General features: G+C 72.8%; 81 protein-coding genes and 7 pseudogenes. 51 read left to right on the plus strand and 37 right to left on the minus strand.

Going from position 1 to position 109,401, the window contains the following annotated elements; genetic code table 11:
• Positions 1-187: transposase family protein (locus ACH4ZX_RS30880; protein WP_398279895.1), on the minus strand; the 187-nt coding region annotated here is incomplete at its 3' end.
• 133 nt (positions 188-320) lie between these two features.
• On the opposite strand from ACH4ZX_RS30880, the gene ACH4ZX_RS30885 reads away from it, so the two are divergent.
• Positions 321-686, plus strand: a complete 366-nt coding sequence (locus tag ACH4ZX_RS30885) for an anthrone oxygenase family protein (protein WP_398279898.1) — start codon at positions 321-323, stop codon at positions 684-686.
• Between the two features lie 302 nt (positions 687-988).
• Here ACH4ZX_RS30885 and ACH4ZX_RS30890 read toward each other — a convergent pair whose 3' ends face one another.
• The gene (locus ACH4ZX_RS30890; protein WP_398279901.1) at positions 989-1,234 is read right to left on the minus strand and encodes a hypothetical protein; all 246 of its coding nucleotides are present in this window, start codon (positions 1,232-1,234) and stop codon (positions 989-991) included.
• Between the two features lie 159 nt (positions 1,235-1,393).
• Between ACH4ZX_RS30890 and ACH4ZX_RS30895 the strand changes: the two genes are divergently transcribed.
• From ACH4ZX_RS30895 to ACH4ZX_RS30905, 3 genes are all read left to right on the plus strand, one after another.
• Positions 1,394-2,029, plus strand: coding sequence for a hemerythrin domain-containing protein (locus ACH4ZX_RS30895; protein ID WP_398279904.1), 636 nt, complete (start codon positions 1,394-1,396; stop codon positions 2,027-2,029).
• A gap of 86 nt (positions 2,030-2,115) precedes the next feature.
• Positions 2,116-2,640 (plus strand): anthrone oxygenase family protein, encoded by a 525-nt coding sequence (locus tag ACH4ZX_RS30900; RefSeq protein WP_398279907.1) that lies wholly within the window; start codon positions 2,116-2,118, stop codon positions 2,638-2,640.
• Positions 2,641-2,867: 227 nt separating this feature from the next.
• The gene (locus ACH4ZX_RS30905) at positions 2,868-3,863 is read left to right on the plus strand and encodes an AraC family transcriptional regulator (RefSeq protein WP_398279910.1); all 996 of its coding nucleotides are present in this window, start codon (positions 2,868-2,870) and stop codon (positions 3,861-3,863) included.
• A gap of 76 nt (positions 3,864-3,939) precedes the next feature.
• On the opposite strand, the gene ACH4ZX_RS30910 is transcribed toward ACH4ZX_RS30905, so the two are convergent.
• From ACH4ZX_RS30910 to ACH4ZX_RS30940, 7 genes and pseudogenes are all read right to left on the minus strand, one after another.
• A complete protein-coding gene (locus ACH4ZX_RS30910; RefSeq protein ID WP_398279913.1) occupies positions 3,940-4,464 on the minus strand; it encodes a 4'-phosphopantetheinyl transferase superfamily protein in 525 nt (174 codons plus the stop codon).
• Positions 4,465-4,501: 37 nt separating this feature from the next.
• Positions 4,502-4,768: pseudogene (locus ACH4ZX_RS30915) on the minus strand (4'-phosphopantetheinyl transferase); the annotation flags it as partial.
• A gap of 352 nt (positions 4,769-5,120) precedes the next feature.
• A complete protein-coding gene (locus ACH4ZX_RS30920) occupies positions 5,121-6,014 on the minus strand; it encodes an alpha/beta fold hydrolase (RefSeq protein WP_398279916.1) in 894 nt (297 codons plus the stop codon).
• A complete protein-coding gene (locus tag ACH4ZX_RS30925) occupies positions 6,011-6,523 on the minus strand; it encodes an SRPBCC domain-containing protein (RefSeq protein WP_398279919.1) in 513 nt (170 codons plus the stop codon). Before ACH4ZX_RS30925 ends, ACH4ZX_RS30920 begins: the two co-directional genes overlap by 4 nt.
• A gap of 250 nt (positions 6,524-6,773) precedes the next feature.
• Positions 6,774-8,285 carry a flavin-containing monooxygenase gene (locus ACH4ZX_RS30930; protein WP_398279922.1) on the minus strand — a complete coding sequence of 504 codons (1,512 nt, stop codon included), beginning with the start codon at positions 8,283-8,285 and terminating at the stop codon, positions 6,774-6,776.
• Positions 8,282-8,734, minus strand: a complete 453-nt coding sequence (locus ACH4ZX_RS30935) for a class I SAM-dependent methyltransferase (protein ID WP_398279925.1) — start codon at positions 8,732-8,734, stop codon at positions 8,282-8,284. Before ACH4ZX_RS30935 ends, ACH4ZX_RS30930 begins: the two co-directional genes overlap by 4 nt.
• Complete coding sequence (locus tag ACH4ZX_RS30940) at positions 8,626-9,174, minus strand: SAM-dependent methyltransferase (protein WP_398279928.1); 549 nt, start codon at positions 9,172-9,174, stop codon at positions 8,626-8,628. The genes ACH4ZX_RS30935 and ACH4ZX_RS30940 overlap by 109 nt, the downstream gene beginning before the upstream one ends.
• A gap of 211 nt (positions 9,175-9,385) precedes the next feature.
• Between ACH4ZX_RS30940 and ACH4ZX_RS30945 the strand changes: the two genes are divergently transcribed.
• The 3 genes from ACH4ZX_RS30945 to ACH4ZX_RS30955 are packed head-to-tail and all read left to right on the plus strand — an operon-like array spanning position 9,386 to position 11,390.
• Positions 9,386-9,646 carry a hypothetical protein gene (locus ACH4ZX_RS30945; RefSeq protein ID WP_398279931.1) on the plus strand — a complete coding sequence of 87 codons (261 nt, stop codon included), beginning with the start codon at positions 9,386-9,388 and terminating at the stop codon, positions 9,644-9,646.
• 11 nt (positions 9,647-9,657) lie between these two features.
• Positions 9,658-10,641, plus strand: a complete 984-nt coding sequence (locus tag ACH4ZX_RS30950; RefSeq protein WP_398279934.1) for a 3-oxoacyl-ACP synthase III family protein — start codon at positions 9,658-9,660, stop codon at positions 10,639-10,641.
• Positions 10,638-11,390 carry an SDR family NAD(P)-dependent oxidoreductase gene (locus tag ACH4ZX_RS30955; protein ID WP_398279936.1) on the plus strand — a complete coding sequence of 251 codons (753 nt, stop codon included), beginning with the start codon at positions 10,638-10,640 and terminating at the stop codon, positions 11,388-11,390. Before ACH4ZX_RS30950 ends, ACH4ZX_RS30955 begins: the two co-directional genes overlap by 4 nt.
• 251 nt (positions 11,391-11,641) lie before the next feature.
• Here the strand turns inward: ACH4ZX_RS30955 and ACH4ZX_RS30960 are convergent.
• Both ACH4ZX_RS30960 and ACH4ZX_RS30965 read right to left on the minus strand, forming a co-directional pair.
• Positions 11,642-11,847, minus strand: a pseudogene (locus ACH4ZX_RS30960) (transposase); the annotation flags it as partial.
• Positions 11,848-11,951: 104 nt separating this feature from the next.
• Positions 11,952-12,800 carry a BTAD domain-containing putative transcriptional regulator gene (locus ACH4ZX_RS30965; RefSeq protein WP_398279939.1) on the minus strand — a complete coding sequence of 283 codons (849 nt, stop codon included), beginning with the start codon at positions 12,798-12,800 and terminating at the stop codon, positions 11,952-11,954.
• 411 nt (positions 12,801-13,211) lie between these two features.
• Here ACH4ZX_RS30965 and ACH4ZX_RS30970 point away from each other — a divergent pair, with 411 nt between their 5' ends.
• The 13 genes from ACH4ZX_RS30970 to ACH4ZX_RS31030 all read left to right on the plus strand — a co-directional run bounded on the left by ACH4ZX_RS30970 (position 13,212) and on the right by ACH4ZX_RS31030 (position 25,621).
• The gene (locus ACH4ZX_RS30970; protein WP_398279942.1) at positions 13,212-14,426 is read left to right on the plus strand and encodes an aminotransferase class I/II-fold pyridoxal phosphate-dependent enzyme; all 1,215 of its coding nucleotides are present in this window, start codon (positions 13,212-13,214) and stop codon (positions 14,424-14,426) included.
• Between the two features lie 355 nt (positions 14,427-14,781).
• A complete protein-coding gene (locus tag ACH4ZX_RS30975) occupies positions 14,782-16,047 on the plus strand; it encodes a beta-ketoacyl-[acyl-carrier-protein] synthase family protein (protein WP_398279944.1) in 1,266 nt (421 codons plus the stop codon).
• Positions 16,044-16,901, plus strand: a complete 858-nt coding sequence (locus tag ACH4ZX_RS30980; RefSeq protein ID WP_398279947.1) for a MaoC/PaaZ C-terminal domain-containing protein — start codon at positions 16,044-16,046, stop codon at positions 16,899-16,901. Before ACH4ZX_RS30975 ends, ACH4ZX_RS30980 begins: the two co-directional genes overlap by 4 nt.
• Positions 16,898-18,412, plus strand: coding sequence for an AMP-binding protein (locus ACH4ZX_RS30985; protein ID WP_398279950.1), 1,515 nt, complete (start codon positions 16,898-16,900; stop codon positions 18,410-18,412). Before ACH4ZX_RS30980 ends, ACH4ZX_RS30985 begins: the two co-directional genes overlap by 4 nt.
• Positions 18,413-18,518: 106 nt before the next feature.
• Positions 18,519-18,782: an acyl carrier protein gene (locus ACH4ZX_RS30990; protein ID WP_398279952.1), complete on the plus strand. Its 264-nt coding sequence runs from the start codon at positions 18,519-18,521 to the stop codon at positions 18,780-18,782.
• A 3-nt stretch (positions 18,783-18,785) separates the two neighbouring features.
• Positions 18,786-19,817 (plus strand): hypothetical protein, encoded by a 1,032-nt coding sequence (locus ACH4ZX_RS30995; RefSeq protein WP_398279955.1) that lies wholly within the window; start codon positions 18,786-18,788, stop codon positions 19,815-19,817.
• Entirely contained in the window at positions 19,810-20,652 is an 843-nt protein-coding gene (trpA, locus tag ACH4ZX_RS31000) for a tryptophan synthase subunit alpha (RefSeq protein ID WP_398279958.1), read from the plus strand. Before ACH4ZX_RS30995 ends, trpA begins: the two co-directional genes overlap by 8 nt.
• Positions 20,649-21,023, plus strand: coding sequence for an ectoine synthase (locus tag ACH4ZX_RS31005; RefSeq protein WP_398279961.1), 375 nt, complete (start codon positions 20,649-20,651; stop codon positions 21,021-21,023). The genes trpA and ACH4ZX_RS31005 overlap by 4 nt, the downstream gene beginning before the upstream one ends.
• Before the next feature lie 91 nt (positions 21,024-21,114).
• A complete protein-coding gene (locus tag ACH4ZX_RS31010) occupies positions 21,115-22,260 on the plus strand; it encodes an acyl-CoA dehydrogenase family protein (RefSeq protein WP_398279964.1) in 1,146 nt (381 codons plus the stop codon).
• Positions 22,257-23,138, plus strand: a complete 882-nt coding sequence (locus ACH4ZX_RS31015; protein ID WP_398279967.1) for an N-(5'-phosphoribosyl)anthranilate isomerase — start codon at positions 22,257-22,259, stop codon at positions 23,136-23,138. The genes ACH4ZX_RS31010 and ACH4ZX_RS31015 overlap by 4 nt, the downstream gene beginning before the upstream one ends.
• On the plus strand, positions 23,135-23,977 hold the full coding sequence (locus ACH4ZX_RS31020; RefSeq protein WP_398279970.1) for an indole-3-glycerol-phosphate synthase: 843 nt from the start codon (positions 23,135-23,137) through the stop codon (positions 23,975-23,977). The genes ACH4ZX_RS31015 and ACH4ZX_RS31020 overlap by 4 nt, the downstream gene beginning before the upstream one ends.
• Complete coding sequence (locus ACH4ZX_RS31025; RefSeq protein WP_398279973.1) at positions 23,974-24,906, plus strand: alpha/beta hydrolase; 933 nt, start codon at positions 23,974-23,976, stop codon at positions 24,904-24,906. The genes ACH4ZX_RS31020 and ACH4ZX_RS31025 overlap by 4 nt, the downstream gene beginning before the upstream one ends.
• A 118-nt stretch (positions 24,907-25,024) precedes the next feature.
• Entirely contained in the window at positions 25,025-25,621 is a 597-nt protein-coding gene (locus ACH4ZX_RS31030; protein WP_398279976.1) for a DUF1772 domain-containing protein, read from the plus strand.
• Positions 25,622-25,962: 341 nt separating this feature from the next.
• On the opposite strand, the gene ACH4ZX_RS31035 is transcribed toward ACH4ZX_RS31030, so the two are convergent.
• A complete protein-coding gene (locus ACH4ZX_RS31035; RefSeq protein WP_398279979.1) occupies positions 25,963-27,387 on the minus strand; it encodes a pre-peptidase C-terminal domain-containing protein in 1,425 nt (474 codons plus the stop codon).
• Between the two features lie 330 nt (positions 27,388-27,717).
• Here ACH4ZX_RS31035 and ACH4ZX_RS31040 point away from each other — a divergent pair, with 330 nt between their 5' ends.
• The 5 genes from ACH4ZX_RS31040 to ACH4ZX_RS31060 all read left to right on the plus strand — a co-directional run bounded on the left by ACH4ZX_RS31040 (position 27,718) and on the right by ACH4ZX_RS31060 (position 33,053).
• Positions 27,718-28,665, plus strand: a complete 948-nt coding sequence (locus tag ACH4ZX_RS31040) for an ABC transporter substrate-binding protein (protein ID WP_398279982.1) — start codon at positions 27,718-27,720, stop codon at positions 28,663-28,665.
• A gap of 2 nt (positions 28,666-28,667) precedes the next feature.
• On the plus strand, positions 28,668-29,630 hold the full coding sequence (locus tag ACH4ZX_RS31045; RefSeq protein WP_398279985.1) for an amino acid ABC transporter permease: 963 nt from the start codon (positions 28,668-28,670) through the stop codon (positions 29,628-29,630).
• 8 nt (positions 29,631-29,638) lie between these two features.
• Complete coding sequence (locus ACH4ZX_RS31050; RefSeq protein WP_398280109.1) at positions 29,639-30,391, plus strand: amino acid ABC transporter ATP-binding protein; 753 nt, start codon at positions 29,639-29,641, stop codon at positions 30,389-30,391.
• Positions 30,388-31,605, plus strand: coding sequence for a M20 family metallopeptidase (locus ACH4ZX_RS31055; RefSeq protein ID WP_398279988.1), 1,218 nt, complete (start codon positions 30,388-30,390; stop codon positions 31,603-31,605). Before ACH4ZX_RS31050 ends, ACH4ZX_RS31055 begins: the two co-directional genes overlap by 4 nt.
• Positions 31,606-31,763: 158 nt before the next feature.
• Positions 31,764-33,053: a cyanophycinase gene (locus tag ACH4ZX_RS31060; RefSeq protein WP_398279991.1), complete on the plus strand. Its 1,290-nt coding sequence runs from the start codon at positions 31,764-31,766 to the stop codon at positions 33,051-33,053.
• A gap of 142 nt (positions 33,054-33,195) precedes the next feature.
• On the opposite strand, the gene ACH4ZX_RS31065 is transcribed toward ACH4ZX_RS31060, so the two are convergent.
• A complete protein-coding gene (locus ACH4ZX_RS31065) occupies positions 33,196-34,071 on the minus strand; it encodes a MurR/RpiR family transcriptional regulator (RefSeq protein ID WP_398279994.1) in 876 nt (291 codons plus the stop codon).
• 600 nt (positions 34,072-34,671) lie between these two features.
• On the opposite strand from ACH4ZX_RS31065, the pseudogene ACH4ZX_RS31070 reads away from it, so the two are divergent.
• The 3 genes and pseudogenes from ACH4ZX_RS31070 to ACH4ZX_RS31080 all read left to right on the plus strand — a co-directional run.
• Positions 34,672-35,064: pseudogene (locus tag ACH4ZX_RS31070) on the plus strand (Fur family transcriptional regulator); the annotation flags it as partial.
• 154 nt (positions 35,065-35,218) lie between these two features.
• The gene (katG, locus tag ACH4ZX_RS31075) at positions 35,219-37,417 is read left to right on the plus strand and encodes a catalase/peroxidase HPI (RefSeq protein ID WP_398280112.1); all 2,199 of its coding nucleotides are present in this window, start codon (positions 35,219-35,221) and stop codon (positions 37,415-37,417) included.
• A gap of 126 nt (positions 37,418-37,543) precedes the next feature.
• Positions 37,544-37,846 carry a hypothetical protein gene (locus ACH4ZX_RS31080; protein WP_398279997.1) on the plus strand — a complete coding sequence of 101 codons (303 nt, stop codon included), beginning with the start codon at positions 37,544-37,546 and terminating at the stop codon, positions 37,844-37,846.
• 164 nt (positions 37,847-38,010) lie between these two features.
• Here ACH4ZX_RS31080 and ACH4ZX_RS31085 read toward each other — a convergent pair whose 3' ends face one another.
• Positions 38,011-39,846: a coagulation factor 5/8 type domain-containing protein gene (locus ACH4ZX_RS31085; protein WP_398280000.1), complete on the minus strand. Its 1,836-nt coding sequence runs from the start codon at positions 39,844-39,846 to the stop codon at positions 38,011-38,013.
• A 269-nt stretch (positions 39,847-40,115) separates the two neighbouring features.
• Between ACH4ZX_RS31085 and ACH4ZX_RS31090 the strand changes: the two genes are divergently transcribed.
• The 4 genes from ACH4ZX_RS31090 to ACH4ZX_RS31105 all read left to right on the plus strand — a co-directional run bounded on the left by ACH4ZX_RS31090 (position 40,116) and on the right by ACH4ZX_RS31105 (position 44,765).
• Complete coding sequence (locus ACH4ZX_RS31090; protein ID WP_398280003.1) at positions 40,116-41,432, plus strand: ABC transporter substrate-binding protein; 1,317 nt, start codon at positions 40,116-40,118, stop codon at positions 41,430-41,432.
• Positions 41,433-41,479: 47 nt separating this feature from the next.
• Complete coding sequence (locus ACH4ZX_RS31095) at positions 41,480-42,493, plus strand: carbohydrate ABC transporter permease (RefSeq protein WP_398280115.1); 1,014 nt, start codon at positions 41,480-41,482, stop codon at positions 42,491-42,493.
• The gene (locus tag ACH4ZX_RS31100; RefSeq protein WP_398280006.1) at positions 42,486-43,340 is read left to right on the plus strand and encodes a carbohydrate ABC transporter permease; all 855 of its coding nucleotides are present in this window, start codon (positions 42,486-42,488) and stop codon (positions 43,338-43,340) included. The genes ACH4ZX_RS31095 and ACH4ZX_RS31100 overlap by 8 nt, the downstream gene beginning before the upstream one ends.
• 66 nt (positions 43,341-43,406) lie before the next feature.
• The gene (locus ACH4ZX_RS31105) at positions 43,407-44,765 is read left to right on the plus strand and encodes a GH1 family beta-glucosidase (protein ID WP_398280009.1); all 1,359 of its coding nucleotides are present in this window, start codon (positions 43,407-43,409) and stop codon (positions 44,763-44,765) included.
• Positions 44,766-44,780: 15 nt separating this feature from the next.
• Here the strand turns inward: ACH4ZX_RS31105 and ACH4ZX_RS31110 are convergent, their stop codons facing one another.
• The 12 genes from ACH4ZX_RS31110 to ACH4ZX_RS31165 form a co-directional block, all read right to left on the minus strand.
• Positions 44,781-45,533: a YwiC-like family protein gene (locus tag ACH4ZX_RS31110; RefSeq protein ID WP_398280012.1), complete on the minus strand. Its 753-nt coding sequence runs from the start codon at positions 45,531-45,533 to the stop codon at positions 44,781-44,783.
• Between the two features lie 179 nt (positions 45,534-45,712).
• Complete coding sequence (locus ACH4ZX_RS31115; RefSeq protein WP_398280015.1) at positions 45,713-46,576, minus strand: DsbA family protein; 864 nt, start codon at positions 46,574-46,576, stop codon at positions 45,713-45,715.
• Between the two features lie 280 nt (positions 46,577-46,856).
• Positions 46,857-48,065 (minus strand): MFS transporter, encoded by a 1,209-nt coding sequence (locus ACH4ZX_RS31120; RefSeq protein WP_398280017.1) that lies wholly within the window; start codon positions 48,063-48,065, stop codon positions 46,857-46,859.
• Between the two features lie 58 nt (positions 48,066-48,123).
• Positions 48,124-49,326, minus strand: coding sequence for a cytochrome P450 (locus ACH4ZX_RS31125; protein WP_398280020.1), 1,203 nt, complete (start codon positions 49,324-49,326; stop codon positions 48,124-48,126).
• 46 nt (positions 49,327-49,372) lie between these two features.
• Positions 49,373-58,666, minus strand: a complete 9,294-nt coding sequence (locus ACH4ZX_RS31130) for an amino acid adenylation domain-containing protein (RefSeq protein WP_398280023.1) — start codon at positions 58,664-58,666, stop codon at positions 49,373-49,375.
• Positions 58,667-58,783: 117 nt separating this feature from the next.
• Positions 58,784-59,530 (minus strand): 3-oxoacyl-ACP reductase FabG, encoded by a 747-nt coding sequence (gene fabG, locus ACH4ZX_RS31135; RefSeq protein WP_398280026.1) that lies wholly within the window; start codon positions 59,528-59,530, stop codon positions 58,784-58,786.
• Positions 59,527-65,223: an SDR family NAD(P)-dependent oxidoreductase gene (locus tag ACH4ZX_RS31140; protein WP_398280029.1), complete on the minus strand. Its 5,697-nt coding sequence runs from the start codon at positions 65,221-65,223 to the stop codon at positions 59,527-59,529. Before ACH4ZX_RS31140 ends, fabG begins: the two co-directional genes overlap by 4 nt.
• 4 nt (positions 65,224-65,227) lie before the next feature.
• Positions 65,228-68,560, minus strand: a complete 3,333-nt coding sequence (locus ACH4ZX_RS31145) for an amino acid adenylation domain-containing protein (protein ID WP_398280032.1) — start codon at positions 68,558-68,560, stop codon at positions 65,228-65,230.
• Positions 68,557-71,886: a type I polyketide synthase gene (locus ACH4ZX_RS31150; RefSeq protein ID WP_398280035.1), complete on the minus strand. Its 3,330-nt coding sequence runs from the start codon at positions 71,884-71,886 to the stop codon at positions 68,557-68,559. The genes ACH4ZX_RS31145 and ACH4ZX_RS31150 overlap by 4 nt, the downstream gene beginning before the upstream one ends.
• Positions 71,883-80,540 carry an SDR family NAD(P)-dependent oxidoreductase gene (locus ACH4ZX_RS31155; protein ID WP_398280038.1) on the minus strand — a complete coding sequence of 2,886 codons (8,658 nt, stop codon included), beginning with the start codon at positions 80,538-80,540 and terminating at the stop codon, positions 71,883-71,885. Before ACH4ZX_RS31155 ends, ACH4ZX_RS31150 begins: the two co-directional genes overlap by 4 nt.
• Before the next feature lie 871 nt (positions 80,541-81,411).
• On the minus strand, positions 81,412-81,624 hold the full coding sequence (locus tag ACH4ZX_RS31160) for an MbtH family protein (protein WP_351891719.1): 213 nt from the start codon (positions 81,622-81,624) through the stop codon (positions 81,412-81,414).
• Between the two features lie 95 nt (positions 81,625-81,719).
• Entirely contained in the window at positions 81,720-82,763 is a 1,044-nt protein-coding gene (locus ACH4ZX_RS31165) for a ParB/RepB/Spo0J family partition protein (RefSeq protein ID WP_398280041.1), read from the minus strand.
• 937 nt (positions 82,764-83,700) lie between these two features.
• Here ACH4ZX_RS31165 and ACH4ZX_RS31170 point away from each other — a divergent pair.
• Both ACH4ZX_RS31170 and ACH4ZX_RS31175 read left to right on the plus strand, forming a co-directional pair.
• On the plus strand, positions 83,701-83,913 hold the full coding sequence (locus ACH4ZX_RS31170) for a ferredoxin (protein ID WP_398280044.1): 213 nt from the start codon (positions 83,701-83,703) through the stop codon (positions 83,911-83,913).
• Positions 83,914-83,951: 38 nt separating this feature from the next.
• The gene (locus ACH4ZX_RS31175) at positions 83,952-84,734 is read left to right on the plus strand and encodes a thioesterase II family protein (RefSeq protein WP_398280047.1); all 783 of its coding nucleotides are present in this window, start codon (positions 83,952-83,954) and stop codon (positions 84,732-84,734) included.
• A 176-nt stretch (positions 84,735-84,910) separates the two neighbouring features.
• On the opposite strand, the gene ACH4ZX_RS31180 is transcribed toward ACH4ZX_RS31175, so the two are convergent.
• The gene (locus ACH4ZX_RS31180; RefSeq protein WP_398280050.1) at positions 84,911-87,781 is read right to left on the minus strand and encodes an ABC transporter substrate-binding protein; all 2,871 of its coding nucleotides are present in this window, start codon (positions 87,779-87,781) and stop codon (positions 84,911-84,913) included.
• Between the two features lie 286 nt (positions 87,782-88,067).
• On the opposite strand from ACH4ZX_RS31180, the gene ACH4ZX_RS31185 reads away from it, so the two are divergent.
• The 4 genes from ACH4ZX_RS31185 (at position 88,068) to ACH4ZX_RS31200 (ending at position 89,841) form a co-directional block, all read left to right on the plus strand.
• Positions 88,068-88,616 carry a hypothetical protein gene (locus ACH4ZX_RS31185; RefSeq protein WP_398280053.1) on the plus strand — a complete coding sequence of 183 codons (549 nt, stop codon included), beginning with the start codon at positions 88,068-88,070 and terminating at the stop codon, positions 88,614-88,616.
• Between the two features lie 191 nt (positions 88,617-88,807).
• Positions 88,808-89,410 (plus strand): hypothetical protein, encoded by a 603-nt coding sequence (locus ACH4ZX_RS31190; RefSeq protein ID WP_398280056.1) that lies wholly within the window; start codon positions 88,808-88,810, stop codon positions 89,408-89,410.
• Positions 89,411-89,416: 6 nt separating this feature from the next.
• Positions 89,417-89,656: a hypothetical protein gene (locus ACH4ZX_RS31195; protein WP_398280059.1), complete on the plus strand. Its 240-nt coding sequence runs from the start codon at positions 89,417-89,419 to the stop codon at positions 89,654-89,656.
• Positions 89,653-89,841: a DUF397 domain-containing protein gene (locus tag ACH4ZX_RS31200; RefSeq protein WP_398280062.1), complete on the plus strand. Its 189-nt coding sequence runs from the start codon at positions 89,653-89,655 to the stop codon at positions 89,839-89,841. Before ACH4ZX_RS31195 ends, ACH4ZX_RS31200 begins: the two co-directional genes overlap by 4 nt.
• A 70-nt stretch (positions 89,842-89,911) precedes the next feature.
• Here the strand turns inward: ACH4ZX_RS31200 and ACH4ZX_RS31205 are convergent, their stop codons facing one another.
• Positions 89,912-90,304 carry an SCO5389 family protein gene (locus tag ACH4ZX_RS31205; protein ID WP_398280065.1) on the minus strand — a complete coding sequence of 131 codons (393 nt, stop codon included), beginning with the start codon at positions 90,302-90,304 and terminating at the stop codon, positions 89,912-89,914.
• A gap of 53 nt (positions 90,305-90,357) precedes the next feature.
• Entirely contained in the window at positions 90,358-91,329 is a 972-nt protein-coding gene (locus ACH4ZX_RS31210) for an ATP-binding protein (protein ID WP_398280068.1), read from the minus strand.
• 166 nt (positions 91,330-91,495) lie between these two features.
• Here ACH4ZX_RS31210 and ACH4ZX_RS31215 point away from each other — a divergent pair, with 166 nt between their 5' ends.
• Complete coding sequence (locus tag ACH4ZX_RS31215; RefSeq protein WP_398280070.1) at positions 91,496-92,113, plus strand: TOPRIM nucleotidyl transferase/hydrolase domain-containing protein; 618 nt, start codon at positions 91,496-91,498, stop codon at positions 92,111-92,113.
• Positions 92,114-92,126: 13 nt separating this feature from the next.
• On the opposite strand, the gene ACH4ZX_RS31220 is transcribed toward ACH4ZX_RS31215, so the two are convergent.
• Positions 92,127-92,897 (minus strand): CDP-alcohol phosphatidyltransferase family protein, encoded by a 771-nt coding sequence (locus ACH4ZX_RS31220; RefSeq protein ID WP_398280118.1) that lies wholly within the window; start codon positions 92,895-92,897, stop codon positions 92,127-92,129.
• A gap of 108 nt (positions 92,898-93,005) precedes the next feature.
• On the opposite strand from ACH4ZX_RS31220, the gene ACH4ZX_RS31225 reads away from it, so the two are divergent.
• From ACH4ZX_RS31225 to ACH4ZX_RS31245, 5 genes and pseudogenes are all read left to right on the plus strand, one after another.
• Positions 93,006-93,989 (plus strand): dehydrogenase, encoded by a 984-nt coding sequence (locus tag ACH4ZX_RS31225; protein ID WP_398280073.1) that lies wholly within the window; start codon positions 93,006-93,008, stop codon positions 93,987-93,989.
• Between the two features lie 165 nt (positions 93,990-94,154).
• Positions 94,155-94,553, plus strand: coding sequence for a 6-pyruvoyl trahydropterin synthase family protein (locus ACH4ZX_RS31230; protein ID WP_398280076.1), 399 nt, complete (start codon positions 94,155-94,157; stop codon positions 94,551-94,553).
• Positions 94,554-94,564: 11 nt separating this feature from the next.
• Complete coding sequence (locus tag ACH4ZX_RS31235; RefSeq protein WP_398280121.1) at positions 94,565-95,761, plus strand: glycosyltransferase family 4 protein; 1,197 nt, start codon at positions 94,565-94,567, stop codon at positions 95,759-95,761.
• Positions 95,758-96,912, plus strand: coding sequence for a class I SAM-dependent methyltransferase (locus tag ACH4ZX_RS31240; protein WP_398280079.1), 1,155 nt, complete (start codon positions 95,758-95,760; stop codon positions 96,910-96,912). Before ACH4ZX_RS31235 ends, ACH4ZX_RS31240 begins: the two co-directional genes overlap by 4 nt.
• Positions 96,913-97,454: 542 nt before the next feature.
• Positions 97,455-98,216 (plus strand): annotated as a pseudogene (locus ACH4ZX_RS31245) (lysylphosphatidylglycerol synthase domain-containing protein); the annotation flags it as partial.
• A 137-nt stretch (positions 98,217-98,353) separates the two neighbouring features.
• On the opposite strand, the gene ACH4ZX_RS31250 reads toward ACH4ZX_RS31245, so the two are convergent.
• Positions 98,354-99,118 carry a creatininase family protein gene (locus tag ACH4ZX_RS31250; RefSeq protein ID WP_398280082.1) on the minus strand — a complete coding sequence of 255 codons (765 nt, stop codon included), beginning with the start codon at positions 99,116-99,118 and terminating at the stop codon, positions 98,354-98,356.
• A gap of 38 nt (positions 99,119-99,156) precedes the next feature.
• On the opposite strand from ACH4ZX_RS31250, the gene ribA reads away from it, so the two are divergent.
• The 3 genes and pseudogenes from ribA (at position 99,157) to ACH4ZX_RS31265 (ending at position 101,010) form a co-directional block, all read left to right on the plus strand.
• Positions 99,157-99,816 carry a GTP cyclohydrolase II gene (ribA, locus tag ACH4ZX_RS31255; RefSeq protein WP_324787935.1) on the plus strand — a complete coding sequence of 220 codons (660 nt, stop codon included), beginning with the start codon at positions 99,157-99,159 and terminating at the stop codon, positions 99,814-99,816.
• Positions 99,815-99,943 (plus strand): annotated as a pseudogene (locus ACH4ZX_RS31260) (sarcosine oxidase subunit beta); the annotation flags it as partial. The gene ribA and the pseudogene ACH4ZX_RS31260, both read left to right, overlap by 2 nt.
• Entirely contained in the window at positions 99,940-101,010 is a 1,071-nt protein-coding gene (locus ACH4ZX_RS31265) for a saccharopine dehydrogenase (protein WP_398280085.1), read from the plus strand. The pseudogene ACH4ZX_RS31260 and the gene ACH4ZX_RS31265, both read left to right, overlap by 4 nt.
• Here the strand turns inward: ACH4ZX_RS31265 and ACH4ZX_RS31270 are convergent.
• Positions 101,000-102,229: a serine hydrolase domain-containing protein gene (locus ACH4ZX_RS31270; protein ID WP_398280088.1), complete on the minus strand. Its 1,230-nt coding sequence runs from the start codon at positions 102,227-102,229 to the stop codon at positions 101,000-101,002. The two genes, ACH4ZX_RS31265 and ACH4ZX_RS31270, sit on opposite strands and share 11 nt — an antisense overlap.
• A gap of 219 nt (positions 102,230-102,448) precedes the next feature.
• On the opposite strand from ACH4ZX_RS31270, the gene ACH4ZX_RS31275 reads away from it, so the two are divergent.
• Entirely contained in the window at positions 102,449-102,886 is a 438-nt protein-coding gene (locus ACH4ZX_RS31275) for a TIGR03618 family F420-dependent PPOX class oxidoreductase (protein WP_398280091.1), read from the plus strand.
• Between the two features lie 51 nt (positions 102,887-102,937).
• Here ACH4ZX_RS31275 and ACH4ZX_RS31280 read toward each other — a convergent pair whose 3' ends face one another.
• On the minus strand, positions 102,938-103,822 hold the full coding sequence (locus ACH4ZX_RS31280) for an NAD(P)-dependent oxidoreductase (protein ID WP_398280094.1): 885 nt from the start codon (positions 103,820-103,822) through the stop codon (positions 102,938-102,940).
• 165 nt (positions 103,823-103,987) lie between these two features.
• Here ACH4ZX_RS31280 and ACH4ZX_RS31285 point away from each other — a divergent pair, with 165 nt between their 5' ends.
• The 3 genes and pseudogenes from ACH4ZX_RS31285 to ACH4ZX_RS31295 all read left to right on the plus strand — a co-directional run.
• On the plus strand, positions 103,988-104,575 hold the full coding sequence (locus tag ACH4ZX_RS31285; protein ID WP_398280097.1) for a TetR/AcrR family transcriptional regulator: 588 nt from the start codon (positions 103,988-103,990) through the stop codon (positions 104,573-104,575).
• A gap of 220 nt (positions 104,576-104,795) precedes the next feature.
• Complete coding sequence (locus ACH4ZX_RS31290) at positions 104,796-105,206, plus strand: VOC family protein (RefSeq protein ID WP_398280100.1); 411 nt, start codon at positions 104,796-104,798, stop codon at positions 105,204-105,206.
• Between the two features lie 2 nt (positions 105,207-105,208).
• Positions 105,209-106,210, plus strand: a pseudogene (locus ACH4ZX_RS31295) (VOC family protein); the annotation flags it as partial.
• On the opposite strand, the gene ACH4ZX_RS31300 reads toward ACH4ZX_RS31295, so the two are convergent.
• The 4 genes and pseudogenes from ACH4ZX_RS31300 to ACH4ZX_RS31315 all read right to left on the minus strand — a co-directional run.
• Complete coding sequence (locus ACH4ZX_RS31300; RefSeq protein WP_398280103.1) at positions 106,197-107,666, minus strand: membrane-associated oxidoreductase; 1,470 nt, start codon at positions 107,664-107,666, stop codon at positions 106,197-106,199. The pseudogene ACH4ZX_RS31295 and the gene ACH4ZX_RS31300 overlap by 14 nt on opposite strands.
• A 60-nt stretch (positions 107,667-107,726) precedes the next feature.
• A complete protein-coding gene (locus ACH4ZX_RS31305) occupies positions 107,727-108,320 on the minus strand; it encodes a histidine phosphatase family protein (RefSeq protein WP_398280106.1) in 594 nt (197 codons plus the stop codon).
• A 7-nt stretch (positions 108,321-108,327) separates the two neighbouring features.
• The gene (gene gnd, locus ACH4ZX_RS31310; protein ID WP_398280124.1) at positions 108,328-109,206 is read right to left on the minus strand and encodes a phosphogluconate dehydrogenase (NAD(+)-dependent, decarboxylating); all 879 of its coding nucleotides are present in this window, start codon (positions 109,204-109,206) and stop codon (positions 108,328-108,330) included.
• Between the two features lie 12 nt (positions 109,207-109,218).
• Positions 109,219-109,401, minus strand: a pseudogene (locus ACH4ZX_RS31315) (glucose-6-phosphate isomerase); the annotation flags it as partial.

A 109,401-nucleotide genomic window follows, 5' to 3' on the forward strand; every position in this document is an offset into this window, starting at 1 on the left:
CGAACCCGGCCGCGAGCTGAGCATAGGTGTGGCCGCACCGCAGGTGGGCCAGGACCAGCAGGGCCTGCCGGTCCGCGCTCAGCCGACGCCACCGCGTGCCCCGCTCCAGGCGCCGGGCGGCCAGCAGGCGGGAGAGGTACCGCAAGGTCGAGCTGGACAGATCGATCCCCGATGGGTAGACAAGCACGTGAAGCTCCGGGCGGACAGGTTGATCTTGGTCGACAACCCATCTACCAGGAGCTTCACCTCTTCCGGAACATCACCCCCACGCCAACTGGTCAGCCGCTCAGCCAAGTTGGAAACGGCTCAGTCTGAAAGAGGTGGACGACGCCTCGTTCACCCTCGTCATGCGGACGGTGAACCGCAAAGTGCCCGGACCGCTCTTCCTGCTGCTCTTCCTCGGCTCGCTGGCCTTCCCCGCCGTCTCGTTCTTCGTGGCGCCGGAGGCACGCGACGAGAGCGAGGGGACCCTCGTGGGGGTCGCCGCTCTCTGCGCGCTGGCAGGACACCTGATCACCTCGAGCGGCAACGTCCCCCTGAACAACGCGCTGGAGTCGTCGCGCGGCCGGGGTGACGAGCGGGCCGCCCGGATGGCCTTCGAGGGGCGGTGGAACGCCCTGCACGGCGTGCGGACCCTGCTCGCTGTCGCCGCCTTCGTCCTCGTGGCAGCGGCCCTGGCCCGATGAACCCCGGCATGGCACTCCGGCCGGGATGACATGTGCCTACGCCTCACGCTCACCCTCTGAGACGATGGCGCATGAAAATGAGCTTTGACGATATGTACTGTCTTTCATGTCGAGACTTCAATAGAAGAGTGGGCACTCACGCACAGAACACCGCACCCCTCCCCGTCATCCTTGGCACCAGCAAGACCGGACGGCTCCTGGTCGAGCGCCTGCGGAGATCCACCACCCGGCCCGGGTCGGCTCTCGCCGCAGCGAGATCCCTCCAGCGAGAGCTTCTTCCCCGGCCCGGTCCGCGGCACGGCCTACGAGTCGTCCGGCACGCGGTTGCTGAGCTTCCGCAGCGCGGCCCGCGAGCTGTCGGCGGCGACCGGCCGGACTGTCGGCTGTAGCCCGGTCAGCGTCGACGACCACCGTGCGGGGCTGCGCGAGCCGGGCAAGGCGGGGAGCTCGCGGACCTCTTCACCCTCCTCGTCGACGGCCGCGACGCCGGCCTCGTGCACCGCGTCCGGGAAGCGCTCGGACGCAAGCCCACGGACTTCGCGGACCACGCCAAGCAGGCCGCGGTCACCGGCGTCCTGGACGTCTGCCGAAACGCCGGACCTCCCCGGCCGGCGGGTCACCGCATCGCACCGACCATGTAGCGCTACAGATCGGCCAAGCCCGGGCCCGGTGGCGGAGCGCCCGGGCCCAGAGAAGAGAAGGACGCGATGGACAAGCTGCTGTGGGAAACCAAGGGTGTGGACGCGCTGCCCCGCCACCTTCGCGGATTCGCGCAGACGCACCTCGCGCTGCGGCGTGACTCGCGGCGACTGGTGGCCGCGGCGCCGTTACTGACATCCGCCGGTCTTCCCCGGGTCGCGGAGTGGTGGCGGCAGTTCAGGGCGATCGTGGACTGGCATCACCGCACGGAGGACGAGATCCTCTGGCCGGGCCTGATCGAACACGTGCCGGAGATCGCCGCCGGTTCCCACCGCATGGTGCAGGACCACGTGGCGCTCGACGACTCGATGGTCCGCGTGACCAAGGCGCTGGACGGCGGACGCGCCGAGCTGATCGGCGGCCCTGTCGACACCTTCGACACCGTCCTTCACCGGCACCTGGACGAGGAGGAGGAGCTGACCTTCCCGGTCTTCGCCCGCGTACCGGCCGACGTGTTCGCCGCCCTGGAGCGCCGCGTCCTCGCCTCGGCACCCTTCCACGTCAAGCGGGTGCTGCCGCCGTGGCTGCTCGACGGACTCCCGCAGCCGGACGGGCTGATGCCCGGGCCGGTGCGCCTGATCGGGCTCACCTTGCTGGCAGGTGCCTACCGCCGCTCGCTCACCGGAATCCTGGAACCCCGGTGAACGGCCGCCCGTCAGCCCTCCCCTCGCGGGCGATGACTGCCCCGGCGGCGTCGCGTACCTCCCGCAGAACCGACCGGAGGAACATCATGAGCAGTGCCGCCGCCCTCCCCGGGTCCGCCTCCACGGACCCGGTACTCGTCGCGGCCACCATCGGCACCGGCCTGATGGCCGGTCTCTACCTCGCGTTCGACGTCGGCGTGATGCCCGTCCTCGCGCGCCGTGAGGACGGGAGGTTCGTCGCCGCGATGCGCCGGGTCAATGACGCCTTGGACGACGACCCCGCCTTCGGGGCGTTGTTCATCGGTGTGTTCGTGGCAACCGGCGTGGCCGCCCGCAGACTCGCCCGCGCGGACCGGAGCGACGCCGCCCGACGGGCCCGGGTCGCCGCGGTGCTGTACGGCCTCAGCGTCGTGGTGACGATCTGCGTCAACCTGCCCCTGAACCGTCGGCTGCGTACCGCCCCCGGCACGTCATACGCTGCCCTGGCCGCGGCGCGGGCGGCGTACGAGCGTCCCTGGCGCCGGGCCAACGCGGTCCGTACGGCCGCCTGTCTGGGCGCCCTCGCCCTGCTGGCCGGCGCGGCGCGACGGCGGGCGGTCGTCCGGCCGTAGTGACCGTGCGACGACCGGATCTGATCCGGGGCGGGTCGACAGACCGGCCCCGGGACCGCCCCGGGTCCGGAACTTCCCCCGGGAGCTTCCGGACCTACGGTCGCGCCTCCGTCCAGGAGCCGTCGTGGTGCCGCCGCCCGACGGCGCGGCTCCACGGGGCGGGAGGGGCACGGCCGGGGCCGGGCGCCACCTGGGAAACGACGGCGAGACAGTGCGAGGTGAAGGTTGTGGATACGCTCAGCGGCCTGCTGGAAAGCCCCAAGGCGCGGGGCGCCTTCCTGTTGAAATCTGTGTTCAACCCCCCGTGGGGACTGCGCATCGAGGACCGCGCGCCTCTGTCGCTGGTCACCATGCTGCACGGCTGGGCATGGGTACTCCGGGAGGGGGCCGACCCGGTGCGGATCGCGGCCGGGGACGTGGCGGTCCTGCGCGGCCCCGAGCCGTACACCCTCGCCGACGATCCGTCGACGCCCCCGGGCATCACCGTCGACCCCGAGCAGCGCTGCAACACCATCGACGGCGAAGACGTCACCGAGGCGATGTCCCTGGGCGTGCGCACCTGGGGTGAGCCGCGCCGCACCGGGTCGACCGTGATGCTCAGCGGCACCTACCAGGCACCCAACGAGGTCGGGCGCAGACTGCTTGCCAGCCTGCCCGCGCTGCTCGTCCAGCCCGCCTCAGCCGCGCGGACCCCGCTGATCGGCATGCTGGCCGCCGAGACGGACAAGGAGGACGTCGGCCAGGAGGTCGTCCTCGACCGGCTGCTCGACCTGCTGCTCATCAGCGTCCTGCGCTCCTGGCTCACGGAGCCGGACACGGGCGCGCCGCTCTGGTTCCGGGCGCAGAGCGACCCGGTTGTGGGACGGGCGCTCCGGCTGCTGCACGAACGGCCCGGTGAGCCCTGGACGGTCGCCTCTCTCGCGTCCTCCGTCGGGGTCTCCCGGGCGGCGCTGGCCCGGCACTTCACCGAACTCGTCGGCGAGCCGCCGATGACCTACCTGACCCAATGGCGGCTGACGCTCGCCTCCGAGCTGCTGCGCGACCCCGACCTGTCGGTCGCCAACATCGCGCAGAAAGTGGGGTATTCCGGGCCGTTCGCGCTCAGTGCGGCGTTCAAGCGTGAACGGGGCGTCAGCCCGCAGGAGTTCCGCCGGGGCAAACGGCCCGATGAGACCCTGACGGCCGGCTCCTCGGACAGGCGGACCGTGGTCCTCGGACGCTGAAACGAGTCCGGCCGGCGGGCTGAGCGGAGGCGGGTGAGGACCGTGGCGTGGGCGCGGCGGGCGGCCTTGGAGATGGTCACCGGGCAGCGCTCGCAGCTGTCGTGGGAGACCCGGCCGGGACCGCTACGACGGTGAGCAGCAGGCCCCCTTCGACGTGCCAGCGGCCCGTGTAGCGGGCCGCGACGCCCGCCGGTCCGGCCGCGACGTCCGCCGGTCCGGCCGCGACGTCCGCCGGTCCGGCCGCGACGTCCGCCGGTCCGGCCGCGACGTCCGCCGGTCCGGCCGCGACGCCCGTCGGCCCGGCCGCGCTGCCGTCCGCCGGCCGCCGCCGCGCCGGCGCCGGCGACCGGCGGTCCGGACGGACCTCGGCCGTCAGCAGGCCACCCGTCGTGAACGCGACCTCGACGGCGCCCGTGCCGATCCACTGGCGGGTGGCCGGGTACCACACTTTGTAGACGGCTTCCTTGGCGCTGAACAGCAGCCGGTCCCAGGGGAGTTCGGGGCGTTCCCCGGAGAGCCGGGCCACCATCCGCCGCTCGCGCTCCGACGCGACCAGACCGAGGAGGCCGCGCGGCAGAGGGAGCGCGGGTTCGGCGTCCACGCCGAGTCCCGCCCACAGTTCCGCGCGCCGCCGCCGCCCGGTATCCGGCGCAGTGGGTGATGCTGCCGACGAACCCGCTGGGCCACGCCGGGGCGCCGTCCGCCGTGCGCAGCAGCGGCCCGGGCGGCGCCCCGAGGGCGTCCAGACAGCGGTGGGCGCAGGCGCGCGCGGCGGTGAACTGCCGGACGACCCGGTCCGGCCGGCCCCGTACCAGGGCGAGTTCCCGGGGGTCCGGCAGATGGGGGAGCGCGTCATCGAACGCTTCCGCCCCGACGCCCCCGGCCGGTACGAGCCGCTCGATCACCGTGCGCCCACCGCGGTGCGCCGCGGCGCCGCGCCGCGCGCGGGGTACGGCGTGCCTGCCCGCGCACGACGCGGTCCGCAGGCCTGTGCGTGACGCGGCGCGCCGGCCCGGACGGGGAGCGCCGGGCCGGCCGGTACCCGGAGCCGCGTACCGTCTCCGGTACCGATCGCCGCGCTGCCCACAAGCCCGGCCGACGCGCGGGTCGTCAGCTCGTCCCTTCGACCGGCCGGCGCCCTGTCGACCGGTCGGCGTCCTGCTCGGACCCTCCCCGGCGCCGGGACGGACTCGAGTACGCCCCCGACAGCCGGTCGGGCGGCGCCCCCGGAGACCGCGGGACCGGGGAGGGTCCCGTTCACCGGGCGCCCGCCTCTTTCACGCCTCCGGCGTCTTGTGGGCGCTTGCCCGCGCGGGCGGCGGTCCGGGCGACGGCGTCGGCCACGGCGAGCGGGGCCTCCAGAGGCAGGACGTGTCCGGCGTGGGGGATCGAGGTGAACACGGCGTCCGGCAGCGCGGAGGCCAGCTTTCTCCCCAACTCGGGTCGGATGATCCGGTCTGCCTCGCCCGCCAGGACCGCGGCGGGCAGCCGGACATCGGCGAGCGCGGCCCGCAGGTCCATGCCCCGGGAGGAGCGGAAGCAGGCCGCCCGCACCTGCGGCGCGGTCTCGGCGAAAACCTGCCGGTTGACCTCGCGGAGCCGGGGGGCCAGCGACGTACCGGTCATCTGCCTCAGCAGGGTCCGCCCGAGGCCGGGTCGGCGCACGGCCCACGAGAACAGCGGTGCCTCCATCATCCGGGCCTCCTTCTCCGGGGTGTTCTGGCCGTGCGCCGCCGAGGCGACCAGGACCAGGCCCACCGGACGGGCCCCGGGCTCGGGTGCCGCGGCCAGCGCGAGTGCGGCGAATCCGCCGCCGGAGTGCCCGACGACGAGCGGCGCGCCTCCGGCGTAGCGGGCGACCGCCGCCAGGTCCGCGTTCATCGCTTCGGCGGTCACCCCCGAGGTGCCCACGGTGGAGGCGCCGTGGCCGCGCAGGTCGTAGGCGACCACCGGGAAGCCGCTCCGCAGCAGCCGGTCGGTCACCTGGCTCCAGATCCGGCGGCTGCCGCCCCAGCCGTGCGCGAGCACCACCACGGGCCGGGCTTCGGCGCCCCGCTCCAGCGGCTCCAGGACGGAGACGGCCAGCCGGGCCTCGTCCTCGGTGCGCAGGAACGTCTCACCGGGGGCGGGAGCCGGAGCGGGCGCGGTCACCGAGAGACTCCCCGGGCCGAGGCGGCAGAGGCCGCCGACGATGGCTCGGCCGGCAGCAGACGGCCGAGCCGTGCGAACGCCGCGCGGGTGGCGTGGGTGTGCTGGGCACCGATGTCCACGAGGTTTGCCAGGACGGCGAGCCCGCCGCGCGGCCGAGCCCGGAAGAGCATCGCGAGCCGGGTGCCGCCGTCGACGAGCGGTGCGAGGGTGAACTCCGCCGTGCCCCGGAAGGCCCCTTCCACGTACTCCAGGGCCAGGCGCCTGCCCGGCTCCACGGCGGTCGTGCGCGCGGTGAACCGGATCTTCTTGCCGCCCTTGTCCACGCCCTTGGTGTGGACGGTGACCCGGGTGAGCGCGCCCACCCGGTCCGGGGCGCCGTCAACCGGCTCGAAGGTGTTGTCCGGCACCCACCACCGGGCGCCGCCGGCGAGTTCGCTCACCAGGGCCTCCCAGACCGCGTCCGGACCGGCGGCGAGCAACGCCTCGTCAACTAGGTGGTATTTCTTCAACTGCTTCTCCTCCTCACGGGATCTACGGGGACGAGCCGCTTCCGAAGGCGCAGCCCGGGGCCGTGCCCGGGCAGCCGCAGAAGACCTGCCGGGGGCGATCCCCGCCGGTGCGGCTGCGGCCGTCGACGGCGAGCTCGAGTCCGTGGGCCCGGGCGTAGCGGGTCATCCTGGTGATGTCCTGGACCGAGCCGGGGGTCGACTCCGTGGCTCGTCGGCTGCGGTACGTGTGTTCGTCGCGGCGGCTCGACCGTCAGGATGCGGCGGGCATGGGGACGCGCAGTTCCTCGCTGGTGCTCAGCAGGTGCTCGGCCGGGTCGAAGCGGCTGGTGGCCCGCCGGAAGCGCCAGGTGTACGTGGGCCAGATCGAGGGGTTGCGCCCGTGCTCGTCGAGGTACCAGCTCCGGCAGTTGCCCGCGTTCCACACGGTGCCCTCAAGCCGCCGGTCGAGCCGCTCGTTGTACGCCCGCTGGGCCTCTGGGAGCACCTCCACGCCGGCCAGCCCGCGCTTGTCCATCGTCTTCAACGCGTCGAGGAGGTAGGCGATCTGCGCCTCGATCATGATCACCTGGGAGGAGTGGCCCAGGGTCGTGTTGGGGCCGAGCATCATGAAGAGGTTGGGGAACCCGGCGACGCCGGTTCCGCGCAGGGCGCTCATGCCCTCGCTCCACGTCTCCCTGAGGCTGACGCCGTCCCGCCCGAAGAGGCGCTCCGCGATCGGTCGCCGTACAGCCTCGAATCCCGTACCGAGGATGATCGTGTCCACCGGCCGCCTCCGGCCGTCGGTCGTGACCACCGCGTCCGCCGTGACCTCGGCGATGCCGTCGGTGACCAGCTCCACGTTGGGCTGCTGGATCGCCGGGTAGTACGTGTTGGAGAAGAGCAGGCGCTTGCAGGCCATGACGTAGTCGGGCGTGAGCGCGGCCCGCAGCCGCTCGTCCGGCACGCTCGCCTTCAGGTGGTCGGAGGCCATCTTCTGCATCTTCGCGGCCACGGCGGGGCGCGCCATGACGAAGGCGAGGATCTCGCGGCCCCACATGTTGAAGTTCCGCCGGAAGCGCTGGTAGCCGGGCACGGAGGTCAGCAGCCTCGTCTGCAGGGCGCTGTTGGCCTTGTCGTTCTTCGGCCCGATCCAGGGTGGGGTGCGCTGGTAGAGGTCGAGGTGGCCGACCTCCGGCTGGATGGCCGGCACGAACTGGATGGCGGAGGCGCCGGTGCCGATCACAGCGACCCGGCGGCCGGCGAGGTCCAGGTCGTGGCGCCAGCGGGCGGAATGGAAGACCTCACCCTGAAAGCCGGCCAGGCCCGGGATGTCGGGGATGGCGGGTTCGCTGAGGTAGCCGGTGCCGGTGACGAGCACCCGTGCGGTGTAGTCCCCGCCCGTGGTGGAGATCCGCCAGCGCTTGCGCAGGTCGTCCCAGCGAGCCTCGGTCAGCTCGTGCCGGAAGCGGATCCGGGACCGCACGCCGAACTGGTCGGCGCAGTCGCGCAGGTAGTCGAAGAGTTCCTGCTGCTTGCCGAAGGTGCTCTTCCAGCGAGGGTTCGGCGCGAAGGAGAAGGAGTACAGATGCGACATCACGTCGCAGGCGCAGCCGGGGTAGGTGTTGTCCCGCCAGGTGCCGCCGACCTCGTCGGCCCGCTCGAAGACGAGGAAGTCGTCGATGCCCTGCTGAAGCAGCCGGATCGCCGTTCCCAGCCCCGAGAAGCCGCTGCCTATGACCGCCACCCGCAGGTCGCGCGCGGGGTCCGGAGGGGCCTCGGTCATGCTCGTCCCCCCTTGCGGACCAGCGTGAGCCGGAAGTTGTTGAAGAAGCGGTCCTCCAGCGTGTACGCGAAGATGTCCAGGTAGCGCTCGAAGCGGGCCACCACCTCCTCGCTCTCCAGCGCGGCCGCCTCGTCGCGCCGCCTGGCGAGTCGGGCCAGCCAGGCGCGGCACGCCCGCGCGAACGCCTCGCGTTCGTTGACCAGCTCCACGACCTCGAACAGGCCCTCGGCGGCGGCCGCCAACTCGTGCAGGTGCGGGATGTGCATGCCGGCGAACTCGGAACGCTGGAGGAACTTCAGGTCCGCCAGGATCTTCGGGCCGATGGGCTGGGCCTCGGCCGTCATCGTGTGCAGCACGAACCGGCCGTCGGGCACCAGCGCCTCGTGCACCTGCTGGAAGAAGAAGCGGTAGCGCTTGGTGCGCTCCTTCGGCGGGAGACTGGAGGGCACGAAGTGCTCCAGGGCGTTGACGCAGAAGGCAGCGTCGACGCGCCGGGGGCGTGGTGCTCCGACCAGCTCTCGACCCGGGTGGTGATGGCCGGGTTGCCCAGATCCGCGATGTACGCCGCCTGGGTGCGGCTCAGGGTGAGACCGACGGCCTCCCGGACGCCGTGCTTCGTCGTCAGGCGGTGGGCGAGGGTGCCCCAGCCGCATCCGATGTCGAGCACGCGGTCCTTCCCGGCCGCTTCCGCCAGGTCGGCGAACACGTCGAGCTTGCGTTCCTGCGCGATGTCGAGGGCCTCGACCAGACCCTCGCCCTGCTCCCAGTAACCCCCGCTGTACATCATGCTGGAGCCCAGCAGCAGGCGGTAGAACTCGTTTCCCACCTCGTAGTGGTGGCGGACCGCGTCCACCGCCGGCTCCGTGGTGTGGGTGGCAATCGTCGCCATCCTCGCCCTCTCCTCGCTGCTTCGGCCGTCGGGTGCCCTCGCGCCGCGCGGCCGTCCGGCCGGCCGTCTGAACCGTGCTGGTCGGCAAGCCAAGCCGATCGGCGCAATCCGACCGCAACAGCGTTGCGTGACCGGCCTGTTGCGGTCCGATTGCGAGGAAGGGCTTCGATGCGGACACACGACCGTCCGTCGCGTTCAGAGAGGAACAACCATGGCACTGCCGACCGTCGAGGAACTCGCGCAGCAGCTCGCCGCCGTTTCGGGGGCCACCGAGGTGACCCCCGACGCGCCGATCCAGCACATCGCGGACGTGGACTCGCTGGACCTGATGGAGTGGCTCTACAACTTCCAGAACCAGTACCCCGACATTCCCGCGGACGAGTCCCTCTTCGCGGACCTGGACGACACCACGACCATGCGCGACGTGTACACGAAGCTGCTGGAGCTCGTGCCCGAGCCGGCCGAGCGGTGACGGCACGTCGCATGAGTGGATTCGAGATCGCGGGGTGGGGCAAGGCCCTTCCTGAACGTGTCGTCACCAGCGCCGAGCTGGCGGACCGCTTCGGGGTCGACGAGCATTGGGTCGTCAGCCGCTGCGGCATCCGTGAGCGGCGGGCGGTCAGCCCCGGTCAGACCACTGCCTCGCTGGCCGTCGAGGCGGGCCGTGCGGCGCTGGACAAGGCCGGTCTGACCGGGTCCGACATCGCCCATCTGATCGTGGCCACGGCCACCCCCGAACAGCCCTCGCCCGCCACCTCCGCCTTCGTGCACCATGAACTGGGCATCGGCGGCGGGGCCATGGACGTCAACTCCGAGTGTGCGGGCTTCGTGTACGGCCTGGTCACGGCCATGGGCTTCCTCCGCATGGACCGCCGCCCCATCCTGTTGATCGGCTCGGACACGCACACGCTGACCGCCAACCCGGCCGACCGCGACCTGTCCATCCTGGTGGGCGACGGCGCGGCTGCGGTGGTGCTCGTGCCGGGTCCCGAGGACCCGGTGCTCGCGTGGAACCTGGGCGCAGACGGCTCCTGCGCCGACGCGCTGAAGGTACCCGCGGGCGGCAGCCGGATGCCGACCACACCGGAGACAGTCGCGCGGGGGCTCCACTACGCGCAGATCAAGGGCAACGAGATCTACCTCAACGCGGTCCGCTACACGGTTCGCACGGTGCGCGAGACGCTGGAGAGCGCCAAGGTCATGCCCGCCGAGGTGGACCACGTCATCCCCCACCAGGCGAACATCCGGATCATCAACTCGGTCCTCCAGCACACCGGTCTGCCGCCGGAGTCCCTGGTGACCAACCTGGAGCGGTACGGCAACACCGCCTCGGCCTCCATCCCGCTGGCGCTCACCGAGGCGCTGGAGGCCGGGCGCATCCAGCCCGGACAGCTCGTACTGTTCGCGGGTTTCGGCGCGGGGATGACCTGGGGCTCGGTGCTGATGCGTTGGGGAGGTGCCGCGTGAGCGGACGGGGAGCGGGGAAGCGCCCCGAGGCGCCGGTGGCGCTGGTGACCGGCGCCTCGGGCGGGCTCGGGCAGGCACTCGCGGTCGAACTCGACGCGCTGGGCTGCCGGGTGGCCGTGCACTACCGCAGCGCCGCCGACCAGGCCGAGGCCGTGCGGGAGAAGCTGACGCGCGATGCGGTGGTCGTCGGCGCGGACGTGGGGTCGTGGGAGGAGACCCAGGAGCTGTACCGGCGCGTCGAGGCTTGCCTCGGGCCGATCGACGTCGTGGTCAACAACGGGGCGATCCGCCGGGACGCCCTGATGGCGATGCAGTCCCCGGACGACTGGCACGAGGTCATCCGCACCAACCTGCTGGGGACGTTCAACACCAGCCGGGTCGCGCTTCCGCACATGCTGCGGCAGCGCTGGGGCCGGATCGTCAACGTCGTCTCGCCCTCGGGCCTGATCGCCACGGCGGGCCAGACGGCGTACTCCGCCTCCAAGGCCGGGGTCATCGGCATGACCCGGACGCTGGCCGCCGAGTGCGGGCGGCGCGGGGTGACCGTGAACGCCCTCTCGCCGGGGTTCATGATCACGGGCATGACCCAGAACCTGCCGGAACGGATCATGGAGGACATGGCCCGCAAGGCGCCGGTGCCGAGGTTCGTCACGGTGGAGGAGGTCGCCCGCAGCGTCTCCCTCTTCCTCGACCAGGACTGCATGACCGGTCAGGTGGTCAGCATCGACAGCGGGGTCTCCGTCATGTGAGACGGGGGGCCGCGGCGACAAGTCCGGGAGGGGCGCGACGGAGCGCCCCTCCCCTGCGTCACGCCTTCGGGCCGATCGGGTCGTGGGTGGGTGGTGGGGGCGACAGGTCCAGGCCTGTCGCGAAAGTCCCTCCCCAGCCTTCGGCCGGGAGGCGTCCCCAGTCCCGCGACGCCCGGCACGCTCGCCCAGTGGGGTTACCCCCCACTGGCCGCACCGGGCGCAGACCCGAGCACATCCCGTACGAGGGACCGCAGTGAGACACCGGTCCGGCAGCCGGTGACCTTGCCGGCGGTGCCGGGGTACCGCCGGGTTTCGCATGCCGAGGCATCCCCGTTCTTGAGGAAGCCGGTGTCATCGACAACCAGCGCGGTTTCACCTGCTGCATCCGCCATGCGAGGCGGGCACACACATGCGCCGCGTCCCACGGGCCGGTGGTGACGAAGTGGGCCAGGGCCTGCTCCGGAGCACACCGGACCGCGGACAACTCCCCACTCGGCACACCCGGTCGACGACGCGCCCGATCCCACGGACACGCCACCTGCGAGTCATTCCGACCAGGCCCTAGGCGCCGGCCCTGCGGAGAGGGTCGGGAACAGCGAGGAGCCGGACCGCGGGCGGCGCCACCCGGTGCGGCAACCGGATGGACTCGGGCGAGCTCCGGGGACCGCCCAGCAGCCCCAGGTAGACCGTCTCGCTCTCCGGACTGGGGTCTATCCCCAGCTCCTCGGCGAGCACCGTGCGCAACTGCTGGTAGATCCGCAGGGCTTCGGCCCTGTTGCTGGCCAGCCGGTGCGCGGTCATCTGGCACCGGTAGGCGCTCTCCCGGAACGGCGCCTCGCGTACCGCCTCCTCCGCGTACTGCAGGGCGTGGTGCGTGTCGCCCAGCGCGGAGGACGAGCTGCTGGCGGTCTCCAGCGCGGAGACATGTACCTCCTTCAGGCGGGCCCGGATCGAGTCGACCCACTCGCCCTCGTGGGAGGCGAGGAAGGGGCCCCGCAGCAGGGACACGGCCGTGGTGGCGAGCCGTTGTGCGGTGCTGTGGTCACCGTTGCGGTACGCCGCCGCCGCGCTGACGGCGGCGCTCTCGGCGCGGTCCACGTCCACCTGGGCGCCCTCCGGAAGCCGCAGCAGATAGCGTCCCCCGCGGGCGATCAGAGGCGGCTCGGAGGTGGGGGGCGACTCTTCGGACAGGAACGCCCGCAGGCGGCTGATGACGCTGCGCAAGGCTGAGGCCCAGGTGCTCGGCAGGCCGCCCGGCCAGATGGTGTCGGCGAGTTGCTCCCGGCTGGTGCCGGTGGGCCGCTCGAGGCAGAGCCGGGCGAGAGCGATCTGTGCCTGGTGGCTGGAGAGGATCCGGGGGGCCTCTCTGTCGTGTTCGACGGACACGAGGCCGACAAGCCTGATGAGCACGGCTGATTCCCCCAAGGTCTGAGGCGGCTTCTCATCGGTGTCGCCGACGGAAGCCGACTTGCTGACGTGCGGCGTGCTGGGTGGTGCGTATGGTCAGGTTCCGGCCCGCGCAGCCGAGCGGCGGTCTACTTGAACCGCAAGGAAGAGCGAGCCGAAGCGGCAGGAGCTTTTTAATTCATCCCCAGAACGGAGTAAACACCATCGTCGTTCAGAATAGAAGCGTGTCAACTGTGTCCGAAATTGCGAGAGTTAACTGATGGGAATCTCGCGGCTGACTATGTGTCAATACGTTGACCACTGCTTGTTCTTGCCTTCGTGTTGCGCCGCGATTGCGTGACGGACGTTGAATTCGAGGCGCGACAGATCTGTTGCGCCGCCGCGCAATGGACGCCATATACGAGAGGATGGCCGATGGCTTCCGCAGGGTGGGGGAGAATCGCACACAAGCTGGACGCGACGCGCCGTCGTGTAGCCTCGCTGGAGTGGGACGCCGAGCGCCGCAACAGCTTCGTCCCCTACACCGCCGAGCGCGATTCGGCCTACGTCGACCTGGACGGCCGGCGTCTGCTGATGATGTCGGGTTACAGCTATCTCGGCCTCTCCGGTGACGAGCGCGTGGTCTCCGCCGCGCAGGAGGCCGCCGCCCGCTACGGCACCGGCAACCACGGGGTGCGCGCGCTGGCGGGCTCCATCCCGCTGCACGAGGAGCTGGAGGCCGAGGTCGCCGAGGTCGCCGAGCGGGACCGGGCCATCGTCTTCGGCTCCGGTTACGCCGCCAACGTCGGGACGATCGGCGCACTCGTCGGTCCCGGCGACACCGTCTTCGTCGACAAGTACGCCCACGCCAGCATCGTGGACGGCTGCAGGCTCAGCGGCGCCACCGTGGTCCGCTTCCGGCACAACGACACCGAGCACCTCACCCGGCGGCTGGAGGCCGCCGCGCCCGGCGGGGTCCGCCTGGTGATCGTCGACAGCGTGTACTCGATGGACGGCGACATCGCCCCGCTGCCCAGGCTGCGCGAGGTCTGCGACGCCCACGAGGCGCTGCTGATGGCCGACGAGGCCCACGCCCTGGGCGTCATCGGCCGCACCGGCCTGGGCATCGAGGAGCACTTCGACCGCGAGGCGCGGGTGGACGTCAAGCTCGGCACCCTCTCCAAGGCCATCCCCTCCATGGGCGGGTGGGTCGCCGGGCCGGCCGAGCTCATCGGCCATCTGCGCTACGCCGCCCGTCCGTTCCTCTTCTCCGCCGCGCTCGCCCCCGCGTCGGCCGCCGCCGCCCTGGCGGCGCTGCGGGTGCTGCGCGCCGAACCCGAGCTCGTCGCCCGGGTCCAGGACCACGGCGTCCGCTTCCGGGACCTGGTCACGGCGGGCGGGATGCGGACCGGCGACAGCGAGACGGCCGTCGTCCCGCTCATCGTCGGTGCCGACGAGGCCGCCTACGACCTGGCGACCACCGCCCGCAGGCTGGGCGTCATCGGACTGCCGGTGGTGACCCCCGCCGTCCCCCGCGACCTGGCGCGGCTGCGCATCGCCGTCACCGCACGGCACACGGACGCGGACATCGACTTCGCGGCCGAGGCGTTCCTCAAGGCTGCGGGGGAGTGCGGCCTGCCGGCCGTCTGACCGGAGCGGCCCAGCCGGGCCGCGGGGCTCCGGGCCCGACGGCCAGGAACGGCGCAGCGCCCGGGGAGTCCCTGAGCCCTGAGCCCTGAGCCTCGGAGCCCTGAGCCTCGGAGCCCGGAGCCCGGAGCCGTGGGGCCGTGGGGCCGTGGGCCCGGACCCGGAACCCCGAGTCGCACCCCGAGGCCGCGACCCCGGGGTGCGAACCGGGGCCGTGCCCCGGGGGCGTACTGACCCGACGCCGCGCCGGACCCGGGCGGACCCCGCCGGGCGACCGCCGCGGAGCGGCGGGGAACTGGCCGTGCCTGCTTGCTCCGATGCGCCCGAGGCCACCGGAGAGGGAAGGAGAGAACAGACCATGCGTACTCCGGCGGGACGTCCCGCCCGATCCGACGTGGCCATCAGCGGCATGGGCGTCGTCACCCCGGCCGGCTGCACCACCGAGGAGCTGTGGACCGCCGTCTCGGCCGGCCGCTCCCTCGCCGCCGACCTCACGCACTTCGACACCGAACAGCACCGCATCCGCATCGGCTGCCGCGTGCGCGGCCTCACCGATCACGAACGGAACCACCCCTGGCAGCGGGTGCTGGCGAGCAAGGCCGCCCAGCGGCTCGACCCCTTCGCCCGGTACGGACTCGCCGCTGCCCTGGCCGCTTACGCCGACGCCGGGCTCCCCGAGGCCACCGCCGCCCGCTGCGCGATCGTGGTCGGCAACGCCGTCGGTGGGCGCACCACCAGCGACCTGGAGTCCGTGAACTTCGCGGATCGCGGCCCCCAGGGGGTCCGCCCGCTGATGCCCCTGATGACGATGCCCAACGCCGCCGCCGCACAGATCGCCCTCCAACTGGGCTGGCACGGCCCGGCCCTCACGGTCAGTACCACCTGCGCCAGCGGCGCCGACGCCATCGGCCTGGGGGCGGCCATGGTCCGGGACCACCGCGCGGACCTCGTGATCGCCGGGGGCTGCGAGGCAACCCTCACCCCGATCACCCTCGCCGGCTTCGGCAACCTCAACGCCGCCTCCACCCGCACGGACGCCGCGACCGCGTGCCGACCCTTCGACGAGAGCCGGGACGGCTTCGTCATGGGTGAGGGAGCCGCCTTCGTGGTCCTGGAGCGGGCGGAGGACGCCCGGGCCCGGGGCTCCCGCCTCCACGGCCTTGTCGCCGGGTACGCCGCCACCTCCGACGCGTACCACCTCTCCGCCCCGCGCCCCGACGGCGCCTTCGCCGCCGAAGCCATGTCCGGCGCCCTCACCGATGCCGGGCTCGCCCCCGCCGACATCACCCACGTCAATGCCCACGGCACCGCCACCGTGCACAACGACCGCGCCGAAGCCGCCGCACTGAGCAAGGTCTTCGGGTCGTACGGGCCTCCGGTGACCGCCAGCAAGGGGGTCATCGGACACCTCATCGGAGCGGCCGGGGCCGTCGAACTCGTCGTCGCGGTCCTGTCGATGAACGCGGGCGCGGTGCCGCCCACCGCCAACCACACACGAACGGAGCCCGGTATGGAGATCGACGTGGTCCATGGCGCTCCGCGGCCCGTCGCCCACGGCCCCGCGCTGACCAACTCCTTCGGATTCGGCGGCCACAACAGCAGCCTGGTGGTGACCCCCGCGTGACTCTCCCCGGACCCCTCCTCGATCCCACCGCCCCGCCGTTCGACGCGGCGGCCGCCCATCACTACCGCACGGTGACGCGCCAGGCCCTCGGCCGGGCGGCGCCCGCCCGACCCGACGCGGGGCCCCTCGCCGCCTTCGTCCTCACCCATCCGCTCGCCGAACGCACCGTCGCCGGCCTCGCCGCCGGACACGGCCCGTACTCCCTGGTCCACCTCGCCCAGGAGATCGAGCTGTACGCGCCGCTGCTGCCCGGCAGCGCCGTCGGCGCCCGCGCCGAGGTGCTCGGGGCCCGAGCCGAACCCAAGGGCACCCGCCTCGCCCTGCGCACCCGCCTCACCGACCGGGAGGCCGGGACCGTGCTCGCCGACCTCACTGCCCACATCCTGCTGGCCGGCATCCGCGCCACGGAGCCGCACGGCGCCCTCGCCACGGCCCCCGCGCCCCGCCAGGAGGCGCCCGGAACGGCGCTGAGCCACGCCGTCGCGATCGACCGGGAGTGGATCGCCCGCTACGGCGAGGCCGCCGGGGACCTCAACCCCGTCCACCTCGACCCGTCCGCCGCCCGGGACGCGGGCTTCCCCGACGTCATCGCCCACGGGGTGGCGCTGGTCTCGCTGGCCGTCGAGGAGATCGCCGAGCGGTACGCCGACGGGCACGCCGACCGCGTCCGGGCGCTCGGCGCCCGCTTCGCCCGCCCGGTGCACCCCGGCACGGACACGTCCCTCGAACTCATCCCGCCGTCCACGCCGCCCGGCCCCGGAGACACCGTCCTGTTCACCGTCCGCTCCCAGGGCGCCGCCGCCGTCAAGGGCGGCTGGGTGCGGCTGGGACCCGCAGAGGGAGGGCACCGATGACCGACCGACACGGCGAGACCGCCGATGCCGTCCTGCGCTGGGCCGAGAAGACCCCTGACGCCCCCGCCCTGTGGTGGAACGGCACCGCCACCACCTACCGTGAGCTGGCCGACGAGGCCGCCGCCGCCCACGCCCGCCTCGCGGAGCGCGTCCCGGCCGGCGCCACGCTCGCGGTCCTCGACGCCAAGGCGCCCCGGACCGTCGCCACCGTCCTGGCCTGCCTCGCCTCCGGCCGCCCCGTCCTGCTCCCCTCGCCCACGCTGCCGCCCGACCACCTCGCCGCCGTGACCGCCGAGGCGGGCTGCCGGTACGCCCTGGCGGGGGAGACCATCACACCCCTGACCCCGCAGTCCGGCGACGCCCGGAAGCGGGCCGTTCCGCCGGGCACCGGCTTCGTCCTGACCACCTCCGGCTCCACCGGAACGCCCAAGGCCGTCCCCCTGCCCCACGACGGTGTGGACGCCTTCACCCGCTGGGCCGCCGAAGCCTTCGGCATCACCGCGGGCACCCCCGTTCTCAACTACGCCCCGCTCAACTTCGACCTGTGCCTCCTCGACGTGTGGACCACCCTCGCCCACGGCGGCCAGGTGGTGCTCGTGGACCCGGCGGTCGCCGCCAGCGGCCCCCGCCTGCTCGGCCTGCTGCGCGCCCACCCCGTCGAGGTGGTCCAGGCGGTGCCGCTCTTCTACGCGCTGGTCTCCGCCGCCGCGCGGGCCGAGGGCGGCGGCCCGCTGGGAACCGTCCGCCACGCGGTCTTCACCGGGGACGTGATGCCCGAGCAGACCCTCGCCGACCTCATGGCCCTCGCCCCGGGCGCGCGGCTGCACAACATCTACGGCTGTACCGAGACCAACGACAGCCTGATCCACGAGGTCGCCCGGGACCGGCCGCTGCTCTCCCCGCCACCGCTTGGCCGCCCGCTCCCGGGCGTGCGCATCCGGCTGCGGGGCTCGGAGGGCCGCCTCGTCACCGGCCCCGGCCGGGGCGAACTGGAGGTCTCCACGCCCTTCCAGAGCACCGGCTACCCCGACCGGCGGCGCACGGCCGAGAAGTTCATCACCGACCCGGCCGACGGCCCGGGCGGCGGGGCGCGCTGGTTCCGTACCGGCGACCTGGTCGAGGCCGACGCCGACGGGGTCCTGCGGCTCGTCGGACGCCTCGACCACCAGGTGAAGATCCGGGGTGTCGCCGTCAACACCGCCGAGGTCGAGCAGGTGATCCTCGACCACCCCGACGTGGAGGAAGCCGGGGTGACCACCCTGCCCGACCCCGTCGAGGGCCGGCGCCTGGTCGCCGTGGTCCGGCTGAAGCGCGGCTCCACCGCGACCAGCCTCGACCTCAAGCGCCACTGCGCCGCCCGGCTGCCGCGCGGGTCGGTGCCCGGCACCCTCGTCCCCGTACGCGAGCCCCTGCCCCGTACCAGCACCGGGAAGGTGGACCGCCGGACCCTGGCCGCGATGCGCCCCGCCGCGCCCCAGGTGCCGGCCGCGCCGGTCGGCGACAGGCCCTGACCGCTCGCGTACACGGGCACGTCCCGCACGGACACGCCGTATCCGCGTGCCCGTACCCGCACCTCCGTACGACACCTCTGTACGAATCCTCGCCAAGGAGCACCTCGTGAGCAACGCCGACCAGATCAGCGAGTACATCGTCCGGGAGTTCCTGCCCGACCTCACCCCCTCCCAGCTGCCGCACGACCAGGACCTCCTGGGCGACGGCGTCATCGACAGCCTCGGCGTCCTCAAGCTGATCGCCTGGGTCGAGCACCACTTCCGGCTCGCCGTCGGCGACACCGACCTCGACCCGGACAACTTCCGCAGCGTCCAGGCCATCGACGCCTATGTCGCCCGCTCCCAGGGCGCCTCCGTCACGGGCGGCTGAGCAGTGCACCCCGCCCTCGTCCCGCTCGTCGACCGGCGGGCCCCGGCCGGCGTGGACCACTGGGACGCGCTGTGGCAGGCGCTGGCCGACCAAGCGCTGGATCGCGCCGACGTCCTCGCCCTGCTGGCCTCGCTCACCGCGGCGCTCCCCGACGGCCCGAGCCTGCTCGCGCTCCTCGACTCGCTGGACCGGCGCCGCCCGGCCCCGCCGTCCCCGCCCTGGCCCCGCACCGTCAACGTGGTGGGCACCGGAGGCGGTCCCCCGACCGTCAACCTCTCCACAGCGTCCGCCCTGCTGGCCGCCGCCACCGGCGTCCGGGTCGTCAAGTCCGGTTCGCGCGCCCACACCGCGCGGACGGGCTCGGTCGACCTCCTCGACCGCCTCGGCGTCCCCCTCACCTCCTCCCCCGACCACACCGCCGACCACCTGGCCGCGCACGGCATCGCCTTCACCGGCTCCTTCGTCTACCCCGGCCAGCTCGCCCGGCTCGCGCTGATCGCGGTCCCCACCCCGATGCGGGTCTTCGGCCGCTTCCTCAACACCCTCGGCCCCTTCCTGGCCGCCGTCCCCGTGGCCGCCCAGGTCACCGGGGTCTCCGCGACCGAACCCCCGCCCCCGCTCCGCACCCTGGCCGCCCGGCCCGGAGGCCCCGTGACCTGGCTCATCACCAACCCCGCAGGCGCCGACGAACTCCTCAGCGTCACCGACAACACGATCCATCTCCCGAGAGGCGGCACGCGCACGCTCCGGGCGGGCGAACTGGTCCCCGCCGAGGGCACTCTCGACGACCTCGCCCCCGTCTCCCGGGAAGACGTGACCGACCACTTCCGGACCGTCCTGGCCGGCCGGGCGGGCGCGCCGCTGCGCGCCACCCTCCAGCTCAACGCCGCCGCGCTCGCCGTAGCCTCCGGCCACCGCGACGACTGGGCCACGGCCGTCGCCGAAGCGGGCGCCGCGCTCGACGACGGGGCCGCGCTCGGACTGCTGGAACGCCTCACCAGGACCCGCGCGCGAGGACGGAGCCGCGTTGCCTGAGTTCACCCGGGGGTTCTTCGGCGAGGCCCGGGCCCGCGCCGAACTGGGCCTGGCCGTCTTCCTGAACGCCGGGGACCCGCCCCTGCCCGTCCTCAAGGACTTCGTCGCCATGCTCGACGAGTCGGACGTCGACTGCCTCGAACTGGCCGTCGCCTTCCCGGACTCGCCCACCGACGGGCCCGTCGTACGGCGCTCCGCCGACCGGGCGCTCGCCGAAGGCGTGGGCCTCGCCGAGACCCTGGCCTTCGTCGCGGCCGTACGGTCCTCCCTGAAACGCCTGCGCATCGCCCTGCTCGCCGACTGGAGCCACAGCCTCCGCACCGCGCCGCCAGCCGGTTACGCGCGGGCCGTGGCGGACAGCGGCGCCGACGCCCTGCTCGCCCACGGCCTGCCGCCCCGGCTGCGTCCCGCCCACCACGAGGCGCTGCACGAGGCCGGACTGCCCGAGGTCACCACCTGTTACCCGGCGAGCGCCCCCGCCACGATGACCGAGGCGGCGGCCCATGCCACCGGCTACCTCTACCTGGTCGCCCGCTACGGACGCAGCGGCGGCGGCACGCCCTCCGCCGGCCACGCCGGACTGGCCCCGGTCGTCGCCTCCCTGCGCGACCTCGCAGCTTCCCCGATAGCCGTCGGCTTCGGGGTGTCGACCGCCGAGGATCTCGCCTCCGTCGCACTGAGCGGCGCGGACGCGGCGATCGTCGGTACCGCCGGAGTGGCGGTGGTGGAGCGGGCCCTCGAGACCGGGGTGGACCCGGTCGACGCCTACCGCTCCTTCACCGCCGCCCTCGGCCGTCCCACCACAGCCCCCACGTCCAGAGGAGGACACCAGTGATCATCCGCAAGCTCGAGAGCGTCAAGACCGTCGAGTGGGGCAACGGCCTCAGCCGCCGCTTCATCCTGGACGCCGACGGCCTGGGTTACAGCGTCACCGACACCACCGTCCGGGCCGGGACCAAGTCCCGGCTGCAGTACCGCAACCACCTGGAGACCTGCTACTGCATCGAGGGCTCCGGGGAGGTCGTCGAGCTCGACGGCACCAGCCACCCGCTGGCGCCGGGCGTCCTGTACTCGCTGAACAACCACGACCCGCACTACCTGATCGCCTCGCCCGACGAGGACCTGCGGCTGGTCTGCGTCTTCGCCCCCGCGCTCCAGGGCGACGAGGTCCACAACCTCGACGAGAACGTCTCGTCGGCCTATTAGCGGACCCGTTCAGCGGGCGACCAGTCGTCTCGTCTCCCCCCGTCCACAACCGGCCGAGGCCACCCCCACGGCCCGTACGGAAGGCTCAGCAGTGAGGCACCGCAACGCAGATCAGCAGGCGCTGTGCGCAGGCATGGCCCGGTGGGGCAAGGCCCTGAGCGAAGGACACGTCGAGGCGGACGCGCGGTCCGCCTTCGACCCGGCCCGGTGGCGGCTGGCGAGCGAGAGCGGCGTTCTGGGGCTGCCCTTCCCCGAGCGGTGGGGCGGCGCCGGACAGTCCCTCGTCACCACCCTCCACGTCCTGGAGACCCTCGGCGAGACCTGCCGGGAGACCGGTCTCAGCTTTTGCGTGACGACCTCGATGGCCAGCACCGGGGTGCCGCTCGACGCCTTCGGCACGGACGCTCAGCGGGAGCGCTTCCTGCCGGGCATCTGCTCCGGGGAGCTGATCGGCGCCCACGCCATCACCGAACCCGACAGCGGCTCGGATGCGATGGCGATGACCACCCGGGCCGAGCGGGACGGCGCGGACTACCTGGTCACCGGCGGCAAGGCGTTCGTCAGCAACGGCCCGATCGCCGACGTCTTCGTCGTCTACGCCCGCACCCACCCCGACGGCGGTCCGCTCGGGACCACCGCCTTCCTCGTCGAACGCGGTACGCCCGGCCTCTTCGTGGGCGAGCCGACCGCCAAGATGGGACTGCGGACCGCCCCGTTGTCCACCCTGCACCTCGACGGCTGCCGGGTCCCGGCCGACCGCGTCCTCGGCCGGGTCGGCGGCGGGCTCCTCGTCCTCGACCACGTGATGAAGCGCGAGATCCTCTTCGGCTTCACCGTCGGCCTGGGCGAGATGCGCCACCGGCTGGAGCGCGCCGTCGCCCACGCGCGCGAACGCCGCGCCTTCGGCCACCCCATCGGCGACTACCAGGCGGTCTCGCACCGCGTGGTCGACATGAAGATTCGCACCGAGACCGCCGCCAAGTGGCTGTACGACACCGCCGAGCGGCTCACGGCGGGGGAGGACGTCACCGCCGACCTCGCCATCACGAAGATCCTCGCCAGCGAGGCCGCCCTGTCCACCAGCCTCTCGGCGATCCGCGTCTTCGGCGGCGGGGGCTACCTCTGCGAGGTCGGCCTCGAGAAGGACCTGCGCGCCGCCGTCGCGGGCACCCTCTACTCCGGCACCAACGACATCCAGTACAACCGGATTGCCTCGACCCTGGGACTCGGGGGATGAGCGTCCCGCCCCCGGCCGGCCCGCCGCCCGCGCCCCGGCCGCTGCTGAAGGTGTGCGGGGCGACCCGTTCCGAGGAGGCCGCCGCCGTCGGCGCCCGGGCCGATCTGGTCGGCCTCTGGTACGGCGTCGAGGGCGGTGCCCACGACCTGCCCGACGCTGCCGTGCCCGAGCTGGCCGACGCCGTCCGCGCCGGGGGCCGGGCGGAACCGGTCCTCGTCACCTTTCTGCACGACGCCGACCGGCTGGCGCGGGTGGCCCGGGCCGCCCGCGTCCGCTGGCTCCAGCTCCACGCCTACCAGCCGCCCGGAGCCGTCGCCGCCCTGCGCACCGCTCTGCCGGACGCGACCCTTGTCAAGGCCGTGCACGTCCTCGACGGGCGCTGCGTCGAACGCCCCTTCCTCGGGGCCTACGCGCGGGCGGGCACCGACCTGTTCCTCGTGGACGCCGCGACCCCGGGCGGCGGAGTCGGCAGCACCGGCCACCGCCTCCCGCCCGGGGCGCTGGAGCCGTTGCTGCCCGCCCTCGGGCTGCCCTTCCTGCTCGCCGGGGGCCTCACCGAGGCCGACGCGGCGCGGGGCCCGGCCCTCGGGGCGCACCCCGGCTTCCGTGGCGTGGACGTGGACAGCGCCGCCCGGGGCGACGACGGGCTGTTGAGCGCCCACCGGGTCGCCGCCCTGGACCGCGCCTGGACGGGGCCGGACAGGGGAGCGGGCAGCCCGCTGGGGATCCGCGTCGGGGCCGGTCCGGGCACTGCTCGGTCCGGTACGGCCGGATCACGCGGACCCGCCCCGGTCCGGACGGCTCACCCGGCGTGGGCGCCCGGTCCCACGGGGACGCCCCGCCGGCACCCAACCACCCTGCGAGGGAATCCGACATGACCCGGCATCTGCCCTTCCTCTCCGCGCTCCTCGGCGCCGAGCGCCCCTTGATCATGGAGGTGAAAGCCCGCGACGCGCACGGGGGCGACCTGCTGCGGGGCCGCGCCCCCGGCGACCTGGCCGCAGCCTACGAGCGGGCCGGTGCCCCGTGCGTCTCCGTCGTGACCGGCCGGTGGTTCGGCGGATCGGCCGCCATGCTGGCGGAGGTCACCTCCCGGGTCCGCGTCCCGGTACTGCTCAAGGACTTCGTCACTCGCCGCGACCAGATCGCCGGCGCGGCCGCCGCGGGTGCCTCGGCGGTGCTCCTGACGGCCGCGCTGCTGCCGCGCGAGTCGCTGCACGGCCTGGCACGGGAGTGCCAGGAGCACGGCCTCACCCCCTTCGTGGAGGTCACCCGCGCCGAGGAGGCGGTCGGCCTGCCCGACCCGCACCGCTGTGTCATCGCGGTCAACAACAAGGACATCGTCACCAAGGAGCGCGACGCGGGAGACCTGGACCGCAGCCGGGCGCTGCTGCCCGCGGTACGGGCCGCAGGCACCCTCTGCCCGGTCAGCGCCGGCGCGGTCAGCGGTCCGGAGGCCGCGGCCGGGCTGCTGGCGGAGGGGTACGCCGCCCTGCTCGTCGGGACGGCGCTCCTGCGTGCGCCCAGCGTGGAGGCGTGGCTGCACGCGTTCGACGCCTGCCGAGCCGGGGCCGTCGTGCCGGGGACGAGGCCCTTTCCGGCGGCCGCCTCCGAACCCCCCTCGCCGCTGGCGCCCCTGCCCACCGCCCGGCCCGCTCCGGCCGAGCCGCTGCCCCCGGCCGGTTCCGGAGCCGAAACAGAAGGAGCGCCGGTGTGAACGCCGCACCCATGGAGACCGTCGCCACCGACGGCGTGGAGCGGATCACGCTGGGACGCGGCCGCCACCGGCTCGGCGCCTGGCGGGCCGCCCCCGCCACCGGCAGCCCCCGGTCCGTGCTCGTCGCGATACACGGCCGGGCGATGTCCCCGGGTTACTTCGCCGGGCCGGTCGCCCCGCGCACCTCCCTGCTCGCTCTCGCCTCCTCCCTCGGCCACACCGTCCTCGCGGTCGAGCGGCCCGGTTACGGCCTCTCCCGCTCGTCCCTCCCGCTCGGGCTCCCGCTGGCCGACCAGGCCCGCCTGCTGCGCCGGGCGCTCGCCGACTACGCCGAACTCCACCCGGTGGGGGCCGGGTTCCTCCTGCTCGGCCACTCCGACGGCGGCAAGACCGCCCTGCACCTGGCGGCGGGCGAGTTGTGGGGCGAGGACCCGGCCGAGCGCCTGCTCGGACTCGACCTCAACGGCTGCGGCTGGCACTACTCGTCGGCCGCCGTCCACTTCCCCGACACCCTGGGCGGCGGCGCCGGCGAGCTCAACTGGGGCCCGCTGCGGCTCTATCCGGGCGGTACGTTCCGCGCCAGCCGCGCCCTGCTCCGCGAGGTCCCGGCCGTCGAGGAGGCCGAGACGGCCCACTGGCCCGCCCGCTTCCCGGGCGCCGCGGCCCGGGTGCGCTGCCCCGTGCGGCTCACCTTCGGGGAGCACGAGGGCTGGTGGTGCCTCGACCGGGCCGAACTGGCCGCCGTGGCCGCCTGCTTCACCCGGACACGCCCGCCCGTGGTCGAACTCGTACCTGAGGCGGGCCACAACCTCAGCCTCGGACTGGCCGCCCCCCTCTACCACTTGCGTGCGCTGGCGTTCCTGGAGGAGTGCCTGACGACCGTGCCGGTCCCGGGCCGGCGACGATCGCGTATGCGCCCGAGCGTGTGAAACATGGACCACACGTCCCTCCGCTTGTTGGGATTCCCCTGAGCGGTGCGGACGGTGCCTCGCCCGCGCACCGTCCGTCAGCAGCCGGGAGAGCCCGCCCGAACGATAGGACAGCAACGTGAGCCAGTACCCTGCCCCCAGCCCCGCACCGTGGGCACGCCCCGGCCACCCGCCCGTATCCCCGCCGCCGGGCCGTGACCGGGCCCTCTGGCCGCTCCTGGTGGCCTCTGTCGTCTGCACCGGTCTGATGGCCGGGCTGTTCTTCGCCTACGACATCTCCGTCATGCCCGGCCTCGCGGAACTGGACGACCGCACGTACGCGGCGGCCATGCAGCGCTTCAACGCGGTGATCGACGGCAGCGCGCTGTTCGGCCTGATCTTCCTCGCCACGCTGGGCCTCACCGTCGTCGCAGCGATCCGGGCCTTCCGGAGGAGACAGCGCGCGGTCGCCGTCCCGCTGGTCGTCGCGGCCGCCTGTTACCTGGCGGTGCTCGTGATCACCGTCGCGGTCAACCTTCCGCTCAACGCCGATCTGGCGGCGCTCGGGAGCCACCCGGCCACAGCCAAGGACCTCCCGGCGGTGATCGAGGACTTCAAGTCGGTCTGGGTGCCGGTGAATGTCGTCCGGACCGTGCTGTGCGTGCTGAGCCTCGGTGCGCTGTGCTCCGCCCTGCTCCAGTACGGCCGCGCGACCGCGCCCTTCCCGCCGGTGTGACTTCCACCCGGCTGATCTGACCGGTGCGACCGTCCGGTCCCGGTCCCCTCCTCCAGGAGGCGGGGACCGGGGTCGGGACAGTCCGCCCGCCGGGCAATGTGATGAAGGGGCGGCAGGAAGAGCCGCCCGCTGTGCCCGGGAATTCAGCCGACCCGAATTCCGGGCTTTTCGCTGGGCAGAAGTCTCCGAAGAACATTCCCTTTTCGTCTCGTGCTCACGCTCGCGGATCGCTTCTCTCGTGTCCGCGGCACAGGCGGCGCGTTCCCTGACCGGCGTTCGTGCGGGGCAGGGTGCCGTCCGGGGATTTGGGACGGCGTCGGTCGGAGAATCCCGCGCTTCGGTCAGCTCTTGGTCAGCGTGCAGGTGTATTGGGCGGTTCCGCTGCCGCTGTAGGCCTCCACGTCGATGTAGTAGGTGCCGGTGCCGGAGGCGGTTCTGGTCAGGCTGAGGGCCTCGTCGGTGCCGGCGCCGTCGTTGACGGACCGTTCGAGGGTGCTGCCGGCCGAATCCAGCAGGTACAGGTCGGCGTCGTAGGCGGAGGGGACGGCGCAGTTCGCGGACAGGGTCTGGCCCGTGTTCAGGCTGACCTTGAAGTAGTCGCTGTCGGTCGTGGACTTCATGTTCCCGGTGACGGATCCGGGAGATGTCAGGACGGTGGCGTCGTCGGCCGTGCCCCGGGTGTCGTTGGGTTCGCTCTCGGCGAGGGTGCTGCCGTTCGGGGGAGTGCAGTCCGTGAGGGGTGTGCCGGTGTAGAGATCGGGGTCGGGAACGCCGTTGGTGACGCTGCGCAGGTAGTAACCGCAGGTGGGCCGGTTCTTGAAGTCGAACGTCGACGCGGGGGTCAGGCGCCAGATCTTGAAGCCGGAGTAGGTCAGCGGTTTGCGGTCGACGGCCTGCTCGGGCTGGTGGTCGCCGAGGACGACGTAGGCGTCCTTGCCGTACTGGGTGGCCGTCCCGTCGCGGTCGATGAACAGCGAGCCTCCTTCCTCGACGCCGACGCCCCAGGCGGCGCCACCCGGGGTGAGGCCGTCCTTCACCGCCCGGGCGACGAAGGCCATGGTGCGGCCCATGCGGTCACGGGTGACGAAGTGGGAGTCGTTGATGACTCCGCCGTAGTTCGGCCACTCGAACATGCCCGTGGTGAAGGTGATGCTCCGGTCGTAGGGGTTTGCCAGCGCCTCGGTGCTGGTGACGCTTCCGTTGCAGGCGTCGTAGACGACGGGGCTGTTGATGTGGTGGCCGGCGCTGCCGCCGCCGGAGCCGCCGCCCTTGGCGACGACGGACTCGACGGACGCCTCGAGTGCGGTGCCCTTCCAGGCGGCGTACCTGCACTGGTCCCCGCCTGCGAAGTACACGAACTCGGCGTTGCGGACGTCGGTGTTGACCTGGCTGTTGCCGGCGTCGCCGGCGGTGGTGAGCGTCCAGGTGGTGCAGGAGTTGACGCCCGCCAGGGTCATGATGGTGTCGCACTCGGGGGTCTTGCTTCCCGAGGTCGGTGCCGAGCCCGCCAGGACGACGACGTCCAGGCTCCCGGTGCCGCCGCGGATGTCGTCGACGGCTCTCGCCATCGAGGCCGGCACGACGCCGCCGGAGCCGTTCATGGTGAACGCCGGTCCGTTCCAGGAGGTCCGGCTGACGTCCGAGGCGCTGCCCAGCCGGATCCGGTCAGCCGCCGCGTGGGCGGGCTGCTGCACGGTGAGTGCTGTGGTCACCGCGGCCAGAGCGACGGCTATCGGCGCGGCCTTGCGTGAAAGACGTGACGTCATCTGCGCTCCAGTTGTCAGGGTGCGGCACCGCAGGCGGGGGTGTGGCCGAATCAGCACCGGCACGGCGCTGCACGGGTTGGTAGCGGAACATACAAGACGGCACGCTCGACGAGAAGCTGTAAGACAGAAATCGATCACGGACAGGCGTACAGCAGGGGACGGTGCGGTGCGAACAGGGGCAAGCGCACCCGGAAACGGTCGGCGTGACCCCGTTACGTGAACGTAACGTGAGATACATCTAGCCAGACGAATGGCTTGTCTGTAACGTCGCTGTCGTGGCCGGCGGGCCAGGTTCCGCCGGCGAGGAATCCCCCGAGAGGTCCGACCGCGATGAACGCTCGTCCCGCCCACCGCGCAGCGGCCGCCGCTGCGGCGGCCGCCGCCCTTGTGTCCCTCTCCGCCTGCGGAGGTGGCGACAGCTCCGCTCCCGCGGCGGCCGGCAAGGTCACCGTCGCCGGTGTGGAGATCAAGAAGGACCGGGCCCTGCACGACCTGCTGCCGCAGCGGATCAAGGAGGCCGGCAAGGTCAGGGTCGCCACCGACGTGCCCTACCCGCCCTTCGAGATGTACGTGAAGGAGGGCGAGAGCGCGATGACCGGCCTGGACTACGACCTGGGCCAGGCGATCGGCGGGAAACTCGGCGTGACCTTCGCCTTCGCCCCGCAGAAGTTCGACGGCATCGTCCCCGCCATCCAGGCCGGCAAGTTCGACGCCGCGATGTCGGCCATGACCGACAACAAGGAGCGCCAGCAGGTCGTCGACTTCGTCGACTACTCGCAGTCGGGCTCCGGCATCCTGGTCGCCGACGGCAACCCGGACAAGATCACCACACTGGACGACCTGTGCGGGCGCAAGGTCGCCGTCCAGGCCGCGACCAACCAGCTCGACCTGCTGAAGGGCCGCCAGGCGGCCTGCTCGAAGGCGGGCAAGGGCAAGATCGACATCCAGACCTTCCCGAAGGACTCCGACGCCCAACTGGCCCTGCGCTCGGGCAAGGTCGTCGCCCAGGTCCTCACCAAGCCCGCAGCCGGCTGGGTCGCGAAGACCGCCGACGACGGCAAGGTGTTCGATCTCGTCGATGACCCCGCGGCGCCCGGCGGCTACAACGCCTCGCCCAACGGCATCGCCGTCAGCAAGCAGCAGCCCGAGCTGACGAGCGCCATCCAGAAGGCGCTCCAGTCCCTCATCGACGACGGCACCGTCACCAAGATCTACGACAAGTACGGTGTGGCATCGATCGCCGTCAAGGAGGCCACCAGGAACGCGGCGGTGGACTAGGCATGATCGATACCACTTCCGCCCCCGGCACCGCTCGCAGCGGTCACCCCGGCGCATCCGACCTGGAAGTCGTCCCGGTGCGCAACTACGGCCGCTGGATCGCTGCCGCCGTCTCGCTGCTCGCCCTGGCCGGTCTGGTCGGTTCGCTCGCCCGCAACGACAACCTGCACTGGGACGTCGTCGGCCACTACGTCTTCGCGCCCCTCGTCTTCGACGGCCTGGGCACCACGCTCTGGCTGACCGCGGCCGCCATGGCACTCGGCCTGGTCCTCGGCACCCTGATCGCCGTCATGCGGTTGTCCGCCAGCCCCGTGCTCTACGGCCTGGCCACCGCCTTCGTCTGGGTCTTCCGCGGCACCCCGCTGCTCGTGCAGATCATCTTCTGGGGGTACGCGGCCGCACTCTACAAGTACGTGAAGATCGGCATCCCCTTCACCGACATCACGTTCTTCCAGGCCGAGACGAACACGCTGCTGACCCCCGCGATCGCGGCCCTGCTCGCTCTGGGTCTCAACGAAGCCGCCTATGCCTCGGAGATCGTCCGCGCCGGCATCCAGTCCGTCGACCCCGGTCAGGCCGAAGCCGCGCACTCGCTGGGCATGCGTCCCGCGCTCACGATGCGCCGGATCGTCCTTCCCCAGGCGATGCGCGTGATCATTCCCCCCATGGGCAACGAGACCATCAACATGCTCAAGATGACGGCCCTGGTCTCGATCATCTCCGCCCATGACCTGATGTCCAACATCCAGGACGTCTACGCCCAGAACTACCAGGTCATCCCCATGCTGGTGGTCGCCAGCCTGTGGTACCTCGCTCTCGTGACCCTCCTCAGCCTTCCCCAGGCGTGGCTGGAGCGGCGTTACGGGCGCGGCACCACGCGCGCCGGACACGCCTCCCCGTTCCGGCGCATGCTCGGCGGTGCGGTGGATCGGATCGGCAAGAGCAGCAAGGAGCAGAGCCGATGAGCACACCCATGGTGCGTGCCGAAGGTGTCCGCAAGCACTTCGGCAGGCTGGAGGTGCTCAAGGGCATCGACCTCACGGTGGAACGCGGTCAGGTCTGCTGTCTTCTGGGCCCCTCCGGTTCCGGCAAGTCCACCTTCCTGCGCTGCATCAACCACCTGGAGAAGGTCGACGGCGGCAGGCTCACCGTCGACGGGGAACTGGTCGGATACCGGCAGCACGGCAACAGGCTGCACGAACTGCGCGAGCGGGAAGTCGCCGAGCGCCGACGGCACATCGGCATGGTCTTCCAGCGGTTCAACCTCTTCCCCCACATGACAGCCCTCGAGAACGTGATGGAAGCCCCCGTCAAGGTCGCTTCCGTCGCCAGGGACGAAGCCCGGGAGCAGGCCCGCCGGCTGCTCGAACGGGTCGGTCTGGGCGACCGCGCCCACCACTATCCGGCAGAGCTGTCCGGCGGGCAGCAGCAGCGTGTCGCCATCGCCCGCGCACTCGCCATGCGTCCCAAGCTGATGCTCTTCGACGAGCCGACCTCCGCCCTCGACCCCGAGCTCGTCGGTGACGTACTGGACGTCATGCGGCAGCTCGCCGCCGACGGCATGACCATGGTCGTCGTCACCCACGAGATCGGTTTCGCCCGCGAAGTCGGCGACACCGCCGTCTTCATGGACGAAGGCGTGGTCGTCGAATCCGGCGACCCCCGTCAGGTCCTCGTCGACCCGGAGCAGGAGCGCACCCGCGCCTTCCTGTCCAAGGTCCTGTGAACGCCCCTGCCCGTCAGCGGCAGTCGGCCACGGAACTGCTCGACCTGGCCCGGGCTCACCGGTCCCGCTACCTGCTCGATCTCGAAGAGCTCGTCGCCATTGACTCGGGGTCCTACAGCGCCGAAGGCGTCAACAAGGTCGCCGACTGGGTCGAGCGCCGCCTGAACCGTATCGGGTTCGACGTCGAACGCGTCCGCCTGCCGCGGACCAGCGGCGGCCACCGGTCCGGCGACGCCCTGGTCGGCCGCAAACGCGGGACCCTCTCCGAGACCGACGGCGGCCGCCGGATCATGCTCGTCGGTCACATGGACACCGTCTTCGAGGACGGGACTGCCGCCGCTCGCCCCTTCCGCATCGACGGATCCATCGCCTTCGGACCCGGGGTGAGCGACGACAAGGGGGGCCTGCTCGCAGGCCTCACCGCCCTGGAGATCCTCGACGAGCACGGCACCGACGCCTTCGCCGAGCTGGTCTTCCTCGCCACCCCCGACGAGGAGATCGGCTCACCGGCCAGCCGCGGCCTGATCGAGCGCACGGCCGACGGCATGCACTATGGTCTGGGCCTCGAATGCGCCCGGGAGAACGGCGACCTCGTCATCGCCCGCAAGGGTGTCGCCGACTTCCGTCTCACCGTCACCGGCAGAGCGGCCCACGCCGGCATAGAGCCTGAGCGCGGCGCCAACGCCGCCCTCGCCGCGGCCCACCTGGTCGTCGCCCTCCAGGCCCTCAACGGCCGCTGGGACGGCGTCACCGTCAACGTCGGCGTGATCCGGGCAGGCACCCGAGCGAACATCGTCTGCCCCGAGGCGGAACTCCGCATCGAAGTCCGAGCGGCCACCACGGCCGACGTCGAGCGTGTCAAGCGGGCCGTTCAGGAAGCCGCCGACCATCCTGCGATCCCCGGCGTCAGCGTCGCGGTCGAGCAGCTCGACCTCTGCCCGCCCATGGAGGACACCCCCGCGTCACGTCGCATGCTCGACCGCGCCCTGCGAGCGGCTGAGGCGGTCGGCGTGGAATTCGGCGCCGCGGCCACCGGCGGGGTGGGCGACGCCAACCTGATCGCCGGCAGGGGGGTGCCGATCCTGGACGGCCTCGGCCCCGTCGGAGGCGCCGACCACACCCCTCAGGAATGGCTCGACATCGCCGGCGCCCCCCAGCGCATCGCCGTACTCGCCGCACTCATCGCCTCCCTCGGGGACGCCAGAAGCACCTGAACCGTCCCCTGCCGAGCCGGTGGTGAGCGGCCTCACCCACCTCGTGCGTCGCGCCACGGCCCGGCGGCTCCCTCCGTCCCTCCCGTCCGAGCGGATCGGGCCCCTGCCTCGCCCGGAGGCAGGGGCCCGATCACCCGCATCCCACCCATGGAGACACCATGCGCGCACCAACCGACCCCGCACGTCGCACCGTCCTCGCGTGCGGCATCGCCGTCGCCCTGCTCGCCGCGGCGCCCGCCGCCCATGCCGGGCCCGAGCGCACCGGCGGCAACGCGGGCTCCCTCGTTCTCATCGGCGGGGGGCTCAAGGAGGACAACTCCGCCGTCTACGGCGAGATCGTCAAGCGGGCCGGCGGCCCCGCGGCCCGCATCGGTGTCATCACCGCGGCCTCCGTTCCGGAGAGCCAGGACCCGAACGCCGGCGACCCGGACCGGTGCAGCAACTCGGCCTGCAACGGCGCCTACTACGCCGGCCTGTTCAAGCGGTACGGCGCGGCCGAGGCCCAGTGGATACCCCTCGACATCGACCACGTCTCCAACGCCGACTCGGACGCCGTCGTCGCCCAGGTCGAGTCCATGACCGGATTCTTCTTCGGCGGCGGAGACCAGTACCGCTACATCACCACTCTCCTGCACGGCGACAAGCACACGGACTCCAAGGTCCTCGCCGCCATCCGCGCCAAGCTCGCACAGGGAGCCGTGATCTCCGGATCCTCCGCCGGCGCCCAGATCGCCTCCGGTCCCGACATGGTCAGCGGCGGCGAATCCTACGAGGGGCTGCGCGACGGCAGCGCCCCCGGCTACTTCGACGACCCCACCCGGCTCGGCTACATCCCCCAGGGCGGTTTCGGGTTTCTCACCTCCGGGCTCATCGACACCCACACCGGAGCCTACGGGCGCGAAGGCCGGGCCTTCCGGCTGGCCGCCGACACCGGACACGACCGCGTCTACGCCCTGGAGGAGAACACCGCCCTGGTCGTCGACAACCCGGGAGGCCCCCGCGAGCGGATGAGCGTCCTCGGCCCCAACGGCGTCGCCGTCCTGGACCTGCGCCAGGCCCGTGTGCACTCCGGAGCCGAAGGCTGGAGCATGCGCGGGGCCCGTTACACCTACCTCACCCAGCAGGACCGCTACCACCCGCACACCTGGTCGGCCTATCCGGCCTCGGACAAGCACCGCCTGCGGGCCACAGGCACCGCCGCGGTGCCCGCCAACGGCGACGTCTTCCGCTCCGCGTCCAACCCCGACGGCACACCGTATTCCTTCCGCACCACGGCCCGGGCCCTGGCGGCGACACGCGCTCAGGACACCGCGACCGCCACCACTTTCGAGACCGATCCCCGCTTCACCGTCACCTTTGCCAAGACCAGGGGATTCAGCGCCTGGACCGGCGACGGCGCCACGCCCCAGACGCTGATCGACCTGCGGATCGGCATCGCACCCCGATGACCGGCCCGGCGGAGCCGGCCCGCAGACCGGCTCCGCCGGCCGCCCTCGGTGATGACGCACACCGGCAATGAGGCAGAGCGAGTGGACCGGGCGCCGGGTCAAGCCCGTGACCGGCGAGCCCCGGAAGTCCGCTGTGGCCGGATCACAGCAGGCCGGTGCGCCGCGCCACGCCTTCGGCCCGCTTCATCCTCTCGTGTCCGTCGCTGCCGATCCGGTCGAGGACGGCAGCGATCAACACCTCTATGAGAGCCAGCGCCGGGGTGAGACCGTCGTACGGAGAGCCGGAGGTGACCTGGGTGATGAGGACGACGTCCGCGTGCGCGGCCGCCGGGGAGAGCCAGGGGTCGGTGAAAACGATGACCTTTCCCCCGCGCTCACGGGCCAGCTCCGCGATGAGCGTCTTGTCCGTCTCGTATCGGCGGTAGTCGAAGAGGACGGTGACATCACGGCGGGCGAGCTGGCTGAGGAAGGACGTCCGCTCCACAGCCCTGGCAGGCAGGAATCCCACCTGATCACGGAACTGCGTCAGGTGCAGCCCCAGATACTCGGCCAGCAGGTGCGTGAACCTGCCTCCGGCGAGGTGCACGCGGCGCCGGGGGTCGCTCAGGAGACTCACCGCGTCCTCGAACTCGTGCGGGGCCACCTCGTTGAAGGTCTGGGAGACGGCCTGCTGCAGGAGCGCCAGGTGCTCCCCGAGCCGGGGGGCGGCATCCTCCGGGCCGCCGGTCGCTTCCCGCTGCGCCGATCCCGCGCTCTCGTACAGGGCGATCGGCGAGGCGTTGCGCGCGTCGAGTTCGGCTCGCAGAGCCGCCTGCAGGTCGGGAAACCCTTTGAAGCCCAGCCGGGACGCGCAGCGCAGCACTGTGGGGGCCGAGACCGCGGCGCGTTCCGCGATCGTGGCGACGGTCTCGAAAGCCGCTGCGGGGTATCCGGCCAGCAGGACCCTCGCGACCTTGCGTTCGGCCGGACTCAGATCTCCGAGCCGGCTGCGGATCTGGTCGGCCAGGGTGGGGGCCATGAATGTCCTTCCTGCGGCGGGAGCCGCCGTTCACGGCCGGCCGCAGCCGCTCATCGGGCGGGCGTCCCGTCGGTTGCGCGAAGCTCCAGTTTCAGATCGTTGAGACTTGTCGTAAATGTATCAGATGTTACGGGCCGGGGATTGATCACACGGCAGTGACCGCGACGGCTGAGATCCGCCGCGCGTCGTGCACCGTCCGTCCGTCTGGCGCACGCCCCCGAGTTCGCCGGCGAGCGGCCGCGACGCTCCAGTGCCGGTCGGGGCGGCGCGTGAGCAGGGCAGGCGCGAGTTCGCGTCCGAAATCCCCGCGTCGGCGTCCGTCGGCGACCCGCACGTCCAGCACGCGTCCGGCCCGGCGGGCGCCGTGGGTGCGGAAACGCGGCAGGCCGGGCTCGGCGCGACGCCGGTCACGGAGCGCACTCCGAACGTGACGCACCGCTGCTTGAGCGCCGGCGCCGCGGGGAAGGCATGCCCTCGTCGAGCCGGCCGGCGTGCCCCGCGTCTACCGTCGATCTTCAACTTGATCTCTTCCAGAACTTGATTGGTTCCAGGAAAGGGACAAGACTGCGGCTTGTGACCGCGACCACGGACTTCGAGCGCATGTTGCGAGCGGCCGCCCTGCGGGTGACGCGCCCTCGGGTGGCGGTGCTGTCCGCGGTGCACGGTCATCCGCACGCCGACACGGACTCGATCACCCGTATCGCGCGTGAACACCTCGGCGCGGTGTCCCACCAGGCCGTATACGACGTGCTGCGGGTGCTGACCGCGGCCGGTCTGCTGCGGCGCATCGAGCCGCCCGGCTCCGTCGCGCGCTACGAGGCGCGGGTCGGGGACAACCACCACCACCTCGTGTGCCGGTCCTGCGGGGTCATCGCCGACGTCGACTGCGCCGTCGGCACCGCGCCCTGCCTGACCGCCTCCGACGATCAGGGCTTCGTCGTCGACGAGGCCGAGGTCGTCTACTGGGGCCTGTGCCCCGACTGCTCCACCGGTTCCACCGGGCCCACCGGTTCCACCCGTTCCACCGGGCCCACCGATTCCACCCGTCCCACCGATCGCACCCGTTCCACCGCACCGGTTACTGAGCACACTCTTTGATCCATGGAGGATTCCCGTGGCCGACAGTCCTGACGCCGTAGTGGGAGAGATGAACGACGAGAGCGCGGGAGGCTGCCCGGTCCACGCCGGACGCTTCAGCCACCCGACCGAGGGCGGAAGCAACCGTGACTGGTGGCCGAACCAGCTCAACCTCGCGATTCTCCGCAAACACTCCTCCGCGTCCGATCCGATGGGCGGCGACTTCGACTACGCCGCCGAGTTCCAGAGCCTCGACCTCGACGCCCTGGCCAGGGATGTCGACGAGGTGCTGACCACCTCGCAGGAGTGGTGGCCGGCCGACTTCGGCCATTACGGGCCGCTGATCATCCGCATGGCCTGGCACAGCGCGGGCACGTACCGCGTCCACGACGGCCGCGGCGGCGCCGGCGCCGGCATGCAGCGGTTCGCGCCGCTCAACAGCTGGCCCGACAACGCCAACCTCGACAAGGCGCGCCGTCTGCTGTGGCCGGTGAAGAAGAAGTACGGCCGCAAGATCTCCTGGGCCGACCTGATGATCTTCGCGGGCAACCGTGCCCTGGAGACCATGGGCTTCAAGACCTTCGGCTTCGGCGGCGGCCGGGCCGACGTCTGGGAGCCCGACGAGGACGTCTACTGGGGTCCCGAGCGCACCTGGCTCGGCGACGAGCGCTACAGCGGCGACCGTGAGCTGGAGAACCCGCTGGCCGCCGTCCAGATGGGCCTCATCTACGTCAACCCGGAGGGCCCGAACGGCAACCCGGACCCGGTCGCCGCGGCCCGCGACATCCGTGAGACGTTCCGCCGCATGGCGATGAACGACGAGGAGACCGTCGCGCTCATCGCGGGCGGCCACACCTTCGGCAAGACCCACGGCGCCGGCCCCGCCGACGCCGTCGGCCCCGAGCCCGAGGCCGCGCCCCTGGAGGAGCAGGGCCTGGGCTGGAAGAGCAGCTACGGCAGCGGCAAGGGCGGCGACACGATCACCAGCGGCCTCGAGGTCACCTGGACGCCGACCCCGACGGCCTGGGACAACAGCTTCTTCGAGACGCTGTTCGGGTACGAGTGGGAGCTGTTCGACAGCCCCGCCGGCGCCAAGCAGTGGCGGCCGAAGGACGGCGCCGGGGCCGGCACCGTGCCGGAGGCCCACGACCCGTCGAAGAAGCGCGAGCCGCGGATGCTCACCACGGACCTCTCGCTGCGCTTCGACCCCGTCTACGAGCAGATCTCCCGGCGTTTCCTGGAGAACCCGGACCAGTTCGCGGACGCCTTCGCCCGCGCCTGGTTCAAGCTCACGCACCGCGACATGGGCCCGATCCAGCGCTACCTCGGCCCGCTGGTGCCGCAGGAGACGCTGGTGTGGCAGGACCCGATCCCGGCCGTCGACCACGAGCTGGTGGACGCCGGCGACGTCGCCGCGCTCAAGGACCAGATCCTCGGCTCGGGCCTGTCCGTCGCGCAGCTGGTGTCCACCGCCTGGGCGTCGGCCTCGTCCTTCCGCGGCAGCGACAAGCGCGGCGGCGCCAACGGCGCCCGCATCCGCCTCGCCCCGCAGCGGGAGTGGGAGGTCAACGACCCCGACACCCTGGCCACGGTGCTGAGCACCCTCGAGGGCATCCAGGAGTCCTTCAACTCCTCGCAGACCGGCGGCAAGAAGATCTCGCTCGCCGACCTGATCGTCCTCGCCGGCTGCGCGGGCGTGGAGCGGGCCGCCAGGAACGCGGGCTTCGACGTCCAGGTCCCGTTCACCCCGGGCCGTACGGACGCCTCGCAGGAGCAGACGGACGTGGAGTCCTTCGCGGAGATGGAGCCGACCGCGGACGGCTTCCGCAACTACCGCGGCAAGGGCAACCGACTGCCGTCGGAGTACCTCCTGCTCGACCGCGCGAACCTGCTCACGCTGACCGCGCCCGAGACGACGGTCCTGGTGGGCGGCCTGCGCGTGCTGGGCGCCAACCACCAGGGCTCCCAGCTCGGCGTGCTCACCTCGACGCCCGAGTCCCTGACGAACGACTTCTTCGTCAACCTGCTCGACATGGGCATCGAGTGGAAGCCGGCGACCGAGGACGCGGAGACCTTCGAGGGCCGGGACCGTGCCACGGGCGAGCTGAAGTGGTCCGGCAGCCGCGTCGACCTGGTCTTCGGCTCGAACTCCGAGCTGCGCGCCGTCGCCGAGGTCTACGCCAGCGACGACGCGAAGGAGAAGTTCGTCAAGGACTTCGTCGCCGCCTGGGACAAGGTCATGAACCTGGACCGGTTCGACCTGGCCTGATGCCTCGACCTGGCCTGATGCCTCGACCTGGCCTGATGCTCGACCTGGCCTGATCCGCACCGTCCACACCGCGCGTCGACACCGTCGGCGCGCGGTGTGGCATTTGTCGACCTAAGCTCCCTTTGTGTGGCACACACCTTCGAAGAGCTGGTGGAGAAGCAGCGGGCCGCCGACCAGGCGCACAACCGCGTCGAGGAGCTGCGGGAGACCTACGGGCCGCCGACCCTGGAGGGCGGCTGGACGCAGCGGCAGACCGACACCTACGAGACGGCATGGCGGGCCTGGCGCGACCTCGCCCGCGATGTGCAGGCCTCGGTGACCGAGTACGCCAAGGCCGAGGATGTGTCCCGCAGCGACGTCGAGGCCGACCTGAAGAAGGCCGTACGGCACCCCGACGGCGAACGTGAAGGCGAAGGCGGCGCGGCGTAGGCGGAGCCGCCTTCACGGACCGGGTCGGCTCGGGCTCACACGTGCGCCCAGTTCTGCGAGGACGCCCCGGACTGCCGTCCGACACCTGGGCGCCCCCGGACCCGGTGCCCGCGCCCTTGCCCGGCACGGCGGCCCCGCCCACGCGCGGGTGGGGCCGCCCCGGCTCACGGGTACGACACCACCGTGGACGGCACCGTCGACGTGCCCGACGTCGGCGCCCCGGTCTCGTTGATCACGTGCTCGTACTGGCCGTTGCCGCCGAGCGAGACGACGAGCAGGTCGTGGAAGCGCACCCCCGGCCGGTCCGGGGCGGAGAAGCCGTGGTGCTGCGTGATCGTCGGATCGACGTTGTAGTAGCAGTAACTGCCCAGGCCCCAGCCCTCGTGCTCGGTCACGTCGTCGCCGACCTTGTAGGCGGCGTAGCCCTTGACGGACCCGTTCTGGATCGCGGCCTGGTCGGGGGCGTCGTACGCCTTCTCGTTCTGGAAGAAGATCGTGCGGCCGCGCCGGCCGTACCACTGCACGTCGTACTTGTTGAAGTGCTCCACGAACAGGCCGGTGCACAGCACGTCGTCGCCGTTGACGACGAGTCCGTAGTCGGCCCGGTTGGTCTCCCAGCCGACGCCGGTGCCGTGGTCGGCGCGCCAGATCCAGGTGTGGTCGACGATGGTGTGCCGGCTGTTGACGACGATGCTGGTGGTGGCCTTGCCGGCGCCCGCGCCGCCGATCCGGACGAACACGTCCTGCACGGTGGTGGGGTCGGCGGAGTGGTCCCGCGAGGCGCCCCGCGGCCCGATCTCCAGCAGCGTCCGGGAGTTGACGGGGCCCGCGTCGATCAGGAACCCGGCCAGCCGGACTCCGTCGACGTCGGCGACCCGCATCGCCGTGACGCCGTTGTCGGGGACGATCGTCGCGTAGCCGAGGCCGAGGACGACCGTGCCGGGACGGTTCACCCGGACCGGCCGGTCGACGTGGTAGATGCCCGGGGTGAGCAGGAGGTGGAGGCCCTGGGTGAGCGCCTGGTCGAGAGTGGCGGCCGAGTCGCCCGGCTTGGCGACATAGAAACGCGACAGCGGCAGCGAGGTGCCGCGCGGTGTGCCGTTGCCCCAGCTGACGCCGCGCGCGTTGGTCCGCTTCGCGGGCAGGAAGACGCGGAACCTGCCGCTGCCGTCCACGTAGAGGAAGGGCTTCTCCCGGGAGACGGGGGTGGTGTCGAGCGTGGTGTACGGCGGGTTCGGGAAGCTCTGCGCGGGGGCGCCCTCGACGCCCGAGAAGACCATGTTCCACACGCCGTTGAGCCAGCTGCCGATCGCGCTCTCGCGGGTGTACCACTGCTGCTGCGAGTACGGCCCGACCTGGCCGTCGATCCGGCTGTCGGCGATGTAGCCGCCGCTCGCCCAACCGTAGCCGGACGGTGCGAGGTTGAGGCCGCCGCGCACGTGCATGCGGCGGAAGGGAGCCGCCTGCGCCACCGCCCACCGGTTGGTGCCGTTCGCCGGGACGAGGGCCAGGTTCTCCGCCGAACGCCAGAAGTTCTGCGTGGCGTTGCCGCCGAACCAGCCGGCGTCGACCGTGACGTCGCCGTTGATCGTCGTGTCGTCGGGGGAGAGGCCGAGCCCGGCGATGGAGGTGTAGAAGCCGAGTTGGGCGTTGAGGCCGTGGTAGGTGCCGGGCTTGAACAGCAGCGCGTAGCGGCCGGTGCCGAACTGGGCCGACTCCTGCTGCCGGAACACCTCGTCCAGCCTGGCCTGGATGTCCGGCATGGACGGGTCGAAGACCAGGACGTTCGGGCCGAGGTCGCCGCCGCCGGGGAGGCGGCGCGGCTTGCTCCGCCCGGCCGGGGAGGCGGCGGACGGGACGGCGGCCGCGGCCGTGGACAGCCCCAGCACCGCGGGGGCCGAGGCGGCCGCGGCGCCGAGGACGGTTCTGCGACTCATGACGGGGGCGGGCGCGGACTCCGGATCGGATGCGGGCGCGGGCGTGTGGCGGCTCTCGGGCATGGGGCGGCTCTCCTGTTCAGGAAGTGAACACGGCATCGGTTTGGGAGCGCTCTCTCGCCGGTGAATGCTTCAACTGCCGGAATGGGCGCGTCAAGAGGTGCGACCGGAGTTCCGTACGGCGGCAGCGAGACGGGCGGCGACGCCTGCCGCCGCCGCGAGAACTGCCGCACCCCTTGACGGAGTTAGCTCCTGGGGATTAACTCACGTCCTAAATTAAGTCCTGAGTGCACCAGGTCATGAGTTGCCACCCCGAAGGGACACCGGGAGCCATGCGCAGCATCCGAGCCGCGGCGGTAGGCGCCGTCACCCTCTCACTCGCCCTCGCGGCCACGGCCTGCGGAGGCGGTTCGGCCACGGGCGGCGGGTCGAACGACTCACCCAGGACCCTCACCTACTGGGCGTCCAACCAGGGCGCGAGCATCGCGGTCGACAAGAAGGTGCTCCGGCCCGAGCTCGACAAGTTCGAGAAACGGACCGGCATCAAGGTGAAGCTGGAGGTCGTGCCCTGGTCCGACCTGCTCAACCGGATCCTCACCGCGACCACCTCCGGCCAGGGCCCCGACGTCCTCAACATCGGCAACACCTGGAGCGCCTCCCTGCAGGCCACGGGCGCGCTGCTGCCCTGGGACGCGAAGAACTTCGCGAAGATCGGCGGCAAGGACCGCTTCGTCGGCTCCGCCCTCGGCTCGACCGGCGCGGCCGGGAAGGACCCGGCCGCCGTGCCGCTGTACTCGATGGCGTACGCGCTCTACTACAACAAGAAGATCTTCGCCGACGCGGGCATCGAGCAACCGCCCGCCACCTGGGACGAGTTGATCGCCGACGGCAAGAAGATCCAGGCCACGGGCAAGCAGGCGCTCGGCGCGGAGGGCTCCAACGTCTCGGAGAACATCCACCACGTCTTCGTCTTCGCCAAGCAGCACGGCGCCGACTTCTTCACCCCCGACGGCAAGGCCGACTTCACCGGTGACAAGGTGGTCGCCGCGGTCAAGCAGTACGTCGACCTGATGGCCAAGGACAAGGTCATCCCGCCCGGCAATGCCGAGTACGCGCAGAACCAGTCCGTCAGCGACTTCGCCAAGGGCCGCACGGCCATGCTGCTGTGGCAGTCAGCCGCCGCCAACCTCGCGTCCCAGGGCATGGACGCGGCCGACTACGGCATCGCGCCCGTCCCCGTCCGGTCCGGCACCCCCGGCACCGGCACCCAGGTCAACTCCATGGTGGCCGGCATCAACCTCGCCGTCTTCAAGAACACCGACAACCTCGACGGCGCCACCCGGTTCGTGAATTTCATGACCGGCGACGAGGAACAGCGGATCCTCAACAAGGCCTACAGCTCCATCCCGCCGGTCAGGTCCGCCCAGGCCGACGCCGCGTTCAGCACCCCCGCCACCACCGTGCTGAAGGACACCCTCGCCACGAGCGCCGTCGCCCTGCCCCAGGTTGCCGACGAGTCCCAGTTCGAGACCGCCGTCGGCACCGCGGTCAAGGAACTGTTCGCCGACGCGGCCGCCGGACGCCCGGTCACCACCGCGTCGGTGAAGGCCAAACTCACCAAGGCCCAGCAGCAGATGCCCGCGAAATGAACCCGGATGCCCGCGAGAGCGAGAGCGAGGGCGCGAGCGAGAGCCCGATGACGATCACCGCCGTCGAGCGGACCGTGCGCAAGAGTGTGCGCAAGAGTGTGCGCAAGACCCCTCCCGGTGCGGCGGAAAACGAAAGCCCCCGCCGCACCGGGAGGCTGCGCCGCGCCGGACTGCCCTACCTGCTGCTCCTGCCCGCCCTGGTCCTCGAACTCCTCGTCCACTTGGTGCCGATGGTCATCGGCATCGTGATGAGCTTCAAGGAACTCACCCAGTTCACCATCCGCGACTGGGGCGCCGCCCCCTGGTCCGGATTCGACAACTACCGCGTCTCCGTGGACGTCGACGCCCCCGTCGGCGAGGCGCTGCTGCACTCCTTCCTCGTCACCGTCGCCTTCACCCTGCTGTCGGTCGCCCTGTGCTGGGTCATCGGCACGGCGGCGGCGGTCTTCATGCAGGACGCCTTCCGCGGCCGCGGACTGCTCAGGGCCCTGTTCCTGGTGCCGTACGCCCTGCCGGTCTACGCCGCCGTCATCACCTGGGTGTTCATGTTCCAGCACGACAACGGCCTGGTGAACCACGTCCTGCACGACCAGCTGCACCTCACCGGCCGGCCGTCCTTCTGGCTGATCGGCGACAACAGCTTCTACGCCCTGCTCACCGTCTCGGTCTGGAAGGGCTGGCCGTTCGCCTTCCTCATCGTCACGGCCGGCCTGCAGAACGTCCCCCGGGAACTGTACGAGGCGGCCGCCCTGGACGGCGCCGGGATGTGGCAGCGGATCCGCCGCATCACCCTGCCGTCCCTGCGCCCGGTCAACCAGGTCCTCGTCCTGGTGCTGTTCCTGTGGACGTTCAACGACTTCAACACGCCCTACGTCCTGTTCGGCAAGGCCGCCCCGCAGGCCGCCGACCTGATCTCCGTGCACATCTACCAGGCGTCCTTCGTCACCTGGAACTTCGGCACCGGCTCGGCGATGTCCGTCCTGCTGCTGCTCTTCCTGCTCCTGGTCACCGGCGCCTACCTGGCCGTCACCTCGCGCGAACGGAGGACCGGCCGTGCCTGACTCCCCGACGGCCCCGCCCCGCTCCTTCCTGTGGTCGCGGCGGATCTTCCTCACCCTGCTCACCGGCTTCGTCCTGCTGCCGGTGTACGTCATGGTCTCCAGCTCGCTGAAGCCGCTCGCGGACGTCTCCGGCGAGTTCCGCTGGCTGCCCAGCGGTCTGACCGTCCGGCCGTACATCGACATCTGGTCGACCGTCCCGCTCGCGCGCTACTTCGTGAACTCCCTCGTCGTGGCGGGCGCGGCGACCGTCTGCTCGGTGGTGATCGCGGTGTTCGCCGCCTACGCGGTCAGCCGCCACTCCTTCCGCGGCCGGCGCGTCTTCACGGTCACCGTGCTGTCCACGCAGATGTTCCCCGGCATCCTCTTCCTGCTCCCGCTGTTCCTGATCTACGTCAACATCGGCAACGCCACCGGCATCGCCCTGTTCGGCTCCCGCGGCGGCCTGATCCTGACGTACCTGACCTTCTCCCTGCCGTTCTCGATCTGGATGCTGATCGGGTACTTCGACTCGGTGCCGCGCGACCTGGACGAGGCGGCGCTGGTGGACGGCTGCGGCCCGCTCGGCGCGCTGTTCCGCGTGGTCGTGCCGGCCGCGGTCCCCGGCATCGTCGCGGTCGCCGTCTACGCCTTCATGACCGCCTGGGGCGAGGTGCTGTTCGCCTCGGTGATGACCAACGACACCACCCGCACCCTCGCCGTCGGCCTCCAGGGCTACTCCACCCTCAACGACGTCTACTGGAACCAGATCATGGCCGCCTCGCTGGTCGTCAGCGTGCCCGTGGTCGCCGGCTTCCTGCTGCTCCAGCGCTACCTCGTCGCCGGCCTGACGGCCGGGGCCGTGAAGTGACCGGTACCAGTGACCCGTACCAGTGATCCGTACCAGTGACCCGTAGCCGTATGTGAAGGGACTTCCGTGACCATCGACCTCGCCGCGCTCCCGCCCGACTTCCTGTGGGGCACGGCCACATCGGCGTACCAGATCGAGGGAGCCGTCGCGGAGGACGGCCGCTCCCCGTCGATCTGGGACACCTTCTCGCACACCCCCGGAAAGATCGCGGGCAACGACAACGGAGACATCGCCTGCGACCACTACCACCGCTGGCGCGAGGACATCGCCCTCATGCGCCGACTGGGCGTCGACGCCTACCGGTTGTCGATCGCCTGGCCGCGTGTCCTGCCCGGCGGCGACGGCCCGGTCAACCCCAAGGGCCTCGCCTTCTACGACGAGTTGACCGACGGCCTGCTCCAGGCGGGCATCACCCCGTCCGTCACCCTCTACCACTGGGACCTGCCCCAGGTGCTGCAGGACCGCGGCGGCTGGCCCGAGCGTGACACGGCCCTGGCGTTCGCCGAGTACGCCTCCGTCGTCGCCGAGCGCCTGGGCGACCGCGTCACCCACTGGGCGACCCTCAACGAGCCGTCCTGCTCGGCGTGGATCGGCCATCTGGAAGGCACGATGGCCCCCGGCTGGACCGACCTGACGGCCGCCGTCCGCGCCTCCTACCACCTGCTGCTCGGCCACGGCCTCGCCGTACGGGCGATCCGCGCCGCCGCCCCGGGCGCCGAGGTCGGCATCGTCAACAACCTCTCCACCGTGCACGCCGCGACCGACCGCGACGAGGACGTCCGGGCCGCACGCCGGCTGGACGGCCACGTCAACCGCTGGTGGCTGGACCCCGTCCACGGCCGCGGCTTCCCGGCGGACATGCGCGAGGTGTACGGCGTCGAACTCCCCGAGCGGGCGGGCGACATGGCGGTGATCGCCGCACCCCTGGACTGGCTCGGCCTGAACTACTACTTCCCGGTCACCGTCGCCGACGACCCCTCCGCCCCGGCGCCCCGCGTCCGCACGGTCCGCCGTCTCGGCGTCCCGCGCACCGGCATGGACTGGGAGGTCGACGCGAGCGGCATCGAGACGTTGCTGCTGCGCCTCACCGACGAGTACGGGCCGCGCAGGATCTTCGTCACGGAGAACGGCTCCGCCTACCCCGACGTCGTACGCCCGGACGGCACCGTCCACGACCCCGAGCGCCAGGAGTACCTGGAACGCCACCTCGCCGCCTGCGCGTCCGCCGCCCGCAAGGGCGCCCCGCTGGCCGGCTACTTCGCCTGGTCGCTGCTCGACAACTTCGAGTGGGCCTACGGCTACGACAGGCGCTTCGGCCTGGTCCACGTCGACTACCGCACCCAGGCGCGCACCATCAAGGGCAGCGGACACCGGTACGCGGAGATCGTGCGGGCGCATCGGGAACGGGGACGCCGGGCGGCGTGAGCAGGGCGCGGGATGTCACCCGAAGGACAGCAGCAGCGCGGTGAGGAGCAGCACGGACAGCACCGCCTCCCCGGCCCCGACCACGCCCACCCGCACCCGGCCGAGCACCGGCACGGCCAGCGCCCGCCCCAGGCACACCGCGAAGAACCCGGCGAGCCAGGGGCCGAGGACGACGGCCGCGACGCCGAGCGCCACGGCGTGGTAGCCGCCCGAGGCCCACCGGTAGGAAGCGCTGCCCCGCTCACGGATCATGGTCTTGACGTAGAGGACGGTGCCCGCGAAGTACAGCAGGCAGGCCAGCGCCGGCCGCCAGGCGTCCGCGATCCCGCCCCCGCCCAGCAGCAGCGCGACCGGCAGCATGCCGCACGCCGGGACGACGGCGACCAGCCCGTTGACCAGGGCCCGCTCCCGGTTGCGCCGGGCGTACCAGCAGTTCACGGCGAGGAACGGCGCGGCGCAGACGGCGGCGAGCAGCAGCCAGGGCGCGTGCACGACGAGGGCGACGCCGCACGGCACCAGCGCCGCCGTGAACAGCCGCACGGGACGCGTGTGCCGGGCGGCGGCTCTGGGATTGCGGGAGTTGTGCCGCAGCCGCAGCCACTGCTGGACATGGAAGACGGCGAGGTAACCGAGGAGCCAGGCGAGCAGCAGCAGGGCGTGCCAGGGCGTGGGGTCGCCCAGCAGCATGCCCGCCAGGAACGGCACGACCAGCATCGCCCAGGCCCCGTGCTGGTTCGGAAGCCAGCGCCGTACGGCACGCGAAGACATCTGTGCTGTCCATCCTCCTTCGGGGCTGTACGGACGTGGCTTCCTCAGCCGGGGTGTCCGCGATGACACGGCGGACCCGGCGTGCTCAGCCTGGCATTCGGCAGGGCACGGCGGACCAGGCCATTGGTCCCGGATAGCCGGGACCTTCGCCGCCCCTTCCGCCGGGCGGGCGAGCCGAGTCATCCCGCGGCCGCCGCCCGCTCCACCGCCTGGGTGAAGGCCGCCGCGCTGACCGGCTCACCGGTGCTGTCGAGGACGTTGACGGTCCGCCCGTCGACCTTGACCGTCGGGGTGCCGGTGGCGTCGCTGTCGTAGAACGCGTCCGCCACCTTCGCCGCCCAGGGCAGGTAAGTGCCCTCCTTGACAGCCTTGTTGAAGGCGGGCGTCCGCAGCCCCGGCACCTTGCCGGCGATCTCCAGCAGCTTGGCACTGCTGCCGAAGGTGTCCGTGCTCTCGTCCTTCGGCTGGGCCGCGTACAGCGCGTCGTGGAACGCCTTGAACTTGCCGACGCTCTCGTCGAGCGCGGCCCCCAGCGCCGCCAGCCCGGTCTGCGACCCCTGTCCGCCGAGCCGCTTGTCGAGGAACGCGGCCATGTGGAACTCGACCTTGACCTTCCCCGAGGCCACCATCGAGTTCAGCGTGGGGCCCAGATCCTTCTCGAACGCGGCGCAGTACGGGCAGCGCAGATCCTCGTACACCTGGACGGTGGTCGGAGCGCCGGTCTTTCCCCAGGTGATCACGGTGCCGCCGGGACCGCCGGCGTGGGCGGGCGTGACGAGCTTCGCACCGGCCTTGCCCGCCCCCGACCCTGACCCCGACCCGGCCCCTGGCCCGTCCCCGGCGGCGAGCCCGATGCCGATGCCGGCCGCCATGGCGAGCACGACGGCGACGCTGCCGACGACGACGGCCCGCCGCCGGAACGCCCGCTGCCGCGCCTCGCTCTGCCGCAGAGCGGCCACGTGCTCGTGCCGGCGCTCGTCATGCGGGGTGGCGTTGCGGACGGGCGGGGTCTTCTTCGCGGAAACGGTCTTCTTCGCGGCCATGGCCCAGACGCTAGGGCGCGGCGTCCATGGGCCGGTACGGCCCGAAGGGGCCGTCACAAAGGACTGTCGGTCCCCAGGGCGCCGGGACTTTCGGCGCCGTCCGCGGGATGCGTGCGGGAGGCCGGCCGACTGCTCCCGAGCGGACCGTCCGTCGGCTCCCGCTTTCGTGTCGGGGTGCGGGTCACGGCCCGGATCCGGGAGCCCGGTGCCCCCTGCCCGTCAGGTCGCCGGCGGTGCGGGTCCAGTGCACGCGCAGGCATCGCTGCCGGGCAGGGCGGTCTCAGTTCTGTGCGCGGCCGGCCAGCCGCAGAAGTACCAGCGCGCACAGGCCCGCGCCGACGGCGACCGCCATGAGGACCGTGCGCACGGCGAGGTGTTCGAACAGGATGCCCGCCGTCCCGTAGGCGACGGGGCTCGCGACGAAGACGGCGGCGCCGAAGACCGGAAGCACGTGCGGGCGGAGGTGTTCCGGGGGCCGCAGGGTGAGGAGCGCGACGGCGGGTGCGGTCACGGCGGGCAGGAACATGCAGGCGGTTGCGACCGCCAGTGCCGCCGTGGCGGCGGGCTGGTCCCAGGGCAGGAACCAGAGCGCGACGGCCGTGCCGATGCCGCCGCACGCCGCGAAGCGGGTCGGCGGGATCCTGCGGGCGAGCCGGGCCACGACGAGGGTGCCCACCGCGGTGCCGCCGCCCCACGCGGCCAGCAGCAGGCCGGCCACGTGCGGGTCGGCGTCGTAGCGGCTGTCCGCCATGACGGGCAGGGCGAGCAGTACGACGGGCATGAGCGTGCCGTAGCCGAGCGCGGCGAGCGACATGGTGCGCAGCACCGGGTCCCGGAGCAGGTGGCGTACCCCCTCCGCCATGTTGTTCGCCGACAGCGGCTCCGGTGCCGCCGTGCGGCGGGGCAGGCCGGTCAGCAGGGTGGCCGACAGCGCGAACGAGGCCGCGTCGGCCCAGAGCACGTTGAGTGCGCCGACCTGCGCGATGAGGAACCCGGCGATCGCGGGGCCGAACAGCCGCGCCGACGAGGTCGCCGTCTCGAACAGGGCGTTGCCCGCGGTGACGGCGCCCTCGTCCGGGCCGAGGGCGTCGGCCAGCAGCATGCGCTGCGCGGACAGGTAGGCCGACGCGACGCATCCGACGAGGGCCACGATCACCAGCAGCGCCCAGAACGGCAGCAGGTCCGCCTGGTAGAGGGTGGGCACCGCCGCCAGCAGGACCGCGTTGACGACGTCCCCGACGACCGTGACCCGGCGGGCGCCCCACCGGGCCACGAGGAGCCCGGCGGGCATGGCCAGCAGCGGTACCGGCAGTATCTGGATGACGAACACCAGCCCCATCCGCGCCGGTGAGCCGCTGGTCATCAGGACGAACCACGGCAGCGCCAGCGTCGTCATCTGGGTGCCGACCGAGGAGACGAACTCCGCGACGATCACCCTGCGGAACTGCCGGCTCCGCAGGGGCGAGGGAGGCGCCGGAGCCGTCGTCACGGGGCGGCCCCCGCCCCGGACGGCCGCGCCGCGGTCCGCTGCGTGCGGCGGCTGCCGGTCACCAGGCCACCGGCAGCCGGTGCACGCCGTAGACGGTCATGTTGGAACGCATCGGGATCTCCTCCGGGGACACGGCGAGGCGCAGTTCCGGGAAGCCGCGGAGCAGCGCGGTGTAGCCGATGCGCAGTTCCAGGCGCGCCAGTTGCTGCCCGAGGCACTGGTGGATGCCGTGGCTGAAGGTGAGGTGGCCGAGCCTGCCCTGGGTGACGTCGAGGCGGTCGGGGTCGGCGAACTGGTTCGGGTCCCGGTTGGCGGTGGGGAGGTGGATCAGCACGGTCTCCCCCTTGCGCAGGGTGACCCCGCCGATCTCGACGTCCTCGGTGGGGCTGCGCTGCACGCCGACGTGGACGACGGTCAGATAGCGCAGCAGCTCCTCGACGGCGCCCTCGACCAGTGACTCGTCCGCGCGCAGCAGGTCCATCTGGCCGGGGTTGCTCAGCAGCGCGTACGTGCCGAGCGAGAGCATGTTCGCGGTGGTCTCGTGGCCGGCGACCAGCAGCAGCAGGGTGGCACCGATCGCCTCCGGGAGGGTGATGTCCTCCCCCGTCACCAGCACGCTCAGCACGTCGTCGGCCGGTTCGGCCTGCTTGCGCATGAGCAGTTCGCCGGTCAGCTCGACGAGGTCCATCAGCGCCGCCTGCGCCTCCTGCGGGTCGATGTCCAGCCGCAGCAGCTTCTCCGAGTCGGCCTCGAACCGCTGCCGGTCGCCGCCGGGAACGCCGAGCAGCTCGCAGATCACCTGCGAGGACACCGGTACGGAGTAGTCCGCGACCAGGTCGGCGGGCGGTCCCTTGCGGAGCATCGCGTCGGCGTGCTGCGCCGTGATCTCCTCGATCCGCGGTGCGAGCGCACGCATCCGCCGCAGGGTGAACTGGCCGGCCAGCAGCCGCCGGAACCGGGTGTGCTCCGGGGGGTCCATGTGCTCGAACAGGCCCGGGATCTCCGCCCCGAGGTCCTGCGCGCGGTCGGACGGGAACGCCAGGTGCTTGTGCGCCGCGGCCGAGCTGAACCGCTTGTCGGACAGGATCTCCCGGCCCTGCTGGTACCCGGTGACGAGCCAGCCCTCGTATCCGTCCGGGAAGGTCATCCGGCAGATCGGGCCCTCGGCGCTCAGCACCTGCGGCGGGTCGAACGGCCGCTCCCGCAGCGTCGGCAGGCCGTTGGTGATGGGGCAGGTCTTCTCCGTCATGTCTTCCGTCATGTCTTCCTTCATTCCGGGGTCGGTAGGGCGCTGACCTGATGAAGTGTCAGGTCCGCAGGTGTGCGCGCAGTCGGGAGACCGTGAGTTCCGGGTGGCGGGCGACGAGTTCCAGCGCCCTCGGCCACTGGCGCACCAGCGCGCCCATGACCGGGGGTGCGATGCGGTCCGGTGAATACACCCACAGGCCGCGCAGTTCGCCCTCGACCTCGCGGGCCACCAGGTAGAGGTCGAGATTGTGCGGCTCGATGGCGATGACCAGCTCCGGCAGCGGGCTCTCGTCGCCGACCCGCACGTCCAGCGGCTCCACGTCGAGCCCGTCCAGGGTCAGCTCGTCGCTCGGCACGCCGAGGAGGTTGAGCATGACGCGCAGCGGCAGCTGGTTGCCGTCGCCGATGAGGCCGTCGTGCACGAGGGCGCGCAGCGGCACGTTCTGGTGCGTGTAGGCGTCGAGTTCGCTGCGCAGCACCCGCTGGACCAGTTCGTGGCAGGTCGGGTCGTCCGCCATCCGGGACCGGTTCAGGATGACGTTGATGAACGGGCCGACCATCGACTTGGTCTCCGGCCGTTCGCGGCCGGCCAGCGGGTGGCTCACGGCGATGTCGGTCGCGCCCGAGTAGCTGTGCAGCAGCACGTGGAACGCGGACATCAGCATCATGAACAGCGTCACGCCCTCGCGGCGCGCGGCCTCCTTCACCGCCGTCATGACCTCGGATCCGATCACGACGCCGTGGCTGTAGCCCGTGACGCAGTTGTCCAGTTGGTGTGCCGGGGCGTCGAAGTCCAGTACGCGTGCGGCGCCGTCCAGTTCCTTGCGCCAGTGCTCGATGTGCTCGTCGAGGGCACCCCGGGCCAGCAGCCCCTGTTGCCACGCCGCGTAGTCCAGGTGCTGGACCGGTATGTCGGGCAGGTCGGGCCGACGCGCCGTCCGGTGGGCCGCGTACAGCTCCGACAGCTCGCCGACGATCACCAGGAAGCCCCAGTGGTCGACCAGGATGTGGTGGGCGACGAGGACCAGCGCGTGCTCGGTGTCGGAGAGCTGTACGAGCAGGCCGCGGACCAGGTTCCCGTCCTCGATGCGGTAGGGCACCCGAGTCTGCGCGGTGAGCAGTTCGCGCAGCTTCTCCCGTTGTTCCCGGCCCTGGAGGCCGCGCAGGTCGACGGTGTCGATCGGCCATACGGGCATGCCGTCGGCGAACTGCAGGGTGGCCGAGCCCCGTCGGACGTAGCGGGTGCGCAGGATGTCGTGCCGCCGCATCAGGTCGTCCAGGGCCCGGCGCAGTGCGGGGACGTCGAGTTCGCCGCGCAGCCGCCAGGCGGTGATGACGCCGTGATGGGCGTGGTCGGGGCCCACCGGCTGGAGCAGGAACTCCAGCTGTCCGAAGGACAGCCCGGCGCCGTCGCTGCGGTCGGCCCTGGGGATCGGCGCGTGCAGCGGGTCGACCGCGCCGGCGGGCGCGGCTTCGCTCTCCAGCGGCGTCGCGTCGCCGTGCACCGGTTCGAGCACGCCGTCCTCGACCGCGCGGGCGCAGCGGGTGACGGCGCGCAGCGCGTCGAACCAGGTGTCCGCCAGCTCGCGGACCTCGTCCTCGGTGAGCAGCGAGGACGCCCAGCTCCAGTGGGCCACCAGCCGGGGGCCGTCCGGGCCGTCCTGGGTGACGGCGTTGACCTCCAGCGGGTAGGGCAGCGGCCGGGCGCCGGTGGTGGCGGGCGCGGTGTCGTCCCGCAGCGGCAGCCACGGCGTCTCCTCCTCGGTGACGGGCACCCGGCCGAGGTAGTTGAACAGCACCTGCGGGGTGGGCAGTGCCGCGAGCAGCGGTGCGGTCTGCGGGTCGAGGTGGGCCAGCAGTCCGTAGCCGAGGCCGCGTTCCGGGATCGCGCGCAGCTGGTCGCGGGTGCGGGCGACCGCGGCCGCGAGCTCGCCGCCCGCCCCGGTCACCGCCTCCCAGGACAGTGCGCCGCAGTCGAGGCGGACCGGGTGGACGCTGGTGAACCAGCCGACCGTGCGGGACAGGTCGACGCCGTCGGCCAGGTGCTCGTGCCGGCCGTGGCTCTCCACGTCCAGCACCACCGGTCCGGCGTCGCCGTCGCCGGTCCGGCGGGCCCGCCACCGTCCGGCAGCCAGCCCGAAGGCGGTCAGCAGGACGTCCTGGATGCCGCTGCGCAGCACCGCGGGCACCTGTCCGACCAGCGGCCCGGTGTCCTCGGCCGGCAGGGTCACCGACAGCCGCCCTTCGGTGCCGGTGACATCGCGGTCCGCGTCGGGTTCCCCGGCCACCAGCGGCGGGGCGTCGCTCAGCACGTCCTGCCACACGGGCAGTTCGGCGCGGTGCCGGGCGATGTTCTCGGTGGAGGTCATCCGGGTCGCCCAGCCGCGCAGCGAGGTCCCCACCGGCGCGAGGACCGGTTCGCGGCCCGCGGCCACCGCGTCCCAGGCCGTGGCGAGGTCGGAGAGCAGGATCCGCCACGACACGCCGTCCACGGCGAAGTGGTGCACGGCGAGCAGCAGCCGGCCGGCGCGCCCGGGGCCGGCGTCGAACCACACGGGCTGGAGCATCGCCCCCCGGGCCGGGTCGAGCCGCCGCCTGGCGGCGGCCGTCTCCTCGGCGACGCGTTCTCGCGCCTCCGCCTCGGTCAGGTCGCCGGTGCCGACCCGGTGCAGGATGTCCGCGACCCGGACCGTGCCGGGCTCGTCCGCGTGCAGGGACCACTGCCCGCCGGGCCCGGTCACCAGCCGGGTGCGCAGCGCGTCGTGCCGGTCGACGACCGCCTGCAGTGCCGCGGTCAGCCGCTCCCGGTCCACGTCGGAGGGCAGTCCGACGGTCGCGGACAGGTCGAAGCCGACCACCGAGCCGCCGAGTCGCCGCTGCCGTTCCATGACGGGCAGCAGCGGGATCTCGCCGGTGCCGACGTCGGTGACGCCCGCCCCGGTCTCCTCGCCGGCCGCCCTCGCCACCTGGGCGATGCCCGCCACCGTCTGGTGGGTGAACACGTCCCGGACGGTGAACACCAGGCCGGCCGTGCGGGCCCGGGCGACCAGCTGGGTGGCCTGGATGCTGTCGCCGCCCAGATCGAAGAAGCCGGTCTCGGCACCGACTTCGGGCACCGCGAGGATCTCGGCGAACACGGCGCACAGGGTCCGTTCGGCCGGTGTCGCCGGCGGCCGGGACACGCTGTCCGTGCCGAGGCCGGGCGTGGGCAGCGCACGGCGGTCGATCTTGCCGTTGGCCGTCATGGGGAACGCGTCGAGCACCAGCACCGCGACGGGCACCATGTACTGCGGCAGCCGCTCGGCCAGGTAGGCCCGCAGCCCGGCGGGCTCGGCGTGCGCGCCGTCGGCGAGCACCACGTAGCCGACGAGGTCCTTGCCGCCGGAGGGCTTGTGCCGCACCACCACGGCGGCGTCGGCGACGGCCGGGTGCGCGCCGAGCGTCTTCTGGATCTCTCCCGGTTCGATGCGGAAGCCGCGGATCTTGACCTGGTCGTCGGTCCGGCCGAGGTACTCGACCCGCCCGTCGGTCCGCCGGCGGACCAGGTCACCGGTCCGGTACATGCGCTCGCCCGGAGCACCGAACGGGCAGGCGACGAACCGCTGGGCGGTCAGTGCGGGCTGCCCGAGGTAGCCGCGGGCCAGGCCGGAGCCGGCCAGGTACAGCTCGCCGGGGACGCCGGTCGGCACCGGCCGCAGCCGCTCGTCGAGGACATAGGCGCGGGTGCCGTCCATCGGCATGCCGATCGGCAGACTGCCGTCGGACACCTCGCCCATGTGCTGCAGCAGGGCGAAGGTCGTCGTCTCCGTCGGCCCGTAGATGTTGTGGAAAGCGGTCCGCGGGCAGGCGGCCTGCGCCTTGGCGAAGACCAGCGGCGCGTGGGACTCGCCGCCGGCCAGCACCTCGCGCAGCCCGGCCAGCGCCGAGGCGTCGCGCTCGACCAGCAGGTTGAACAGCGCTGTGGTGAAGAAGGCCGCGGTGACGTCGTGTTCCTGGACGGTACGCACCAGGACGTCCGGGTCGAGTTCCCCGGCCGGGGCGACGACGACCTCGCCGCCGGACAGCAGCGGCACCCACAGCTCGTAGGTGGAGGCGTCGAACGCGGTCGGGGAGTGCATCAGCACGCGCCGGTGACGGCCGCCGCGCCACTGGCGGTCGGCGGCAAGAGCGGCCACGTTGCCATGGGTGACCGCGACGCCCTTGGGCCGCCCGGTGGATCCGGAGGTGTACATGATGTACGCCAGCCGGTCCGGACCGCCCTCGAAGGTGAGCGTCACACCGTCGGCCGTGCCGTCCGCGGCGGCCGGTTCGGAGGCCATGTCGAGGACCTCCACCCCTTCGGCGCCGGGGTGCTCGAGCCCTTCGCCGTCGACGAGCAGCACCTTCGCCCCGGTGTCGGCCATGATCAACCGCATGCGCGACCCGGGGTAGCGGGGGTCCAGCGGCACGTACACGCCGCCGGCCTTGATCACCGCCAGGATCGCCACGGGCAGCCGCAGCGAACGCTCCATCAGCAGGCACACCGCGTCCTCGGCCCCGTCGGCACCGATCCCCCGCTCGCGCAGCCGGGCGGCGAGCCGGTCCGTGGCCTCGTCGAGCTCGGCGTAGGTCAGACGCTCCCCGCCGTGGCGGACGGCCACGGCGTCCGGGGTGCGGGCGGCCTGCGCCCTGAACAGCCCGGGCAGTCCCGCCGCGGGCACCTCGCCCTCCGCCCCGTTCCACTCCACGAGCAGACGATGCCGTTCGGCGGGCGTGAGCAGGTCGATGTCGCCGATGGGCCGGTCGGGGTCACCGATCACGGCCAGCACCACCTGGCGCAGCCTGCGCACCATCGTGCGTACCGTCTCGGGGTCGAAGACGTCGGCGTTGTACTCGATGCCGCCGTCGAGGCCGGCCGGTGTGCCGTCGCCCGCGAGGTGCTCGCGCAGCAGGAAGACCAGGTCCATGCGCGCCGTGCCGGTGCTCATCACCATCGGCGCCGTCTCGATCCCGGGCAGGTCCACGGTCTCGTCGGTGACGGTCTGCCAGGAGAGCATGACCTGTACGAGAGGGTGATGCGCCAGCGACCGGGCCGGCCGGAGGCTGTCCACCAGCGCCTCGAACGGGAGGTCGCGGTGGGCGAGCGCGTCGAGGGTGTTCTCCCGCACCTCGGCGAGCAGTTCCCGGAACGTCTGGCGGTCCGAGGTCCGGTTGCGCAGCACCAGGGTGTTGGCGAAGAAGCCGATCAGGTTCTCGGTGGCCTGGTCCTCGCGTCCCGCGGTCGCCACGCCGATGGGGATGTCGGTGCCGGCGCCGAGGCGGCCGAGCAGCACCGCCAGCGCCGCGTCGAGCACCATGAACAGGCTGACGTCGCAGTCGCGGGCCAGGCGGGCCAGGCCCTCGTGCAGGCCGGTGTCCCACCGGAAGGTGAGCGTGTCGCCGTCGTGGGACGCCTCGGCGGGGTGCGGCCGGTCGACCGGGAGGGCGATCCGCTCCGGCAGGCCTTCCAGCGCGCCGCGCCAGTAGTCGAGCTGGCGCGACCACGTGCCGGCGGGGTCGTCCTGCGCGCCGAGGTACCGGCGCTGCCACAGGGCGTAGTCGGCGTACTGCACGGGCAGCGGTGCCCACTCGGGGGCGTGGCCGGCCAGCCGTGCCCGGTAGGCGGTCGCCAGGTCGTGCCGAAGCGGCGTCAGCGACCAGCCGTCGGCCGCGATGTGGTGGACGACGAGGGCCAGTACGTGTCTGTCGGCGCCGACCGCGAACAGCTCGGCGTGCAGGGGGATCTGCGAGGTCAGGTCGAACGTGTGCCGGACCGCGGCGGCCACGGCGTCGTCCAGGCCGGCGTCGTCGACCTCGGTCACCGGCAGCGCGGGCCGCGCCTGTCCGGGGTCGAGGACGTGCTGGCGGGCCACCGTGCCGGTGTCCGGGAAGACGGTGCGCAGCGCCTCGTGGCGGGCGACGACGTCGGCGAGGGCGGCCCGCAGGCAGTCCACGTCCAGCGCGCCGGTCAGGCGCAGCACCAGCGGGAGGTTGTAGGTGGGCGACGGGCCCTCCATCTGGTGCAGGAACCACAGCCGCCGCTGGGCGAACGACAGCGGCAGCGCCTCGGGCCGGGGCATCCGGGTCAGCGCGGGACGCGGGTTGTCACCGCCCTGCCGCAGCAGCCCGGCCAGTCCGGCCACGGTCTGCTGCTCGAACAGCGCGCGCACCGGCAGCTCGACGCCGAGCGCGGCGCGGATCCTGGCCACCAGCCGGGTGGCCAGCAGCGAGTGCCCGCCGAGGGCGAAGAAGCTGTCGTCGACACCGACCCTGGGCACGTTCAGCACCTGGGCGAACAGCTCGCACAGGGCCTGCTCCCGCGGGTCGCGGGGCGCGACGTACGCCGCCGCTCGCGTCTGCTGTCCCGGCTCGGGTGCGGGCAGCGCGCCCCGGTCGGTCTTGCCGCTCGGGGTGCGCGGCAGCGCGTCGAGGAACACGAAGGCGGCCGGGACCATGTAGTCGGGCAGCTTCCGGGCCAGCGCGGCCCGCAGCCGGCGGCGCAGCTCGTCGTCGGCGCCGGCCGCCGGGTCGGACACCAGGTAGGCGACCAGGCGCTGGTCGCCCGCCTGGTCCTCGCGGACCACGACGACGCAGTCCCGCACCTCTTCCTGCCACATCAGCACCGACTCGATCTCGCCGAGCTCGATCCGGTAGCCGCGCAGCTTGACCTGGTGGTCGAGCCTGCCGAGGTAGTCGATGCGGCCGTCCACCCGGCGCCGCACCAGGTCTCCGGTGCGGTACAGACGGTCGGCGAGGCGGGACTCGAAGGGGTTGGCGACGAACTGTCTCGCCGTCAGCTCCGGCCGGCCGAGGTAGCCGCGCGCCAGACCGGCGCCGCCGATGCACAGTTCACCGGGGACGCCCGGCGGCACGGGACGGCCCCCGGGGTCGAGGATGTGCACCTCGGTGTTGGCGATCGGCACGCCGATGGTGACGGTGTCGTCCACGATGCGGGTGCCCAGCGAATAGATGGTGGTCTCGCTCGGGCCGTACATGTTCCACAGCTCCACGCCCTTGGCCAGCAGACGCCGGGCCAGGTCGGGGGGCAGCGCCTCGCCGCAGACCAGCCCGCGCAGCCCCGGCCGGCCCGGCCAGCCGGCGTCGAGCAGCATCCGCCAGGTGGAGGGGGTCGCCTGCATCATGGTCGCGCCGGTGGTGGCCATCTCGTCGGCCAGCAGCTTGCCGTCGGTGGCCACCTCGCGGGTGGCGAGCACCACGCGGGCGCCCTCGACCAGCGGCAGCAGCAGCTCCAGCGTGGCGATGTCGAACGACAGGGTGGTGACCGCGAGCAGGCTGTCGTCGGCGTCGATGCCCGGCCACTGCTTCATGGCCCAAAAGAGGTTGTGCAGCGCGCGGTGCGGCAGCTGGACGCCCTTCGGGCGTCCGGTCGAGCCCGATGTGTAGATGACGTAGGCGAGGTCCTCGCCCGCGACCGGCTCGTCCAGGGGGGCGGCGGACTCGGCGGCGATCTCCTCGCGCAGTTCGTCCACGCACAGGGTCACGGCCCCGGACTCCGGCAGGGCCGGTGCCACCGCGCGCTGGGTGATCACGACGGGCAGCCGCGCGTCCTCGATCATGAACGCCATGCGGTCGCTGGGCAGCTTCGGGTCGACCGGCACGTAGGCGCCGCCCGACTTCAGCACGGCCAGTACCGCGACGACCATGTCGAGCGAGCGCTCCAGGCACACCCCGACCAGCACGTCCCGCCCGACGCCGAGCCTCTTCAGCCGGCGGGCCAGCCGGTTCGCGGACGCGTCGAGCGCGGCGTAGGTGAGGGTCTCGCCCTGGCAGTACACCGCCTCGGCGGCCGGGCGCAGCGCCGCCTGCTGCTCGACGCGCTGGTGGGTGAGGAGCCGGTCGGGCCAGTCGTGGCGGGTGTCCTCCCACTCCCTGCGCTGTTGGCGTTCCTCGGCCTCGGTGAGCAGCGGCACGTCCAGGACCGGCCGGTCGGGGTCGGCGAGCAGGTTGTCGAGCAGCACCTTCAGATGGCCGCCCATGCGGTCGACGGTGGCCGCGTCGAACAGCTCGGTGTTGTACTCGAACCAGCCGCCGAGCGCGTCGCCCTGCTCGAACACCTGCAGTTCGAGGTCGAACCGCGCGGTGGAACTCGCGACCTCCAGCAGTTCGAAGCTCAGCCCTCCGGCGTCGAACTCGGGCACCGGGATGTTCTGGAACACGAACGACACCTGGAACAGCGGTGACCGGGACAGGTCCCGCTCCGGCGACAGCTCCTCCACCAGCCGCTCGAACGGCACCTCCTGGTGGGCGAAGGCGTCGAGGGCCGAGCGGCGCACCCGGCCGAGCAGTTCGGTGAACGTCGGATTGCCGGAGACGTCGTTGCGGATGGCGAGGGTGTTGACGAAGTAGCCGATGAGCGGCTCGATCTGGGACTGCCCCCGGTTGGCCACCGGCACTCCGACGACGATGTCCTCCTGTCTGCTGTAGCGGTGCAGCAGCACGACGTAGGCGGCGAGCAGGGTCATGAACGGGGTGACACCGGTCCGCCGGCTCAGCTCGCGCACGCCGTTCATCACCGAGGCCGGCAGGTGGAAGGGCCGCGAATCGCCGGCCGTGCCCAGTACGGCGGGCCGGGGCCGGTCGGTGGGCAGTTCGAGGACCGGTGCGGCGCCTTCGAGCGTCCTCCGCCAGTGCTCCAGCTCTGTCGCGAGACCCGGGCCCGCCAGCTTCTTGCGCTGCCAGGCCGCGTAGTCGGCGTACTGCACGGGCAGTGCGGGCAACTCGGCCGCGGTGCCGGTGAGATGGCTCCGGTACAGGGCGATCAGCTCGCCGAACAGGACCGACGTCGACCACAGGTCGGCGACGATGTGGTGCATGGTGAGCAGCAGGACGTGCTCGTCGGCCGCCAGCCGCAGGAACTTCATCCGCATCAGCGGCCCGGTGCCCAGGTCGAACGGGCGGGCGAACTCCTGACGTGCCAGCTCCTCGACGCCCGCCTCCCCGTCGGGGCCGCGCAGGTGCCCGCACTCCACGACGGTCAGCTCCAGCTCGCCGGAGTCGTGCACGACCTGCACCGGCTCACCGTCGGCCTCGTCGAACGTGGTGCGCAGCGACTCGTGCCTGCGGACGATCTCGGCGAGGCTGCGGCGCCAGAGCTCCACGTCGAGCGGGCCGCGCACCCGCGCCGCCGCCGGGATGTTGTAGGCGGCGCTGCCCGGGGTGAGCTGGTCCAGGAACCACATGCGCTGCTGGGGGAACGACGCGGCGAACCGCCGCTCGCGCGCCGGCGGCCGTCCGTCGCCCTGGCGCCGCAGCCGCTCCGCCAGCAACGCGCGCTTCTGCTCCGGGGTGAGGCTGGTCAGGTCGATGTCGGTCATGCGTCGCTCTCCTGATCGTCGATCTCGGCGGCGGACGCCGCCGTGAGGAACTCCCGCGGCCGCGCTCCCGCCGACGCGTCGGGGTGTTCGGGTGGTCCCTGGGTACGGGCGCCGGGGTCAGCCGCCCATACCGCCGTCGATCCGGAAGGTGCTGCCGGTGATGTATCCGGCACGGTCCGACACCAGGAAGGAGACGAGGTCGGCGACCTCCTCCGGGCGGCCGAAACGGCCGAGCGGGATGCGCCGGGCGAAGTCGTCCCGCAGGTCCTCCGGCAGGGCCAGCACCGGATCGGTGGTGATGAAGCCGGGCGCCACCACGTTGGCGCGGATCCCGTAGCGGCCCACTTCCCGGGCCAGTGAGGTGGTGAAGCCGATGATCCCGGCCTTGGAAGCGGCGTAGTTGGTCTGTCCGGCGTTGCCGTGGATGCCCGCGAGCGAGGACAGGGTGACGAGCGCGCCGCGGCGACGGCGGACCATGCCTTCGATGACGGAGCGGCAGAGGTGGTAGACACCGTCGAGGTTGGTGCGCAGCACGTCGTGCCAGTCGTCGTCCTCCATCGCGCTCAGCGGGCTGTCCCGCAGCACCGCGGCCGAGGCGATCACCGCGTCGAGCGGGCCGAGCGTGTTCTCGGCCTCCTCGACCAGGCTGTCCACCGCATCCGGGTCGGCGACGTCGGCGCGGCGCACGCAGGTCCGGCGGCCGAGCGCGGTGATCTCCTTCTCCAGCTCGCGGGCGGCGGCGTCGGCGGACGCGTAGCACACCGCGATGTCGAAGCCGTCCTTGGCCAGCCGCAGGGCGATCGCCCGGCCGATGCCCCGGGTGCCGCCGGAGACCAGGGCCACCGGGGCCGCCGGGCCGCTCATGAATGCTCTCCCTCGGCCGCCAGCAGGGCCCGCAACCGGGCTTCCACTTCCTCGTCGGACAGGTCGTCGAGCAGCTCCGGGTCCGCGCCGCGGTCGTCGCGGGCGAGGACCTCGATGCTGTCCTCGGCCGCCGGTGCGGACGCTCCGGCCGTCAGCAGGTCGGCGGTGTGCGCGACGGTGGGGCGGTCGAAGAACGCCCTGAGGTCCAGGTCGACGCCGAGCAGGCTCTTGATCCGGGCGCCGATGCGGACCGCGGCCAGCGAGTGGCCTCCCAGGGCGAAGAAGTCGTCGTCGACACCGACCCGTTCCAGGCCGAGGACGTCGCACCAGATGCCGGCGACGGCCCGTTCCCGCTCGGTGCGCGGGGCGAGGAAGGGGGTGTCGAGGTCGGGGCGCGGGTGGACGCCCCCGGGCGGGGCGAACTGCTCCATCTCCTGGGCCAGCAGCTCGGGGGTCAGGGAGCGGGCCAGGTCACGCAGGTCCGCCATGTCGCGGTGGCAGACCAGCAGATGGCCGGGCCGGTCCGCGGCGGCCAGGACGCGGGCCAAGGCGTCCTGGCCCTGCTGTTCGCTGATGCCCTCGCCGAGGGCGCGCAGGATGCCGCCGGCGGTGCCGTCCGGACCGTCGGGGCCCGCCTCGGGGGGCGGCGCGGCGGAGCGGGCGATCTGGTCCCGCAGGCCTTCCAGGTCGTTGATCCGCTTGATCGTGAAGTCCGCCACCTCGACCAGCACCCGGCCGTCCGGGTCGAGGACCGTCAGGTCGCAGGTCATGGTCTCGCCCGTGGCGTCGGTGGACTCCTTCAGCCGGGCATGGCAGTGGACCGTCGGGGTCAGACCGTGGTGGACGCGCAGGCCGCGGTAGCTGAAGGGCAGGTAGTAGGTGTCGGTGGCGTAGACCCGGGCGGTTCCGCCGACGGCGTCCAGCAGCGCGGGGTGCAGCAGGTAGTCGTCCAGGTCGCCGGCGTGCTCGGCGCCGAGTTCGAGGGTGGCGAACAGCTGCCGCGGACCGGCCTCGATCCGGCGCATGCAGTCCCAGCGGGGGCCGAAGGAGAACTCGATCGGTCCGCCGTGCTGGAACCGGTCCAGCCGCAGGCCCTCCGTGATCGCCTCGGCGGTGTCCAGGACCTGGGTGACACCGCAGCCGGCGGCGAGCGCGGCCAGGTCCCGGACCGTGTCGGGGGCGGGGTCGTGGAAGGCCACGCGACCCAGCGCGTGCTCGGTCCAGGCCCCCGCGCCGGTGCGGCTGCGCACCGCGAACCGCCACTGGCCGTCGCGCTCCTCGACGGTGGTGAACACCTCGCGGCTCTGCCCGTCGGGGACGACGACGGGGGTCAGGTACTGCACGTCGCCGAGCTCGACGGAACGGCCGGCGGCCTGGTCGGCGACGGCGGCCCGCACCAGTTCCAGGTAGGCGGTGCCGGGCACCAGGCCGTGGCCCATGATGCGGTGGTCGTCGACGATCCAGTGGGACGCGGTGCTGAACGTGGTGGAGTACGTGCGCGATCGGGGGCCGGTGTGCACCAGGCCGTCCAGCAGCGGATGCGCGGCCGGGGAGGCCGGTGTGCCGGTGCCCAGCCGGTCCTGGAGCCCGGCCGCCATGCCGACCTCGCGCCAGGTGTCCCAGCCGACGGCCGTGACGGCGGTGTCGCCGGACTGCCGCTTCCACTGGGCGAACGCGTCCAGGAAGGCGTTGGCGGCGGCGTAGTCGCTCTGGCCGGGGCCGCCCAGCAGGGCGGTGACGGAGGAGCACAGCAGCAGGAAGTCCAGCCGGTCGTCGCGGCAGACGCGGTCCAGCACCAGGGTGCCGAGCGTCTTGGCCGCGAGCACGTCGTCGGCCTCGGCCCGGGACTTGGTGAGGATCATGCCCTGGGAGGGCCGTCCCGCGGCGTGCACGACGCCGTTCAGGGCGCCCGCCAGGTCGCGCACCCGCTGGGCCGCCCGCGCCGTCTGCCCCTCGTCGGTGACGTCGGCCCGGAGGACGACGACCCGGGCGCCCAGCTCGGCCAGGTGCCGCAGCCGGCGGATGCGGACGGCGACCGGATCCTGCCGGTCGTGGTCGGCGAGCCAGGCGTCCCAGGCGTCCTCGGCGGGGAACGGGGAGCGGCCGAGGAGGCCGAGCACGGGCCGGTCCACGGTGCGGGCGATGTGCTCGGCCGTCGCCAGGCCGATGCCGCCCAGGCCGCCGGTGATCAGGTAGCCGCCGCCGTCGCGCAGGCCCGTGCGCCGGGCGCCGTCCAGCGTCACCCGGTCGTATTCCCGGCGCCACCAGTGCCGTCCGCGCAGCGCGAGCTCGGGCTCGTCGGGGGGCGAGGCCAGCACGGCGTGCACGGCCCGGACCGGACCGTCGCCGGGGTCGTGGGGGTCGGCGCCGGTGATGTCCAGGGTGCGGCAGACGATGCCGGGCACCTCCTGCGGGATCACCGTGCAGGCGCCGAGCACGGTGGCGTTCTCCGGTTGCAGCGGTTCGTCCCCCGTGACGGCGAACACGCCGCGGCACAGGACGTCCAGCGTCACCGGCGCTCCGATGCGGGCATCGGCCAGGGCCTGGGCGAGGGCGAGCAGGCTGTCGAAGCCGAGCCGCCGTGCCTCGTCCAGCCGCTGCCCGGTCGGCGGCCCGTCGTCCGGGGCGGTGCCCGCGCTCCACAGGTGCACCAGGTGGACCGCCCGGCCCCCGCCGGCCTCCTGCACGGCCGGGGAGCGCAGGAGCGCGGCCAGCTGCTCGCGGTCGGCGGGGCCGGCGGTCCACCCGCCGTCGCCGTCCTCACCCGGCGTGTCACCGGCACGCACCGGGACGACCCGTTCGCCCGCGGCCGTCAGCCGCGCGGCGAGTGCGCCTCCCAGGGGGAGTTCGGCACCTAGCAGCACCCAGACGCCTCCGCGGGGGGTGTCCCGCGGCCCGGGCGTGAACGGCATGCGTCTCCAGCCGGGGCCGGCGAACAGGTCGGCCGCGGAGGCGTCCGTGGGTGCCTTCCGACGGTCCGCGGGTGCCGTCCGGCCGGCCTCGGTCCGCGGGTCCGGCTCCACCCAGTAGCGCCGTCGCTGGAAGGCGTAGCCGGGCAGCCGTACCGGGCGCGACTGCTCGTCGCCGTGGAAGGCCGCCCAGTCCACTACGGCCCCCGCACTCCACAGCGCGCCCAGGTTCGTCAGCAGGAAGGCGGCCTCGCCGGTCCGGTCGCCGGGGTGCGGCAGGGAGCCGACGACGGTCCGGCCGGCCGTCCAGGAGCGGTGGGCGCGGACGAAGTTGGCCAGCGTCTGTCCGGGGCCGGCCTCCAGGGGCACCAGGGCCGGGTCGGCGAGCAGGACGTCGAGGGCGTCGCGGAAGCGGACGGGCTGCCGCAGGTGGGTGCCCCAGTACTCGGGGCTGGTGGCCTGCTCGTCGGTGATCCAGGTGCCGGTGACATCGGACAGGAACGGGATCCGAGGGGGATTCAGGGTGGCCTTGCGCACCTCGTCGGTGAAGGGTTCCACGGCGCCGGTCATGTCGGGCGAGTGGAAGGCGTGCGAGGTGTGCAGCCGGCGGCAGGGGACGGAGGCGGCCTTCAGCCGTGCCTGAAGACCGTCGATCGCCTGCTCGCCGCCGGAGACGACGGTGAGGGCGGTGGAGTTGACGGCGGCGACCGTCAGTCCGTCCTCCAGCCACGCGGTGGTCTCGGCCTCGGGCAGGAACACCGTCAGCATGGCGCCCCGGGGCATCGTCGCCACCAGGCGCCCCCGGGCGGCGACCAGGCGCACCGCGTCCGGCAGGGAGAACACCCCGGCCAGCGTGGCGGCGACGAACTCGCCGATGCTGTGTCCCGCCATGGCCCGCGGCGTCACGCCCCAGGAGGACCACAGCCGGGCGAGTGCGTACTCGACGCAGAAGAGGGCCGCCTGGGCGAACTCGGTGCGGGTGAGCCGGGCGGTCGCCTCGCCGTCACCGTCGGGGGCGAGGACCAGGCCGCGCGGGTCGTGACCGAGGTGCGCGGTGAACAGGTCGGCGCACCGGTCGAACTCCGCGGCGAACACCGTCTCCCGCTCGTACAGTTCGCGTCCCATGCCCACGTACTGGGCGCCCTGGCCGGGGAACAGGAAGGCGACCGGGGCCCGTTCGCCGGCCGCGGGCGCGGGGGCGGCCTCGGCGAGGTCGCGCAGTGCCGCCACCGCGTTCTCCGGGGTGTGGCAGACCACGGTGGCGCGGTGGTCGAAGGCGGGCCTGCGGCAGGCCAGCGTGTGGGCGGCGGCGTCCAGGTCGGTGTCCGGGTGGCGTTCCAGGTGGTCGGCCAGGCGGCGGGCGTTGTCGGCCAGCGCGGCGGGCGTCTTCCCGGACAGCGTCAGCAGCCGCAGCGGCCGGCCGGAGTGCGGGCCGGCCGGGGCGGTGGCCGGCGCCTCCTCCAGGACGACGTGCACATTGGTGCCGCCGATGCCGAAGGAGCTGACGCCGGCCCGGCGCGGCTCGCCGGTGCGCGGCCACGGGCGCAGGGCGGTGTTGACGTAGAACGGGCTAGTGTCCAGGGCGAGATCGGGGCTGGGTGTCCCGCAGTGCAGGGTGGGCGGGATGGCCCGGTGCTTCAGGGCGAGGACGGCCTTGATCAGGCCGGTGACCCCGGCCGCGGCGTCCAGGTGGCCGACGTTGCTCTTCACCGAGCCGATCGCGCAGTAGCCCTGCTCGTCGGTGCCGTCCCGGAACGCCCGGGTGAGGGCGGCGATCTCGATGGGATCGCCGAGCGGGGTGCCTGTGCCGTGGGTCTCGACGTAGCCGACGGTGGCCGGGTCCACGTCGGCCAGGGCCAGCGCCTCCGCGATCACGTCTGCCTGGCCGTCGACGCTCGGCGCGGTGTAACCGGCCTTCAGGGAGCCGTCGTTGTTGACGGCGGAGGCCAGGACGACGGCGTCGACGGTGTCCCCGGCCTGCCGGGCCTCGGCGAGGCGGCGCAGCACCACCACGCCCACCCCGTTGCCGGCGACGGTTCCGGACGCCTGCGCGTCGAAGGCACGGCAGTGCCCGTCGGGCGACAGGATGCCACCGGGCTCGTACAGGTAGCCGGCGCGCAGCGGCGCGGAGACGGAGACCCCGCCGGCCAGGGCGATGTCGCACTCGCCGTTCAGCAGGCTCTGGCAGGCCAGGTGCACCGCGGTGAGCGAGGTGGAGCAGGCGGTCTGGACGGTGACACCGGGGCCCCTGAGACCGAGCTTGTACGAGGTCCGGGTGGCGAGGAAGTCCTTGTCGCCGCCGAGCAGGACCTGGTACATGCCGGCGGAGTCCAGAACCGGCTGGTTGTTCATCAGGTTGAACAGCAGGTACGAGTTGAAGCCGGCCCCGGCGAAGACACCGATCCGGCCGTCGAAGCCCTGGGGGTCCACACCGGCCGACTCCAGGGCGTGCCAGGCACATTCGAGGAAGACCCGGTGCTGCGGGTCCATGATCTCCGCCTCGCGGGGGCTGTAGCCGAAGAAGCCTTCGTCGAACAGGTCGGCGTCCTCCAGGAAGCCCTTGGCCCTGACGTAGTCGTCCCGTTGCAGCAGGGCGGGGTCGACGCCGTCGGCGATCAGTTCGGCGTCGGAGAAGGCGGTGATCCCCTCCCGGCCCTGTTCGAGGTGGGACCAGAAGGTGTCGATGTCCGGGGAGCCCGGGAAGCGGCCCGCCATGCCGATGACGGCTACACGGTCGAGGTCCCGGTCCTCGCCGCGGTCCTGGTGGTGTTCTGGCTCCGGCACGTGATCACCTGTCCTCGCGGGGAAGAGCCCGGCGTCCGGCCGCTTGTTGCCGCCGTTTGCGGGACTGACGACGGTTCTCGGCGCGCTGTCGGGCGCCGTCAGGGGAGTCCGCCTCGGCGGCCCGTCCCCTGCCGAGGTACTCGGCCAGCGACCCCACCGTGGGGTGCTGGAACAACTCGACCATGGTCAGCTCGTGGCCGAGCGAGGCGGCGAGGACGGTCCGGAACTCGGCCATGAGCAGCGAGTGCCCGCCGAGGTCGAAGAAGCTGTCGCGGGTGCCGACGCGCTCCACGCCCAGCAGGTCACGCCAGATCCCGGCGAGGGCGTGTTCCGTCTCGTCGCCCGGCGCGACGAACCCGGACTCCGGTCCGGGCCGGGCGGTCCGGGGCGGCGGGAGGGCCTTGCGGTCGGCCTTGCCGCTGGGGGTCAGCGGCAGCCGCTCCAGGACGGTGAAGGAGGCCGGCACCATGTACTCCGGCAGCCGCAGCCGCAGATGGGCGGCCAGTTCCCCGGCCGTCGGCGCGGTGTCGCCCGCGCAGGTCACGTACGCCGCGAGCCGGACGTCGCCGGGGGCGTGCTCCCGGGCGACGACCACGGCCTCCCGGACCGCCCCGTGTGCCGTCAGCACCGCTTCGATCTCGCCCAGCTCGATGCGCAGCCCGCGCAGCTTGATCTGGTGGTCCAGGCGGCCGACGAACTCCAGGGCGCCGTCGGTCCGGTACCGTGCCAGGTCGCCGGTGCGGTACAGGCGCTCGCCGGGGACGAACGGGTCGTCGATGAACCGCTCGGCGGTCAGGTCCGGGCGGTTGAGATAGCCGCGGGCCAGGCCCCGGCCGCCGATGTGGAGTTCGCCGGGCACCCCGACGGGCACCGGGCGCAGCCGGCGGTCGAGCACATGGAGCCGGGTGTTGGCGATGGGGCGGCCGATGGGGACGGGCCGCCGGTCGCTGCCGTCCGGGCGGCAGTGCCAGGAGGTGACGTCGATGGCGGCCTCGGTGGGCCCGTACAGGTTGTGCAGCTCGGCCTCGGAGCGGGCCAGGAACCGGTCGTGCAGGTCGCGGGTCAGCTCCTCGCCGCTGCAGATCACCCGGCGCAGGCTGGTGCACTTCTCCACCGGTTCGGTGAGGAAGACCTGGAGCATGGAGGGAACGAAGTGCAGGGTCGTGACGCCCTCGTCCCGGACGGTCCGGGCCAGGTAGCCGCTGTCGCGGTGGCCGCCGGGACGGGCGACGACCAGGGTGGCGCCGGTCATCAGCGGCCAGAAGAACTCCCACACCGAGACGTCGAAGGAGAACGGCGTCTTCTGCAGCACCCGGTCGGAGGCGTCCAGGCGGTAGGCGTCCTGCATCCACAGCAGCCGGTTGCGCAGGGCGGCGTGGACGTTCATCACTCCCTTGGGCCGGCCGGTCGAGCCCGAGGTGAAGATGACGTACGCCAGGTTCTCGCCGTCCACCGCCACCTGGGGGTCGTCGTCGGGTTCCGCGGCCAGTTCGGCGGCCAGGCCGTCGACGCGGAGCACCGGACACTCCAGCGGCGGCAGCCGGTCCGGCACCGAGCCGTGGGTGAGCACCAGCGGGGGCCGGGCGTCCTCGGCGATGGCCGCCAGACGTGCGGCCGGCAGGTCGGGGTCCAGCGGCGTGTACGCCCCGCCGGCCTTGAGCACCGCCAGCAGGCTGACCACCAGGTCGAGGGAGCGTTCCACGGCCACGCCGACGACGGCGTCCGGCCCGACGCCGTGGCGGCGCAGCAGGTGCGCGAGCCGGTTGGCGCGGCGGTTGAGCTCGTCGTAGGTCAGCGACTCGCCGGCGAACCGGACCGCTTCGGCGTCCGGGTGACGGCGCGCCCGCTCCTCGAAGCACTCGTGGACCAAGCCGGCCCGGCCCCAGTCGCGTTCGGTGGCGTTCCATTCGGTGAGGACCTGGTGCCGCTCGGCGTCGTCCAGCAGCTCGAAGTCGTCCACCGGGGTGTCCGGCCGGGCGGCGGCCTGTCCGGCCAGCCGGTGGAAGCGGGCGGCCAGCCGGACGACGGTGGCCTCGTCGAACAGGTCCCGGTCGTACTCGAACCAGCCCGTGAGGTCCCCGCCGCTGTCGAACGCCTGGAGTTCCAGGTCGAAGCGGGCGCCCTCGCTGCGCACCGGCAGCCGGCTCAGGTGCGCGCCGCCCAGCGCCCGGGGCGGCACGGGCTCGCGGCCGTAGCTGAAGCTGATCTGGGCGAGCGGGGGACGGCTGAGGTCACGGGGTGTGTTCAGTGCCGCCACGACGAGTTCGAAGGGCACGTCCTGGTGGGCGTAGGCACCCAGACAGGCGTCGCGGACCCGGGCCAGCACGGTGCTGAACGAGGGGTTGCCGCCCAGGTCGGTCCTGATCGCCAGGGTGTTGACGAAGTAGCCGATCAGCGGTTCGAGTTCGGTGCGGTCCCGCTGTGCGACGGGCACGCCGACGACGATGTCGTGCTGGCCGCTGTGGCGGTGCAGCAGGATCTGCAGGACGGCGAGCAGCGCCATGTACGGGGTCGCGCCGTGCCGGCCGGCCAGCGCGCCCAGCTCGCGCATCAGCGGCGCGGGCAGCTCGACGGGGACGGAGCCGCCGTTGAAGCCCTGCACGGCCGGGCGGGGCCGGTCGGTGGGCAGGTCGAGCGCCGAGGGGACGCCGTCGAGGTGCTTGCGCCAGTACTTCAGGTCCTCGTCCCAGGCGCCCTCGGACAGTTGCCGGTGCTGCCAGTCGGAGAAGTCGCCGTACTGGATCTCCAGCTCGGGCAGCGAAGAAGGCCGGCCGGCGGCGAACGTCTCGTACAGCTCCGACAGTTCGGACAGGAACACCGCGGTGGACCAGCGGTCGGAGACCAGATGGTGCATGGCGGTCACGAGCACCGACTCGTCGGCGCCGGTGCGCAGAAGGCTCACCCGCAGCAGCGGTCCGGTGGTGATGTCGAACGGCACGGCGAGTTCCGCGTCGATGCGGCGCTGTCGCTCGGCGGCGGTGAAGCCCTCGCCCCGCAGGTCGGTTTCGGGGATGTCCACGGTCAGGTCGGGGTGCACGACCTGGACCGGGACGCCGTCCTCGACCCGGAAGGTGGTGCGCAGTGCCTCGTGGCGCCGCACGATCTCGGCGACCGCGGCCCGCAGCACGTCGGCGTCCAGCGGCCCGATGATCCGGGCGGCGCCGGGCACGATGTAGCCGGGGTTGCGCGGCCGGAGCTGTTCGAGGAACCAGGTCCCGCGTTGCAGCACGGACAGCGGGAAGGTGTCCTCGGCCTTCCGCTCGGCCATCAGCGCGTCGAAACGGGCCCGTTGCTCCGGTGACAGGGCGGCCAGCCGCATTTCGAGGTCGTCGTTCACGGCTGGTCCCCTCCCTTCGTGGCCGGCCGTTCCTCGCCGGTCACGGGGTCGCCCAGTCCCGCCAGCACCTCGGCGGCGCTGTCGTCGGTGCGGCGCCGCCGGCGGCGGATGGGCGCGGATCGCGCACCTGTGCCGGCCCGGGCGGGCGCGCCGTCCCGGGCCGACGGGGTGTCGCCGCCGACGGTGAGCTGGACGATGACGCGTTCCGCGACGGAGCGCAGGGTGGACCCGCCGAGGAAGTCGGACACCTGCAGGGTGACGTGGAGCCGGTTCTGGATGTCGTTGCGCAGCTCCACGGCCATCAGCGAGTCCAGGCCGAGGTGGGTCAGCGGCTCGTCCAGGTCCACGGAGGCGGACACCGAGCCGAGCACGCCCCGGACGACCTGCACGAATCCCTCGGTGAGCGTCGCGAGCCGGTCCTGGCCGGGCAGCTCCAGCAGCTCCTCGGCGGTGGGGATCGGGCTCTGCCGACGCCTGCCGCGACGCCGGACCGGGGGCGCGTCCTCCTGGCGCGGCTCGGTGGGGGCGGTCTCCTCCTCGTTGCCGTCGGCGTCGGAGTCGGCGGGGGAGGGGGAGGCGCCGTGCCACGGCCGGGGCGGCTGCCAGCACTCGGTGGGGTCGAAGGGGTAGGTGGGCAGGGCCGTCCTGGTGCGCGTGTAGTCCCGGTCGAAACCGGCCCAGTCGATGGCTGCGCCGCTCGCGTACAGGGCCGCGACGGTCGGCAGCAGGACCTCCCAGTCGTCGGTCTTCGGACGCAGGCTGGGCAGCAGGAGGTCGTCATGGTCGGGCGGCAGCGCGGCGCTGACCAGTCCGAGCAGCGTGGGGGCGGGGCCGACTTCCAGGAAGGCTCGGTACCCCAGGTCGTGCAGGGTCCGCACGCCGTCGGAGAACCGCACGGTCCGCCGGACGTGCCGACACCAGTGGTCGGCGTCGGGCGCCCGGTCCCAGGGCCACAGCTCCCCGGTCACATTGGAGACCAGCGGGACGGCCGGGGCCCTGAAGGCGATCCTCCGCGCGGCCTCGCGCAGCGGGTCGAGCACCGGGTCCATGAGCGGTGAGTGGCCCGCCGAGGCGATGTGCAGCACCTTGGTGGTGACACCGCGGGCGGCGAACTCGGCGCATACCTCCTCCACCAGTCCCCGCTCCCCGGAGATGGTGGTGTTGGCCGGGCCGTTCACGGCGGCGATGGAGATCCGGTCGAGGTCGTCGGCGATCCGGGCGGCCACCTCGGCCTCGGGGGCGAGCACCGCGGCCATGGTGCCGGGCTTGGAGAACTCCTGGATGATGCGGGCCCGGTCCACGGTGAACGCCAGGCCGTCCTCCAGCGACATCGCGCCCGCCACACAGGCGGCCACGCACTCCCCGAAGCTGTGGCCGAGGACCGCGGCCGGTTCCACGCCCCAGGACCGCCACAGCTGCGCCATCGCGTACTCCACGGCGAAGGTGGCGGGCTGGGCGTACGCGGTGTCGTTGACCCGGCCGTCCTCGGGGTCGGCCGGGAACAGCACGGACAGCAGCGGCTGGTCCAGCAGCGGCTGGAGGATCTCGGCACAGGTGTCGACGGCCCGGCGGAAGGTGGGCTGGGTCCGGTACAGGCCGGCCGCCATGCCCGGACGCTGGGCACCCTGGCCGGTGAAGAGGAAGGCGACCTCGGTGTTCCCGGCCTCGTCGTGGGCGAGTCCCGGATCGGCGGCGCCGTCGAGGAACGCGTCCAGCCGGGCGGCGACCTCCTCACGGGTGGCGCCCACGGCCGCGAGCCGGTGCCGGAAGTGCGAGCGGCCGGTGGCGGCGGTGTGGCACAGGTCGGCCAGCAGGGCGTCGTCGCCCGCGCGCAGCCGGTCCCGGTAGCGGCGCGCGAGGCCGGCCAGGGCGGTCTCGCTCCTGGCCGACAGCGCGAGGACGGACGCGGGGCGGCGCTCGTCGCGGGTGGGGGCGGGGGCCGGCCGGGCCTGTTCGAGAATCAGGTGCGCGTTGGTGCCGCTGAGTCCGAAGCTGCTCACCGCCGCGAAGCGCGGTCCGTCCGAGTCGGGCCAGGGCGTGACCCGGGTGGGCACCCGGAAGGTCGTGCCCTCGAAGGAGATGTTCGAGTTCAGCCGGGTGAAGTGCAGATTGGGCGGGATCTCGCCGTGGGCCAGGCACAGCGCGGCCTTGATGAGCCCGGCGGCGCCGGCCGCGGCCTCCAGATGGCCGAAGTTGGTCTTGACGGCGCCGAGATGGACGGGGCTGCCCTCGGGCCGCCCGTAGACGTCGGCGAGCGACTCGGCCTCGATCGGGTCGCCGAGCCGGGTGCCGGTGCCGTGCGTCTCGATGTAGGCGACCTGGTGCGGTTCGACGCCGCCGGCGGCGAGGGCGGCCCGGTACACCTCGCGCTGGGCCGCTCCGTTGGGGGCGGTGATGCCGGAGCTGCGGCCGTCCTGGTTGACCGCGCCCCCGCGGACCAGGGCCAGCACCCGGTCGCCGTCGCGCACCGCGTCGGAGAGCCGTTTGAGGACGACGACACCGCACCCCTCACCGCGCACATAGCCGTCCGCGTCGTCGGAGAAGGTCATCGCGCGCCCCTTCCGGGACACCGACCCGAACTGCGACTGCGAGATGAGCAGCACCGGGGACAGCACCACATTGACGCCACCCGCCAGCGCCAGGTCGCTCTCCCCGCTGCGCAGGCTCTGGCACGCCTGGTGCACCGCGACCAGGGACGAGGAGCAGGCGGTGTCGACGGCGAGGTTGGGGCCCCGCAGGTCCAGGAGGTAGGCGATGCGGCCGGGTATGAAGCTGAGCGCGGCGCCCGAACTGGTGTAGGCGCTGACGTCCTCGGCACGGCGGACGTGGGCGGTGATGTAGTCCGAGGTGGCCACGCCCATGAACACGCCGGTGCGGCTGCCGGCCAGGCCGGAGGGTGCCTGACCGGCGTTCTCCAACGCTTCCCAGGCCACTTCCAGGGTCAGCCGCTGGTGGGGGTCCATGGCCAGTGCCTCGCGCCGGGAGATGCCGAAGAAGTCGTGGTCGAACTGGTCGATGTGGTCCAGGAATCCGCCGGAACGCGTGTTGATCACGCCCGGCCTGCCGCGCTCCTCGTGGTAGAAGGCCTCGTTGTCCCAGCGGTCCGCCGGGATGTCCCGGACGGCGTCGACGCCGCTGGTGAGCAACTGCCAGTAGGTGTCGGTGTCGGTCACTCCGCCGGGGAAGCGGCAGCCGACACCCACGATGGCGATCGGTTCGCTCCTGGAGCGTTCGTACTCCTCGATCCGGCGCTGCAGCCGCTCCATGGTGAGATAGGCGCGCCTGAGGGTGTCGGCCGAAACGCCGCCCTGTCCTGGTCCGGTCATCGCTGGGCCCCTTCGTCGATCTGGTTCGTCTTGGCCAGCAGCAGGGCTTCGAGTTCGGCGGCCGACATCGTGTCGAGGTCAGGCGGCCCGTCGTCGCCGACGGCCGCCGGGGCGGCGGGTGCGGGCGGGTGCTGCTCCCGCGGTCCGGGTGCGGCAGGGGCCGCCTCCAGGTCGATCTCCATGCGCTCGGCCAGGAAGGGCACCAGCCGGTCGAGGGACGGGAACCGCCAGGTGACGGTGGAGGGCAGCGACACGCCGAGAGAGGTTTCGAGGCCCGTACGCAGCTCCAGGGAGAGCAGCGAGTCGAAGCCCAGCGCGGTGAACGGAGCGCTGGTGTCGATCGCGGCCGGCTCGGCACCCACGACGCGGGCCGCCAGGGCACGGCAGTGTTCGAGCAGCACCGCCCTGCGGCGGCGACCCGGTTCGACCGCGAGCATCCGGCGCCGTACCTCGTCCGGTCCCTGCGGGCCGGCCGCGGCCCCGGCGGAACCGTCGATCAGGGTGCGCAGCATGCCCCCGCCGATGCGGCCGGCCTGCTTGTCGCGGTTCAGCGGCAGGACGCAGACCTGGGTCGCGGAGCCGCGCAGCAGCAGGTCGAGGGTGGCGATGCCCTGTCCGGGGTCGATGCTCCCGACACCACGGGCGGACAGGGCGCCGCCGCGGTCGGGCCGGGCGGCCAGACCGATTTCCGCCCAGGGGCCCCAGTCGATGCTGAGCGCGGGCAGGCCGCGGGACCTGCGGTGGTGGGCGAGGGCGTCGACGAAGGCGCTCGCGGCGGCGTAGTTGCCCTGGCCGGGCGAGCCGAGCACCGCGGCGGCGGAGGAGTACAGGACGAAGAAGTCCAGGTCGCGTTCGGTGGTGGCGCAGTGCAGGTGCCAGGCGGCGACGGACTTCGGGCCGGCGACGGCGCGGAACCGGTCCCCGTCGAGTCCGGTGAGCAGCCCGTCGTCCAGGATGCCGGCGGCGTGCACGACACCGGCGAGCGGCGGCATCGTGGCGTCGATCCGGGCCAGGACGTCCTCGACGGCGTCGCGCCGGGACAGGTCGGCGCGGACGGTGTCCACCTGCGCCGAGGAGCGCAGTCCGGCCAGGGCCTGTTCGGCCTCGGGCGACGGGGCGCTGCGGCCGGCCAGCACCAGGTGCCGGGCACCCTGCGCGACCAGATAGCGGGCGGTCTCCAGGCCGAGGGCGCCCAGGCCGCCGGTGATCAGGTAGGTCGCGTCGGGCCGCACGGGGGCCTGTTCCGGGCCCGTGGTGACCGGTTCGTGCGCGTCGGGTCGGAGCACGAGCTTGCCGATGTGCCGGGCCCTGGCCATCGTCGCGAAGACGGACGCGGCTTCGGCGTACGGGTGGACGGTCACCGGCAGCGCGGTGAACTCCCCTCGCTCGAAGCCCCGGCCGATGTCCTGGAGGAGTTCGGCGATGAGGCCGTCCTCCGCTTGGACGGTGCGCTCCAGGTCGACGGCGAAGAACGCCCGGTTGTCCTTGAACAGGCCCAGGCCGATGTGGCTGTCGTCGTGGATGTCCCGTTTGCCGAGTTCCACGAACCGTCCACCGGGTGCCAGCGACCGTATGCTGCGGACCAGAGCCTCACCCGTGGTCGAGTTGAGCACCACGTCGACGCCGCGTCCGTCGGTGGCCCGCAGCACCTCGTCGGCGAAGGCCAGGGAGCGGGAGTCCATCACGTGCTCGACGCCGAGCATGCGCAGCAGGTCCCGTTTCTCCTCGGTGCCGGCGGTGGCGAGGACCAGGGCCCCGTTGCGCCGGGCGACCTGCAGTGCGGCGAGGCCGACTCCGCCGGTCGCGGAGTGGATGAGCACCTTCTCGCCCTTGCGGAGGCGGGCCAGCCGCTCCAGGGCGTGGACCGCGGTGAGGAACGCGATGGGCACGCCGGCGGCCTGTTCGGGGCTCAGGCCCGGCGGCAGCGGGGCGACCAGGCCGCTGCCGACGGTGGTGAAGGCCGCCATGCCGTTCGCTCCGACCGCCAGCACCGGGTCGCCGACCCGGAACCGGGTCACTCCCTGGCCCACGGCGCTGATCCGGCCCGCGCACTCGGCGCCCAGCGGCACGATCCCCTCGGCGCCCGGGTAGGCGTTCATCGCCTTGAGCACGTCGCTGAAGTTGACGCCGGCCGCGGCCACCTCGATCTCCACCTGGCCGGGGCCGGGCGGGACGCGGTGCCACACGGTGGACCGAAGACTGGTCAGCAGGCCCGGACGCGCGGCCAGGAGGCGGTGGTTGCCGTCGCGGGCGGGGTCGAAGGGCCAGCGGCGCACCGGCTGCCCACCGGTGCCGCCGTCCGTCCAGGGCCGCAGCGCCGGGGTGCGGCGCCCCGCGGCGCGCAGGGCGACCTGGTCGTCGTCACCGGGGCGCAGCATCTCGTCCACGATCCGGTCGGCCTCACCGTGCGGGCGGGCCGGGTCGAGGTCGACGATCAGAGGCCGCAGTTCGCCGTGCTCCAGCCCGACGACCCGGGCCAGACCCCACAGCGGCGACTGGGCGACGGCCGGCCGGTCGTCGTCGGAGGTCTGCTGGGCACCCCGGGTCAGCAGCACCAGGCGGGGCGCGGGCTCCGGCTGGGCGGCGGCGAGTTCCTGGACCAGGCGGAGCACGGGGACGCAGGCGGCGTCGTGCACGGAGAGGAGATCCTCGGGGGTGGCGTCCTCGGTGAGGTCGAGGTCCAGGGCCCGGGCGTCCACGATGCCGTCCGGGACGGGCCCGTCCAGGCCGGACAGCAGGGCGGCGAGGCCGTCCGGGCGCTCGGGGTCGATCTCGTGGCGGCCGGGTTCCGTCTCGCGGTACGCGGGCCCGGCGGTGACGGTCACACAGGTGCCCCCGCGGGCGGTGAGCGCGGCCTCGACGCCCTCGGCGACGCCGCCGCGGTCGGCGAACAGCAGCCACCGTCCGGGCCGGGGCGCGGTGACCGGCTCCGTGGCGGCCTCTTCCCAGTCGATCCGGTACAGGTCCCGGGCCGCCGGACCCCCGGCGTCGGTACGGTTCACCCGGCGCAGGGCGACCCCGGTCAGCTCGCCGACGACGTCGCCCGAGTCGTCGTACAGCACCACCGCGGCGTCGGTGATCTCGTCGGCGTCCGGCTGCGGCGCGGCGACCGACGCGTGCGCCCAGCGGGGTGCGGCACGGCCGGTGAAGAGGGTGAAGCCGTCCACCCGCACCGGCAGGTACGTGGCGTCCGGGGACGGCCCGTGGGCGCCGCCGAGGGCCGCGCCCAGTGCCTGCAGGGCGCTGTCCAGGACGGCCGGGTGGACCAGGTGGGCGCCGCGGTCGTCGGTCAGCTCCGCCTGGTCGCGCAGTCGGGCGAGAGCCTCGCCGGAGCCCCGCCACAGTTCGCCGACTCCCTGGAACGCCGGGCCGTACGACAGTCCGGAGCGGTGCATGGCGGCGTAGTGGTCCCCGGCGCCGACGGCGTCCGTGCAGCGGGCGCGCAGCTCGGACAGCGGGTCGGCGCCGGACCGGGTGGCGGTGCGGCGGTAGGAGCCGTGAGCCGCCTCCGCCCACTCGTCGTCCTCACCGCCGCGGGTGAACAGGCGCAGCGAGCCGGTCTCGGCGGTCTCGGGAAGCAGGACCAGCTGCACGGTGTCCCGGGTGCAGCGGTCCGGCACCGAGGTCAGCCGGGTCAGGTGCAGGTCGGTGACGGCCGCGGCCGGGCCGAGCCGGGTACGGGCGGCGGCGAGTACGGCGTCCAGCACCAGGCTCGCCGGCAGCACGGCGCCCCCGGCGACCTGGTGGTCCTTCAGGTAGCCGAAGCCCTCCAGGTCCACGGGCGCGGACCAGTGGTCGGCGTGCGGTGCGACCGCGGAGCGCACAGGGGAGCGCAGCACGGGATGGCCGTCCCCTGCGGTGCGGCGTACGGCGGTGCCGTCCGCGAACCAGCAGCGGGTGCGCTGCCAGGGGTAGGTCGGCAGGGCGACGACGGGACCGGGCGGTTCGTACACGCGGGTCCAGTCCACCTGGAATCCGGCGCTGTAGAGCCGGCCGAGGGCGGCCAGCACGGCGGTCCGGCCCGGCTCGTCACGGCGCAGCGAGGACACGGCGAGCGTCTCGTCGTACGCGGAGAGCCGCTCGGTCAGCGCGTCGGTGAGCATCGGGTGCGGCGAGAGCTCCAGGAACACGTCGTGCCCGGCCTCGGCGAGTGCGGTGACGGCGCGGTCGAACAGCACCGGCCGGGTGAGGTTGGCGGCCCAGTACTCCGCGTCGAGCGCATCGCCCGGGACCGGCTCGCCGGTGACCGTGGAGAGCATCGGGACGGCGGACGCACGCGGCGTCAGCCCGGCCAGCAGCCGCCACAGCTCGCCCGCGACGGGTTCCATCAACGGGCAGTGCGAGGCGAACTCGACGGATTCCAGGACCCGGCAGTAGACGCCTTCGGCCTCCAGGGCGCCGGCCAGCTCCGTGAGGGCCGCCGCCTCGCCGGACAGCACGGTGGAACCGGGGCTGTTGGCCGCCGCCACCCACACCGGTCCGGGCCTGCGCTCGGCGAGCAGCCGCTCCGCCTCGTCCGGCGGGACACCGACCACGGCCATACGGCCCTTGCCGGCGGCGGCGCGCAGCACGGTGCCGCGGTGCAACGCGACGACGAGGGCGTCCTCCAGGGACAACGCGCCCGCGACATGGGCCGCGGCGATCTCGCCGACGCTGTGCCCGACCACGGCGGCCGGTTCCACGCCCCAGGACCGCCACAGCGCTGCCAGGGCGGTCTGGACGGCGACGAGCGCGGGCTGGCCGACCGCGGTGTCCAGCAGCCGGGACCGCTCCGGGTCGGCGGTGAGCTCCTCGAGGAGTGACCAGTCGGTGTGCCGGCGCAGCAGCGCGTCGGCGCGCTCGACGGCGGCGTGGAACACGGGCTCGCCGGTGAGCAGGTCCGCGGCGACCGGCCACCAGCGGGGGCCCTGACCGGAGAAGACGAACACCGGCCGGTGCCGTCGGCCCACGCGCCGGATGCCGGAGGTGAGCCCGGGGGTCTGCTCGCCGCGGGCGAAGGCGGCCAGCCCGGCGCGCAGTTCGTCCAGGGTGGTGGCCGTGCAGGCCAGCCGGTGCTCGTGGTGGGTGCGGCGCAGGGCGGCCGCCGAGGCGAGGACCCCGGGGCTGAGGCCGGGGCCGGCGGTGCTCAGCTGGGACTCGTGGCGTGCGGCCAGATCCCGCAGCGCCTGCTCGGTGCGGGCGGACAGGGGCAGCAGCACCGCTTCGCCGGGTCCGGTCCGGGTGGTGACGGGGGCGGCGGGCGGGGCCGCTTCGAGCACCAGGTGTGCGTTGGTTCCGCCGAAGCCGAACGAGCTGACGCCCGCCAGGGCGGGGCCGTCGTCGGCGGGCCACGGCAGAAGGGCGTCCGCCACCCGCAGCGGCAGCGTGTCGAAGGGGATGTGCGGGTTGGGCTGCCGGTAGTGCACCGTCGGCGGCACCGCGCGGTGGTGCAGGACCAGGGCGGTTTTGATCAGGCCGCCGATACCGGCCGCCGACTCCATGTGCCCGAGGTTGGACTTCACCGAGCCGATCAGGCACGGCCGGGCCGGGTCGCGGCCCTCGCCGAGCACGGCGCCGAGCGCCTTGGTCTCGATCGGGTCGCCGAGGGCGGTGCCGGTACCGTGCGCCTCGACGTAGCCGACGTCCGCCGGACGCACCCCCGCCCGGGCGTACGCGGCGCGCAGGACCGCCTCCTGCGCCTGCGGGTTGGGGGCCATGAGGCCGTTGCTGGCGCCGTCGGAGTTGATCGCGCCGCCGCGGATCACGGCGTAGATCCGGTCGCCGTCCGCGAGCGCCCGGCCGAGCGGTTTGAGGACGACGACCCCGGCGCCCTCGGACCGGACGTAACCGTCGGCGGCGGCGTCGAAGGGTTTGCACCGCCCGTCGGCGGACATCACGCCCGCCTTGCTGAAGTTGATGGCCAGCGCCGGGGACAGCACCAGGTTCACTCCGCCGGCCAGCGCCAGCTCGCAGTCGCCGCGCTCCAGACTCGCGGCGGCCTGGAGGACCGCGACCAGCGAGGAGGAGCACGCGGTGTCGACGGCGATGCTGGGGCCGTGCAGGTCCAGCAGGTACGACAGGCGGTTCGCGGCGATGCTGAGCGCGCTGCCGGTGCCGGTGTAGGCGTCGATGGCCTCCAGGTCGTGCAACTGGCGGGTGGCGTAGTCGAAGCTGGAGATGCCGACGAAGACGCCGGTGGGCGAGCCGGCCAGCCGGTCGGTGGGCAGTCCCGCGTCCTCCAGCGCCTCGAAGGCGACCTCCGCGAGCAGCCGCTGTTGCGGGTCCATGCGGGCGGCTTCCTGACGCGCGATGCCGAAGAACCCGGGATCGAACAGGTCGACGCCGTCGAGGAAGCCGCCCCAGCGGCTGTCGGTCCGGCCGGGGGCCTTGGGGTCCTCGGCGGTGAAGTCCTCGCTCCTCCACCGCTCTTCGGGCACCTCTGTGATCGCGTCGCGTCCCTCGCGCAGCAGCTGCCAGAAGGTCTTCGGCCCGTCCGCACCGCCGGGGAAACGGCAGCCGATGCCGATGACGGCCACGGGTTCGGCCGCCGCCGGCCGCGTGCCGGGCACCGCGGCAGGGGTCGACGGCCGGAGCCGGGCGGCGATCGCCGCACCGGTGTCGCCGGAGAGGGCGGGCGTACCGGGTGTGCCGTCGGCGGCGGGACCGGGGCCCGCCGCGGTGGCGGTGGCCGTCTCGCCGGCCAGGTGCCTGGCGAGCTTCTCCACGGTGGGCTGTTCCCACACGACGGTGGCCGCCACCGGTCGGCCGAGGCGGCGTTCGAGATCCCCGGCCAGGGTGACCATCTGCACCGACTGCAGGCCGTACGCGGCCAGCGGCACGGTCGGGTCGACGGCTTCGGGCCGGCTGCCGGTCGCCTCGGCCAGCGCTTCCCGCAGCCATCCCTCGATCTCCCGGGCCCCCGCCAGGACGGGAGCGTCGGAGGGGACGCCACCGTCAGGCAGGCCAGGCACCGCGCCGTCCCGGTCGTGGCGCCAGACGGCCACCGCCTTGAGGCTGTCGCTCATGAAGCCGTCCAGGCAGGCGGCGCGCTGAAGCTTGCCGCTGGTGGTCTTCGGCACCGTGCCGGGCCGTACGAGGGCGACGGCGTACGCCTGCAGCCCGTGCTCCCGGGCGACCGCCTCCCGAATCGCGAGGATGACCCGCCGGTGTTCCGCGGGGTCCTTGCTGCCGCGGTACTCCTGGACGACGATCAGGCGTTCCTCGCCGTCGATCTCGCGGGAACCCGCCACTCCGCAGTCCTGCCGCAGTCCGCCGTCCACCGCCTCCACGGTGCGCTCGATGTCGTGCGGGTAGTGGTTGCGGCCGGCGACGATGACGACGTCCTTGCGCCGGCCGGTGACGTAGAGCTCCGGGCCGTCGGTGAAGCCGAGGTCGCCGGTGCGCAGGAAGGGGCCCTCCCCGGTGTCGGCCAGACGGGCCCGGAAGATCTCCTCGGTCTCCGGGACCCTGCGCCAGTACCCGTGGGCGACGCTCGGCCCGGCCACCCAGATCTCGCCCACCCGGCCGTCGGGCAGGGCGGTGCGGGTCTGCGGGTCCACGATCGCCAGCCGCTGGTCGAACAGCGAGCTGCCGCAACCCGGCACTCTCAGGGAGGGTGCGCCCGGCGCGGCGTCCTCGGCCCGGCCCGCCGCGAGAGCGTCCGGCGCGAGGCCGCGCCATACGGGGTCGCCGTCCAGGCCGCCGGTGGAGACCATCAAGGTGCCCTCGGCCAGGCCGTAGGAGGGCTGGTGGGTCGTGGCCCGGAACCCGCAGCCGGAGAAGGCGGCGGTGAAGCGTTCCAGGGTCTGCAGCCGCACCGGTTCCGCACCGTTGACCGCGACCCGCCACCGGCTCAGGTCCAGGGTCTCGCGCTCCTGCGCGGTCACCTTGGTCACCGCGAGACCGTAGGCGAAGTTGGGGGCGGCGCTGGCCGTCGCCCCGGTGTCCGACATCGCCTTCAGCCAGCGGAAGGGCCGCTTGAGGAAGGAGTACGGCGCCATGAAGGTGACGGGGAACCCCGCGTACGCCGGGGTCAGCAGGCTGAAGATCAGCCCCATGTCGTGGAAGGGCGGAAGCCAGCTGACCACGTGCTGGCGGGGGTCGTGGGAGAAGAACCGGCCGTACATGGCGTCGAGGTTGTGCAGCAGGTTGCCGTGGCTGACCATCACGCCCTTGGGCCGGCTGGTGGAGCCGGAGGTGTACTGCAGGAAGGCGATGTCGTCCCGGCGGGTCCCGGGGTGCCGCCATCCGTCGGCCGCCGCGGTGTCCAGGTCGTCCACCGCGAGCCAGGCGAGGTCCCGCAGCGCCGGTGCGTGTTCCTGGAAGGAGTCGGCCAGGGCGACGGTCCTCGCCGGGGCGAGGACCACCACCGGCTCGGCGTCCTCGATGACGCCGACCAGTCGCGGCAGGGTCCGCTTGAGGAAGGCCGGGTCCGGCGGGTAGGCGGGCACGGCGATGATGCCGGCGTAGAGACAGGCGAAGAAGGACACCATGTAGTCCAGCCCGGCCGGGCACAGGATCAGCGCCCGTTCTCCCGCGCGGTGCCGCTCGCGGAGCACGGCGGCGATGGTGCGCGCCCGCAGGTCCACCTCGGCGTCGGTCAGGCAGTGCGGCTCGCCCTCACCGTCCACGAGGAACCGGAAGGTCCGGTGCTGCGGATGCTCGCCGAAGGTCACCCGGAAATGGTCGACAAGCGATTCGGAATCGCGACCCGGCATCAGACCTACCTCTCACACTGGGCGTCCATGAAATAGCCGTCGCGGGAAGCTGCAACAAATCGCCCTGCAGGTGGAATTGATTCTTGTATTCCCTGCGGAGGACGTCCGCTCTGGCCCGGCCGGACAGCAGTCGGTGCGGGCGGTCGACACATTCGGAATCGCCGGTCTGGTGTTGTTCCAGCCACCATTCCCCCGCTCGGCAAGCCAGCATCCATGAGCACACACGCCTCGTCAAGAAACCTCTGCCGCAGGGCTGTTCGGCCGAAAGTCGAGCGTGTTCAACTGACCGTTCCGAACAGTTGAACACGTGGCGGTGACCGACCGGACCGGGCTTCCTGGACTCGTGCGCCCGCCGCGTGCAGCATGAATGGCGCGCGAGCCCCCGCCTTCCGGCCGCGCGATCTCGGGACGGACAGCACGGCGATCAGCCGCTCATTTCTCCCCGATCGAAGGGACTTCCCGCATGCGGAGGACTTCCGGCATGCAGAAGATCGTCGACGTGATCCTGGCGAGTGAACCGAAATCCGTGGCGGCTGTTCCGGTGCCCGAGCACCACCCGGGCATCACGTGGCGTGCCGGGGAGGAGACCGCCGGTGTGTGTGGTGTCCGGCCCGCGGGAGGCGGAGGTGTGCCGGCGGACGGGCGCGGAGCCGGTGATCGACCGGTCCGCCGAGGGGTACCGCTCCCGGTCCGACGCACACACCCGGGACGTGCGCGAGCGGCGGCGGTTCGGGTTCCGGATCAACCGGTTCCGTACGGCAGCCGCGCCCGCGCCCGCGGCCGGGCAGCGGGCGCGCGGGTACCGCCGCGCACCCGGCCGGGTTCGGCGTCAGTCCTGGCCGAGCGCGGTGACCAGGGATCTGGGCCGCAGATCGGTCCAGGTTCTCCGGATGTGCTCCAGGCACTCCTGACGCTCCGCCGCCGGGTGCGCCACGCTCCACCCGGCGGGCACGGCGGCGTCGGCGGGCCAGAGCGAGTGCCGGCCCTCCGCGTCGACGAGCACGAGACAACGAGCCTGCTGATCATCGAACGGATTGGTCATCCGGGTTCCCTTGTCGTGTGTGGTGCACGGGGGTGTTCCAGGTGCGCTGCCGCGGCCGGCGGACCGGGGCAGGGCCGCAGGCCGGTGCCGACCGCTCAGGCATTGGAGGAGAGCGGCCGCACATGCTGCTCGCCGGCTCCGCCCCGGGCGGCCGGGGCACTACCCTCGACGTCCTCGGCGAACTGCAGCCACCGGGCGGCGCAGAACCGGGCCATCTGCGCCACGTCGGCGGCGCGGTGCGCCGGGATGGCACCGATGAGGTCCTGCCGCTGCTCCGCGGTGAGCAGGTGGGCGCCCAGCAGTTGCAGCAGGGTGCGGCCGATCTGCGACATCCGCAGCGAGGGATCCCGGCGCATGCTGGACAGCATGCTCTTCCAGCCGAACGGCGACGGCGTCGGCGCGGAGGCTTCGGACCGCTCGGAGACCGTCTCGGTGGTGTCAAGGCCGTTCGGCCGCAGCTTCGGCGTCACCGGGTCCTGTCCCAGGCGCATCCGTCTGCGCACATCCCGTGCGGTGGCCACGGCGATGCCCGCCCTGCTCGCGATCTCCCGCAGCGAGGCGTCCGGGGTCTCGGCGATGACCCGGCTGGCGGCCAGCCGTCCGGCCGCTCCGTCGACCGGCCGTTTGCGGCCGTCCCGGCCGATACGGAGGGTGAGTTGAGAGGTGCCTCCGGCTCGGGCCCGTAGCGACCCCACCGCGCCGGGGGACAGGCCGGTGACGGCGGCTATCCGCCGGTCGGACCAGACCGGATGGCTCCCCATGATGCGCAGGGCCGCGGCCACCCGGTCCTGCCGGGACAGCGGCATCCCGTGTTCGGCGTTGAGTTTGACGGCGAGGACAAAGGCGTCCTCCGCGGTGCCCTCGACGAACCGGACCTCTATCGACTCGTCGCCGCGCAGCACGGCCGCCCGCAGCCGGTGCATGCCGTCGACGACCCGCATGGTGGGGCGGTGCACGACGATGGGCGGCAGAACGGCCTGCGACTCGGCCAGCGTCCTCGCGTGCTCCTCGATCTCTCCGGCCAGCCGTGGAGAGTCGGCCGCCGCCAAGGACCTGACGGGGATCAGCTGCGGCTGCTGGGAAATGACCTGTTCGTCGACGGGCGCCTGGGATTTCTCGTCGGGCTGTGATGGGGACACGCGGCACTCCCTCCATAGCTCTGCACTGGACGAACGTTGAGCTTCTCGCCGTGAGCCGGCGAGTTCCTTTGGCGCTGGTTCAGTCCGGGCCGGTGGGCACGGCGGCAACCCGGTTCGGTGTTGTCCGGGGGCCACCGGAAACGGCGTCGGCACTCGTGACGCGCCGCGTCGAGAGGGAACGGTGGCGAACGCGCGGAATACCGGCCGGCCCCGGCCTGCGTGGCCGGGTACGGCAGTGAGGTGCTGATGCGGTGACGGCCTCGGCCGTGGCGGTGCGGGCACCGCTGCCGATCAGCTCACCGGCGGGTGAGGTGTGCCGCCTACCAGGTGCGACGGGCGGCGGAGGCGCCGGTGGCGGACACCGGCATCAGGGTCGTCCGGCTGTCCCGGCACTTGGTGTATCGTGCGGATCGTCCGCTCTTTCGCATGAAGTCCTCCCCGAGTCACCGTCATCCACAGAAGAATTGACGGCTCAATATCGGGGGCTCCCGATGCGGGTGTCAACAGTGCGGATTCCCTCTCAGCGCCGTCGCTCTACGCGCGTTCCACTCGTGCGGTGCCCACGTCCGTACCGTCGCCTGCACAGGTTGTCGGCCGGCCACCCGCAAATGGCTTGTCGGCCGGCCACCCGCAAATGGCCGGATCGTGCCGTCCGGCCCGCCGGCGCACCGTCCGTCCCACCACGCTTCGGCCCGCGGAGCCCTGCGCGGACGCGGCAGAGCAGTTCTTGACCGAGTCGGCCTGATTCTTGGAAGGTTGGGTCGATGCGCAGGAAACGAATCCAGTCATAATCGAGGAAATTGAGTGTGAAAGGATTCTGTGCATTCCTCCGGATCCGCACCCCCCCACGTATTTTCCCCACGCCAACGGCCGGAACCGCCGTCTTGACCGCGGTCGCCCGGTCACCACCTCTTGACGAACGGGAACGAGGACGAGCATGCGCATCGAGGCCGACCCCGAGGTGTGCGTCGGTTCGGGCATGTGTGCCCTGACGGCACCCGACCTGTTCGACCAGTCCGACCGGGACGGCACGGTGGTCGTGCTGCGGTCCGACCCGCCGGCCGAGCAGGCCGAGGCCGTCCGGGGTGCCGTAGGGCGTTGTCCCTCCCGTGCCCTGAAGCTGCTGGACGCCCCTGCCGGGGCCGACTGACCGCACCGTCCGTGCGACCGCCGTGAAGGAGAACCGACGTGAACAACCCGTGGTTCGGCCGCTGGGTGCCTCAAGAGCATGCCGCCTACCGCCTGTTCTGCCTCCCGTATGCCGGCGGTGGTGCCGCGGCGTACCGTGAGTGGCACGCGATCGCGCCCGAGCACATCCAGGTCTGCCCGCTGGAGCTGCCCGGCCGGGGCAGCCGCCTCGGCGAGCCCCCGATCAGCAGACTCCGGCCGCTGGTGGACGGGTTGGCGGGCGCGGTCGGACCGTTCCTCGACCGGCCGTTCGCGATCTTCGGGCACAGTATGGGCGCCCTGCTCGCCTTCGAACTGACCCGGACCCTGCTGCGGCGGGGCCTGCCGCTGCCCGCCCACCTCTTCGTGTCCGGCCGCTCCGCGCCCGACGCGCCCCCCGAGCGGCCGCGCATTCACGACGCGCCGGAAGCACAGGTGCTGGAGCGGTTACGGAACCTCGGCGGCACCCCTCAGGAGGTGCTGGACGACCCCGAGTTGATGGAGCTCGTGCTGCCCGTCCTGCGCGCCGACTTCTCCGTGCTGGAGAGCTACGAGTACCTGGACGGACCTCCGCTGCCGGTGCCCCTGACGGTGTTCGGCGGGACCGACGACGCCCTGGTCGCCCCGGCCCGGCTGCATGACTGGCGCCGCCAGTCGTCCAGTGGGTCCCGGCTGCGGATGCTGCCCGGCGGACACTTCTTCCTCCACCCCTCGGCGCGCACGATCATGGCGGAGATCAACCGCTCCCTGCCGGCGACGAGCCCCGCGGCCGTCGGCGGGAGCCCCACGCCGACGTTCGGGTGAGCCACGCTGCCGGTGGCGGCACGGCTCAGTAGGCAGACCGGACGGTCCGGCGGCCGACCGACTCGGAACCGTCGGACGGCGGCCGCACGGCGGCCGGCAGCGGGGCGTCCGTGGGCGGGCCCGCGTGCGGGCCGACCAGTCGCGCAGGGAACCCTTGTCGATGAGGTCGCGTCTCGTCAATGACGACCGCGTCCCGGGTCTATCGAGCATTCCTGCGCGCTGAGCGGCTCGGTGCTGCCGGCCGTTCTGCTGCACAGGACCTCGGCCTCCGAGAGGCCCTGCGGGGTTCTGGTGACCCGCTTGAGCACGATGCTGTGGCCGTGCCGTTCGCCGTACAGCGGCGCGTGGGTGAAGTCGATCGTCCCGGTCGCCATCCCGTCGAGCTTCACGCCTCTGAGGTTGACCCAGGTCGCCGCGCGGCTCTGGGGCACGTCGTCGAGGCTGGCCGCCCAGTACAGCGCGCGCGTGGCGTCGTGGGCGAGGGCCGTCTGGCCGCTGGCGAAGTCGGGGCTGTCGTACGTGGCCTGCTTGCCTTTCAGCCACGGCAGGTACTGGACGGCCTCCTCGTAGAACGCGGTCGTGGACGAGGCCTCCTTCAGCTCGGCGAGGGCCGCGTGGTACAGGGTGATCCGCGGGGCCACACCGTCACGGCCGCCCGTGCCGGAGAACCTGGCCTTGCTCAGGTCGTCGCCGGTGAGGATGGAGATCTCCCGGCTCGCACAGCCCGGTACGGTGCTGAGCTGGGTCATCAGCGGTCCGATGTCCTCGACCCGGCCGGCGAAGTAGATCACCGACGGGACGTTCCGGCCCCGGCAGATGCTCTCCGCGTGCAGCCGCAGCTCGGGGTTGCCGTTGGCCACGTCGTACCGCTGCCCGCCCAGCAGCCGGAAACCCTCCCGGTGCAGCATCTGCCTGCCGTAGTGGGCCTGTTCGCTGGTGTAGCGGTCCTGCGACTGCTGGGTGTTGCGGGCCAGGACCAGCGCGTACGGGTTCTTGGTCCGGGCGCGCAGCTGCCGGACGATGAGACCGAGCGCCTTCGCCTGGTCCTCGTCGGGCGCCGCGAGGCTGAACCAGTTGGAGAACTGCTTCGGCAGGTAGGTCGCCGAGTTGGTGCCGGAGACGATCGGCAGCCCCACCGCGTGCAGGCGGCGTGTGACATAGGGGCTGCTCTGCAGGTCACGCCCGAAGCCCACGACACCCACGACGGTCGGGTCGTGTTCGGCGTACTCGGCGATCTCGTCCGCCGTCACGCGCTGCTGATCCATGTCCACGCCCCCGTTGGCGAGCAGCACCCGGAGCTTGACCGTGTAGTTCTCGTTGACCACGCGCTGGGCGAGGTACACGCCGGTCAGTTCCTCGGCGCCCTTGACCAGCGAGGAGTCCGCGGCCGAGGAACTCAGGGGTCCCGCGTACACCACGGTGACGTACTTGCCGGGATGACGGCGCAGCACGTCCGCGTTCTCGGCGCGCACCAGGTCCTCCAGCTCGCGCAGCCGCTTGCCCTGCCCGCCGGATCCGCCCTGGAGGTACGTGCCGAACCGGACGTCTCCGGTGGCTATGCCGACGCACTCCGTGCCGCCGCCGGACGCGGGCCGCCGTACGGTGTCGCGGTTGGCGCTCAGCATCCCCGCCGAGCAGTACGTGTGGTGCAGGTCGCGGGCGTGCACCACACCCGCGCCGACGGCGAGGACGAGGACGAGGAGCAGGCTGTACGTCGACCACACCACGCGGACGAGCGGTGGCCGGTGCCTGGCCCGGACGCATGCCCAGTCCGACTGCCGCAGCTCCACCAACTCCGCACGGGGCAGCGGCACTCTGAGCACCCAGGGCAGGGCGTTGGTCCGGCTCGGCGACTGGTCGGCCCGGAGGTTCCCGGCCCATTCGTCGTACCAGTGCCGCAGCCGCTGCTGCAGACGCCCGGGCCGGGACGGCGGCTCCGGCCGGTTGGCCTGCGGTTCGCCGTCCGTGCCGCGGTCCAGCAGCGCCGCGTCGTCCGCCGCCACGCCCGCCACGATCAGCAGCGGGTCCAGCTCACTGCGCCGGCTGCGGACGTCGCTGACCGCCTTGATCAGTTCGACGCCGCCGTTCTCCTGGCTTATGCGGCGCAGGAACAGCACCGGCGGACGCGTCCGCTTGAATCCCCGCAGATCCCAGCTGCGGCGCCGGTGACTGTCCCGCAAGTCCTCGAACAGTGCCAGCACATAGAGCTGGAGCGGGAACGGGCCGCCCTCCCGCATCGCCTCGGACACGTCGTACGCGCGGGCCGCTATCGCCCGCCAGGAGCTGACGGGCCGCAGCAGCCGCACGCTGGTCGACTGACGGCGGGCGGCGGACTGGAGGAACGTCGTGGTCAGGAACCACCGGCTCTCCCTGCGCAGCCACAGGAAGAGCGGAGCGCGCCCCGGGACGTGGTTCAGGACGGCGAGCAGGATCATCAGGCCGATGCCGGCCAGGGCGGCGACGTACCACTCGGGGCGGGTGAGCAGCGCGGTGAAGGCGCCCAGGATGCCCATGGGGAGGAACTGCTGCACGTCGGTGATCAGCATCTGCCGGTTCCGGCGCGCGGGTCTGCGGGGCCGCCAGCGCTGCCGGGCCAGGATGCGCAGCAGCTGGGTCTGGGCCAGCTCCCGCTGCGCGCTGCCGTCCGGTGTGCCGTCGGATGCGGTCGGCCAGTGCTCGCGCATCTCCGGATCGTCGGTGGCCTCCTGGAGGGCGCGGACGAGGTTGAGGCGGGGGAAGTTGTAGGGCCGGTAGGTGGCGGACCGATCGCCCCACTTCTTGGAGTCCCCGAGGTCCCACAGGAGCCGCGTGGCTCTCGCCGTGGGGCCGGCGTCCCCCGACTGCGGCTCGGTCGGCGCGACGGCCAGGCGTGTCCCGTGGCGCTGCTGCCCTTCGCGCAGCTCCTCGAGCAGTGCGGTGACGCGGTTGTCGTCGGCGGGGTCCTCGGCGTGCAGCACGATGACCGGCATCGGGGAGTCGCTGGTCCGGAAGTCCTGGATCAGCGACTCCAGCTGCCGCTGCACATCGATACCGGCCTCGGTCGACATGCCCGGGTGACCACCCGGACAGTCCTGGAGTAAATCGCGATCACCGCCGTGCATGGACACCCCCCGTGGTCTGAAGACACATGTGTCACAAGCGCTTTGCGAGGATAGCCCCTGCCGCCGACAACCGCTTCTGGTTGAACGCCGGTCCATCGAGCCCGGTCCACCGAGCCCGTGCCGTCACGCGATCGGGTGATGCTTCGAGGACCGGGCACGGGCCGGTGCCGCCGTCCGTTTGATCCGACGACGGGGCCTCTCGCCCCTACCCACCACGACCGAGGGAGTACACATGGGCCTGCATTTCCACCGCAACCCCGACGGCACGACGACCGGGCGGAACGACGCCAATGGCTTCACGGTGACACACGCCGAAGAAGAGGAGGTGAAGCGACAGTTGTACGAGGACGCCGGGTGGGAGTACACACCTCCACCGCCCCCGGTTCCGCCCGGCTTCCATCGGTTCACGCTGGTGCACGACGAGTTGCTGTCGGGAGGCGGCGGGGACGAGCGGTACGCAGACCTGCGGGCGCGTCCACCGGAGGGCTGCGTACCGGACGGCGGGGACGGCTACGGCTTCACCCTGCGGTGCGAGCGGCCGGGGAAGACGCTGCTCGACGCGATCGCCGGCACGGTGGCGGAGGTCCGCCGCGAGCACGGGCTGGTGATGAACAGCCTGGGAGTCGAGAAACCCGAGGAGTGGTACGACGCAGGCACGAAGAACGGCTGCGCGGCGGAGACCGTAGCCCATCTGATGCTGATGTGCGCCCACCGGGCCCGCCTGCTCGGGTACGGGCGCAAGGACCTGGTCCGCCTGCTCGACGCGACGGGCATCGAGTAGCCGACGCGCGGGATGCACGGGATGCACGGGATGCACGGGATGCACGGGGTGCGCGGGGTGCACGCGGTGAGGGCGAGCGACGAATCCTCCGTCTCCCATGCCGGGAAGAATGCTGCAGGCGGCCGGACTGCCGGGCGTCGCCCGTCACGGCCCGTCGACATGATTCACAACCTCTCCCCGAGGAGCTCACCGTGCCACCCCGCTTCGACACTGCCCGCTTTCACGTCGAGTCAGGTCCCGACTCTCTCTTCACCCGGATCCGGCACATCCTGAGCGAACCACTGCAACTGAAGGCCCACGGAGTGCACGTCACCGAACGGCTGTCGCAACGGGGCGCACCGCTGGACGCCTTGACCCGCTTCGATCCGGAGAGCTGGGAGCTGATATCGGCGGAGGTCCGCACGGACACCGGTAAGTGGGTGAAGGCGACCTGGCGGGTGCGGGCCGACGAGCGGTACTGGTGGGTGGTGATCGGCCTGGGCAACGTGCTCGTCACCGTGATCGACGTAGACCCGCGGCGCCGGGGCATGGGAGAGGACATCGTGACGGGGGGGAAGCCTGTACGAGCAGGTCGATGCCGTCAACGCGGAGTTGATGCTCAGGGCGTAAGAGCCACCCGGAGGCGCCGCCGGTGCCCCTCGACGACTGGCGTCGCGGTAAGGGGCGACGCCCCGGGACCTGTTTGGCGTCGCGATTACTCATGTTCCCGGGAGAGGTGGCTCGTCATGATGGTCGATACTGGAGGGTCATTCCAGGATTCTTCGCTTCACGGCGCTCGTCAGCTCGAAGGTTGATCGATCATGGGCAATCTGAAAACGGTCGAGAGGGCGATGCCCCCGGACGCTTTTCTCGACTTTCGGAACGTTGTCCACAAGGCGACCGTGCCGATGGACGTGGGCAAGCTGTATCACTTCGCCTTCTGGCGCGATCTCGACGCGAATCCCACCAATTACGTCGAGCAGGTGGCCGTGGATCTCTTCGACCACCTGCCGACCGAAGCGAAGAAGGACGTGGTGCAGCGGATGCGAGGAGCGCTATGAACACCGACAGCGAGCTGGATTGGTTCAAGAGCAGCTACAGCGGGTCTCAGGGTGACGACTGCGTAGAGGTTGCGCACGCCCCGGGAGCCGTGCACGTGCGTGACTCCAAGGAGAAGGCGGCGGGGCCGCGCTTCGCGGTCGCCTCCTCCACGTGGGTCGACTTTCTCCGGTATGTGACGGGCTGATCGTCCCGTAAGCCCGTCGGCCACGGGGGCCGCGAACCGGATTCGCTCGCGGCCCCCGCGGCTCCGGGGCTCAGCAGTCCCTGAACTCCGGCGACTGGTTAAGGACCTGGGACCGTACCGAGGTGAAGCGGGTGTACGTCTCTCCGTCCCGCGCCTCCGGGCGGAACGCCGCCACGCGGTGGCAGTTCTGGAAGGCGAGGGTCACGCCGAAGTGGCGTTCCAGGGCGCCCCGGATCGCGTCGCTGGCGAGGGCGCGCAGGAGCTGGCCGCGCTCCCGTTCGGCCGGGGGCGGGGTCTGGTTGTCGGTGAACTCGGCCGCGCCGTCCTTGAGTTCGGTGGCGAGGGAGGCGATGAGGTCGTAGGCGTACGGGAGGGACGTGCGGACGGTGTCCACGAAGTCCTCCTCGCGGATGTCGCCCTGCTCGGCTTCGGCGAGGAGCTTCGGGGAGACGTCGAGAGACATGGGAAGGGTGTCCTGTCTGGTCGTCGGTGCGGTGGTGTCCTGCGGTGGTGCGGTCAGGCGAGTGCTGCGGGGCCCGGGACGAAGTCCGGGTCCACCTGGCGTGCCAGGTCCAGGCCGGTCGCCTTGTCCGCCCATGCGCGGGCGTTGCGCAGGTGGAAGTCGACGGCGTGGCGGTGGAGGGCCGGCCAGTCCCGGACGTGGGAGTCGACGGTCTCCCGCAGGACGTCCAGGGCGTGGCGGTTGTGCGGTTCCAGGGCGTCCAGGGCCTTCAGCGGGTCCGGGCCGCTCTCACCGCGGCCCTGTTCGGCCGCGCGTACCCAGGGGGAATGGACCAGGTACGTCAGCAGGTCGTCGCCGACCCGCTCCTTGAGGAAGAGGAGGTCGTCCTCGCCGGTCACCTTGTTGCCGACGACGGCGATCCGGATCCCGAACTCCCGTGCGTGGTCCCGGTACTGGCGGTAGACCGAGACGCCCTTGCGGGTCGGTTCGGCCACCAGGAACGTGAGGTCGAAGCGGGTGAACAGGCCCGACGCGAAGGCGTCCGCGCCGGCCGTCATGTCGACGACGACGTACTCGCCGGGGCCGTCGGCCAGGTGGCCGAGGTAGAGCTCCACCGCGCCGAGCTTGGAGTGGTAGCAGGCCACTCCCAGGTCGCTCTCGTCGAACTCGCCCGTCACCATCAGCGGTACGCCGCCCGCGCGCCGCACGTGCCGCGCGTGCAACTCGTCGTCGCCGAGCGGGCGCAGGAGACGGGAGCCGCGTCCGGGCGGGGTGGTCTTGATCATCGACTCGGCGGACGGGACGCGGGGGTTCGTGCCGCGTAACAGGTCCTTGATCTCGGTCAGATGGGCGCCCAGGGGCGGCGCGTCCAGTGGTCCGTCGTGGCCCAGCGCCTCGGCGAGGTGCTGGTTGATGTCGCCGTCGACGGCGAGCACGGGTGCGCCGGATCGGGCCAAGTGCCGTGTGAAGAGGGCCGACAGGGTGGTCTTGCCACTGCCGCCCTTGCCGACGAACGCGATCCGCACTACCGCTCCGTCTTTTTGAAAATGAATGTCATGTCGCTAGGTTGTAGGGGGTGTCGAGCAGCGCTGTCAAATCCCGATGCGCGAGGAGGCCGATCACGTGGAGTCGAGCCGTCGAGCCGTCGTAGGATTCCGTGCCCCGCCGTCGGCGGCAGGGCAGACTCCCGGCATGGCGGAGATGCGGGCGTTCCGGGACGCTGTCCACGGCTGGGCGGCCGGTGGTCCCGGCGGGCCGGCGCTTGATCTGGCCGTGCGGCTGGGGCTGCGGACGGCGGTGCTGCTGGAAGGGCTGAGCGACCTCGCGGCGGTCGAGGCGCTGGCCGCCCGCCGCGGCCGTGACCTGGCCGCCGAGGGAGTGGGCGTCGTGCCGATGGGCGGGGCGATGAACGTCGGCCGCTACGCCGGCCTTCTCGGGCCGCCCGGTCTCGGCCTGCGCCTCGCGGGACTGTGCGACGAGCGCGAGCAGCCCTGCTACGACCGCGGCCTGCGGCGCGCCGGGGCGCCGTGCCGGGGCTTCTTCGTGTGCGTGACGGATCTGGAGGACGAGCTCATCCGCGCGCTGGGCGCGGCCGGGGTCGAGGAGGTCGTCCGGGCCGATGGTGACCTCCGCGCCTGGCAGACCTTCCTGCACCAGCCCGCTCAGCAGGGACGGCCCCGGCAGCAGCAGTTGCGGCGCTTCCTCGGCACGAAGAAGGGGCGCAAGATCCGTTACGGCCGCCTGCTCGTGGAGGCAATCGACCCCGGACGGGTGCCGGCCCCGCTGGACGGGCTCCTCGCAAGTCTGTGACGAGCCCCGTGCCTCAGCGTGACGCCAGCTCGAGTTCCGCGCGGTGCACCGCGGGGCCCTCCGGGGACACCGTCCGCGACGTCCGCCACAGCCACGCCACGTCCCGGCCGAAGGACCACACCAGCAGGGCCAGCGCCGTCGCCACGACGCCGAAGGAGGCGAGGAACGGCAGCAGGCCCGACGCGGCGAGGAGGAGGAACACGCCCTGGACCGCGGCGACCGTCTTGCGGGCCGTGCTCGGGGGCAGCGGGGCGTTGAGCCACGGCCAGACGCGGGCCGCGGCGACGAAGACGTAGCGCATGGAGCCGATCAGCAGGACCCAGGGGCCCAGGGACATGGAGACGTACACGCTGAGCACCAGGATCAGGAACGCGTCGACCTCCATGTCGAAGCGGGCGCCGAGCGGGGTCGAGGTGCCGGTGGCGCGGGCGACCTTGCCGTCGACGCCGTCGAGGATCAGCGCGACGGCCGTCAGGCCGACGAAGACCGTCACCGGCGGGGAGCTCTCGAAGGAGTCCGCGACCAGCGCCGTCACACCGCCCACCAGGATGGAACGGCCGAGGGTGACCCGGTTGGCCGGGCCGAAGGAGGCCGGGCGGGTCCGGTGCAGCGCCCGGGAGAGCACCGCCCAGGTGGCGACGGCGAAGGCGAGGCCGGTCAGCCAGCCCGCCGGCCCCATGCCGATCGCCGTGCCGAGCAGGGCCAGCAACAGGATCTGCACGCCCGCTCCCACAGCGGTCTCCTGCTGGACCGGCCTCGCGTCGTAAGTGTTGTTCAGGGCCACCGCACGTCCTCCGGCCATATGACAGAGTCGATCAACGCCGCGTACTGTGCGCGGCCTGTGCACACCTCGGTACGTGAACAACTTGCCGATCGTTCAGGAGGACGCTCGATGGGACGCAGCGCACACGCCTTCTGGCTCAGCCGTCCGGGTGAAGGCGAGATCCGGGAGGTGGAGCTGCCGGAGCCCGGCGAGGGCGAGGTGCTGGTGCGCGCGCTCTACTCCGGGGTGAGCCGCGGCACGGAGACGCTCGTCTTCCGCGGCGGCGTCCCCGAGAGCCAGCACGCGGCCATGCGCGCGCCGTTCCAGGAGGGCGACTTCCCCGCCCCCGTGAAGTACGGCTACCTCAGCGTCGGCGTCGTGGAGCAGGGGCCCGCCGAGCTCACCGGCCGTACCGTCTTCTGCCTCTATCCGCACCAGACGCGGTACGTCGTCCCGGCCGGCGCCGTCACGGTCGTACCGGACACCGTGCCGGCCGGGCGGGCCGTGCTCGCCGGCACCGTCGAGACCGCCGTCAACGCGCTGTGGGACGCCGCGCCCCTGGTCGGCGACCGGATCGCCGTCGTGGGCGGCGGCATGGTCGGCTGCTCGGTCGCCGCCCTGCTCGCCCGCTTCCCGGGCGTCCGCGTTCAGCTGGTCGACGCCGACCCGGCCCGCGCCGAGACCGCCGACGCCCTCGGCGTCGGCTTCGCGCTGCCCGGGGACGCCCTCGGCGACTGCGACCTCGTCGTGCACGCCAGCGCCACCGAGCAGGGCCTCGCCCGCTGCCTGGAACTCCTCGCCGCCGAGGGCACCGTCGTCGAACTGAGCTGGTACGGCGACCGGCGGGTGAGCCTCCCGCTCGGCGAGGCCTTCCACTCCCGGCGCCTGACCATCCGCTCCAGCCAGGTCGGCACCGTCTCCCCGGCCCGCGCGAACCGTTCCTACGGCGACCGGCTCGCCCTCGCCCTCGACCTGCTCGCCGACCCGGCCCTGGACGCCCTCGTCACCGGGGAGAGCCACTTCGAGGAACTGCCCGACGTGATGCCGGGCCTGGCCTCCGGGCAGATCCCGGCGCTGTGCCACCGCGTGCGCTACGACGCTCACGTCGTCTGACCGTCCCGTTCGTTCGATCCGGTGGTTTCGGCGCGGCACGGGCGCCTGACCTGAGAAAAGGGTGAGAGGCGGCTGAACGCGGGGAAGTCGAGAGCCGTAGTACTCGGTACCCCCGGGCGGCAATCAGCCTGGGGACCCGACGCGCCGCACCTGGAGGGTCGTCCGTTGTTCAGTGTCACCGTCCGCGATCACATCATGATCGCCCACAGCTTCCGTGGCGAGGTCTTCGGACCGGCGCAGCGCCTGCACGGAGCGACGTTCCTCGTGGACGCCACCTTCCGGCGCGAGCAGCTGGACGACGACAACATCGTCGTCGACATCGGGCTGGCCACCCAGGAACTCGGTGCGGTCGTCAGCGAGCTGAACTACCGCAACCTCGACGACGAGCCCGACTTCGCCGGAGTCAACACCTCCACGGAGTTCCTGGCCAAGGTCATCGCCGACCGGCTCGCCGAGCGCATCCACAAGGGCGCCCTCGGGGAGGGCGCCAAGGGCATCGCGGAGATCGCCGTCACCCTGCACGAGTCGCACGTCGCCTGGGCGAGTTACGAGCGTGCGCTGTGACCGACACGACCATGCGCCACTCGGACAGGGCCGTTCACCACGTGGACCGGGCGCGGCTCGACTACGTCCCCGTGCAGCACTCCGCCGTCAAGAACGCCGAGATCATCCCCATGTCCCTGCGCTCCGTGCACTTCGTCATGCCGGGCGGCGTCGACGACCCGGCCGCGCCGAGCGGCGGCAACGCCTACGACCGGCGCGTCAGCCTGGACCTGCCCGGCTTCGGCTGGCAGGTGCACAAGCACGCCGTGAGCGGCGGCTGGCCCCGGCCGGACGCCGCCGCCCGCGCCGAACTCGCCCGCGTGCTGCGCGCGTTGCCGGACGGCACGGTCGTCCTGCTGGACGGCCTGGTCGCCTGCGGCGTCCCCGAGGTCGTCGTCCCCGAGACGGAACGGCTGCGGCTCGCCGTCCTGGTGCACCTTCCGCTCGGCGACGAGACGGGCCTGGAACCGGCGGCGGCCGCCGAACTGGACGCCCGGGAACGCGCGGTCCTGCGGGCGGTGCCCGCAGTCGTCGCCACCAGCGACTGGGCGGTCCGCCGCCTCGTCTCCCACCACGGCCTCGCCCCCGAGCGGGTGCACGTCGCCGCCCCCGGCGCCGACATCGCGCCGCTCGCCTCCGGCACCGACGGCGTCTCCCAGTTGCTGTGCGTCGCCGCGGTGACGCCCCGCAAGGGCCAGCACCGGCTGGTGGAGGCGCTGGCCGCGGCGGCCGACCTGCCGTGGAGCTGCGTGTGCGTCGGCGGACTCGGCCAGGACCCGGAGTACGTCGCCCGACTGCGGGCGCTGATCCGCAAGCACGGCCTCGAGGACCGCATCCACCTCGCGGGACCGCGGTCCGGCGCCGCACTCGACGCCAGCTACGCCGCCGCCGACCTGATGGTCCTCACCTCCTACGCGGAGACGTACGGCATGGCGGTGACCGAGGCCCTCGCCCGCGGCATCCCGGTGCTCGCGACCGACGTCGGCGGCCTGCCCGAGGCGGTCGGCCGCGCCCCCGACGGCGGGGTGCCCGGCATCCTCGTCCCGCCGGAGGACCCGGCCGCCCTCGCCGCCGAACTGCGCGGCTGGTTCGGCGAGGCCGACGTACGCCGCCGGCTGAAGGCCGCCGCCCGGAGCCGGCGGGCGGCGCTGGACGGCTGGGCGACCACGGCCCGCAGCCTCGCCGGAGTGCTGGGCAAGCTGCCGAACGAACCCAGGAGGGCGGCATGAACAGGACGGCGCGGGTGAGCGGGACGATCCCGGCCCAGCCGGGGCCGAGGGGCGCCGAGGGCGCGCGGGCGGCGGCCCGTTCCACGGACGCCGACGGGACGGAGGGTGCCGTGATCTCCGACGAGGGCGCCGTGATCCCGGGCGGGGATTCCGTCGTTCCGGGCGACGGCGCCGTGATCCACAACGGCGATTCCGTCGTCACCGGCGACGACGGCTCCGTGATCCCCGGCGCCGGGCCCACCGGACCCACCGGACCCATCCTCCGGCCCGGCGAACGGGCCACCGTACGCCTGCGGGAGGACGGGCCGCAGGACGAGCCGCCGCGCTACGCCCCCGAGTGGCTCCAGCTGCGCGAGCCCGTCGACGCGGCCGCCCGCGCCCACGACCTGCTCGATCCGCTGCGCATCCGGCTCGCCAACCTGCCGGGGCGGTCCGGGCTGATCGTCCACGACGTCGGGTGCGGCACCGGCTCGATGGGCCGCTGGCTCGCCCCCCACCTGGACGGCGCCCAGCACTGGATCCTGCACGACCGCGATCCCTACCTGCTGCACTTCGCGGCCGTCACCGGACCGCGCTCCGCGGCCGACGGCAGCCGCGTCACCGTCGAGGCGCGGCGCGGCGACGTCGCCCGGCTCACCCCGGACGCCCTCGCCGGCGCGTCGCTGGTGACGGCCTCCGCGCTGCTGGACGTGCTCAACCGCGAGGAGGTCGAGACGCTGGCCGCCGCCTGCACCGGGGCGGGCTGCACGGCGCTGCTCACCCTGTCCGTCGCCGGACGCGTCGAACTCACCCCGTCCGATCCGCTGGACCAGGAGATCACCGAGGCGTTCAACGCCCACCAGCGCCGGGGCGGGCTGCTGGGACCCGACGCGGTCACGGCGGCGGCCGAGGCGTTCTCCGAGCGCGGGGCGACGGTACGCATCCACCCGAGCCCGTGGCGGCTCGGCCCCGGCGAGGCCGCGCTGACGGTCCAGTGGCTGCGCGGCTGGGTCGGCGCGGCCGTCGAACAGCGTCCCGAGCTGAAGTCGCGTGCAGAACGGTATCTGCGCGAGCGGCTGGCCGCCTGCGAGGCCGGCGAACTGCACGTCGTCGTCCACCACAGCGACCTGCTGGCCCTGTCCCGGCCGACGGCGGGCGGTGCGCGGGCGTGAGCGTGAGCATGAGCATGGAGACGGTGACGGAGCGGGGGGCCGCACCCGGCGGGGCCGGGGCGGGCGAGGACCCGGCCGTCCAGCGGACCGCCGGGCCCTCGCCCGCTGAAGCCGCCCCGGGCCTCGCCGGATGCCAGGCCGAGGCCGCCACGGGCCTCGCCGAGTTCGGGGGCGGGGGCGGGGGCGGGGGCGGCCAGGGCCTCGCCGAGTTCCGGGCCGGGAGTGGCCAGGCCCTTGCCGAGTTCCGGGCCTGGAGTGGCCAGGCCCTTGCCGAGTTCCCGGCCGAAGGTGCCCCCGGCCTGGCCGGGTTCCGGGCCGAGGCTGCCCTCGGTCTCGCCGAGAACCCGGCCGAGAGTGCCCCCGGCCTCGCCGGGCTCCCGGCCGACGCTGCCCCCGCCCTCGCCGAGTCCGCGGGCCCCGCCGAGCCCCCCGCCGACGCGGTGGCCCGTCCCCGCGTGGCCCGGTGGCGGGCCGTGCTGGGGTCGCGGGCCGTGCGGACGCACTTCGGGACCGTCGCCGGGGTCGCCATCCTCGCCGCGCTCATGTGGCGGCTGGGCACCGGCGTGTTCCTGGACGGGCTGCGGCGGATCGACGCGACGACGCTGCTCGCGGCGCTCGGGATCGGCGTGGCCACCACCGTGCTGAGCGCCTGGCGCTGGGCGCTGGTGGCCCGGGGACTGCGGATCCGGCTGCCGTTCGGGGCAGCCGTCGCCGACTACTACCGCGCCCTGTTCCTGAACGCGGCCCTGCCCGGCGGCGTCCTCGGCGACGTGCACCGGGCCGTGCGGCACGGGCGGAGCGAGGGAGACCTCGGCCGCGGCGTGCGGACCGTCGTAATGGAACGTGCCGCCGGACAGGCGGCGCTGGCCGTCGCCGGCGCGGTCGTGCTGCTTACCATGCCGTCCCCGGTGCTGGGCGAGGCCCGCCACTTCGCGCCGCTCGCCGCGCTCGCCGCCGCGGGCGCGCTCGCCGTCGTCGTGGCACTGCGGATGAACGGGACGTCCTCCCGCCGGGGACGCGTCCTGCGCGCCACCCTCGCCGAGGCGCGGGAGGCGCGCGAGGCGCTGCTGTCACGCCGCAACGGGCCGGGCGTCGTCGTCTCGTCCGTCCTCGTCCTGGCCGGTCATGTCGCGATGTTCGTGCTGTCCGCGCGGGTCGCCGGGGCCGGGGCGTCCGTCGCGGTCCTGCTGCCGCTCGCGGTGCTCGCGCTGCTCGCCATGGGCCTGCCCCTGAACGTCGGCGGCTTCGGCCCCCGCGAGGGCGTCACCGCCTGGGCGTTCGGGGCCGCCGGCCTCAGCGCGAGCAGTGGCCTGGCGGTCGCCGTCGTCTACGGGGTGCTGAGCTTCGTCGCGAGCCTGCCGGGTGCCGTCGTCCTCGTCGTCCGCTGGTACGAGGGGCTGCGTCTGCGCGCGGCTTCCCCGGCGGCGGCCGACGGGGAAGACTATGCGGACCCGTCCCGCGAGGTGAGCAGTGAGAAATACGCGCCGAAGGAATCCACCAGGCTCGCCAGCAACTCCCTGCCCTTTTCCGCGGAACCCAGCGAAGGGCGTCCGATGACGCCCGAATCGGTATAGCCGGACATACCGAGGGTGAGCAGATGACGCCGGTCGTCCGCGACGAAGTCGGCACTCCCGTAACCGGGTCGGACCATTTCGGGGTGAGCGTGCAGAAGAATGGAGGTCTCGATTTCCCCCGCGTGCATGTCGGTGAGCGGCGAGGTGACCACCCCAGCGCGCAGCAGGGCCGTCTCCCAGTCCTCCACGGCAGGGAAGAGCGCCATCCGCTCGCCGCGGGCGGAGGACTCCTGGACGACGTTGCCCAGTACGTAGTTGCCGCCGTGCCCGTTGACCACCACCAGGGCGTCCACGCCGGAGCGGCGCAGCGAGTCGGCGATGTCCCGCACCACCGCGTGCAGGGTCACGGAGGAGATGCTGACGGTCCCCGGCCAGCCCGCGTGCTCGTGCGAGCAGGAGATCGTCACCGGAGGAAGGAGGTGCACCGGGTACGCCGCGGCGATCTCCCGGGCCACGGCACAGGCGACGAGCGTGTCCGTCGCCAGCGGAAGGAACGGACCGTGCTGTTCGAAGCTGCCGACCGGAAGGACGGCCACCTGCGTTGAGACGCCAGCGCCTCTGGTCCGTACCTCCTCCGTAGTGTCCGTCGGCACCAGACCGTACGCCGCCGTACGCGCGCCCGAACCATCCATTCCCTCACGGCCTTTCGTCTCTGTTTAGGAATCAGATCATGACAGAAAAAATCGGGGTACTCGGCAAGAAGCCGGCGCAGCGCACGGGCGTGGAGCGGATCGTGAATGCCCCCTTGCCCACGGTGTACGGGGAATTCCGCGCGGTCGGCTACCTGGACCATGACCGCGGTGACGAGCAAGTGGCGCTCGTGCACGGGGAGATCGGCACCGAGAACGTCCTCACGCGCCTGCACTCCGAGTGCCTCACCGGTGACGCGTTCGGTTCGCAGCACTGCGAGTGCGGTGACCAGCTGGCGTCCGCGCTGCGCGCCGTCGCCGCCGAAGGCAGCGGTGTGGTCGTCTACTTGAGAGGCCACGAGGGGCGCGGCATTGGGCTGCTGGCCAAGCTGCGGGCGATGGCGCTGCAGGCGGAGGGCCTGGACACCGTCGAGGCCAACCTGGCGCTCGGGCTGCCGGTGGACGCGCGCGACTACGGCGTCGCCGCCGGGATCCTGCACGACCTCGGCGTGAACTCCGTACGGCTGATGTCCAACAACCCGCGCAAGCGGGAGGCGTTGACGCGGCACGGCATCCAGGTGACCGAGACGGTGCCGTTGCTGATCCCGCCGTGCGAGAGCAACATCACCTACCTGCGCACGAAGCGGGAGCGGCTGGACCACCACCTGCCGCACCTGGACGCGGTGGCGCACCTCCGGTAGGGGCCCGGCGACCGGCGGGGTGGTCCGCGGCTCCGCTCCGGGCCGCGTACCCTTCGTGGACGTCAGCCCCTCGAGCGCCGGCCGTGTCGCGGCCGGCGCCCCGCGCCCGGAGGCCCACCCGGTATGACAGAGCTCCACCTGTGGCTGCGCCACGAGGTCCGCAGCACCGAGCGGCGCACGCCCGTCGTGCCGTCCGACGCCCGGCGGCTGGTCGACAGCGGCGTGCGCGTGACCGTCGAGGAGTCCCCGCAGCGGATCTTCCCGGTCGAGGAGTACGAGGCGGCCGGCTGCGACGTCGCACCCGCGGGCTCCTGGGTGTCGGCCCCGAGGGACGCGGTCGTGCTGGGGCTGAAGGAACTTCCCGACGGGCCGGGCGAGCTGACGCACCGGCACATCTTCTTCGGGCACGCCTACAAGCGGCAGCCCGGGGCCGCGGACCTGCTGCGCCGGTTCGCCGCGGGCGGCGGCGCGCTCTACGACCTCGAGTACCTGGTCGACGACACCGGCCGCCGCCTCGCCGCCTTCGGCTTCTGGGCCGGCTACCTGGGCGCCGCGCTCGCCGTCCTGCAGCAGCGCGGCCGGCTGGCCGCGCCCCTCACGCCCACGGCGAAGGACGAACTGGACGCCACGCTCCGGCCCGCCGCCGGGGACAAGGAGTTCACCGCCCTGGTGATCGGCGCCCTCGGCCGCAGCGGCCGCGGCGCACGCGTCGCCTTCCAGACGGCCGGCGTCGAGCCGACGTGCTGGGACCTCGCCGAGACCCGCGACCTCGACCGCCGGGCCCTGCTGGGGCACGACGTGATGGTCAACGCGGTGCTCGCCACCAGCCCCGTCCCGCCCTTCCTGCGCGAGCAGGACCTCGACGATCCCGCGCGCCGGCTGCGCACCCTCTGCGACGTCACCTGCGACGTCGGCTCGCCGCTGAACGTGCTGCCGGTCTACGACCGCACGACCGACTGGGACGATCCCGCGCGCCGGCTGCGCGAGGAGCCGCCGCTCGACCTCATCGCCATCGACAACCTGCCGTCCCTGCTGCCGAGCGAGTCCAGCGCCGACTTCTCGGCCGCGCTGCTGCCCCAGTTGCTGGAGTTCGGCGTCGGCGGGCCGTGGGGCCGCTGCCTGGACCGCTTCCGCCTCGCCTGCCGTGAACTCGGCGTCGGCACCGGCAGCGGGGAGGGCGGTCTCAGCCGGTGACGGCCTCGTGCACCAGCCTCTTGAGCTCGGGGAAGAACGCGTTGGACGATTTCGGCCGCAGCTGCGTGTAGAACTGCACCGTCAGGTCGCGGCCGGGGTCCACCCAGAACGTCGTCGTGGCGACCCCGCTCCAGCCGTACGTGCCCAGGCCGACGGGCGCCGCGGTGCGGGACGGGTCGACGACCACGGAGACGCCGAGACCGAAGCCCACCCCGTCGTTGCCGGGCACGTCGTGGGCGGGGCGGCTGCCGAAGGAGCGCAGGTCGGCGCCGTCGGGCAGGTGGTTCCTGGTCATCAGGTCCACCGTCCCGGGCGCGAGCAGGCGGACGCCGTCGAGTTCGCCGCGGCGGCGCAGCAGTTCCATGAAGCGGTGCCAGTCGTGGGCGGAGGCCACCATGCCGCCGCTGCCGGACAGCAGGCGGGGCCGTCCGCGCAGCGGCAGCCCCGGGATCGGCGCGATGCCGCCGTCGCCGGTGTCGCCGTACAACTCCGCGAGTCTGGGCGCCTGTTCCGCCGGGACGTGGAATCCGGCGTCGGCCATGCCGAGCGGGCCGAAGATCCGCTCGGCGAAGAACGCGTCGAGCGGCTGACCGGACACCACCTCGATGACCCTGCCGAGCACGTTGCTGGCGACGGAGTAGTTCCACTGCGTACCCGGATCGAACTGCAGCGGCAGGCTCGCGTACACGTCGACCGTCCGGGCGAGATCCGTGCCCGGCACCACCGAGGACTCCAGGCCCGCCGCGCGGTAGAGGGCGTCGACGGGGTGGGCGTGGTAGAAGCCGAAGGTCAGGCCGGCGGTGTGGGTCAGCAGGTGCCGGATCAGTATCGGTCCGGCGGCCGGGCGGGTGTGGACGTCGGCGCCCGAACCGCTCACGTGGACCCGGGGATCGGCGAAGGCCGGGAGGTACCGGGCTACCGGGTCGTCCAGCGAGAGCCGGCCCTCTTCCGTGAGGATCAGCGCGGCGACCGCGGTGACCGGCTTGGTCATGGAGTAGATGCGCCACAGCGTGTCGGTCTCGACGGGCAGCCCGGCCGCGATGTCACGCCGGCCGTGCGCGGTGAGGTGGGCGACCCGGCCGCCCCGGGCCACGGCCACCAGGAAACCGGGCAGGCGTCCTTCGTCGACGTAGTGGGCGAAGTGCTGGTCGAGCCGGTCGAGCGCCTTCCCGTCCAGCCCCGCCTCGCCCGGTTCGACCTCTTGTCGCAACTGTCCCATCACTCTCCTCCGATCACTTTCCCGAGGCGTGGTCCGGCACACCCCACCCGGCAGGCGTCCCGGCCGGCCCCAGACCCCATGATCCCGTAGGAACGCGGATACGGTCCCGTGGTTGCCGGTCATATGCCGACGGGGCGCGCGGCCCCCGCGGCGGGCGTCGGCGGGCGTCGGCGGGCGTCGGCGGGAATGCGGCAGGCGGCAGCGCCGGTTGTCCCCGGTATGACCGAGGACGCGTTGCTCAGCTTGCTCTCCGAAGTCCGCGGCGGGGTGCTGGTCACCCTCAAGCGCGACAGCCGGCCCCAGCTCTCGAACGTCAGCCACCATTACGACCCGGACGAGCGGATCGTCCGGATCTCCGTCACGGACGACCGCGTCAAGACCCGCAACCTGCGCCGGGACCCGCGGGCGTCGTACCACGTGACCACCGCCGACCGGTGGGCGTACACGGTCGTCGAGGGAACGGCCGACCTCTCGCCCGTCGCCGCGGACCCGCACGACGACACGGTCGAGGAGCTGATCCGGCTCTACCGCGACGTGCTCGGCGAGCACCCGGACTGGGACGACTTCCGGGCCGCGATGGTCCGCGACCGGCGGCTGGTGGTGCGGCTGCGGGTGGAGCGGGTGTACGGGATCGCCCGGGGTGACAATCAGGGATGACGGCCGGTGCCGGTGCCGGTGCCGGTGTCGGTGCCGGTGTCGGTGCCGGTGTCAGTCGGTGACGTCTGCCGCGGTGCGCGCCTCCAGGGCGTGCAGCACGGCCGCCATGTCCTCGCCGCCGTGCCCGAGCGTGACCGTCTCCCGGAAGAGGGCGTGGCAGACGTCGAGGAGGGGCGAGGCGAGGCCCTGTTTGCGGGCCGCCTCGGCGATCAGGTGGTTGTTCTTCAGCACGTCCAGCGCCGCCGCCTGCACGGCGAAGTCCCGGTCCAGCAGCTTGGGCGCCTTCATCCGGGACACGGCGCTGGCCATCGGGCCCGCGTCCAGGACCTGCAGGAACAACCGCCGGTCCAGGCCCTGCCGGTCGGCGAAGTGGAAGGCCTCGACGAAGCCGGTGACCTGGGTGATGAGGAACAGGTTGACCGCCAGCTTCATCAGCAGGGCGTTCGGCGCCGGGCCGCAGGCGAACGTCTCGCGGCACATGGGGGCCAGCAGCGGCCGTACGGTCCGCACGTCCTCCAGTTCCCCGGCCAGCATCGCCACCAGTTGCCCGTTCTCCGCCGGGACCCGGGAGCCGGAGACGGGGGCCTCGACGTAGCTCCCGCCGGCGGCGCGGACGTCGGCCTGGAGCGCCGCGGAGTACTCGGGCGAGGTCGTGCCCATGTGAACGACCGTGCGCCCGGCGACGCGGGCGGTGAAACCGGGGGTGCCGCGGCCCAGGACGGTGTCCATCGCCAGATCGTCGGCCAGCATGAGGATCACCACCTCCGCCCGCGCGAACACCTCGGCGGCCTCGGTCGCCACCTCGGCCCCGGCCGCGCGCAGCGGCTCGGCACGGGCGGGCGTGCGGTTCCACACGACCAGGGGCGTTCCCGCATGGGCCAGCCGTAGTGCCATGGGCCGGCCCATGACGCCGAGCCCGACGAAGCCGACGTGCACGGTGCACCGCCTCCTGTCCGTGTGGCCGCCGTTCATGACTTCATGACGACGGTCATAGATTTATGACGGCGGTCATAGTAGCCGCTGCTATGACGGTCGTCATAGAGTGCGGCCAGGTGAAAGGCTCCGTGCGTCACGGAAGACCGGCGGGACGGGAGGTGGGCGATGGCGGTGCCCGAACGGGGTCCGCGTGACCGGATGGTCTTCAGCGCGGCCCAGCTCATCCGGCGCCAGGGCGTCGCCGCGACCGGCATGCGCGATGTCGCCGCGCACGCCGAGGCGCCCCGCGGCTCGCTCCAGCACTACTTCCCGGGCGGCAAGGAGCAGCTCGTCAACGAGGCGGTGGCCTGGGCGGGCCGCTACGCCGCCAACCGCGTCGCCCGCTTCCTGGCCGGCCTGGAACGGCCCACGCCGGGCGGCCTGTTCGCGGCGATGGTGGGTCAGTGGACCGACGAGTACCAGCAGGCCGGCTTCGCCGGCGGCTGTCCGGTCGCGGCGGCGACGGTGGAGTGCGCGGAGTCGGCGGAGTCCACCCGGCAGGCGGCGGCCGCGGCCTTCGCCGCCTGGACCGCGCCGGTCGCCGAGGCGCTGACCGGCATGGGGGTGCCGGCCGGGCGCGCCGAACCGCTCGCCACGCTGATGATCAGCGCCCTGGAGGGCGCCATCCTCATCGCCCGCGCCGAACAGGACGTACGGGCGCTGGAGACCGTCGTCCGCGAGCTGGCCCCGGTCCTCGACGCGGCAGCATTCTGACGCGACGCGACGCGACGCGTCGGTCCGTCGGCGGGGGGCCGCGTCCGCGCCCGGGGCTGCGCCCGGAACCCGGGCCGCGTCCGCGCCCGGGGCTGCGCCCGGAACCCGGGCCGCGACCGGTCCAGGGCCGAAGACGGAGGGCGGACGGCCGATGGTCCGGGGGGCCGCCGGGTGCCTAGAGTGCGGGGGCGACGATTTCCGTGCTGAGAAGGGGACTTGGATGCCCGTCGACGGCCGCAGTCATCTCCGCATCGCCCGCCCCTCCCGGGATCTGGCCGCCGCCGAGCGGTTCTGGGCGGCCGGTTTCGGGCTGTCCGTCGTGTGGCGGACCGAGGGCGGTACCGAACCCGGCGAGCACGAGCTGCTGATGCTCGGCCGGCCCGACGCCGGCTGGCACCTGGAGCTCGTCCGCGACCCCGCCCGGCCGGTGGAGCCCCGGCCCACCGAGGAGGACCTGCTGGTGATCTACGTCGACGGGCCGGTGCCGGACGATCTGATCGCCCGGCTGGAGGCGCACGGCGGCCGGCGCGTGCTCTCGCCCAACCCGTACTGGAACCGGTGGGGCGTCACCGTCGAGGACCCCGACGGCTACCGGCTGGTGCTGTGCGAGCGGGGCTGGTCGAACGCGTGACGAAGGGCATCGAGGACATCCCCGGCGACAGGATCTTCTTCCTGCAGCTCGCGGACGCCCCGCTGCCCGCCATGGACGTCCTGCAGTGGAGCCGCCACCACCGCTGCTTCCCCGGCCAGGGCGGCTTCGACGTCGCGGGCCTGGTCCGGCACGTGCTGCGCACGGGATACGCCGGCCCGCTCTCCCTGGAGGTCTTCAACGACGTCTTCCGGCAGGCCGACGCCGGCCCCACGGCCGTCGACGCGCAGCGCTCGCTGCTCGTCCTCCAGGAGGCCGTCGGCGTCCGGGAACTGCCCGCCCCGGTGGTCCCGACGGGCGTCGCCTTCGCCGAACTCCGCACGCCCGACGCCGAACCGGTGGCCGCGGTGCTGTCCGCGCTGGGCTTCGCCCGCACCGGACGCCACCGAGCCGACGCCGGGCATCGCCGGCGTGACCGGCATCGACCACCTCGCCCTCGTCCAGCCCTGGCACCACTTCGACGAGGCCGCCCTCTTCCACCGCAGCGTCCTCGGCCTCGGCGCGCAGGAGAGCGTGGACGTCGCCGACCCCTACGGCCTGCTGCGCAGCCGCGCGGTGACCGCCCCCGACGGCGCGGTGCGCATCGCGCTGTCCGTCGGCGCGGCGCCCGCCGACGACACCGTCCACGCCCAGCACATCGCCCTGGCCACCGACGACGTGGTCGCCGCGGCCCGCCGCTTCCGCGCGGCCGGCGGCGCGCTGCTGCCCATGCCCGCGACTACTACGACGACCTCGCCGCCCGGTTCGGCCTCACCGACGCCGAGCTGGAGACGTACCGGGACCTCGGCATCCTCTACGACCGTGACGCGCACGGGGAGTTCCGGCACTGCTACACCCGCACGGTCGGGCGCGTCTTCTTCGAACTCGTCCAGCGCGACGGCGGCTACCGTGGCTACGGCGCCCAGAACGCCCCCGTCCGCCTGGCCGCCCAGCACACGGCCCAGCACACGGCGCAGCACACGCCGAACCGGCTCACTGGCGGCTGACGGTGCGGGTGATGCCGGTGGCGACCGTCGTGGCCAGGATCCAGCCGGTGATGACCAGCGCGTAGGACAGCGTCTGGTACCAGCCGTCCGGCGCGAAAGCGCCCTCCTGGCCGAAGGAGATCACCGGCAGCAGCAGGTCGAGGGTGTAGAACACCGGGTCGAAGTGCGGGGCCTCCGACGCCTTGAGCGGGCGGGGATGGTGCAGGGCGTACGCCACCGAGCCGACCGCCAGCAGGGACAGCAGCCAGGCGCAGGCGCGCAGCGGCCGGAAGCCGTAACCGACGGTGGCGTCCTGGACGTAGCCCCATATCCGCGCGTACCAGGCGCGGGTGGAGCGCAGGCGGCGCTGCTTGGCGAGCTGGACCAGCCGGGCCGCGTGGTCGTCGCCGACACGGCGGTAGGCGGCGGTCAACTGCTCGTAGGAATGCGGGACATAGCCCTCCGCGTCGCGTTCCAGCATGACCAGGCGGCGCTCGGCGGGCACATGGGGCGTGAGCGTGGTGTAGACGAGGTTGCTGAGCAGGACCTCCCGGGGCACCACGTCCGGCTCCAGGAAGAGGACGTCGACCTGGGTGCGGCGCAGGTTGAGCCGTCCGTCCAGGGGCGGGCCGTTGCGCAGCCACAGCTCGCCGACGGTGCAACTGCTCGCCCGCAGGGCCGCGCCGCCGGGGTACGACAGGCGGGCGTACGTCAGGTCGAGGCGGCCCGCGACGCGGGCGCCGCGCAGTTCGATCGAGCCGGACGCCGACACCCGCCGCATCAGCAGGTCGCCTTCCAAGGCCAGGGTCTGCGCGTCGAGAGCGGCCTTGCCGGGATGGTGCAGCCACGCGTCGGTGAGGTCGACGGACCCGGCGACCGCCGCGCCGTCGAGCCGCACCCCGCCGTGCGCGCGCAGCCCCGGCGCGCACAGGTCGTCCTTGACGGTCAGGTGGCTGAGCTTCAGCACCGGTTCCGGCCCGGCCGCGGTGATCTCCGCCCGCTCCAGGAACAGTGCGCCGGATATCTCCGACCCGCCCAGGTGTACTGGGCCGCCGAACCGGCAACCGGTCAGCCGGAGGCTGCCGTCGATCCGGGCCCGCGGGATCATCAGGCCCGGCAGCACGGAGTCGCGCAGATTGAGGTAGGACAGATGCGCGCCGGACAGGTCCGGGACATGGGTGAAGCGGCAGTGGCTCAGACGGACGACGCAGCCGATCGTCGCGTAGCGCAGGTCCAGCTCGCCGGTGATGCGCGCGCCTCCGACCTTCAGGGCCGCCACCTCACCCGGCTCCTGGGGGCCGTTGAGGATCAGGGCCCGCAACACCCGGGCCCGTATGGTCCGTTCCGGTCCCCAGTCGGCGCCGTGCGCCGGATCCTGGGCCTGCTCCTCCTCTCCCTCGCCGAAGTCCACCGTCGTGCCGGTCGCGTAGGCCCGCCACACCCGCTGCTCGGCGGGCGTCAGCTCGTCTGTGTCCATCAGCCCGGACTCTAGCTGGCCGGTCGCCGGGGCCTCGGCCCCGGTGTCCCAACGCTGCTTCTACGGGCGGGTGTTCCACTCGGCGATGACCGGGCGGCCGTGTTCGGTCGACAGGCGGCAGACGGTTCCCGTCGCCAGCTGGAACAGCCGTCCGTCCGCCGGGGTCAGCCCCAGCCGGCGTGCCGTCAGCACACGCAGGAAGTGGCCGTGGGCGACCAGGACGACGTCGCCGGCGGCGTTCTGCAGCGCGGCGTCGACGCGGGCCAGCACCCGGTCCGCCCGCAGGCCCACCTCGGCCGGCGACTCGCCCGGAGCGCCGTCCGGCGCCGGCGGCACACCGTGCAGCCACAGGTCCCAGTGGGGCCGGGTGCGGTGGATCTCGACGGTGGTGATGCCCTCGTAGCCGCCGTAGTCCCACTCGTGCAGGTCGGGGTCGGCCGTCGTCCCCGTCAGGCCCGCCAGTTCCGCGGTGCGGGTCGCGCGGTGCAGCGGACTGGTCAGGGCGAGGGCGTAGGTCCGGTGCGACAGCAGCGGAGCGAGCGCCTTGGCCTGCTCCTCACCGTGCGGGGTGAGGGGCAGGTCGGTCCGGCTGGTGTGCCGGCCCGACACGCTCCACTCCGTCTCGCTGTGCCGGACCAGCAGGAGGTCCCCCACGTGACGCTCAGCCCTTCGCCTCGACGGCGTGACCGCCGAACTGGTTGCGCAGCGCCGCGACCATCTTCATCTGCGGGGAGTCGTCCTGCCGGGAGGCGAACCGGGCGAACAGCGACGCGGTGATCGCCGGGAGCGGCACGGCGTGGTCGATCGCCGCCTCGACCGTCCAGCGGCCCTCGCCGGAGTCCTGCGCGTAGCCGCGGAGCTTGTCGAGGTGCTCGTCGTCGTCGAGGGCGTCGACCGCGAGGTCGAGCAGCCAGGAGCGGATGACGGTGCCCTCCTGCCAGGAGCGGAACACCTCGCGGACGTTGTCCACCGAGTCGACCTTCTCCAGCAGCTCCCAGCCCTCCGCGTACGCCTGCATCATGGCGTACTCGATGCCGTTGTGGACCATCTTGGAGAAGTGCCCGGCGCCGACCTTGCCCGCGTGGACGAACCCGTACGGGCCCTCCGGCTTGAGGGCGTCGAAGACCGGCCGCAGCCGGTCGACGTGCTCCTTGTCGCCGCCGACCATCAGGGCGTAGCCGTTCTCCAGGCCCCACACGCCGCCGGAGACGCCGGCGTCGACGAAGCCGATGCCCTTGGCGCCGAGTTCGGCGGCGTGCTTCTCGTCGTCGGTCCAGCGGGAGTTGCCGCCGTCGACGACGACGTCGCCGGGGGACAGCAGCGTGCCCAGCTCGTCGATCACCGACTGGGTGGGGGAGCCGGCCGGGACCATCACCCAGACCGTGCGCGGGGCGTCGAGCTTGTCGACGAGGTCGGCCAGGCTCGCCGCGTCGGACAGCTCGGGGTCGCGGTCGTAGCCGATGACGGTGTGGCCCGCGCGGCGCAGCCGCTCGCGCATGTTGCCGCCCATCTTCCCGAGGCCTATGAGGCCCAACTGCATCGAAGTCATGGTTCAGTTCACTTCCTTGAGCTCGCGGTACGCGGCCACCAGGGCGCTGGTGGAGGGGTCGAGGCCGGGGACGTCGGACCCTTCGGTCAGGGCGGGTTCGACGCGCTTGGCGAGCACCTTGCCGAGCTCGACGCCCCACTGGTCGAAGGAGTCGATGTTCCATACGGCGCCCTGGACGAACACCTT

Origin of the sequence: Streptomyces sp. NPDC020490, from assembly GCF_044335305.1 — a bacterium.
Classification (GTDB): Bacteria; Actinomycetota; Actinomycetes; order Streptomycetales; family Streptomycetaceae; genus Streptomyces.

Excerpts from the sequence above, each read along its gene's own strand:
- ACH4ZX_RS30895 (WP_398279904.1), top strand. The coding sequence starts at position 1,394 with ATGGACAAGCTGCTGTGGGAAACCAAGGGTGTGGACGCGCTGCCCCGC.
- ACH4ZX_RS30900 (WP_398279907.1), top strand. The coding sequence starts at position 2,116 with ATGAGCAGTGCCGCCGCCCTCCCCGGGTCCGCCTCCACGGACCCGGTA.
- ACH4ZX_RS30930 (WP_398279922.1), bottom strand. The coding sequence starts at position 8,285 with ATGACCGAGGCCCCTCCGGACCCCGCGCGCGACCTGCGGGTGGCGGTC.
- ACH4ZX_RS30940 (WP_398279928.1), bottom strand. The coding sequence starts at position 9,174 with ATGGCGACGATTGCCACCCACACCACGGAGCCGGCGGTGGACGCGGTC.
- ACH4ZX_RS30945 (WP_398279931.1), top strand. The coding sequence starts at position 9,386 with ATGGCACTGCCGACCGTCGAGGAACTCGCGCAGCAGCTCGCCGCCGTT.
- ACH4ZX_RS30950 (WP_398279934.1), top strand. The coding sequence starts at position 9,658 with ATGAGTGGATTCGAGATCGCGGGGTGGGGCAAGGCCCTTCCTGAACGT.
- ACH4ZX_RS30970 (WP_398279942.1), top strand. The coding sequence starts at position 13,212 with ATGGCTTCCGCAGGGTGGGGGAGAATCGCACACAAGCTGGACGCGACG.
- ACH4ZX_RS30975 (WP_398279944.1), top strand. The coding sequence starts at position 14,782 with ATGCGTACTCCGGCGGGACGTCCCGCCCGATCCGACGTGGCCATCAGC.
- ACH4ZX_RS30985 (WP_398279950.1), top strand. The coding sequence starts at position 16,898 with ATGACCGACCGACACGGCGAGACCGCCGATGCCGTCCTGCGCTGGGCC.
- ACH4ZX_RS31015 (WP_398279967.1), top strand. The coding sequence starts at position 22,257 with ATGAGCGTCCCGCCCCCGGCCGGCCCGCCGCCCGCGCCCCGGCCGCTG.
- ACH4ZX_RS31020 (WP_398279970.1), top strand. The coding sequence starts at position 23,135 with ATGACCCGGCATCTGCCCTTCCTCTCCGCGCTCCTCGGCGCCGAGCGC.
- ACH4ZX_RS31035 (WP_398279979.1), bottom strand. The coding sequence starts at position 27,387 with ATGACGTCACGTCTTTCACGCAAGGCCGCGCCGATAGCCGTCGCTCTG.
- ACH4ZX_RS31040 (WP_398279982.1), top strand. The coding sequence starts at position 27,718 with ATGAACGCTCGTCCCGCCCACCGCGCAGCGGCCGCCGCTGCGGCGGCC.
- ACH4ZX_RS31045 (WP_398279985.1), top strand. The coding sequence starts at position 28,668 with ATGATCGATACCACTTCCGCCCCCGGCACCGCTCGCAGCGGTCACCCC.
- ACH4ZX_RS31050 (WP_398280109.1), top strand. The coding sequence starts at position 29,639 with ATGGTGCGTGCCGAAGGTGTCCGCAAGCACTTCGGCAGGCTGGAGGTG.
- ACH4ZX_RS31060 (WP_398279991.1), top strand. The coding sequence starts at position 31,764 with ATGCGCGCACCAACCGACCCCGCACGTCGCACCGTCCTCGCGTGCGGC.
- ACH4ZX_RS31065 (WP_398279994.1), bottom strand. The coding sequence starts at position 34,071 with ATGGCCCCCACCCTGGCCGACCAGATCCGCAGCCGGCTCGGAGATCTG.
- katG (WP_398280112.1), top strand. The coding sequence starts at position 35,219 with ATGAACGACGAGAGCGCGGGAGGCTGCCCGGTCCACGCCGGACGCTTC.
- ACH4ZX_RS31085 (WP_398280000.1), bottom strand. The coding sequence starts at position 39,846 with ATGCCCGAGAGCCGCCACACGCCCGCGCCCGCATCCGATCCGGAGTCC.
- ACH4ZX_RS31090 (WP_398280003.1), top strand. The coding sequence starts at position 40,116 with ATGCGCAGCATCCGAGCCGCGGCGGTAGGCGCCGTCACCCTCTCACTC.
- ACH4ZX_RS31095 (WP_398280115.1), top strand. The coding sequence starts at position 41,480 with ATGACGATCACCGCCGTCGAGCGGACCGTGCGCAAGAGTGTGCGCAAG.
- ACH4ZX_RS31110 (WP_398280012.1), bottom strand. The coding sequence starts at position 45,533 with ATGTCTTCGCGTGCCGTACGGCGCTGGCTTCCGAACCAGCACGGGGCC.
- ACH4ZX_RS31115 (WP_398280015.1), bottom strand. The coding sequence starts at position 46,576 with ATGGCCGCGAAGAAGACCGTTTCCGCGAAGAAGACCCCGCCCGTCCGC.
- ACH4ZX_RS31125 (WP_398280020.1), bottom strand. The coding sequence starts at position 49,326 with ATGACGGAAGACATGACGGAGAAGACCTGCCCCATCACCAACGGCCTG.
- ACH4ZX_RS31130 (WP_398280023.1), bottom strand. The coding sequence starts at position 58,666 with ATGACCGACATCGACCTGACCAGCCTCACCCCGGAGCAGAAGCGCGCG.
- fabG (WP_398280026.1), bottom strand. The coding sequence starts at position 59,530 with ATGAGCGGCCCGGCGGCCCCGGTGGCCCTGGTCTCCGGCGGCACCCGG.
- ACH4ZX_RS31150 (WP_398280035.1), bottom strand. The coding sequence starts at position 71,886 with ATGACCGGACCAGGACAGGGCGGCGTTTCGGCCGACACCCTCAGGCGC.
- ACH4ZX_RS31160 (WP_351891719.1), bottom strand. The coding sequence starts at position 81,624 with ATGACCAATCCGTTCGATGATCAGCAGGCTCGTTGTCTCGTGCTCGTC.
- ACH4ZX_RS31170 (WP_398280044.1), top strand. The coding sequence starts at position 83,701 with ATGCGCATCGAGGCCGACCCCGAGGTGTGCGTCGGTTCGGGCATGTGT.
- ACH4ZX_RS31180 (WP_398280050.1), bottom strand. The coding sequence starts at position 87,781 with ATGTCGACCGAGGCCGGTATCGATGTGCAGCGGCAGCTGGAGTCGCTG.
- ACH4ZX_RS31185 (WP_398280053.1), top strand. The coding sequence starts at position 88,068 with ATGGGCCTGCATTTCCACCGCAACCCCGACGGCACGACGACCGGGCGG.
- ACH4ZX_RS31195 (WP_398280059.1), top strand. The coding sequence starts at position 89,417 with ATGGGCAATCTGAAAACGGTCGAGAGGGCGATGCCCCCGGACGCTTTT.
- ACH4ZX_RS31200 (WP_398280062.1), top strand. The coding sequence starts at position 89,653 with ATGAACACCGACAGCGAGCTGGATTGGTTCAAGAGCAGCTACAGCGGG.
- ACH4ZX_RS31205 (WP_398280065.1), bottom strand. The coding sequence starts at position 90,304 with ATGTCTCTCGACGTCTCCCCGAAGCTCCTCGCCGAAGCCGAGCAGGGC.
- ACH4ZX_RS31215 (WP_398280070.1), top strand. The coding sequence starts at position 91,496 with ATGGCGGAGATGCGGGCGTTCCGGGACGCTGTCCACGGCTGGGCGGCC.
- ACH4ZX_RS31225 (WP_398280073.1), top strand. The coding sequence starts at position 93,006 with ATGGGACGCAGCGCACACGCCTTCTGGCTCAGCCGTCCGGGTGAAGGC.
- ACH4ZX_RS31235 (WP_398280121.1), top strand. The coding sequence starts at position 94,565 with ATGCGCCACTCGGACAGGGCCGTTCACCACGTGGACCGGGCGCGGCTC.
- ACH4ZX_RS31240 (WP_398280079.1), top strand. The coding sequence starts at position 95,758 with ATGAACAGGACGGCGCGGGTGAGCGGGACGATCCCGGCCCAGCCGGGG.
- ACH4ZX_RS31250 (WP_398280082.1), bottom strand. The coding sequence starts at position 99,118 with ATGGATGGTTCGGGCGCGCGTACGGCGGCGTACGGTCTGGTGCCGACG.
- ribA (WP_324787935.1), top strand. The coding sequence starts at position 99,157 with ATGACAGAAAAAATCGGGGTACTCGGCAAGAAGCCGGCGCAGCGCACG.
- ACH4ZX_RS31265 (WP_398280085.1), top strand. The coding sequence starts at position 99,940 with ATGACAGAGCTCCACCTGTGGCTGCGCCACGAGGTCCGCAGCACCGAG.
- ACH4ZX_RS31270 (WP_398280088.1), bottom strand. The coding sequence starts at position 102,229 with ATGGGACAGTTGCGACAAGAGGTCGAACCGGGCGAGGCGGGGCTGGAC.
- ACH4ZX_RS31275 (WP_398280091.1), top strand. The coding sequence starts at position 102,449 with ATGACCGAGGACGCGTTGCTCAGCTTGCTCTCCGAAGTCCGCGGCGGG.
- ACH4ZX_RS31285 (WP_398280097.1), top strand. The coding sequence starts at position 103,988 with ATGGCGGTGCCCGAACGGGGTCCGCGTGACCGGATGGTCTTCAGCGCG.
- ACH4ZX_RS31290 (WP_398280100.1), top strand. The coding sequence starts at position 104,796 with ATGCCCGTCGACGGCCGCAGTCATCTCCGCATCGCCCGCCCCTCCCGG.
- ACH4ZX_RS31300 (WP_398280103.1), bottom strand. The coding sequence starts at position 107,666 with ATGGACACAGACGAGCTGACGCCCGCCGAGCAGCGGGTGTGGCGGGCC.
- gnd (WP_398280124.1), bottom strand. The coding sequence starts at position 109,206 with ATGCAGTTGGGCCTCATAGGCCTCGGGAAGATGGGCGGCAACATGCGC.